This is a genomic window from Neorhizobium sp. IRS_2294, from assembly GCF_050500145.1.
In the GTDB taxonomy this organism is placed as follows: Bacteria; Pseudomonadota; Alphaproteobacteria; order Rhizobiales; family Rhizobiaceae; genus Neorhizobium; species Neorhizobium soli.
The window spans coordinates 289,731-405,073 of sequence record NZ_CP191440.1 but is presented as its reverse complement, the minus strand read 5'-3'; the positions used below and the strand labels follow the sequence as shown (position 1 = coordinate 405,073).

Here is a 115,343-nt window from a genome sequence, read left to right as displayed (position 1 = left end):
TATTCCGTGGTCGTGCCCGACCTGCCGGGTTACGGCGATAGCCGGGTCACCGGGACGCTCATGGATATGGGGTCCAAGCGCCGGATGGCGAAGAGCCTGCACGAGATGATGCGAGCCCTTGGGCACGACCGCTTCGTCGTCGTCGGCCACGATCGCGGCGGAAGGGTTGCCTATCGGCTCGCGCTCGATTTCGAGGAGGAGGTGCGCGCACTGGTTTCCGTCACCGTCGTGCCGACGCCGGAAATGTGGGAAGGGGCAGGCAAGGCTTTCGGGCTTGGCGCCTGGCACTGGTTCATGCTGGCGCAACCCGCACCGCTGCCTGAAACGCTGATGGCGGCCGATCCGCGTTTTCTTATCGACTTGACGCTCGCCAAGATGGCCGGCGACATCCGCCTGATCGATCCTGCGGCGCTGGAAGACTACCGGATGGCCTTCGACAGTGACGAGGTCCGTCATGCGATGTGCGAAGACTACAGGGCTGGCGCGTCGGTGGACGAGGCAGACGACCTTGCCGATCGCAACTCCGGTCGAAAGATACAGGCGCCGGTGCTGGTGCTCTCCGAACAAGGCCGGCTCTACGGTGGCGGACGCACGCCGCTCGACATCTGGGCTGACTGGGCGGTCTCGGTAGAATGCGAGGGTCTTCCAGGCGGACATCTGCTGCCCGAAACGGCGGCTGACCAGATGATCGAGAGGTTGCTGGCCTTCCTTGGGAAAATCACCGATGCCCGCTGAGAACGACGACCACCAGCACAGGGTGCCGGCCACCACCGACGGATTGCTGAGCCTGCGCCAGATGGAGGTTTTCCATGCGGTAATGCAGGCGCGTTCGATCACCGGCGCCTCCAAGGTTCTCACCATATCGCAACCGGCGCTCAGCCGCACGATCCGCCGGATTGAGGACCTGCTTGGAATCGCGCTTTTCGCCCGTGATCGTAACGGGCTGGTGCCGACGTCCGAGGCGCTGGAAATATACGCGGAAATCGATCCGTTGATCCGCCAGCTGACCGGTGTTGGAACGCAGATCGGCCGTATCGCGCGCGGCGAAACCGCCGTGTTTCGGGTCGGTTCGACGGCCAGCGTGGCGCGGGCGCTGGTTCCGCAGGCGCTGCGGACGCTCTCCGTCGAAGTGCCGGGTATCGAGTTGTTCTTCGACGTGCTGCCGGTCGACCAGATCGAGGAATATCTGATTACCGGCCGCGGTGAAGCGGTGGTGACGATTGCATCGCTGGACCATCCGCTGATCGAAAGGGAACATGTCGGGCGCGTCGATCTGGTCGCCGTCATTCCCAAGAGCCATAGCCTTGCGGCCCATCCCGTCATCCATGCAACGGATCTTGCCGACGTGGATTTCATTAGCTTTGCCGCCGGGGGTGCCCATCAGACAATCGTTGATCGTTTCCTCAGCCGCGAGAAGCTCAAGGTCAACACCCGTGCCGTTGCGCGCTTTTCCGACACTGCCTTGGCGCTGGCGAACGAAGCTATGGGTATCGTCCTTGTCGACTACGTCACAACCCTCGGCCCGGTTGGCAGCAATCTTGTCATCCGACCGATCCACAACGCACCCCAGTTCTCGATATCCGTCCTGTGGAACCGTCGTCGCTCGCACTCTGCCAACCTGCGCAAACTGATCGAGATCCTCGCCGCACGACTGTCAGCCCTGCCACCGCTGCCCTAAGAGGCCGGATAGCATGCTCTGAAGGCATGGGAGGCATAATCATTGTTTGTTGTCTTCTGGTGCGGTGAGTGGCAATGAGGGGCACTGGCGTAACGCAACGCCGTCCTTGGAGGAGGATAATCATGAAGTTTCAAATGAATCGCCGTCAGGCACTCATCGGCATGGGTGCACTCGGCAGCGCTGCGGCTTTTGGTCTGCCTGCACGGGCTGCAACCCGTAACCTCGCCGTGCTTCACCTTGCCAGCCACGCACCGAGCTTCATTGCCTTCGAGCGCGGCTACTACAAGGACGCAGGGCTGGACATCGAACTGAAGTTCTTCGAGGCAGCGCAGCCAATGGCCGTGTCAATCGCTTCAGGTGATGCCGACTTCGGCGTTACCGCGATGAGCGGTGGCCTGATCAGCCTCGCGCAAAAGGACGCCATCAAGGTTATCGGCGGCGCGCTGACCGAACAGAAGGGCGTTACCGGCGCGATCATCCTGGCGTCGAACAAGGCTTATGAGGCCGGTCTCACCGACCCTTCGAAACTGTCCGGCAAGAGTTTCGGCATCACAACGGCCGGATCCTCCTTCCATTTCATGGCGCACAAGATTGCCACAGCCAACAACATCAAGCTGTCCGACATCCAGCTGCGTCCGCTGCAGAAGCTTGGCGCAATCGTCGGCGCCCTGACCACGGGCCAGATCGATGCCTGGGCCATTCAGCCGAATGTCGCCAAGAAAATGATCCGCGAAGGCGCTGCCAAGCAAATCGGCCTCGTGTCGGACTACGCACCGGATTACCAGGTGACGACCGCCTTTACCTCGACCAAAAACGCCGCCAACGAGCGCGACATGACAGCGTCTTTCGTCAAGGCCTATTCGCGGGCGATCGCCGACTACAACGCGGCCTTCGTCGACAACAAGGCAGATGACGCCGAGCGCGACGCCCTGGCCAAGATCGTCCACAAATATGTGGAAAGCGACAGCCCATTCGAAACGGCCAAGCAGAACCTGATCGAAGGCGCCATGCGCGTCAACGAGGGCCTCGCATTGTCGCTTGGAAGCTGTGTCGAACAGCTCGAATGGTTCAAGTCCGAAGGCATGGTCAAGGACGCGATCACCAACGAACAGCTGTTCGATACGTCCTACGTCAAGACTATCTGACCGGTCGAACCCGCGGCAGCACTGCGGCCTGCCTGGAGTACCCATGGATCTGAAGCTCAACAACATCAGCCACTCCTATGGAGCCGTCGAGGTTTTGAAGGATATTTCGCTCGACATTCCGCAAGGGCAGATCATCTGCCTGATCGGACCGTCGGGCTGCGGCAAGTCGACCCTGCTCCGGTTCCTGGGTGGCCTGGAGCGGCCGACCTTTGGCAACGTGCTGCAGGTCGGCAATCCGCCGGCAGATTCGCTCAACCCGCTGACATACGTCTTCCAGCATTTCGCTCTGCTGCCTTGGCGCACGGTCGAGGGCAATATCCGGTTGGTCCTCGAGGACCACGGCTTGAGCGGGCGTCAGATGGACGAAATCGTGACGGATGTTCTCGATCGCACCCGCCTTTCCGAGTTCCGCAAAGCCCTTCCCAAGCAACTGTCGGGCGGCATGCGGCAGCGCGTGGCGATCAGCCGGGCTCTGGCGGTCCGTCCCGCAGTCATGCTGATGGACGAACCGCTATCAGCCCTCGACAGCCAGACCCGCGAACTGCTGATGGATGACCTGATCTCGCTCTGGACGCGCCAGCCGTTCACCTCGGTTTATGTAACCCACAATCTCAACGAAGCGGTCCGGCTCGGGCACCGCGTCGTCGTCTTGTCCCGCCGGCCAGGCCGGATCCGCGAGATCGTCGATATCGACATTCCACTGTCGGATCGGCATCTCGGCGATCCTGTACTGGAAGAAAAACAGAAGCAGCTCTGGGACCTGATGCGCGAAGAGGCCATGGCGGCCGACAAGGAGTTGGTCAATGTCTGACGTCACCACGTTTTCCAGCCCTCTAGAGACATCAAGCAAGGGTGAAACAGGAAAGATATCGACCGTATCGTTCCGCGGTGGCGGCTTTGCACCGATCCCGGTGCAGGGCGTCGGCATTGCCGTCTTTGTCGTTCTGATCGCGCTCGCCGAAATCGGCACCCGTAGCGGGTTCATCTCGAACCTGACGCTGCCACGGCCCTCGGCGGTCCTCGATACCTTTGTCCAGCTTTGGCAGACGGGTCTGCTGTGGAAGCATCTTCTGCCTTCACTGCAGCGGCTTTTCGTCGGTGCGTTCATGGGCATCAGCGTCGGCATAGCGGTCGGCGTGCTGATCGGTCTTTTCAGTTATGTCCGCGCCGGACTGGTCCCACTCGTCGCAGCGCTGTTTCCGATTCCGAAGATCGCGCTCCTGCCTCTGTTCGTCATCTGGTTCGGCATCGACGAAATGTCGAAATACGCACTGATCGCTTTTGGCACCTTCACGCCGACCGTGGTTGCCACCTATGGCGCCGTCGACAACGTCGATCGCACGCTGATCCGCATGGGCCAGAGCTTCGGGCTGAATTGGTGGTCGATCGTCCGCAAGATCGTCCTGCCCGGGGCATTCCCGGCCATCCTTTCGGGTCTGCGCGTCTCGATTTCGATCGCGATCATTCTTCTCGTTGCCGCAGAGATGCTCGGTGCGCAATACGGCGTCGGCTCTTACATCCTTGAGGCCGGCTCGCTCTACGACCTGGAAAAGCTCTTTGCCGGCGTCACCATCCTCTCGGTCATGGGACTGCTCGTGAATTTTGTAATCGGGCAGGTCGAAAAGCGCTTTCTGAGCTGGCGCGGCTGAACACCTAAATATTATCGAAGGGAACGACACCATGCTGGCATTGCAAAAGGTCCGGCCCGCCAAAGGTGTGGAGTTTCGCGAGATCGGCGTGCCGGAAGCTCTTGCTCCGCGCGACGTTCTGGTCCGTGTCCATTCGGCCGGCATCTGCGGAACAGACCTGCACATCGCGGAGTGGACGCCGGGCTACGAGTCGATGGAGCGCGCCATGCCCGTCACCCTTGGCCACGAGTTTGCGGGCACGATCGAACGGGTAGGGGAGGCTTTGTCGGAAACGATTATCGGCACCCGCGTGACCGCAAGACCCTCTACCACCTGCGGCCGTTGCGATGCCTGCCTTCGCGGCGACGAAGACAATTGCACGGCGCGCAAAGGGATCGGCATTGGCCGCAACGGCGCATTCGCAGGGTTCGTGTGCGTGCCCTACGATAACTGCCACGTCCTTCCCGACAGTCTCGACATGGATGTTGCGGCTTTGACAGAACCGATGACCGTCTGCGCCGAGGCGGTCGCGACTGCGGAGGTCCAGTCGGGGCAAACCATTCTGGTGATCGGTCCGGGTTTCATCGGACAGGGCATCGCCATCATGGCACGGGCGAAAGGTGCCAAGGTCGTAGTGATCGGCCGCGATGACGGGCCGCGGCTGGATGCACTCCGCGCGGCCGGTTTCGAGCAACTGATCGATACGGCGAAGACAGACATGGCGAGCGCCCTGGCGGACCTTGCGCCGTTCGACGCGATCATCGAGGCGGCCGGCGTACCCGCGCTCGTCAGCGCGACGCTGCCGTATCTCAAGAAGCGCGGGATCTTCACCGTTGTCGGCATCCACCCTCGGCCAGCCGAAATCGACCTCACATCCGTCGTGCGCATGCATCAGCAGATCCGCGGCTCCTACCGGGCACCTGCTGCCGACTGGGACGGCGTCATTGCCTTTCTTGACGCCAATCAGCCGCTGATGCGACAGCTGATTTCGCACACGCTCCCACTGTCGGACGCGCTAACGGGTTTCCAGGCCGCGCAGGATCGGGTCGCGTCTAAGGTCGTCCTGCGCATGGGAGAGCCCTGATGAGCCCCGCCATTCTAGCGCTCTGGAACGATTACCCCGCCACCATGGCCGAAGAATACGAGGCCTGGCACACATTCGAGCACGTGCCCGAGCGCCTCACGGTCCCCGGCATGCGTGCCGCCCGTCGATACGTGTCGGCAGCCGGAAAAGAGAGCTATTTCACCCTCTACGAGCTTGAAAGTCTCGCGGTGATCGAGCAGCCGTCCTATCTCGATCTTGTGCGAAATCCGACGCCCTGGTCTCAGAAAATGCGGCAGCATTTTTCGAGCGTGCTGCGGATCCCGGGCGAGATCGCTGTGAAAGCTGGAAGCGGTATCGGAGGCGCAACACTCGTGCAGGCCTATTCTGTCGAAAGCGGAAAGGCCCATGCATCGATACCGACGATGGAAGAAATTCTGCGCCAGCTGATGACCCAGACCCGCATAACGGGCTTCCAGGTCGTACTCGCCGAGCCCAACCAGGTGTACGAGGTTTTCGAGCAGGATGAAGCGACCGACCCTGATACGGTCAATGTTGTCATCATTGCTGAAGGAACCTCTGTCGAAGCTTTATCGGTCACGCAGACCGCATTGACGCAGCAGATCGAGCACCGTCTCGAACCCCGCAAAAGGCTGCGCAGCGACCTGTTCAAGCTGCTGATCAGCTACCGCGGCGAAGAATTTCCCTCGCATCGGTCCGAGATCGATACAAACACGATGTGGCATAGCGGCGATCACATCTGATCCAAATCGACGTCAGAAACGGAAGGGATCGACCTCTTTCGAAAGACCGAGTCCGCGGTCGCTTGGTGGGTGCCGCAGCCGTGCCGATGTGACGATGAACAGGACCGGGGTTGAGTACTGCTCATCGCCTCGATGGCGTGATTAGCGGATGTTCTGCGTCGCCAGCAGGAGAATGACATAGGCGAGGACCGTCAGGACCAGTCCGCGGAAGGCGAACGATACGCACTTGTACTTACGGCGCGAGATCAGCGAAAGGATGTCGGCGTTATCGAGATATTCGTTGAACAGGTAAGAGACATCGCGGTTCGCCGCAGCGAGCTCGAACAGCGGGCGATGATGCGGCCAGGTGCCCCAGAAGAGAGACGTCGAGCGGGGGATGTTGCGGGGGAGGACAACCAGGATTGCGCAAATGATTGAAAAGACTGACGCGCAGGCCAGTATCGCGCGAAGCAATGCCTCCGGAATGTCTGCCTTTGCATAGAGCGCCCAATCGAACACACTTCGCCCTTCAGCAGAAGAGATCAAGAAAGCCAGCATGAACGTGAAGATATAGGCGGCCTTTTGGTCGGCTATCTTGATCTGGTCATAGAAGACGTCGTTGATCTTTCGGATGTGGTTTATGTACTCCTCCGTCACCTCACCGCTCGCCATGGTCAGGTCAAGCATCTCCGTAGGTGCGCTATCAAAGTCACTCACGCGAAAATTCTCCGCTTACAAAGTATCCTCTCTAATAAGACTCTGGCGGCTATTCAATAGTCTTGCTAGGGCGACTACGACACTTAGTTGCTTAAGAGTGGAGCGGCGGGGGATGCCGGATTGTAGAGTGAAACTTTTTAAGGCAGCAACAGTGCTGTCGCTGACGACGGCTGTTCTCTTATCGGCTGCACTTGAGCCTGCGGGTGCGGAGCCTGTTCCGCGCTTAGGTACTGCAGCTGGGGCCGTCATCGCACGCAAGACCGGCGAGGAAGTCCGCTTTATTGACGTGTCCGACTGGCAGTCCGTCGATCTCAAACAGGACCTGATGAGCGGCGATATCCTGCGCACGAACGAGGTCGGCCAGCTCGCCATCGTTTTCTCGGACCGTACCCAGGTCAGGCTCGGCCGCAACACCTCGATGGTCGTGAAGCAGATCACCAGCGAGACGAGTTCCGACACGGTGTTGCAGCTTCAGTCAGGAACGATCTGGGCCCGGGCCGAGCGCGGAGGGCCCGGCGTACAGGTCCAGACTGCCGCAGCGGCTGCCGCTATTCGAGGGACCGACTGGACCATGACGGTCAGCGGCAACGACACGTCGCTGACGGTTCTCGACGGGGTCGTGCAACTCGCCAATCCACAAGGCATGGTCGACGTGCGTGCGGGTGAGGCGGCAGCAGCCACCTTGGGTCAGGCGCCTCGCAAGGTGGTTATCGTCGACTCCGATGACCGCGAACAAATGCTGTTCTACCTTCCGCCGCGAGAAGCGTTCGAGCGTATGCCGCCAGCAGCGGTCCCATTTGCAGACATGCGCCGAAATGCCGATCGTATTCTGGCGATTCCACCTGCGAAGCGTTCGACCGCCGACCTGGTCGATCTTGCGGAAGCGCAGTTGTCGCTTGAAGGCCCGGCAAAGACAATGGAGATGCTTGGTGCGCTGGAGCGCACGCAGTTATCATCAACCCAACGGGACCGGCTGATCCTGATCAAGGCCATCATCGCAGCCAACCAAGCGCGATACGGTGAAGCGGCGGCCCTTTTCGCGCAGGTTTCTCACCGCCTCGATCCACGCAGGAGAGCGATCGCGCTCTGGGGTGGCTATTATGCACGGTCGCTGGCAGATCCAAGCCGTGTCGAGCCGCTGCCACCGAGCAATGGTGGACCGGAAGCCGCATTTCTGCGGGCCTATGCGGTCGGTTTCCTGAAGGACCTGAACGCGTCGATCGAGGCTCTTCGCGAAGCGGAGCGACAGTACCCTTCCGACCCCTCGCTTCCGGCCTATCGCGGCTGGATCGCGTTGTTGTTGAATGACCGCAAGCAGGCGGAGGAGGCGATAAACCGCTCACTGTCTCTCGATCCGCATGAGCCCACTGCGCTGGAGGCGCGATCTCATTTCAAGGCAGGGTTCCAGGGCGATAACGACGGAGCGCTGGCAGATCTCTACGAGGTTCTGAAGGTAACGCCGGGAAGCAGCACCACCTGGAATGCGATCGCCGACATACACTCGACCAGGGGTGCCAATCGAGAGGCAGAGGCAGCGCTTCGAAAGGCGATCGAGCTGGATCCGATCGATCCTATATCGCACTCGAATCTGGCGATCTTCTATCTGGACACAAACCGGGTTAAGGAGGCGAAGCGCGAGATCGATCTTGCCATGGCTGCGGATCCGGCGCTGGATCAGGTTCTGATTGCGAGAGGTCGCTACTATCTCCAGACAGGCGAGCCCGACAAGGCGGTCGAAGACCTGCTCGCAGGCACTGTTTCCAATCCGGCGGATGCCCAGGGGCAAATTGTTCTTGGCGCGGCCTACTACCAGAAAGGGGACCGTGTCGCTGCAGAACAGGCGATCGACAATGCCGATAGACTGGATAACAACGATCCCGTCATCTCGGCGGTTCGGGCCTCGGTGGCCATTTCGGAGTATGATGCGCCGGGTGCGATCCAACATGCGCGAGACTACGTCCTGCGTGCGCGAGCGCGCGGTGGAGAGTACACGTCGCTGGGCGCAAACCAGCAGGCGGGTTCGATTCTCAACAGTGCGTTCCGCTTTCAAGGCCTGAACGCCTGGGGCGAATTCTACAGCGATGCCGTCTTCGATCCATTTTCCGGTGCTGCCTATATCGATGAAAGCATCCGTGGCAGCGTCAACCCTTTCGCGAACAGCTACCTCTATGGTGAGGACGTCATCAACAACGCCCCGAACGGGCAATTCTTTTCATCAACGCTTCAGGGGCTCCTGGTGGAGCCGACACTGATCTCGTCTCCCAGTCGCGGGTTTGACATTCTCACCCGGCCGTTCTTCGAAGTGTCTGTCGGAGGTGGCTTCACTGCGGCGGGCGGAGGCACCGGCGGGACGGGCGAGGCAGAGATTCAGGGCTATACGAACTTCCCGAACCCGACGAGCTACTATGCCAATTTCGAATGGCAGAAGTCACTCGACGCCCGCGATGCCGGCTTGATCACGGATATCGGGACAGAGCTGGAGGTGCTCGGCGGCAATGTCTTCCTGACCACCAGTCCGACCTATTACGACCGCATCGTCTTCTACTACAACGATGCAAAGAGTACCTTCGAGCAGGAGGTGACGATCCCCGGAACGTTGCCCGTCGTCACGGAAACGCGGCAAGACGAGATTGTCGGGAGAAGCCGCAACGGAGGTTTGGGCTGGAGCCACACGTTCGCCTACGAGAATGTCATGAATGCCGCCATTCTTCACAGCGGCACGAGGCGCAATGACACACGGTACAGCGAGATCGACCTTGGAACTCCGTTTCCGACGATTCCAAATGCTCGCGAACGCGATGAGTATGAAGAAAATGCCTATATTGCCGCTCTCAGCCATACGTTCAAAACGGGTGATCTCACCTGGCGCTATGGTTTGGAAGGTGGCTGGATCTCCGAATCCCAGACACAGACGATAGAAGACCTTATCGGCGGGGCTTCCGGGACCGCCAGCAGCTCGGATCGCACGAGCGTCGCAAGCGTTTATGTCGATCTGCTCCACGAGATCCAGTCAAACTTGAAGGCTGAGTACGCCGTATTCGGTAACTACCTCAGCAACGACGCATCTGACGGTGTTCGCCTAGAGCCGCGTCTCGGCCTTGCCTGGTCACCTGCCGAGGGACAGTGGCTCCGCGCTGCCGTGATGCGCAGCAGCACGGATCTGTCGACGCCGACACTGTCGCCGGTCTCTGTCGTCGGCCTGCAGCCGAATGCTTTCGATGTTGCACCGGAAGGACGTGCCGATACGGTCGCACTTCGGTGGGATGCAGAGTGGACAGACAGGTTCTTCACGGCTGCGGAGTTCCAGCACCAGGACGTGCGCGACATGCAGATCGCAGTTCCACTGACAGCCGTTCCCTTCACTACCAGCGAGGGACGCATCGATAGGGCGAGTCTGACAGGCAATCTTCTCTTAGGGCACGGCTTCGGTCTCTCGTCCACGATCGCCTACGCGGATTCGGAAGAAAAAGGCGGTAGCCTGCCCGCGGGCTCATCCTTGCCGTTCATCCCGGAATGGGCAGGCCAGCTGGCGCTCACCTATGTCAATCCGGCCAATGTCCAGGTTTCGCTGGCCGCCAACTACATTGGCGAGCGGATAGGCAGTGCCGGGACTGGCCTTGGTGACTACTGGACCCTCGACAGCAAGCTGACCTGGGAGCCTCTCGACAAGCGGATGGCGCTGGAACTGGAGGCTTTCAATCTGCTCGACGAAGAGTTCGAAGTCGACGCCGGCGTTCCCGCCTGGGGAAGATCCTTCAAGGGTACGTTGAAGGTTCGTTTCTAGATGTCAGGTAGTCGGTCGAATGCCCGCGGCGGGCCCATGCTCCGGTCTCGGCAGCTAAAGCTCACGGCGCTGTCACTGATAATCTACGTCGCATTGACGTTGATCGCTCAGCTTCCAGCTTGGTCGCTGCTCGACAACCGTGCGTTCGACTATCTATCGACCCTGAACCCTTTGCCGCTTGCCTCGGACAGCCCGATCGTCGTTGCGATCGACGAACCCTCTCTCGCCGAAATCCAGAGCCAGTGGCCGTGGCCACGAGGCCTGCATGCAAGACTGATCACGGCGTTGCGCGCGGCCGGTGCCAGGACGATCGGCATGGACATCATCTTCGCGGAGCCGTCCAATCCTGAAGACGACGCCGCCCTTGCCGCAGCGCTTGGACCAGACGTCGTGCTCGCCGGTGACGAAACGCTTGTGACGTCCGCGCAGGCGGATCAGTTTGTGCGGGTTCTGCCGCTGCAAATGTTCAGTGACGCCTATGCTTTGACGGGCATTGCCTCGATTACGCTTGATCGCGACGGCGTTCTGCGTCGTCTGCCACCCTACGACGATGGCTTCGCCGCCACGGTTGCGACTGCTGCAGGTTTCGAAATTTCCGTGGGAGTGCCGAACAAACTGCTTCAGGTTTACGGGCCAGCCCGCACATACCCGACAGTTTCCTATTACCAGGCGCTCGAGCCGGAGCGGTTCCTGCCCGAAGGGTTTTTCAAGGATAGGATCGTTCTGATCGGTCTAAGCCTCCAGACCGCAGCGACGGTGGAGAAGGGTGGAGCGGACGCTTATGCAACGCCCTACACCGTCCACACCGGTCACCTGACGGCCGGCGCTGAAATCCAGGCGACGATCGTCGACAACATCAGACTGGGATCTTCCGTTACAGAAGCTGACCAGGCACTGCGTCAACTTCTGCTGTTTGGTGCGGTCGTCATCGGGGCGTTGCTGGTTCGCAAGGATACGGGTTGGAAAATCGTGTTGTACAACAGTGTCGCGCTTGTCGTGTTGCTGGGTGGAGCTTACGCGGCGTTGCGGCTCGGGAGGGTCTTTGTGTCTCCCGTCTCACCCGCATTGGCGATGCTCAGCCTGAGCACTGCGCAGGCGGGGCTCGATTACGCGAAGGAGCGGGCGGGCCGTCGCCAGATCACGCAAGCGTTCGCTCAGTACCTATCGCCTGACCTTGTTTCTCAACTGGCCAGCGATCCGACCCGTTTGAAGCTTGGTGGCGAGAAGAAGAAGCTGAGCGTCCTTTTCTGCGATGTCCGCGGGTTCACCACAATCGCCGAACAGCTGAAGGATGACCCTCAACACCTCACCGAGCTGATAAACCGGCTGTTGACGCCGCTTTCGGATATCGTGCTCTCCCATGGGGGAACGATCGACAAGTATATCGGCGACTGCCTGATGGCATTCTGGAATGCGCCGCTCGACGATCCCCACCATGCCGATCACGCGGTTTCAGCCGCGCTCTCAATGCTCGCTTCAATGGAGAGCCTGAACGCCGAGCTCGCGCGTGAGGCGGAGATCGCCGGTCGAACGCATCACGAGCTGCGTATCGGCATCGGCATCAACACGGGTGATTGCGTCGTGGGCAACATGGGTTCGACCAGGCGCTTTGACTATTCCGCGCTCGGCGATGCCGTCAATCTGGCAGCACGTCTCGAGGGGGAATCCAAGAACCTCGGCGTCTCCCTATTGATTGGGGCAGGAACTGCGGCCAGCCTGGCCGACACGAGCGGTGTGAGGGAGCTCGGCCGCATCGTCGTCAAAGGCAAGAGCGAGGAAGTCTCGGTTTTCACTGTTGTGCGGTAGGAGATCGGACAGGAAGAATTTGACGGGAGAAAGCGTGCATCGATAGAGACGAACCGAAGAGTGTGATCCCGATCAACTGCGGCCGGAATGTCCACCGGCCGGAAGAATGAGCATTCCAATCTTTGATTTGGTCGAGCTATAGTCCGATCCGCGGCGCCGCACCGTGCGGTCACCATGCGGGCCCGCCTGAATATGGGGTTCACGTGCCGTATCATTTCCTGGAAGTCGCCGTGACGCCGAGCGTCAGAGCCGCACAGGCGGATATGGGTGCGGATCAAATATGGTTGGGCAACCACGACCGCCCCTCAGATACATTCACGGAAAACGAAATCGCCTTCATCGCCTCGCGCGACAGCTTCTACATGGCATCGGTGTCTGAAACCGGGTGGCCATACGTTCAACACCGTGGAGGGAGAGCTGGTTTTTTGAAGGTCGTCGATCCTCGAACCATGGCATTTGCCGACTATCGAGGTAACCGCCAGTACATCAGTGCAGGAAATTTCGCAGCCAACGACCGGGCCTGCCTGTTCCTGATGGACTACGTCCGACGAGCCCGGCTCAAAATCTACGCACATGTCGAGCGGCTAACGCTCGATGCCGATCAGGCTCTTACCGATCTGGTCTCCGATCCCACCTACAAAGGCAGGCCGGAGCGGTTATTCAAGCTTCGGCTCGAGGCTTACGACTGGAACTGCCCGCAACACATCATCCCGCGCTATACCGAGCAGCAGGTCGAGGAAGCGGTAGCACCCCTTCGTCAAAGACTGCATCAGCTGGAAGCAGAAAACGCGACACTGCGGGCCCGTTTGGAAGGCAAAGCCTTGTGACCGGCGCTCGAACGATCGTCTAAGACTTACACACGAGATTGCGTGGTCGGTCGCCGGGAAGCGTTGCCTCAGCCGCTGGTCTCAACGTTCGTCGCCGGATGATGGTATAGCAGGCGATCCCAGCTGTACGTGGCTCGCCCGTTCGCTGATGTGACGATCGAGGGACGCGATCATCTCTTGGGGGCTGTCGCAGCCAGCGCCATATGCCCTCAACAGATAGGCAACCGCTTCCTCCCCCAACACGCTGGTCGGCTCAACGGTGTTAACGGCGCACCAGTCGAGGTGCGCGTCTCTGATCAAGTTGAGTTGCGTAACGTCAAATACACCCGCCACCATCGTCGTCTCCATTATCGATCTATTCGCAGTTACCATGAGACCGTTGCGACGATAACGCATGGACGCGGTTCTTGTTGCCGGCGACGAAGCCTGTTTCGCGTGACAATGCCTCGTCAAGGAGACACGGAGAACCTCTATGACGTAGGCCCCGCGCTGAAGGATGGGCATCGCCCGCAGACTTGAACACGGCTGCTCGGCATCACATCTATTGCCGGTAAAGCCCGCTCCATCTTGAAAATCTCATCAAACTGGAACGGTAACGTTTGTTTTCTGCACGCTTCGGTGCAGACTGTCACTCGGAACGATTCCGGTTTTTACTCTTCAGTCGACTCCACGACGGGCTTACTTAACGAGGTACTCGGTGATTGATTTCTTCGGCACAACGCAAGGTTTCATGACGTTGGGAGCGCTGATTGGCGCTGGTAGCTTTGCTCTGGGATCCGCCAGTCGGTCCATCCACAAACTCGGCGTTCTCGTCCGTCCGGGACAGACAAACCGGAACGCGCGCAGCCTTGCAATGCGAACGATGCTGGCGCTCGATGACTACGTCGGGGCCGCCTATGCAGCCGTCCATGACCGGCCTGAGTTCAATCCTATGGACCAGGAGGAGTTCGCGTTCCATCTTCCCGAACCAGTGCTGATCCTTCCTGACGACGCGGACTGGCAACTTTTCGGGGCGGATCTTGGCGAAGAGATATTGTGGTTTTCAAACCGTGTTAGCAACCACGAGAACGCTCTCGAAAGCCTCGATTTGTCGAAACCCGCGCATGACGGCTTTTTCGAGCGCCGCATTGAGGGTTACGCCCGGCTTGCTGCAAGAGCGATGGATCTGATTGCTCGGATCAGCAGCGAGTTCGACCTGACCCTTCCTGAAAAACCGGACTACTATCGTCAGGCGGAAGGGCTGGCCAAGATTCTGCACGGCCTCGATAAAGCGACCGCAAACAAGCTCCAACCCGCCACCGGGAATGCAACCACGAATGTGACTCCACTGTTCCCAAAGTCAGTGTGATCTGCAGCCTGCATCTGCTGACCGACATTTCCAACGTCAGGCTATGCGATCAGGCTGAGCCTGATACGGGCCTTTTTTGTCAGAACTTGTACCGGACCCCTACGACATTGGCGTTCGAGCCGCCGTGCATGTCGCCAAGCGTTCCCCATGTGCCTGAGCGATGGTGGAGCCGCCAGAACACCTCCGTGTTCGGGAGCTTGTCGCTCGAAAGGCTCAGCTCGGGTCCAAGGTAGAACAGGGTGCGTGCGTTGCCGTCCCGTTCCTGCTCGTGATCCCGCTCCCGACCTTTCTGGCTTTTGGTGACATGGCTGAGGCCGAACGTGAAAGATGGCGAGACACGCACAGGGCCGAGCCTGACGCCGTCATGTCGACCTACGACACCGCCCCACACCTCGCCGCTCGTGCTCTCGCCGAACCGACCAGCAAGACCCGCCTCCAGGCCGAAGCTGAACGTCCCAAACTGGTATGGGAACACCTGGTACCCCAGCCCAATCAACGCGTTATCTTCGTAGTCAGAACCGAACACGTTGGCAGCGTCGAGCATATTCTCATCGACCATAGCGCCACCGAACACCATCACGAACTGATCCAGATCAGGACGGTCTGCTCGCGCGTGACCGAGACCCAACTGCAAGACGACGGCCACCAAAGCCATCCTCGGGAAGAAATTCATTCCAGCTTTCCTCCTCAGGAGTTGTTTCGCGCGCCGTAACGTTAGCAAGACAACATACGACCTGATCCGTTGTAGGCAAGACGTCATCGACTGTCGAGAGTTGTGGCAGATCCGAAACGACCGATGGAATTCTGCCACCGTTCGTGTTCCGTTTATAACGAGAGGCGTATTTGGCTCGGCCGCACCTGGTGGCCGAAGGCCTCGATCGGTATGGGTCGCGAGAAAAGGTAACCTTGCAGCTCGTCGCATCCCGCTGCGATCAGGAACTCCCTCTGCTCCTCGGTTTCGACACCCTCGGCCGTTGTTGCCTTGCCCAATGTCCGGCTCAGACTGGCGATAGCGGAGACGATGGCGGCACCTTCTGCCTTGCAGCCCAGCAATTGGACGAAGGACCTGTCAATCTTTACGCGGTCGATTTTGAGGTCGATCAAATGGCTCAGCGACGAAAAGCCGGTGCCGAAATCGTCGAGCGCAATTCTCACCCCGCGTGACCTGAGTAGGTTCAGGTTCTCGGCCGCGCCTTCGTCGAGGTTGAAAATGGCAGCCTCTGTTACTTCAAGCTCCAAGCGATCCGGCGAAAGCCCGCAATCTCTCAGAATCGACAGAACCATCTGGGCAAAGTTGCGCTGTCCGATTTGTGACGGGGAGACGTTGACGGCAATCGAGAGATGAGCCGGCCAGGACGCGGCAGCGGCGGCCGCCGTGAGCAAGACCCATCGGCCCAGCTGGTTGATCATCCCGGCTTCTTCAGCAATCGGAATAAACTTGTCAGGCGACAGAAGCCCCCTTGTCGGGTGGCGCCATCGGACAAGAGCTTCCGCACCTGTAACATCACGTGACCTGTCTGCCTGATGGACGCCTTGAGCAAAAACTTCCAGATGACCTACCCTGTTGTCGCGCATCACCCCTTGCGTGGCACCCGGACCTTCATCTCTTTCGAGCATGATGCGCAGTTCGTTCCGCAGTTCGGTGCGTTCGTTTGCGCGGGTGTCCAGCGAACTATTGTATTCTGCCGCGCGGCCGCGGCCACTTTCCTTGGCATCGTAGAGTGCGACGTCTGCCCGACGAAGGAGTTCCCGGGCGGTGGTAAACGCGCCCTCAGGGGCCGTGTATCCGATCGAACCGCCGATAGAGACAACGACAGTACCGTTCACAAGATGAAACGGGTCGCTGATGCGCGCCATGATCTCGTTGCACAAACCGATGATGCTTCGGTTGTGGCCGAGAGAGGGGATGAGGAGGGCAAACTCGTCGCCGCCGAAACGCGCAAGTGTGTCACCAGGCCGAAGAAGCGACTTCATCCGCTCTACGGCGATACGCAACAGCTCATCGCCAGCGAGATGGCCGTAGACGTCGTTGACCTGCTTGAATCGGTCGAGGTCGATCAGCGCGACGACAGTCTCGCGGTCTTGTGTCCCGAGTTCGGTAAGACATTGCTCAAGTCTTGTCGCAAACAAAGCGCGGTTGGGAAGACCGGTCAGCACGTCGTGATGGGAAAGATGCCGCGCATGGGTCTCGCTCGCAGCGAGTTGTTTCAGGCTGTAGCGCAGACGCAGCAGCAGGGCGGAAAACAAGATGGTGACGACAAGTCCGGCGGCAGACAGGAAGGGCAGGAGACGCGCGATAACGCGAGAACCAGGCAGATCCGGTTTCCAGACGATAAATCCGATGGGCTCTGCCGTGCGGGTGGACGCCACCTGGAACGCGACCTCACCCGGTTCGTAATCCGCTGTGCGAGCATAACGTGCCCCGGCGAGACCCTGCTCCCTGCTCAACATATCGAGCGTCGGGCCGTCCAAAAACCGGATGGCGATAAGATAGTATTCCGCCTTCACCTTACCTGGATCATCTTGCACCTGATGAACCACCGGAACGATGCCCGCAATCGAGGGCCTGCCTTCCAGCCGGAGCAACTCCACCTGATTCTTTTGGGGAGCGGGAGCGTGCTGCCCATCGGTTTCCAGGCCTTTTGTTACGGCCGAGATCATTGGCCAAAGGACGGGACGAACCCATTTGAAACGACGCACGCTATCGGGGTCAGGCTGGAGTGCGAGTTCTCCGTCGGGCGAAATCAGAAAAACGGCGCTGTAGCCAAAGACGGATGTGGCGATCCGACCAAACGTCTGGATCGACGCGCTTCTGGATATCACCGTGCCGCTGTCCGAAGAGCCGGGCGATAAGAATGAAGCATAGCCTTCCGCCAGCAGTTGCATATCCTGTGCAACGCGGTCGACCTGATTTTGCAGCCTGCCGTCAACCAGCTCTCGTTGCCTGTCGCGCGCCGCAGAGTCGCTTTCACTTCCGGCCCAAATGGCTGCGAGAACAACGAGCCCTAATATTGCAAGACCGGTTCCGGTCAGCAGGATCAAAACCGACTGCGACGACGAACGAGCCGACAGTCGCGTCAACAATGAAAACACCCAGTTTGAAGACACGGAATCTCCCCTCGCCCAGGGAAGTGTAGAGGGGATTAATTACGAAATGCTTTTAAAGCATGTCTCAAAATTGAAGCATTCGCGATTGATGACGAAAACACGCAATGCCGGAGGCGGCCGGGGTCAAGATGAGCTTCTGGTTGGCCGCTGACAAGCATGCGAGAGAAGCTCTTAATCCTTGTATGTTCTAATGTTCCCAATACGGGAATCGAGCCCGGACGACAAGAGGAGAGCCAGATGCCGAAAATGAACCCCAGAGCGCTGATCACACTGTGTATAGCTGCTTCGTTGCTCCTTTTGCCCACACATAACCTTAGAGAGGCAGTCGCTGCCGACCGGGCAGGAGATCAGAAGATCAAGGTTGCGTTTGAGGGAGGCTTTCCTCCCTTCAACTACGTGGACTCCAGCGGTCAACTGCAGGGTTTCGACGTCGACATCGCCAAGGCCCTTTGTGAGACGGCACGGCTTTCCTGCGAACTGGTCGTCCAGGAATGGACCGACATGATCCCCAATCTGCTTTCGAACAAATACGACATGATCGTATCGTCCATGTCGATGAGTGCAGAGAGACGCAAACTCGTGACATTCTCGGACAAATACTACGACAGTCCCTCCGTCTTTATCGCACGCAAAGACTCGGTCTTGACCACCATATCGGACGAAAGCCTCAAGGGCCTGCGCGTCGGCATCGCGGCGGAGACCTCACAGCAGGCATACATCAAGAAGTTTTTCCCAAGCGCCGAGACAACGGTGTTTCGCTCCTCGCCGGAGCTTTACAAGGCGCTGGCAAACGAGGACGTTGACGTCATGCTTGAAGACAAGCTTGCCGTGTACGACTGGCTCACGAACACAAATGAAGGACGTTGCTGCAAGTTCGTTGGCACCGACGTCAAGGACACATCGATCTTCGGCGAAGGTGCGGGCATCGCTTTCCGCAAGGACGATGCTGCGTTGACGGCAAAGATCAATGCGGCCCTGGCGGAGCTTCAGGCTGGCGAAGTCTATGACAGCATCAACGCGAAATATTTCCCCTTCAGCATCCGTTGATGCGGGCCATCTGGCATTCCTGAAGATCGAAACAGGATGTCGGGTCGATACCCTGCCGCGAACCGGCCTAAGCCGGAATCCTGATACAGCTCAGCGAATGTCGTAGTGGAGATCCGCTCGCATCATTTCGGTCAGTTCCGCACCGTTCCATAGTGCCCGTTCAGCTCCCGAGCAACCGTTTGGCAGGCGCGTGTTTGGTTGCTGTCTGGCTCGCTCACGCCCGCCAGACAGCAACCTCATACGGGCGAAGAGTGCGCTCGCCGAGCACGATGCGGATCCCGGTTGGTACCGTCCAGTCCTCCGCACCGTAGTTAAACGCGAAGACGAGCTCGCCGCGTCGCCGCATACGAACATGTTCCGGCAGCTCGAACGTGGGGATGTCCGCAGCGTCCAGAACCAGGCTCATCGTTGCGGCAAGGAGTGACTCATCCGGCCAGCAGGCCAGGTAATGGATCTTCTCCTTGCGGGTGAGGGCCGGCATGCCATCGCCGAAGCGGGCAAGAACATCGCCGGTCGCTTCTATATCTTCGCGCCAGCGGATTGCTGCGCCTGAGATCTGTCCGGTCACAGGCTGGGCAAGGCCCGGCCGCAGGGTGGCGACCTGCAGGACGCGGTGGCCTGTGAGATCGGCGAGCGGACCGGGGGGCAGATTGTCGGGAATGGTGAAGTTGCGGGTTCGGGATCCGGTTCGTGGACCGATCAGGACCACGCCGTCGAATTGGCGGAGTTCCCTCTCCAGATCCGCGGATACTTCCGTGACGCAGGGCAGAACGACGAGCGCGTAGCCATCCAGCGGCGCGCCGGGGCGCACGAAGTCGATATCGACGCCGAGGCGCCGAAGGCTTTCATACCAGCGGAAGGTCAGTTCTTCGTAACGGAAGTCCTTGCCCTGCGGCTGGATCACCGTCGTCCAGTAGCTCTGGTAATCGAAGACAACAGCAACTTTAGCCGTCTGTGTTTCCGGCAGAGTTCCGAAAGTGGCGAGCTCGCTCGCTACCTGTCCAGCTTCGCGGCCGCCGGGCGAAAGTTCGTCTAGGCCGGGAAGGTTCAGACCCGCGTGCATTTGCTCCTGAGCGAAGGGTGCCTGCCGCCAGCGGAAATAGCTGACGACTTCTGCGCCATGGGCCAGCGCTTCCCAGGTCCAGAGGCGCACCATGCCGGGCTTCGGGATCGGGTTCCAGGGCGCCCAGTTCACCGGGCCGGGTTGCTGTTCCATCACCCAGAACCGGCCACGGCCCACCGCGCGATAGAGATCGTGGTGAAACGGCGCGATATCCGGATGCGACGTCTCGGCCCAGCGATTGCGCTCCGCCTCCGAGAACGGAAACTTTTCGACGAAGCCGATCGGGTAGCTGTCCCAGGAGGCGAGGTCGAGATTGTCAGCCACCTGGAAATGGTCGAAATCGAGAACGAAGCCCATGAAGTTATGGGTGATCCAGCGATCCGGCGAATGCCGGCGGATGATCTCGCACTGCATTGCGTCATAGGCTGCGACCTGCTCCGAGTGAAAACGCCAGAAATCGAGCCGCGTCGCCGGATTGCTTTCGGTCACGGTCAGGTTCGGCAGCGCGACGTCGTCGAAGCTCGCGACTTCCATTGACCAGAACACCGAGCCCCAGGCTTCGTTGAGCTGCTCGGTAGACTGGTAGCGCAGCCGCAGCCAGCGGCGGAATGCCTTCAGGTCTTCAGGTCCAAAGGACAGCGTCGTGTCGTGGCAGCCGTATTCGTTGTCAGTCTGCCAGCCGACGAGACCCGGATGGTCGCCGTACCGTTTCGCGACCGCCTCGACGATGCGGGCGCTCTCGCGCCACCAGGTTTCCGAGGAGAAGGTGTAGTGACGCCGCGAGCCGAAACCACGCGGACGCCCCTGTTCGTCATAGGGGAGAATCTCGGGATATTCGTCGATCAGCCATTTCGGCGGTGTCGCCGTCGGCGTACCCAGCACGATCTTGAGGCCAGCCTTCGTCAGAACGTCCATCGCCCGGTCGAGCCATGCGAAGTCAAAATTGCCGCGGCTCGGCTGAAGCCGTGACCAGGCAAATTCGCCGATGCGCACGAAGGAAATGCCAAGCTCGCGCATGCGCCGCGCATCGGTTTCCCAGCGGTCGTCGTTCCAGTGTTCCGGATAGTAGCAGACGCCAAGCATTATCGTGTGAGATCCCCATTGACGACGGCAAGGCCGTCGGTATCGAACAGATGGCAGGCCCTGGCCGGAATGCCGATGCGGATAGGGTCGCCGGCCCGCTGGCTTGCAAGGCCGTCGGCCTTGACCGAAATCTCTGCACCATCGGCGAACGAAACGAAGAACAGCGTCTCGGAGCCGAGATGTTCGGCGAGCTTCACGCGGCCTTCGAGAACGACGTCGCCGTTGCCGGTCGCATCCAGATGTTCGGGGCGAATCCCAAGCGTCATCGTTGCGCCTTTCACAGAGGCGCCGTGCGTGTCGAGCGAAAGCGATGCGCCACCGGGAAGGCTTGCGGTGACGCTGCCGTTCTCTCCTGATGTCACGGGAACGGTGAGGAAATTCATCTTCGGCGAACCGATGAACCCGGCGACGAACAGGTTTTTCGGCCGGTGATAAAGCTCGAGCGGCGCACCGACCTGCTCGATGCGACCTGCCGACAGCACGACGATCTTGTCGGCCATGGTCATCGCCTCGACCTGATCGTGGGTGACGTAGATCATCGTCGCCTTCAGATCCTGATGCAGGTTCGACAGCTCCGAGCGCATCTGCACGCGCAGCGCCGCATCCAGATTGGAGAGCGGCTCGTCGAATAGAAAGACATCCGGATTGCGGACGATCGCGCGGCCAATTGCAACGCGCTGGCGCTGGCCGCCCGACAATTGCCCCGGCTTGCGCTGCAGCAGCGGCTCAAGCTGCAGCATCTTTGCCGCATAGGCTGTGCGCTCTGCGACAAGCGCTTTCGGATGGCCCGTCATCTTCAGGCCAAAACCGATATTCTCCGCAACAGTCATATGGGGATAGAGGGCATAGGACTGGAAGACCATGGCGACGCCGCGCTCGGACGGGCCGACATCGGTCATCTCCTGGCCGCCGATCGACAGCGAGCCATCGGAAATCTTCTCCAGGCCGGCGATCATCCGCAACAGCGTGGACTTGCCGCAGCCGGACGGGCCGACGAAAACGCAGAACTCGCCATCGGCAATATCGAGATCGACACCCTTGATGACATTGACGGCGCCAAAGCTTTTCTTGACGGCGCGCAGGCTGACGTCGCTCATCGCATCTGTCTCCCATTGTGAGGTGTTAATTCGAGAAGCAGGGCACTTTCGGGCCGAAGCATCGGCAAGGGCAGGCCTGCAAGCCCGGCATTCGCCAGATCGAAAGCGATCTTGCCGGAAAGCAATCGCTTCTGACCCTCCGATATGCGGATGAAATCGGGGGCTTCGGGCAGTACGGTTTCGATGCGCCAGGTTCCGCCGAAGCGGATGAGCTGTTTGGGCAAGCGCAGCGGTGATGGCTGTTCGCCCACCATCTGCGGTCCCTGCGCAACGATGACGACGATCTTTTCAGCGCTTGCGGCACCCCAGACATAACGGCCATCGATTGGCTCAAGCCGGAAGTTGGCGCCGGGCGCATGGAGAAGCGGGCGAAGCCGCTTGTGGGTCTCGATATAGAGCGCCAGTTCGGCGCGCTCTTTGACTGAGAGTTCGAGCGGGTTGAGTTCGACGCCGAAATGATAGGCCATTGCCACCAGCGCCCGGAAGCTCAGGGTATGGCGACGGTTGGTCTGGTGGTTGGGGTCTGCGGAGATGTGGCTGCCGAGAATTTCCGGCGGAACGAAAAGCAAGGCGCCGCGCTGGATTTCCAGCCGCTCCAGCGCATCGGTGCAGTCCGAAGTCCAGACGCGATGGGTGCGGGCGAGCGCTCCATAATCGATACGGCCACCGCCCGACGCGCAGCTTTCGATCTCGACATCGGGGTGAGCGGCGCGAACGCGATCCATCAGGGCGTAGACGGCGCGTGTCTGGGCGGCAGTCTTCGCCCTGCCGTCGCGACCGCCGCTATGGGTCAGGTCGCGGTTCATGTCCCATTTGACATAGGAAACCGCGTGGCCGCCAAGCACCGCATCCATCTTCGAAAACAGATAGTCTGAGACGTCCCGCCGGGTAAGATCGAGCACGAGCTGGTTGCGGGACGCAAGCAGTGGTCGCCCTTCGACCTGCAGCGCCCAGTCCGGGTGGGCGGTGAACAAGTCGGACAACGGATTGACCATTTCCGGTTCGAACCAGATGCCGAACTGCATGCCAAGGCTTGTCACGTGATCGACGAGCGGTTTCAGTCCGTTCGGATATTTGCGCGGGTCGATATCCCAGTCGCCAAGGCTCGTCGTGTCGTCGTCGCGTTTGCCGAACCAGCCGTCGTCCAGAACGAACCGCTCGATGCCGAGTGCGGCCGCCGCGGACGCCTGCGACTTCAGCGAGTCCAGCTGGTGGTCGAAATAGTTGCCTTCCCAGGTGTTGAGCGTGACTGGCCTTGGGCGCATGGAGCCGCCCGGCCACTGGACAAGCTCGGTGCGGACGAAGGCATGAAGTGCCTCGCTGTTCGGCCCGGCATAGGCGACTGGGCTCTGGTAACTCTCGTCGGGCGCAAGAATGATCTCGCCGGGTTCGAACAGTTCGCCGAGATGGACGAGGCGCTGGCCGTCATCGGTACGGTCGATGGCGATCTGGTGATTGCCGCTCCAGCCGAGCGTGACGCCGAAACCCTGGTCACCGGTCTCGACGAACAGCATCGGGAGACGGTCGTGCGAGGTGCGGCCGCGGCGGTTTTCCTGCTTCCACAGGCCATTGCCGAGCGTTTCACGACGGGTCTGGAACTCTCGGCCCCATGAGCCGGTAAAACTGGTGATGGTTGTCTCACCTGAGGGCGCGAGGAAGCTCGCGGCCATGCAGCGATCGAGCTGGTAGTCGGTCTCGCCTGCATTGGAGAGCCGGGTTGCGATCGAGAGCACGCCGGACGCATGGTCCGTAAGCGTGATGGAGATCCCGATCCGTGCGACCGGGTCGTTCGCCGAAAGCACGGTCTGTGCTCCGTCCCGTGCTGCCGACCAGCCGCTGAAGGCGAGAATGAAATCGCGGCCGGCGCGGTGGCCTGCAATCGCCGGCCAGCCGAAAAAGCCCATTCCGCCTGATGGCAGCAGGACGGCGGAGGGGACGGCGACGTCCATGCCGTTGATACGGCTCGATCGTTCGATCTCAAACAGCGGATCGGCGGCAACCGGCGGGCGGCCGAAGGCCAGGATTTCGGGCATCCCCGTTTCGGGCAGGCGGAGGCTCAGCGCGAAATCGCCGGATCCGACAGTTACGATGTCACTCATCCCTTGGTGGCTCCAAGTGTCAGGCCGGCAATGAAATGCCGTTGCATCAGGAAAAACATGGCGACCGGCGGCAGGGCCGCGATGATCGATCCGGCGGAAACCAGATGCCAGGCGGCAACCCATTGGCCGTTCAGCGAATAGAGGCCGGCGGTGACAGGCATGGCGTGCTGGCCCTGCACCAGCACGGTCGCCCAGAAATAGTCGTTCCAGACGAAGGTGAAGATCAGGACGGACAGCGCCGCAATCGCCGGCCGCATCAGCGGCAGCACGATATGGCGAAAGATCTTCCATTCAGAAACGCCTTCGACGCGCGCTGATTCAATCAGGGCAAAGGGCAGGCCCTTGATAAAGTTGCGCATGAAGAGCGTGCAGAAACCGGTCTGGAAGGCCGCATGGAAAAGCACCAGTCCAGTTACGGTGTCGTAGAGGCCGAGTTTCAGCGTCAGGTCGCGCACCGGCACCATCAGGATCTGGAAGGGAATGAAATTGCCCGCGACGAACATGAAGAACAGGACGAGATTGCCCTTGAAGCGATAGACCGCCAGCGCAAAGCCGGTCAGGCAGGAAATACCGACCGCGCCGATGACCGTTGGGATCGTCACCTTGAACGAGTTCAGGATGTAGAGACCGATCGGAGAATCCCGGAAGACGGCCGTGTAGTTCTCGACACCGGCAAAACCGGAGGGCATTCCGAAGTAATTGCCGGCTGCAAGATCGCCCGCCGGCCGCACCGAGGTGATGGCGACGCCGATCAGAGGCAGGAGCCAGAGTATCAGCGCGACAGGCAAGAGGATCGTATAGCCGTTCCGCATCCATGGCGATGCGTTTTGAATGGGAGAGGGGAACATCAGGCGTTCCTTTCCTGGACCAGCATCCGCACAATAAAGAGCGAGATGAACACCATCATGATCAGGAACAGCACGACGGCGATTGCGGCGCCATAACCCATGCGGAAGCCGTATTCCGACAATGCCTGTTCGAACATGAAATAGGAGAGAACCTGGCTCGATCCGTAGGGGCCGCCGGCCGTCATGATCGAGACGAGGTCGAAGGAGCGCAGCGAACCGATGACCGTGACGACCATCGCGATGAATGTCGCCGGCGCAAGCTGCGGCAGGACAACGTACCAGAGAAGCTTGAGCCCCTTGGCGCCATCCATCCGCGCGGCCTCGACCTGTTCCGGATTGATGTTGTTGAGACCGGTCAGGTAGAGGATCATGCAATAGGCCGTCTGCGGCCACAGGCCGGCGATGATGATGCCGTAGGTGACGTAGCGCTCATCCGCCAGGACCGCCAGCTGCTCGCCCGTCAGCCACTCCAGCAGTTTCGAAAACGGCCCGAAATCCGGCGCGTAGAACCAGGTAAAGATCAGGCCGACCACGACCTGACTGATGACAAACGGAAAGAAGAACAGCGATTTGTAGAGCCGGATGCCGGCGACCGATTGGTTGAGAAAAAGTGCTACGGCAAGGCCTGCAGGGATCGCCAGAAGATAGAGCAGCAGCCAGATGACGTTGTTCTTGAGGGAAACGTAGAAGGAATCGTCGTCCAGAAGTTCGCTGTAGTTGCCAAGCCCGATCCAGACCTTTTCGCCAAGCCCGTCCCAGTCGTGAAAGCTGATCCAGATCGACTGGAAGATCGGCAAGAGGACATAGACGATAAACATGAAAAGGCCGGGTGCGAGAAACAGCCATGGCGTGAGCCATTCCCTGTTGTTCTTCGAGCGGCGCGCTGGCTGCGTTGCGGAATAGCTCACGACGATACCCCTACAGATTGTAAGAACTGCGGCCGGACGCAGGACCTTTCGGTCGCTGCGCCCGGTCTCCTGGGAGGAAGCGCTACTTGTAGACGCGGGTGCGGACCTTCTCGAGCCGCGCCAGGATGGCGTCGATCTTGTCCGGCTTGACCATGAATTCCTGGAAGCCTTCCATGCCGGCCTTTGCCATTTCGGCATTGGCATCGCGGTCATAGAACTGCGCGAGGCCCTGGGCGCCTGATAGCATCGTGAAGCCCGCCTCGAGGAAGACGTCCTTCGGCTTTTCGGCCTGGTTGTTGACGGGCAGCTGGCCAAGCGTCGCATTCATCGTCGACTGTGCCTGGGCCGAGCCGACGTAAGCGAGGAATTTCTTGGCGTCTTCCTTGTTCTTCGCCTTGGCCGGAATGTGGAACGTATCCGTCGGCGCTTCTTCGGCCCTCGGCAGGCCGGGGGTGATTTCAGGGAAGGGAAGGAAGCCGATCTGCTCTTCCTTCAGACCGCCGTCCTTCATCGTGGCGACGGCGAAATTGCCCATCAGATACATGGCGGCCTTGCCCTGGACAAGCTGCGGGACTGCGTCCTGCCAGTCGATCGCCGCATGGTTCTCGATGAAGTAGCCGGGCTTGACGAGCTCGGCCCATTTCTCGAACACGGCCTTTACCTTGGGATCGGTGTAAGGAACCTTGCCGGCTGTCAGATCCATGTGGAACTGGTAGCCGTTGACGCGAAGATCGAGATAGTCGAACCAGCCGCCGGTCGGCCAGAGTGCCTTGGTGCCGATCGTGAAGGGCGTGATCCCTGCAGCCTTGAGCTTGGCGCTCGCGGCGATCAGCTCGGCCCAGTTCTTTGGCGGGGTGATCCCCTTTTCGGCGAAGATGTCCTTACGGTAGTAGATGCCCCACTGGTAATAGGTATAGGGCATGCCCCACTTCTTGCCGTCGATCGTCATTGACGGTACGGCAGCCTTCATCTGCTGATCGTAGCCATTGGCCGCCCAGACATCGCTCACATCGGCAAACAGTCCCGCCTTGACGAAGGGCTCCATGCGATTGCCGGCATACCAGGCGACGACATCAGGCGCGTCGGCGGTCAGGAAGTTGCGGATCGCGGCCTTGTAGCCTTCGTGGTCAAAGTTGTTCCACTTGACCTTGATGTCGGGGTTGGCCTTCTCGAAGGCCGCAATCAGATCGCCCATCGCCTTTTTCGGGACGGGATCCGAATGGTCTGAATTGACTGTGATTTCGCCCGCGAAAACCGATGGCGCAATCAGAAAAGTCGACAATACGAGGCCAAGCAGCCTCTTTCTTAGAACGGTCATGTGTTCCTCCCTTGTGACCATCGGTAACCGGATGAAGTCCTAGATTTCAGCCTTACCGATCGAGCTCCTCCAGCCCGTCTTGATGTTCCGCCACAAACCCGTAGAGTTCCACCGTATTTCAGGGAATGTTTTCCGGGATCCTAAGATGGATAAGGCCGCATCAACCATTTCACAGGACGGATCGGTTCCGGCACATCCCGATCTCGATCCGCGGCACCCGCTTGTCGTGTTTGGAGACCATCGGTTCTGCGCCGGCGAAACTCTTGTCGTGCAGCGGATGGCAGGCCCGCATATGCACAGTCAGATCGAACTGAATTTTCTTACCCAGGGCCAGATGACCTACTGGTTCGACGGGCGGGAACTGACGATCGGCGCGGGTCGTCTCTGCCTTTTCTGGGGCATGGTTCCGCATCAGGTGACGGAGATCGAAAAAGGTACGCGGTTTGTCTGTCTCTATGTTCCCATGTCCGTTTTTCTCGGTCTTGCCACTCTCAGCCGGTTCCGGGATGCCGTCTTCCGTGGTGCGGTCATCGAAGCGACCGTTATCAGGCCTTTCGATGAGGACGTCTTTCTCAGATGGCGCGAGGAACTCTTGCAGGGTGACGAGGGACTGGCAGAGATCGTCCGAACCGAGCTCACGGCCCGGGTTTTGAGGATCGAACGGGAAGGTTGGCGGGATCTGCGCGAACACGCCCCTGCCATTGCCGGCCTCTCATCCAGTGACAGCGGGCGCGCCGGTCATGTGGAGCAGATGTTGCGCTTCATTGCCGAACACGCCCTCGGCGATATTTCCGTCGATCACGTGGCGCGGGATGTGGGACTTCATCCAAATTATGCCATGAGCCTGTTCAAGCGGGCGGTCGGCCAGACGATGAACCAGGCGATTGCCCGCCACCGGTTGGACACGGCTCGCTCGCTTTTGATCTCGACAGACATGTCGATCACGAATGTCGCCTTCGAATCCGGCTTCGGCTCGGTCTCGCGCTTCTACGAAGCTTTCACCGACCGCTTCGCCGACCGGCCATCCGCGTTTCGCCGCAGGATGCAGGCAAATGCGCGACGCGACTGACACTGCGTGATGACCAGCCGTTCTGGTTGAACGTCCGATTTCAAGTTGAATAGAGCCTTCGCAGGCAATTCCTGCAAGCCGCGCTGAGCAGCGGCCCTAACGTGGTCGTGCACGTCGATTGAGGTTGAGTTTGCATTCTGGGCGATACCTCCGTACATCGCGCAGACACAACCGCTAAGCCCTGTAGGAGTATAATTTTGCCGGAGTTCGAACAGACCCTGGGAGCGGGTACGCTCATATCCATTGCGGCTGGCGCCGTTGCGCTGCTGCTGGTTCTTATCATCCAGTTTCGCATCCACGCTTTTGTCTCGCTCATTCTCGTCAGTTTCCTGACCGCGCTCGTGACGGGAATTCCGGCAGGGAATATCCTCACCACCCTCACGTCCGCATTTGGCTCGACCCTCGGGGGCGTTGCTTTGCTTGTCGGCCTTGGCGCCATGCTGGGTCGCTTGCTGGAAGTATCGGGTGGTGCGCAGGCTCTTGCGGATGACCTCGTCCGCCGATTTGGCGAAAAACGTGCACCGCTGGCGTTGGGCATCGCGTCGCTGTTCTTCGGCTTCCCGATTTTCTTCGATGCAGGCCTCGTCGTCATGCTTCCGGTGATGTTCACGGTAGGGCGTCGCCTTGGCGGAAGCCTTCTTCTCTACGGCATCCCGGTCGCGACCGCCTTCTCGTGCATGCACGTTTTCGTGCCGCCGCATCCCGGGCCCGTCGCCGCAGCCGAACTGCTGGGCGCTGACGTCGGACTTCTGATCATCGTCGGTCTGTTGGTCGCCATCCCGACCTGGGTCGTTGCGGGCCATTTTTTCGGAAGCTGGATCGGCAAACGCATCTACCTGCCGGTGCCCGACAACGTCACTGATGAGCAATCCTCCGACGACGAGAGAATCTCCCTGCCGAGCCCTGGCCTCGTCGTTGCACTTCTTCTTTTGCCGCTCGTTCTCATCTTCATGAATACCGGCCTCGATTTCGCGCGCGCACAGGAATGGGTCAGCAAGGATGCCAGCTGGTTCCAGCTTGCCCGCACCGTAGGCTCTACTCCAATCGCACTTCTGATTTCGGTTCTCGTCGCCGGCTACGTTCTTGGGCCAATGCGCGGTCGCGATCCCATCAAGGTGGAGCGCATCGTTGACTCTGCTCTTGGACCTGTCTGCTCTGTTATCCTCATCACCGGCGCGGGCGGCATGTTTGGCGGCGTTCTGCGTGCTTCGGGGATCGGAAATGCTTTGTCGGATGTGCTTGCCGATATCGGTATGCCCATACTGGTGGCAGGCTTCCTGATCTCGACCGCGCTGCGCGTTGCACAGGGCTCCGCGACGGTTGCACTCATCACGGCTGCTGGCCTTGTGCAGCCTGCGGTACAGGCTGCCGGTTATCAAGGTATTCAGCTGTCAGCGATCGTCATCGCCGTCGCATCGGGTTCTGTCATGCTGTCGCATGTCAATGATTCCGGCTTTTGGCTGGTCGGTCGCTTCTTCAACATGGACATCAAGACCACGTTCAAGACCTGGACCGCGATGCAGACGTTGGTGGGCCTCGTTGGCTTTGCGCTCTCCGGGATCATCTTCTGGCTGGCCTAACAACCCGGTTTCATAGCCAGGCACGCTCTTGATGAAGGCGTGCCTGGCTTCCCCCGCTCTAATCGGCAAATTTCCAGACGGTCGGCAGCGAGCCGCGCTCAGACAGCGCCGTGACCACGGTATCTCTCACCGGAAAAACTTCTGCAGAGACGGCCTCAGTCGCAGGAACCCCCGATAGGCCATCTCGAACAATGGTGTGGCGGAAGGCCAGCCTGCGATGAGACCGAGCGGGCGCAAAAGGGGTATCGCCCGCCACATTGCGGCAAAGGCTGCCGCCCCCGACAAAAGCTTGCCCCCTTCTTCGGCATGAAACCGCGACAGGATCTCCACACGATCGACAGGACACGATGCCATGGGATCGCAGGCGTCGATGAAGCGGATTGCATTGCGGCGGTCCAGCCTCCGGATCATCGCGATCTCGCGCCGGCAAAGCGGACAGCCGCTGTCAAACCAGACCGTGACTTGCTCCATCATGACGTGTGCTTCGTAGTGTTGATGAGCATGGCTAATACCTCGAGTGCGAAGAATTCCAAACCATCCCATCTGCACAGATGTTCCGCAAGCATAGGTTACATCACAGCCTACCTGCTGGATCGGTGCCCTCTATCCCCGATATAGGGCACCTTGCGCCCACGAGCGCCCACGTATTCAACCAAGGCCGCATCCAAGATGGAAACCAGAGACGCAGCCTGATCGGCTTGCGGCGGCGGAACCTATGGGGCATTGATGGCCTCAGCCACCGCCGGAGATCGACAGACATGGCAAGACGAATCCGACTGGGCATTGTCGGTGCAGGGATCGCCGGCCTGACTCTGGCCAGAGCCATGGCCGACTGTGCCGATGTCAGGATTTTCGAGAAATGCAGAGGCGTCGGCGGACGGATGGCGACACGGCGAACCGATGCCGTGACTTTTGATCATGGAGCGCAGTATTTCACCATCAGGGACGGACGTTTCCGTGCAGCGCTGGAGACGGCGCAGGCCGACAGAGTGATTGAGCCCTGGACCGGTGCGCTTGCAACGCTGCCCGACGGCAATCTCGCGGCTTTGTCGGGGGGCGACACCACGCGTTATGTCGGGAGCCCTTCGATGAACGCGCTTGCGAAAGCGATGGCGGCAGGCCTTGATATCCAGACCGACGCGCCTGTGGAGGCGATCAGCGGCACGGCGGGTAAGTGGTTCTTGAAAATCGGCGATCGCCGCGAGGGCCCGTTCGACTGGCTGGTTTTAGCGGCGCCAGCCCCGCAGTCGGCATTGCTTCTTCCTGACGAGTTTACGCATCACGGGGCGCTGGCAAAAACCCGGATGAATGCCTGCTTCACGCTGATGATTCGCCAGACCGAGGATGCAAAGCTTCCCTTTGCTGCCGCCCGTGCCGATGATCCGGTCATCGGCTGGATCTCCCGCAACAATTCCAAGCCGGAACGGCCTGACGACCCCTGTCTAGTGGTCAACGCGACGGCCAAGTGGTCCGACGATCATTTGGAGGAGCCACTGGAAGATGTTCGTCGGACGATGCTGGAGGCGCTCCAGCGCTATATTCCGATCTCCCCGAGTGAGGCTGAGGCTGCAACCATCCATCGTTGGCGCTATGCCAATGTCGATCAGCCGGCCGGACAGGCTTTCCTTCTCGATGATGTGTCCCAATTGGCGGCTTGCGGAGACTGGTGCATCGCAGGGCGGGTCGAGGCAGCGTTCCTCAGCGCCGCGGCCCTTGGCGATGCGCTCAAACAGATCGTAAAGGTAGCGCCATGACAATGACCCCGCGGACCATCTCCACGCTTCTGACCTATTGCGGGGCCCTGCCGTTCTGGCTGCTGGCATTTGCCCCCTCAACCGTTCTCGGTTTTGAAACGGCACCCGCATTCCTGTCCTACGGGGCAGTCATCGCATCCTTTATGGCCGGAGCCCTCTGGGGAAGCGCTCAAACCGGAAGGGGCGACCTGGTGATCATTGTCGCCAGTAACGTGCTGGCTCTCATTGCCTTTGCGACACTGGTTGCCAGTCCTTTGCCGATAGCCCTGCTGGTACAGGTGTTGCTGTTTGCCCTTTTGCTGATCGCCGACCACAGGACCCTTTCTATGGATCTTTCACGGCAGTGGTATTGGAAACTGCGCATTCGGGTGACTGCGCTTGTCGCGCTTGCCTATGGCGTCATGCTTTTCCGCTACGTCTTTTGAACGGGTGGCTGAAACTGCGCTCTAAGGTGTCATCAACTCGATAGGTTGCCGAAGCCGCAGGTATCTCGATGGCACACTTCCGGTGGCCGTCTCAAGACTGCCTGTCCGTCTCTTTCTAGCTCGCAGGCCCGGTGCGTCGTTTCCCTGAGGTTTTAAGCTCCCGGTTGATCCGATCGGCCGCATCTGCCAATGCTGTCCTGTCTGACTTTGCCCCCGACAATGCGTCATGCACTTCCTCGCCAAGGATCCTTTCGATCGCTGAATATTGCGGAATATTGGGTCGCTGCCAGGTGTGCAGCAGGTTCTTCTTCGCGAGCTGATCGACAAAACGCACGATCGGCGAACTCGCCGCAGCTTCCGGGTCCGCACTCACCGAGAAGCGCGGGGCGATCGGAAAGCCGTTCTTGACATGGGCCTTCATGGCCTCGCGCGACGCCATCCAGGCGATTGCGTCTGCGGCGAGTTCCACCCGGGCTTCGGGCAGATTGGACGGAATGCAGAAAAGGAAACCGCCGATCGGCGAGGCGCGGGTGCCGCCGGGCCCGGAGGGCTGTGGCAGGTACTCGACCCGCCGCTTGACCACGGACTGGACGTCGTACTCGAACCTTGCCGCGCGCATCGTCCAGAAATAGCCGAGACTGGCCTTTCCCTTCATGAACACGTCAAGCGTCTTGTCCCACGCCATGTTGAGAATGCCCGGCGGCGAGATCTCGATCAGGCGCCGCATGAAGTCCAGCGCGGAGAGGGCGGCATCCGACTGGATGGTACAGTGCAGTTCTTCGAGGTTCACGCCCTCCAGCGTAAAGCCCGCCCGGGATTTGCGCAGTGAAATGGTCGGCTGGCCGCAGGCACCGAGAAAGAACATAAAGCTCGACGCGATCGGCATGCCGCGGGCACCGTCCCAGACTGCGCCATACATGCCGTGCTGCGGGGCGTGGAAATGCCGGCCTGCGGCAAGCACGTCCTCGAACTTTCGCGGGAAATCCAGCCCGGCATCGGCAAACAGGTCCCGCCGGGCGGCGAGGATCTCGATCGTGCAGTAGCCCGGAACGCCATAGTCCTGGCCATCCCAACGGGCCGTCGACCAGATGGAAGGATGGAAGTCGAGCGGGTTAATACCGGTTTTCTGAATCAGGGCATCGAAGGGGCGGATGATGTCCTTTTCGGCAAACTCGCCAAGCCAGGGCATGTTGATGGCGAGAACATCGTAGTCAGAGACCGGTTTGTCTCGATTGTCCAGGATGCGACGATAGAGATCCGGCAGTGGCAGAAGGTCGAAGTTCTTCTTCGATGCGAGGTTGTTGCGGAAGTCGGCCCACATGTTGCGCATGGACGAAAAGTAGTTGTCGTCGTTGAGGAGGAAGCGCAGTTCGATATGCGACTCGACCCGCTTCTGCACCAGTCGCATGGGCGGGATGATCTGCGAGCCCAACGGGGTCCCGCCAAAGTAATAGTCTTCCTCCTGCTCGCCGCCGCGCAGGCCGAGCGTCTGGGCAAGCAGGGACTTCGTCTTTCCGGCATAAGCCTGGAAGGACTGCAGGAGCTTTTCGCTCGGTTGCAGGGAAAAGGTCTTGGCGCCGGGCCCTTTGGGGACTTTCAAAATGTAGCCACTGTCCACCATGCGATTGATCAGCCGCATGGAAGTTGCGTAGGGCAGGCCGGATTCCTGGCCGAGCGTTGAGATGGCGACAGTCTGGCTGTGGATATGGGCCTTGATGAGAAAGACCACGATTTTCCAGCCGGGGTCTTCGTCGAATCCGCCGATCACGTCGCCGAAGGGCCGCCGGGTCTTGTCCAGGAACTCAATCACCCGCAGCATTTCGTAGTCGTTCACGTCGGCCCCCCGTCCGTCGCGTCACTAGACGATGTTCGTAGCCATTGCAGCGCCTCTTGGCTAGGCGCTCCAGGTGCTGACGCGAATGTGGTAATTATTTTTCCGCCGGCGGCAGCAGACCCGCGCGGCGTTCGGACTGCTCGAACAGCACAAAGAAGTCCTTTTCAGCCAGCCCTTCCGTAAAGGCGGTCTCGTATTGCTGACGGATCATCGATGCCATGTACATCGGGATATGGTCTGCCCGGGCCGCGTCGAGGATCAGGTCGAAGTCCTTCATCATCTGCGACACCGAAAAAGCCGGATCGAAATTGCGCTGGACCAGAAGGTCACGCTTATAGGCGATCAAAGGCGACGCAACTGCACTTTCGCAAATGACATTGAGCATGGTCTCAACCGAGAGGTTTCCCTTGAGGCCGAGCGTCAGCGCTTCGCCCAGCAGCGCCGATGTGGCGCCCACCAGGGCGTTGAGGACGAGCTTCAGATAGCGGGCCTCCTCGGCCTGGCCGACATAGAAGCGACGCGAGGCAAAGCAACCAAAGATAGGATCGAGGCGCTTGTAGGCGTCTTCCGGACCTGACGCCATGACCGAAAGGGTTCCCGCAGACGCGGTCGCCGTGCTGCCCGAGACCGGTGCGCGCAGGTAATGGACGCCGCATGCGCTCATGGCTTCATTCACTTCGGCGGAGATCGCGGGCGACACTGTGCTCATTTCCACCAGCGTCTGGCCTGATGTCATGACGCTCGCAAGGCCGCCCTTGCCGAAGATGAGGTCGCGCAAAACGGCGTCGTTGGGAATAGTCAGGATCACGACGTCGGATTTCGCGGCCAGATCCTCAAGCGTGTGGGCGACATTGGCGCCTTCCGCGACGATCGTCGCCCGATTTTCGGGCAAGGGTTCATAGACGTGAAGCCGGTAACCGGCTTCCAGCACCCGGCGGCTCATCGGAGCGCCCATCTTGCCTATGCCAGCCCAGCCGACTGAAATTTCTTCGTTCATTGCGTCCTCCCGTCCCAATCGACAACAGGCTGTGACGGACCACCGATCTGGCCATCGCCTGGGGATCCATACGCCCAGCGCGCGCATCGAACAGCGCGGACCAGACATTTCCTCCCTCCAAAACACTAGGGCGACAGCTTACCGAATGCTCTCTGCAAAATATCCATTCTGGACAAAAGGAGGGCTGTGACAGGTTCCGTTATCTACTAGCCTGAAGTCGGACCGTTCAGCGTTCCGTGGGAGGAACTTAGCTGACAACAAGGATCATGGTGCGCGCTGTCGAGCGTCGTTCCCCTGTGCCGTGTGTTTCGCAGGATATGTCGAGGATCGGAGGAGGATCCGCCATGCAAGACGATCATTTCAGAAATTTGGATATTCGCCGCTAGCAAACCTCGGCAATGCGTTGGTGAGGCCACTGCCGCCATGTCGCCTCGTGACATCGGAGATCGGCGGGGCGCGGCTGGCAGCGCAGGCAGATGCAGTTATTTCGGGAAGGACAGTCAGATGAAAGCCGTTCGCTACTACACACAGAAAGACATCCGGGTGGAGGATGTCCCGGCGCCTTCGGGTCCGCTCGGGGACGACATGGTGCTGATCGAGCCGCTGGTCTGTGGCATTTGCGGGACCGACCTGCATGAATACATTGCCGGACCGATCGTGACGCCGAGCACGCCTCATGTCTATTCGGGCGCAACACTGCCACAGATTCTCGGCCACGAATTCTCGGCGCGCGTCCTCGAAGTCGGGCGCAACGTCACGCATGTTTCGCCCGGAACCCGCGTGTCGGTGCAGCCGCTCATCTCCCCACGCGACGACTACTACGGGCGCCGCGGTCAGTATCATCTCAGCGAGAAAATGGCCTGCGTCGGCCTGTCCTGGGACTGGGGCGGCATGGGAGAGCGCGCTGTCGTCAACAGCTACAACGTCTTTCCGGTCCCTGACAGCGTCAGCGACGTTCAGGCGGCGATGATCGAACCGGCGGCGGTCGCGCTCTATGGCGTCGATCGCGGCGGTGTCGAGGCCGGAAGCACGGTCCTCGTGTCCGGTGTCGGGCCGATCGGAGCGCTGGTCCTTCTGGCGACCCGCGCAGCCGGTGCGACGACGATCTTCGTTTCCGAACTCAATCCCAACCGCCGGGCGCTGGCTCAGAAGCTGGTCCCGGAGGCGATCGTCTTCGACCCGCGCGAAACGGATACGGAAAGCCTTTTCCGGCAGCATACCGAAGACGGCGTCGGCGTCGATGTGGCGCTCGAATGCGTCGGCGCGGAAGCCTCTCTCAATCTCTGCGTCAAGGCCGTCAAGCGCCGAGGCACGGTCGTCCAGGTCGGCCTGCATGTCAAACCTGCCTCGATCGACGCCATGCTCTGGGCCTTGAAGGATATCACAGTGGAGGCGACGTGGTGCTATCCGGTGACGATCTGGCCACGCATCGCCCAGATGATCGGCGCCGGCATCTTTCCGGTTGAGCAGATTGTGACCGCGCAGATCTCGCCGGAGGATGTGGTCGAGAAGGGTTTCGAGGCTCTGCTCGATCCCAATGCGTCACACATGAAGATTTTGGTCAACATGCAGGGCTAACACCCTGCGCTTGCCGCGGACCGTGACAAGCGCGGCCGCCACGCAGATCCGTCCGACCAAAGGTGATTTGCGGGCGGTCTGCAGCACTTGAAACAGCCTGATCCAAGAGGGTTATCATGCATTACATCGTTCATTGCCTCGATCATCCCGGCGCCGTTGACAAGCGCCTCGCCCATTACGATGCCCATAAGGCCTATCTGGCATCTGCCAAGACAAAGACCGTAATCTCCGGTCCTCTTCTTGCCGACGACAACGAGACGATGATCGGCTCGCTGTTCCTGCTCGAGGCCGACACGAAGGACGAGGTGGTGGCCTTCAACCAGGCAGACCCGTTCAATGCTGCCGGCGTCTGGGCGTCGGTAAACATCCATCCCTTTGCCAAGCGGGTGGACAACCGATGAGCGGCTACGAGGGAAAACCCGTCCAGGCGGCCATTGTCGGCCTTGGCTGGTGGGGCAAGAAAATGGCGACGCTGGTCAATGCCGGAGGTGCTGAAATGCACTTCGTGCATGGCGTCGACCCCAACCCGGCAGAGCAGGGCTTTGCCGCGGAACGGGGCATGCGTTTCTCCTCCGAACTCGGCGAGGCGCTTGCCGATCCCGATGTCGAGGCGGTGATCTTGGCAACGCCACATTCGCTGCACCAGAGCCAGATCGCGCAGGCGGTTGCCGCCGGCAAGCATGTCTTTTGCGAAAAGCCGCTTGCGATGACCAGGAAGGACGCCGAAGCCTCTGTCGCGCTGTGCGAGAAGGCCGGTCTGGTGCTTGGCATGGGCCACGAGCGCCGCTTTGAACCGCCGATTGCCGAGATCCTTGATGCCGCGGCCACGGGCCGCCTTGGCCGCCTGCTGCAGATCGAAGCCAATTTCAGCCACGACAAGTTCCTGGGGCTCGACCCCTCCAATTGGCGGCTCAGTGCCGAACAGGCGCCGGCGGGCGGCATGACCGCCACCGGCATCCATCTGACGGACCTCTCCGTCAAGCTGATGGGGCCGGCGAAGGATGTCCGCGTCATCTGCGAAAACCTCGCGTCGGAAATCCCGCAGGGCGACACCATGAGTGCGCATATCCGCTTCAAGTCCGGCGGGTCGGCCTATGTGTCCGCCACACTTGCAACGCCGTTCATCTCGCGCTTTGCGGTGTTCGGCACGCTCGGCTGGATCGAGGTGCGGGACAAAGCGCATGTGGAATCGCCTGATGGCTGGATCGTCACCGAGGGCTGGAAGGGCCAGCCGATCACGACCCGCGAAGTGTCACCGGCCGAGCCGGTCCGGGACAACCTGCGGGCTTTTGCGCGCGCCGTCCGCGGCAGAGAGACCTATCCGATCAGCGGCGAAGAAATGATCGACAATATTGCGCTGCTCGAAGCGATCATTCGGTCGGCCCGCACGGGCGCAGTCGAGCAACTTTGAGATTGGCTTTGGGAGGAGCATCATGAAAGCCTTGGTATTCGAAGCACCGGACAAGCCGGTCATTGCCGATCTGGGCATGCCGGAGATTTCCGCAAACGAGGTCCTCGTCCGAACCCGTGCCGTCGGCATCTGTCATTCGGATTACGAACTTCTGGCCGGTCGCTACATCATTCCGATCTCCTATCCGGTGACGCCCGGCCACGAGTGGAGCGGCGAGATCGTCGAGGTCGGTCGCAACGTCACGGGCTTCAAGGCGGGCGACCGTGTGGTCGGCGAATGCGTGGTGCGCACGCCCGAGCGGCTTCATCATTTCGGTTTTTCGATAAGCGGCGCCGACCGGGAGTTCTTCGCCGTCAATCCGGAATGGCTGCATAAGCTGCCGGACGCGGTGGACGACAAGAAGGCGGCGCTGATCGAGCCGTTTACCTGCGGCTTCTATGCGGTGCTGCGGTCCGGCGGCACCAATGCCAGCGAGACGGTCGTCGTTTCCGGCGGCGGAACCATCGGCCTGGTGTCGGCAGCGGCTGCGATTGGCATGGGTGCGCGCGTCATCGTCGTTGATCCGCTCGCAACCCGTCGCGATGTGGCGCTGAAACTCGGCGCAGACGCTGCGATCGATCCATCCGATGGCGGCGCGGCAGATCGGATCCGCGAGATGACCGGTGGTCATGGCGCTGATCTGGTGGTCGAAGCCTCCGGACATGATGCCTCGCTTGCGGCGGCGTTCGACTACGCAAGAGAAGACGGGCGCATGTCGATGGTCGGCATCAACATCGGCCGCAAAGTCCCTGTTGTCATCGGCCAGATCCAGATGAAGAATCTGACGGTTCGGGGCTGTATCGGCTCGCCCGGAGTCTGGCCGGCCGCGATCCGCTTCCTGGAGCGAACAGGCATCGACCTCTCGCCGATCCAGACCCATGACTATGCTCTGACCGATGCGGTGCAAGCCTTTGCCTTTGGCAAGGACGCGACCAAGAGCATCAAGATCACTCTTTTGAATGGATGAGAACATGACACATCACGCTCTCATTGTCGGTGCGACCGGCATTGCCGGCAGCAATCTTGCCGAATACCTGCTGGCCCAGGGCGGCTGGGAAATTTCCGGCCTTTCGCGGTCGCAAAGCCCGATTCCTGCCGTCCGGACCCTGTCCTGCGACCTCACCGACGCTGCTTCCGTCGCTGCCGCCCTCGAGGGTATCCGGCCCACCCATGTCTTCATCACCGCCTGGTCGCGGCAGGAGACGGAAGACGAGAACTGCAAGGTGAATGGTGCGATCGTCCGCAACGTTCTCGATGCCCTTCGTGGCCGAGGTGTGAACCATGTCGCCCTCGTTACCGGCACCAAGCATTATCTTGGGCCTTTCGAGAACTATGCGAAAGTCGCGCCGCAGACGCCGTTCCGCGAAGAGCAGGAGCGCCTTCCCAACCAGAACTTCTACTATGTGCAGGAAGACGAGGTCTTTGCGGCGGCAGCCCGCGAGGGGTTCACCTGGTCAGTGCATCGGCCGCACACCCTGATCGGCTATGCGGTCGGAAACGCCATGAACATGGCGGCCACGCTTGGCGTCTATGCCTCTCTTTGCAAGGAAACCGGGATGCCCTTCGTGTTTCCCGGATCCGCCGAGCAATGGCAGGCGGCAACCGACGTGACGGATGCCCGCATCCTCGCCAACCATCTGGCCTGGGCCGCAACGACGCCAGCAGCTGCCGACACGGCGTTCAACGTGGTCAATGGCGATGTCTTCCGCTGGAAGTGGCTCTGGCCGCGCATCGCCGCCTATTTCGGAATCGAGGCCGCGGACTATCCGGGCTCTCCGCAGCCGCTCGAGACGAAGATGGCCGATGCCGCGCCGATCTGGGATGCGCTCGTGAAGAAGCACGGTCTGAAGGAGAATGCGCTCTCGCGCGTCGCCTCCTTCTGGCACACGGATGCCGACCTCGGACGGCAGGTGGAAACGTTCAACGACATGGGCCGCAGCCGCAAGGCAGGCTTCCTCGCCTACCAGGACACGACGGAGTCCTTCACGGACGCCTTCGATCGCCTGCGCGCCGACCGGATCATTCCGTGATGACAGGACCACGCGACCAGCAAGGAGATCGACAGGCCATGGCGGATATCGGTTATTTTACGGAGACCAACTCGGTCGACACCGTCAATGCGCGCATGGGCGCTGACGTCGATCCGCGCCTCGCGCAGGTGATGGCGAGCCTCGTGAAGCATCTGCATCACTTCGCCCGGGACGTCCAGCTGACGCAGGACGAGTGGGAGACGGCGATCGGGTTTCTCACCCGCACCGGCCAGATCTGCACGCAGGAGCGGCAGGAGTTCATTCTTCTGTCCGATACGCTCGGTCTGTCGATGCTGGTGGATGCGATCAACAACCGTCGGCCCGAGGGTGCAACGGAAAACACCGTATTTGGGCCGTTCCATGTCGAAGGCGCCCCGGTGAAGGAGATGGGCGCGCAGATCTGTCTGGACGGGAAGGGCGAGAGCTGCCTGTTCCTCGGTCGTGTGCTCGATCTCGAGGGCAAGCCGATCGAGGGGGCGCGGATCGACGTGTGGTCCGACAATGCCGACGGCTATTATGACGTCCAGCAGCCCGACATTCAGCCGAAATGGAACAATCGCGGCGTATTCGTCACCGGGGCCGACGGACATTACAGCTTCATCGGCATCAAGCCGGTGTCCTACCCCATTCCCGACGACGGTCCTGTGGGCGACATGCTCGCGCATCTGGGACGGCACCCATATCGCCCGGCTCATATGCACTACATGGTGCGAGCCGAAGGCTATCAGAAGCTGGTAACGCATACGTTTGTCGGTGGTGATGCGTATCTCGAATCCGACGCGGTGTTTGGCGTCAAGTCGACGCTTGTCGCGCCCTTCGACCGCCTTGAAGACGGCGACACGCTGTGGCGTTCGGAGTTCGATTTCATCCTCGTGCGACCTGACCAGTCAAGATAGGAGCCAGGCTTGGACAATTTCATCTATAATGGAAATCCGGCCCGCGTGATTTTCGGGCGTGGAACGATCTCTCGCCTGGCGGAAGAGGCCGAGCGATTGTCGGCCGACCGGGTGCTGGTGCTTTCAACGCCCGAACAGGCAGACCAGGCGCAAGGGATTGCAGAGGTTCTGGGATCGCGCTTTGCCGGGCTGTATTCCAAGGCGCAGATGCATACGCCGGTCGACGCGACGGCCGATGCTTTGCGTGAGGTCGAGCGCCTCGGGGCCAATGCGGTTCTGTCGATCGGCGGCGGGTCCACGACAGGGCTTGGTAAAGCGATCGCCTTTCGCACCGACCTTCCGCAGATCGTCGTGCCGACGACCTATGCCGGGTCTGAAGCGACGCCCATTCTGGGTGAGACGGAGAATGGCCGTAAGGTGACGAAATCCGACCCGCGCATCCTTCCCGAGGTCATCGTCTACGACGTGGACCTCACTCTCACCCTGCCGGTTGCCATGTCGGTGACAAGCGGCATCAATGCCGTGGCGCATGCGGTGGAAGCGCTTTATGCCCGCGAGGCCAACCCGATTGTTTCGCTGATGGCGGAGCAGGGGATTGCCGCGATTGCCCGCGCGCTTCCCATCATATCCCGTCAACCGGATGATCCGGATGCCAGGGCGGACGCGCTCTATGGCGCCTGGCTCTGCGGCGTATGCCTTGGGTCCGTCGGCATGGCGCTGCACCACAAGCTTTGCCACACGCTCGGCGGCATGTTCAACCTGCCGCACGCACCCATGCATACGGCCCTTCTGCCGCATGCGGTCGCTTATAACGCACCGGCCGCGCCGGAAGCCATGGCGCGTATTGCGCAGGCGCTCGGTGCAAAGGATGCGGCAACGGGGCTGTTTGATCTGGCTCAAGGACTGGGGGCTTCGATGGCTCTTAAAACTATGGGCATGCCGGACGACGGCATCGATCCTGCCGTCGAGCAGGCCATGGCCAATGCCTACTGGAACCCGCGAGTGCTGGAAAAGGATGGTTTGCACCAGCTCCTAGCCGGGGCTTACGAGGGCCAGCGACCAGAATAACGTCCTATAATGAACGGCCCTTGGGAGGGGGTAGCGATGAGCAAGTGGCTTAGTGAATACTGGCAGGTGATATCGGATTGGCTTCGTGAACTGGGCGCGGCCCACGTCGTGGACGACGGCTCATCCGAGCGAAAAGACAAGCCATGATCAGGCACATCGTCATGTGGAACGTGCGCGGCGAGACGCCCGAGGAAAAACTCGCCTCTGCGCGTCTGATCAAGACCAAATTCGAAGGCCTCAAAGGACAGATCCCTGGTTTGATTACAATTGAGGTGGGGTTGGACATCAGCCGCATTTCCTATGCCTGCGACGTAGTTCTCTACTCCGAGTTCGACGACGAAGCCGCTCTCAAGCTTTACGCGGACCATCCGGCGCACGCGAAGGTGCGAGCCGAGCTCGAGGGCATCCGGATCGCCCGCCATCAGGTCGATTATATCTGCTGACCACACGTGTCGCCTGACCGCGCGATAAGCGCGGCGCGGCCCCGCCTTCATGCCCTTCTAGGAGACCATCGCATGACCTCCCATTTCAGCAAGACGCCGAAAATTGCTTTTCTCGGAACCGGCGCACAGGGTGCATCGATCGGAGCGGACTTCGTGCTCGCCGGTCATGACGTGACCTTCATCGAGCAATGGCCCGACCATGTAAACGCGATCCGGGAAAATGGCATCACCGTCAATCTACCGACCCGGACGATCAACGCCAGGGTCAAGGCCTTGCATCTCTGCGAAGTCGCGGAGATCAAGGAGCCGTTCGATCTCGTCTTCCTGGTCGTCAAAGCCTACGACACGAAATGGGCGACCCAACTGATCGAGCCGGTGCTGGCCACGGACGGCCTGGTCATCGGCCTCCAGAACGGCATGACGCACGAGGACATCGCGGCCATCGTCGGGCGGGAGCGGACTATCGGCGCCGTCATAGAGATCGCTTCCAACATGTTCGTACCCGGCGTCACCAACCGGCAGAACGATCACGACACATCCTGGTTTGCGCTCGGCGCCCTCGATCCGCAGACCCAGGAGAGGGTGGAATCGGTCGCCGAACTTCTGCGCTGCACAGGGACCGTCGAGGTGACGGATGATATCCGCTCCGCCAAATGGATGAAGCTCGTCGTCAACGCCGCCGAACTTATTCCGTCTGCCATCGTCAACCTGCCGCTCGGCGATGCAGCCCGCAGCACGGGAATGCTAGAGGTGATGCGGGCGGCCGGCTATGAGGCCATGCAGGCGGCGATTGCCGATGGCGCAAAGATCGTCCCGATCATCGGCATGCCACCGGTCACCACAAATCATCCGGAGCGCTACGTCGACCAGATCTTCGAGGAGGTGCTCACCGTCTTCTCGCAAGCCGATACGCTCACGACCTCGCTGCAGGACTGGCGGAAGGGCCGGCGGGCCGAGATCCAGGAGGTCAACGGCTGGGTCATCGACACGCTGAAAGCGCATGGTCGGACGGCCCCGATCAATCAGCGGGTCGTAGACCTCGCCTATGAGATCGAGGCGAACACGCTTGAGGCGAAACCAGAAAACGCCGCTTTGCTGATCGAAACCTATGCGGCCAGCATCCCGGCGGGCTGAAGGTGCACTGATATGTTTCCCGTCTCGAATACACTTATCCAAAGCGGATATTTTCATGGTTTTCGTAGTCTTCAAAATACATACAGTTGATCGGAAGGAGTTCGGAGGAGAGAATTTCCTGACGTATTTGAAGCGCCGGATTGCGTACTTGTTCTAGCAAGAGATGCTGACCGGTCAGAGTGACAAATTCTTGGAGGAGCAAGAATTTGGGCAATCCGCAAATCATCGTGCCTTGTGAAGTTCTGACCGCGCAGCGGTTCGGAGCCAGCTACAGGCTTGCCGAAGCTTGAGGCTGAGGCCGACGATGCCAAGGATCTGTCCAGCAGATTGCTTCCTCCAGGTATGAACCATAACCGGCTCTGGGAGGAGGACGCGATGCCTGATTTTGCTGACAAACCGACGTGTCTCTTTGCAGACTTCAAGCCGGCGTCCAACGCCGCCGAAGAGATCGGCTTGCGCCGCCCGGCCATCGCCTCGGGTGAGGTGCGATCATCAAAAGGAGCCGACCGGTGAGTGCAGTCTCAACAATCCCCACACGGGCGGACAGCTATGCCCCAGGCCGGATGAAGCTGACGCGGAGTTTCGTGACCGTGGTCTTCTCAACCATGGTCCTTCTGATCGCCTGCCTAGTCTTTGCGCCCTCAAGCGTATCTTGGGGTGCCCTGTCAGGCAGTCTTCCGTTCGCGGCGATCATTGCCATCGTCGGCCTTGGCCAGTTGCTGGTGGTCCAGCAGGGCGGCTTTGACCTCTCGCTTCCCGGTGCCGTCTCTCTCGCCGTCGTGGTCTCGACCCATTACCCGCAGCAGAATGACGGATTGCTGTATCAGGCGGTGCTCTTGGCGCTGGCCTTCAATCTGACGATCGGCTTTCTCAATGGCGCGCTCGTCAGCATCTTCCGCCTGAACTCGATCATTGCGACGATTGGCACCAACGCACTGCTTTATGCGACCGTCTTTGCCATGTCGGGCGGGGTGCCGTCTGTTACGACGGGCCTGCTCGCCAATATTGCCGGCGGCGAAACCTTCGGCCTGGCCAATGCCGTCTACTTCGCCTTCGGCGCCACCGCGCTGGTCTCCTTCATGCTGAAAAAGACCGTGGGCGGCCGCCGGTTCGAGGCGATCGGCGCAAGCCCTGCTGCCGGAGAGGCCGCAGGCCTGCGCGTGCGCTCCTATCAGATGATGGCGTATGTCTATGCCCAGCTGTTCTATTGCCTGGCCGGCGTCCTGATTGCCGGCATCACCCGCGAACCCACGGCCTTCCAAGGCGATAGCTTGCTGCTGCCGTCGGTTGCCGTCGTCGTGCTGGGAGGCACGTCGCTGCTCGGCGGGCGCGGATTTCCCATCTCGACGGTGCTGGCGGCCTTCTTCCTCAACCAGCTGAGCCAGTTCGCGCTGTCGGTCGGTGTGCCCTATTCAGCGCAAACCATCATCCAGGCCTTGGCCCTCGGTTTCGGCATCGGCGTCTACTCGCTCCGGTGGAGCGGGAAAGTCAGAAAAACAACCTAACAATAACAAGTGGAGGAGCAGACATGAACTATGCAAATTTGAAGAAGGGCCTGGCAGTCTCGGTTGCGACTGCGGTCATCGCACTGGGAGGTGCGGGTCTGGCCAAGGCGGAGACACCGTCCTGGTGCGGGCCCAAGAAGGCGACGCTTGCCCTTCTCGACGGCTACGGCGGCAACAGCTGGCGTCAGGTGACGACGGCATCCGGCAAGCAGACCGTGGAACTGTGCCCCACTATCACCAAGTATGAGTATGCCGACGGCCAGGGCGACACCCAGAAGGCAATCTCCGACATCAAGGGTATGGCCGCCAAGGGCGTCGATGCACTGGTCGTCTTTGGCGACGCCGGCCCGGCCATGCTGCCGGCCATCACCAGCGTCTTCAAGGCCGGAAAGATCATTGTGCCCTACCGCGTCGCGGTCGGCGGCAAGGAAGGCATGAATTATTCGAAGTTCATCGGCTCGTCCTTCGAAAACGACGGCGTCACTTGGGGCAAGTGGATCAAGGGTGTGCTTCCCAAGGGTGGCAATGTCCTGTTCCTCAGCGGACCTGCCGGCAACAGCCAGGGCCTGGATGAGCTGAAAGGCCTGAAGAGCGTGCTCGGGCCTGAGTATGTCTTCGTCAATCAGGCGCCCTTTGCCGTCACCAACTGGGATCCGGCGCTGACGCAAAAGGTGCTGACCGCCGAAATCGCCAAGAACGCCAAGATCGACGTCATCGTGTCCGATTTCGGCCCGTCGCTGGTCGGTGCTCTGCCGGCCTTCACCAAGCAGGGCAAGTCCATCCCGGCGCTTGCCACGTCGGACGGCAACTCGCTCGGCTGCTTCTGGCAGGACAATTACGCCAGCAACCCGGACTTCAAGCTGTTCACCGTCGCCACCGGTAACGACAATGTCCGGTTGGCCGTGCAGTGGGCCGTCGCGCTTGCAACCGGCGGCGAAAAGCCGAAGGAGCAGATCTTCGAGGCGCCTGCCTACGAGGATTCCGTATCGGGCAAGCCCAATGCCGTTCAGTGCCGCAAGGATCTGCCGGGCGCCATCTACATGTCCTCGGCGCTGAAGCCGGAAGACCAGGCAAAGGCCGTCGGCCAGTAACTGAAACTCACGCATCGCTGACCCCGGAGGGTTTACCTTCCGGGGCTCTGTCACCAGGACGGATTGCAAATAATGTTGGCACGAAACAGTCAAGACGTGGCGCTGGACGCTCGGGATGTGGTGATCCGCCTTTCGGGCATCTCGAAATATTTCTCGGTTGTCGCGGCACTGACCGATGTCAGTGTGGAATTCCGGGCCGGCGAAGTGCATGCCCTTCTCGGCGAGAACGGCGCCGGCAAATCGACCCTGATGAACATCATTTCCGGAACGCTGCAGCCGACCGAGGGAGAGATTCACTTCGAAGGCCGCGCCGTACAGCAAATGACCCCGGAAATCGCCAAGTCCCACGGGATTGGCATCTGCTTCCAGCATCCTGCCATTCTGGACGATCTGTCGATCCTGGAAAACCTGCGCGTGGCCTTGCCAGCCTCGGTGTTTGCGGGCGCAAAGCCCGACGATGTGGGCCGGCGCGTGCTTGCCAAGGTCGGCCTGCATCTCCCTCTTGGCATGCGCGCCGACGGTCTGACGGTTGCGCAGAAGCATTTGCTTGAGATCGCCAAGGCGCTGGCGCTCGAGCCGAAGGTGCTGATCCTGGACGAACCCACCGCCTCGCTCGACCAGGATTCGACCGACATGCTGTTTGCCCGCATCCGCGAGGTGGCGGCCGCTGGCACATCGGTCATCTACATCACCCACCGCCTGGCCGAACTTCGCCAGATTGCCGATCGGGTCACCGTGCTTCGGGATGGTCGCGTGCGCGGCTCCGCCGTCATCGGCGAGATCAGCGATTCCGATCTGGTCGGGCTGATCGTCGGGCGTACTCTGGAATCGGCATTCCCGCCGAAAGCGTCATCGGCCGATACGGAGACCGGTCTGTCCGTGGTGGGCATCACCAACAGGGACCTGAAGAACATCAGCTTCGACGTGCCGCGCGGGCAGATCGTTGGGATCGCCGGTGTCGCCGGCAACGGTCAGCCGGAACTGATGCGGGTTCTTGCAGGGCTGAGGCCTGCCGAGGGGCAGATCGTCTTACGCGGGCGCGCACTCGCCCAACCGGAACTCCTCCATGAGGCGGCCTTCATGCCGTCGGATCGCCACGTCGAAGGTGTCGCCGGCAGTTTGACCGTTCGGGAAAACGCAACTTATTCCGCGCTTGAGAAGTTCGCGGTCGGTGGCGTGATGAGCCGCAAGAAGGAACTGGCGCAGGTCGGTGCGATCTTCAGTGAGCTGGCGGTCAAGACGCCGGGGATCGAAGCGCCGATTTTTGCGCTGTCGGGCGGCAACCAGCAAAAAGTGGTCATGGCCCGCGCACTTTTGTCCGAGCCGGGGCTGATCATTGCCGACGAACCGACGCAAGGTGTGGATGTCGGAGCCCGGTTTGAAATCTACCGAATTCTGCGCGAAGTCTCGGAGGCAGGGACGCCGGTTGTGGTGAACTCCTCCGATGCCGTGGAGCTCGAAGGGCTGTGCGACAAGGTCGTCGTGCTGTCGCGCGGGCATGTGGTCGAGATCCTTGAAGGTGACGACGTTACCGAAGAACGCATCGTCGCTGCGGCCGTCGGGGCGCAGACGCATGGCGACAGCAGTTCGACCGTGGCGCAGCCAAGTGCCGGCAGCCGGTGGCGCGACCTGCTGCGGTCGGACAATGCTCCAGCAGTCCCGCTCGCCATCGTGACCGTGCTCCTTGGGCTCTATGTCTATGGCCAGAACGAGAACTTCTTCTCTGTCTACAACATCTACAACATCCTGCTTTTGGCGACCGCACTCGGCTTTATTGCGATGGGCCAGACAGTGGCGCTGCTGATGGGCGGGATCGATCTTTCGGTCGGTCCTCTCGCCGGATTTCTGGTCGTGGTCGCGTCATTCTTCATTACCGACGACAATTCCACTGCGATGATGGCGGTCGGCTTCCTCCTGATGTTTGCCGGCGCCTTTGTGACCGGGGCTATCAACGGTGTGCTGATCCGATTTGCGAATTTCACCCCGATTGCCGCGACGCTCGCCATGTATATCGCGATCCAGGGCTGCAGCTTCCTGCTGCGTGACAATCCGGATGGCTATATCAGCGCGACGGTCACCGACTGGGTCAACTGGCAATTGGGTCCTTTCCCGGTCGCCTTTCTGGTACTGGTTGTTGCAGCGGTCGGCGCCGAATTCTTGCTGCGCCGGACCCGGGCCGGATGGCGTCTGCGGGCGGTCGGATCCGATGAACAATCTGCGCGCCGGGCCGGCATTCCTGTCGAACTCACCTTCATCGGCGGCTATATCGCCTGTTCGCTGCTGACCGCTGTCGGTGCCATCATGCTGATGACGCAGATCGGTGTCGGTGACCCGCGCCAGGGCGTGAACTACACGCTGGCCAGCATCACCGCAGTCGTTCTGGGCGGAACGAGCCTTTCGGGCGGGCGGGGAACCTTCATCGGAACCCTTCTCGGAGCCGTGCTTCTGACCGAAGTGCTGAACGCGGTGACATTCCTGGGGCTGACCCAGACCTACCAGTATCTCTTCCAGGGATTGCTGGTTGTGGTGGCAGCGCTGATCTACGCAAGCGCTGGCCGGCGGAAATCGCACTGACTTCCTGGTTCTGAACACGAGTACCTGCCGTCGATCGTAAGAAGACGACCCGGAACACGCATCTTGACTGATTCCATAAATCCAGTATTCTGGATATATGGAATCAGAAGTCGCTATTCTCGCCCTTGCTGCGCTTGCTCAGCCAACCCGGCTCGAAGCTTTTCGCCTGCTTGTCAGGCATGAACCGGATGGACTGCCCGCAGGTGACATAGCGCGCGCGCGCGCGGTGCCACAAAACACGATGTCTGCGCATCTCAACATCTTGTCACGCGCGGGTCTTGTTTCTTCGCAGCGCCAAAGCCGCGTCGTTACCTACCGTGTGGAGATGGAGACGTTACGGGAATTGGTGCTCTTCCTTCTCAAGGACTGCTGTGGCGGAAACGCAGAGCTCTGCGCGCCGCTGATTGCGGAACTCACCCCGTGCTGCCCTCCGGAAAAGGCGCTCTCATGACCGACAAGACATTCAACGTCCTGTTTTTGTGCACCGGCAACTCTGCGAGATCGATCCTCGCGGAAAGTGTTTTGCGAAAAATTGGCGCTGGGAAATTCAATGCCTACTCGGCGGGAAGCCAGCCTAAAGGCAACGTCAACCCAATGGCGCTCGATGTGCTTGTTGGCCACAAGTTTCCCACGGAGGGACTTCGGTCAAAAAGTTGGGACGAGTTTGCGGGTGCCGAGGCTCCGCAATTAGATTTTATCTTTACGGTCTGCGACAACGCTGCTGGCGAATCCTGCCCGGTCTGGCCGGGAAAACCAATGACCGCCCATTGGGGTATCGAGGATCCTGCTGCAGTGGAGGGGACCGACGCGGAAAAGCGCATCGCCTTCACCACAGCGCTTCGCTACATGAAGCTGCGTATCGCGGCTTTCGCCGCGCTGCCTTTGGAAAGCCTCGAAAGGATAAGCTTGACCGCCAAGCTTCAGGAAATCGGTCAGCTTGAAGGATCGACAAACAAAAGGCCTGACGTCGCATGACTTACCCCATCGATATCGTCATCTACCACAACCCGGACTGCGGGACCTCGCGCAACACGCTTGCGATGATCCGCAACGCCGGCATCGAACCCCATGTGGTCGAGTATCTCAAAACCCCGCCAGCGCGCGCGCTGCTTAAGCAGTTGATCGACCGGATGGGAATTTCCGCGCGCGATCTTCTTCGCGAAAAGGGAACGCCATTTTCCGAACTCGGTTTGGGCGACCCTTCCTTGTCCGATGAGCAACTGGTCGATGCCATGATGGACCATCCCATCCTGATCAACCGCCCGATCGTCGTCACGCCTGCCGGTGTCAGGCTGTGCCGACCATCGGAAGCGGTGTTGGATATTCTCCCAGCTGGCCAGCAGGCTGCGTTTGCGAAGGAAGACGGCGAAGTCGTCGTCGACCAGACCGGCCGTCGCGTCGTCTGACGCACGCCATTCAAGCCGAACCCGTGCGGCCCAGTCTTCATGGCAAGGCTGCGGACGATGTCTATCTGCCAAGGAGGCCGCAAATGCGTCCCGAAGAACCAACACTGCGTCTGTCGTTCCTCGACCGCTATCTGACCGTCTGGATTTTTGCCGCCATGGCACTGGGTGTGCTGCTCGGAACTGTCTTTACCGGCCTGCCCGCAGCGCTCGACAGCCTGTCCGTCGGCACCACCAATATTCCGATTGCCATCGGCCTCATCCTGATGATGTATCCGCCTTTGGCGAAAGTGCGCTTTGAGGAACTTCCTCAGGTGTTTGCCGACAAGCGGGTTCTGGCGATTTCTCTCCTGCAGAACTGGATTATCGGTCCGGTGCTGATGTTCGCGCTGGCGGTGATCTTCCTGCGGGACTATCCGGAATACATGACCGGCCTTATCCTGATCGGTCTTGCCCGCTGCATTGCAATGGTTCTCGTCTGGAACCAGCTTGCCCGGGGCGACAACCAGTATGTCGCGGGTCTCGTTGCCTTCAATTCGATTTTCCAGATCCTGTTTTTCAGCGTCTATGCGTGGTTTTTCCTGTCCGTCCTGCCTCCGCTGTTTGGTCTTGAAGGCAGTGTGATTGACGTCTCGTTCTGGACGATTGCGGAAGCGGTGTTGATCTATCTCGGTATTCCGTTCCTTGCGGGATATCTGTCGCGCCACTTGCTGACCCTGAGCAAGGGCAGGGACTGGTACGAAAACGTTTTCCTGCCGAAGATCAGCCCGATGACGCTGGCCGCCCTTCTGTTCACGATCGTCGCCATGTTCAGCCTGAAGGGCGGAGACGTGGTCCGCCTGCCGGGCGATGTGGTGATGATCGCCATTCCGCTGACGATCTACTTTCTCATCATGTTTCTTGTCAGTTTTTGGATGGCGAGGTCGGTGGGGACAGATTATCCGCGCACGACAGCGGTTGCCTTTACTGCGGCCGGCAACAACTTCGAGCTGGCCATCGCGGTTACCATTGCCGCGTTCGGCCTGGCGTCCCCGGTCGCATTTGCGGCCGTCATCGGCCCGCTCGTCGAGGTGCCTGTGCTGATCCTTTTGGTACAGATGGCACTGTGGATGGGCCGCAGATATTTTGCCAAATCGGCAGGAAGCCCGGCCGTGTAGCGCTCCTAGCGGGCACCGAAGGACGCACGGACCCGGCGTACTGGTTCAGGCCGGACGGCTCGCGAGATGATCGCCAGACTTTTGACGGCGCTCCAGTCGCGCAATCCCGACGAAGGCGACAATCGCACAGGCCCCGAGCGCTGTTGTGATGGTCAGTGACCACAGCGTGCCGAAATGGGCCATGGCAAACGACAGCGCAAACGGTGCGGTCGCGGACAGGATCAATCGTGCGGCCATGACCTTGCCCTGCAGCCTGCCGTAGCCAGCGCTGCCAAACAGCATCAGCGGCAGGGTGCCGGTGACGATGCTGAAAAGACCGTTACCCAAACCGAAGACAACGGCAAACGCCATGGCGCCTGCCACCGACGGAGCGGTAAGGGTGAGGATCAATACACCCCCGGGGATCAACGTGGCGGCAATCGTTGCCAAAGCCAGCGGCGGCAGATTGCCGCCGAGCACCATATTGGCAAACCGGCTCAGCACTTGTGACGGACCAAACAGCGTGCCGACAATGGCGGCAGTGGCCCCAAGGCCAAGACCCGACAGCAGCGGCACCATATGCACCAGGATCGCCGCACTGACGAGAGATTGCAAAGAGAACCCCACCACCATCAGCTTGAACCCGAACTGCCGGACGTCCGGGCTGAGGCACCCTTCGACGACTTGCGCCGTGCCGTTCTGTTTCTGCGACTTCCCCTGGGCAAGGCCGTAGGACAGCCAGGCGTGCAGAGGCAGGCAGACGAGCAGATTGAGCCCGGCAAACACCAGGTAGACATTCTGCCAGGACAGATGGGCGTGCAGAGCCGTTGTGATGGGCCAGAAGATCGTCGAGGCGAAGCCGGCGATGAGGGTCAGATAGGTGATGCTGCGCTGGGCGGTGCGGGGGCTTGCCTGCACCAGCAGCGCAAAGGCCGCGCCATATTGTACGAGATTGGCGGCGATCTCGATCACGATCAAAGCGGCGACGAAGCCGCTCTTGCCCGGCGCATAGGCACAAGCGACCAGCGCTGCCGCGGCAATCGCGGATCCGGCCGTCATCGCCCGTCCTGCGCCAAAATGATCAATGGCCCGGCCGAGCCAGGGAGCGGTCAAGCCGCCCAGAAGAAGTGCCGCCGAAAGTGCGGCAAATATCCACTCCGTCGACCAGTTCAGGTCTCGCGCCATATCGGGTGCAAGAATGCTGAAGCTGTAATAGAGAGTTCCATAGCCGATGATCTGGGTGAGGCCCAGGGCAAGGATAGTGCCGATCGGCGGCCGCTCGCTCATATCGACTTCAGATCCACGCGCTGTTCGAGCTTTGCGGCCTCTTCCTTCCTCTCGCTATAGCGGTCTGTCAGGTAGTCGGACGCATCGCGGGTCAGCAGTGTGAATTTGACCAGTTCCTCGCAGACATCGACGACGCGATCATAGTAGGCCGAGGGTTTCATGCGGCCATCCGTGTCGAACTCCTGCCATGCCTTGGCAACCGACGACTGGTTCGGAATGGTGATCATCCGCATCCAGCGACCGAGAATGCGCAACTGATTGACGGCGTTGAAGGATTGCGAGCCACCGGAGACCTGCATGACGGCGAGCGTCTTGCCCTGCGTCGGTCGCACCGAACCGGTCGTGAGGGGGATCCAGTCGATCTGCGCTTTGATAATGCCGGTCATCGCACCGTGCCGCTCGGGGCTGACCCAGACATGGCCTTCCGACCAGAGAGAAAGCGCGCGCAATTCCTGAACCTTCGGATCCGTATCCGGTGCGCCATCTGGAAGGGGCAGACCTTCGGGATTGAAGATCTTCACCTCGCATCCAAGGTGCTCGAGGAGCCGTGCTGCCTCTTCCGCCAAAAGACGGCTGAACGAAATCTTCCGCAGCGATCCATAGAGGATCAGGATCCGCGGCTTGTGCTGCGAATAGGGTGGTCGAAGTGCCTCAAGGTCGGCCTGGGGAATGAGATCAAGCGAGGCGGCTGGCAGATCAGCCATTTGGATACTCCATCGGATGAGATTGAAACGTTCGCATTTGGGGCTCCTATGACCCAGACCCGGCGAGTTCTGTAGGCCCGCAACCGGCGTCGGATTGGCCCGAACAACAGTTCTCCATCAGGAAATGTGCGAGGCCGTTGAGGGTCTCGAAATTCGCGCTGTAGACGATGGAGCGTGACTCCCGCTGAGCGCTGATCAGGCCCGCATGTTCCAGTTCTTTGAGATGAAAGGAAATGTTGGAAGGCGACACGTTCACAGCTTCGGCAATCATACCCGCCGCCAGTCCGCCGGGGCCGGCGACGACGAGCTTGCGAATGACCTGCAGTCGGGTCTGCTGTGACAATGCGCCAAACGCATCAAGGACCTGTCGCTCGTTCACCAGTTCATTCCTTGTCCAATAGTGACCAGGCGCGGGCGCTTGCCCGGCCTTCAAAGCCCTGTAAAGGCTATAGAACAACAATTATTCAAGACTTCAAGGATTATTGAAATATTGGTCGAAAACAATCTCCGTGACGAAGCCCGCGCGCTCGATCCCATAACTCCATTCGGTCTCTCACGCTGGTCGCAGGGTAGGGGCCGAGCTTTATAAAACCAAGGCTCGAAGCCGCAAAGAAGCTCGCGTTCCGAACGGCTGTCCTGTCGCGTGGACGCCAAACCGTTCGGACGCTTTCCAATCAGCCTAGCGGGCTGGCGGAAATTCCAGCTTCTTTACGTCGTAGCCGAGTTCGCTCGCCTTGAGCACCATGCGGTTGAGCTTGGATTTCGATGGTACGGTTCGCGAATAGATCCACAGGTCCGACATCGACGGGTTGGCGCTGATGAACCAGGATTTATCCGGCGATTTGTAGAGCACGCGGTAGGTGAAGGTGATGAGCAGTGGATAGCGGACGCGCATCGTTGCGTTCGTCGTTCCGTAATCCTGAATCTTCCCGGTCCCATTGATTGTTTTAAGGCGCCCGGTTGGAGTATCGACACGACAACCGTCTTCGACCATGACCGTGTCAGGCGTTTTGCCCTTGCGGTAGGTGGAATAACCGGCAACACAGCCGTCGGTCAGGAACATCGGGGTCCTCCCGATTTCCAGCCATGTCCCCTGGTAGTGATCCGGCCCGACTTTGACGACATCGGGAGCAGCGAGGGCCTGCGATACGACGCCGATCGCGAAAAGGCATGTGATTAAGTGCAAGCTGAGATGTCTGATAAGATTGTGCATATGCTCATCCTGTCGGTTGCCGATCCCGCGTGGTCTCGAGGCAACCGTACTCCCCGCGGAAGTACTCGCAGTTGCCAAACGGAACCACACATCAGCCGCATCCAGGGTCGCCGAGACATGCGCCACAGGCACAACCAGTTTGTTTGCCGGCCAACGATGTGGATCTATGGCTGCGACGGGCAAAATCAAGCGCGTTGCCACGCGCGAACAACTGCTCGGCTGGTCTCGATCCAATGGCGCGGCTTATCGGGTTGGCCCTATCGCTTGGTAAGCAAGATTGCGGCAAAGGGCTCCGAGTTGACGTTCGTGAGAGGTTGACTTAGGAGGGGCCGCCGTGACGCTTGATGTCCTCGTCTTGCCCGCTGTCACAGCGTTGCTGCGATCAGACCTGCCTCGTGGACATCCTGTGGCCAGACCATCATAAAGCCGCGCCAGTGCAGGCGTTTGACAAGCCGGATTTTACACCATGAGTGCCCAACCCGAAGTCGCTGGTTTTTACGACGCGCGTAGCGGCAGCATCCAGTATGTCGTAAGCTGCAAGGCCACGAAGAAATGCGCCATCATCGATCCGGTTCTCGACTACGACGAGAAATCCGGAAGCACGGCCACGCGTCACGCCGATGCGCTCCTTTCACATATCCAGATGCAGGGACTGGACGTCGCGTGGATCCTCGACACGCATCCCCATGCAGACCATCTCACCGCAGCAGCATACCTCAAGTCGAAGACCGGCGCGCCGACCGCGATCGGCGCCGACGTGGTCAAGGTCCAGGCGCTATGGAAGGACATCTACAATGCGCCGGCGATGCCAACCGACGGATCCCAGTGGGACCGGCTGTTTTCGGATGGCGACCGGTTCATGATCGGTGAGATCGAGGGCCGCGTCATGCATTCGCCCGGCCACACACTGGCATCGATCACGTATCTGGTCGGTGATGCGACCTTCATCCACGACACGCTGTTCATGCCCGACAGCGGTTCGGCCCGCGCCGATTTTCCCGGAGGCAGCGCTGAAGATCTGTGGTCGTCGATCGAGGCAATCCTGAACTTGCCCGACGACACCCGGCTGTTCACCGGCCACGATTATCGTCATGGCGGGCGGGAAGCGCTCTGGGAGAGCACCGTCGCGCAACAGAAGGCGCAGAACATCCACCTCCGGTCAGGGCGTGACGAGTTTATCCAGTCCCGCATCAGCCGTGACAAAACGTTGCCGTTTCCAAAACTGATGCTGCATGCCCTGCAGGTCAATCTGATGGCAGGAGAGCTGCCGCCAAAGGAGGCGAACGGTGTGAGGTACCTGAAGATCCCGATCGACGCTTTCCCTGTGGCGGCCTGGTAAGACATTTGTCGGCGCCAAGCGCAACCTCACGAAATAGTGCGGCCGTAGGCGGTTTGATGCTTTTCAGAAGGGGATAATGTTTGCATATTGTCTCGGCAGACGACGATACAGTCGTCGGCAACCCTCGGTATAGCTTGGAGGAGCGATTACATGAAGCGGACGTGGCCTGAGGAATTTGACTTCATACTGGATGGGGCTGAGGAGGTTTCGCTGGAGGTTCCAGTGGCCCGCAAGGGAGATGTTTCGCAGGGCGAAACGGTAACGCGCCATGCTCTTAAGGTCCGTCTCACGCAACAGGATTACGAACGTGTCTGGCCGTTGGCGGAAACACGCTATCGTCTTGGCGGTAGCCGTACTGGCAAAGCGATCACGCTGATCGCCAACAATCCGCACTACCAGCAATGGCACCCGGCGGACGGAGGTTCGGACGCAGGCGATGCCGAGGGCGGCCGATCCTATGCGACCCGCTATGTGGTCGTGTTCTTCCTGCTCGACGAAGTGCGAGAGACTGCAGACGCCTGACCTCTTAAGATCGCAGCCGGCCTAGAAACCCGACTGTACGTGAGAGAAAACCTCGACAACGAGAAGATTGAGTTGGCCGCCTATGAACGGGGCGGCCACTGCCAGCGCTACAAAGACAGCAACAATCTTTGGCGCAAAGCTCAGCGTGCTTTCCTGGACCTGCGTGAGAGCCTGGACAAGGCTGATAACCAGGCCGACTGCCATCGCGGTGAAAACCGCAGGCGCTGACGCAAGGAGCATTGCCCAGACAGAGATCCGCAGGATCTCCAACGCGTCTGCTTCTGTCATTTTACACCAGCATTGAATGTATAGTGGGCGGCGAGACCGCGTTTCGTATCTGCCTTAATACAGATTCGGCGGTTATCAGAGTTAAGTATTGTTAAGATGCGTAAAACGTCTGGACTGCGATAAAATAACGTACAATTTGCGTATTGAAGCAGAGACGGAATGCGGAGATGCTTAGCCACCGAAGCTTATATCTTGCTTGTATTCCTGCTCGCTTATGTGGCGCCGGACTTGGTTCGGTCCATGAAGATACGCGATTTTATTCAATGGTGGTTGGAGGCGTTATGGACATCGGTCTGTCGGGAGAAGTTCTTCCCTTCGATGAGGGCGATGCCGCCGATCTACTGAAGGTTATGGGGCACCCCGCACGGTTCAAAGTCCTCTGTCTGGTACAGGATTGCGAGCGCGACGTGCGATCACTCGCAAAGGCGGTGAATCTCAGCCAATCGGCACTCTCTCAACATCTGAAGATTCTCAGAGACGCGAACCTCGTCTCGGCGCGTCGACAAGCGCAGACGGTTTTCTATCGCTCTCACGAGGAAGGTGTCCGCCAGGTTCTTGACTGTATGCAAAGCATATTCTGTCCCGTCGCAGAGACTCGCGATGCTGTGGCGGTTGCCTACGCTTAGACCCTACGCAATGACCTTGACGATGTCCCAGCTCTCTTCTGTCAATATCGACCGCTGTCTTGAGAATGCAATGAGCACGCTGCCGGTCATAGCAGCGCTTACATTCGGCATGAATTTTAAGGCAAAAACTCGTATTTTTGGCTCTATACTTGACGATTGCCAGATATAGCCTCGGTCAAACGATGGAGGTGCTTAAATCAAGTTCTGCTACTATAGCACAGGGCGAACTATTAACGGTTTTTTATCCCCTGAATCCTAGATTTGTGGTGCCAGATAGGCGCCGTGGCGCCGCATACCCATGAGGGTTTTATGGCCGTGAAGATCAGGAACAGCCGCCACCTGACAGTCTAACACCTGTTCGGTAGACATCTGGGTTTTTGAGCCCCCTTGCTTGCCCCGCGATGGCTTCGAAGCACGCGCGCCGGTGATGGACTGCGTTCCCGTCAGCAACAGATCGCACTCGCTTTAGCGGGCAGACCAACCATGCCTTGTTACCAAGGGACCGCAGCAGGGGACATACATGAGTACGCAGAAATCAGCACAGGCAACGCTTAACGACCGACTGGACTTCGCTGGTCTTGGTGATCCACAGCGCAGGACACTCGCAGCATTGGCGCCCATCATTAACGGGTCGCTCGATAGCGCGCTCGATGTGTTTTACGCCAAGGTCCGTCATCACCCGGAAACCTCCAAATACTTTTCCGGTGAAAATCACATCACCCAGGCAAAAGGACGACAGGCTCGACACTGGGAAACGATTTCCTCGGCAAAGTTCGACGAAGCCTATGTTGATGAAGTCACCATGATCGGCAAAGCCCATGCAAGGCTTGGGCTTCAACCGCGCTGGTACATTGGCGGCTATGCGTTGATGATCGAGAACATCGTGCGCGCCGTCATCGATAACGAGCTCGGTAGTTTCCTGGTGCGCGGCAAACGCCAGAAGATCGGAGACGACGTAACGACGGTTGTCAAAGCGGCCCTCGTGGACATGGATTATGCGATCTCGGTCTATCTCGACGTCCTTGCGGACGAGAGAGCCAAGGCCGAAGCGGAGCAGGCGACGCTGAAAGCGGAACAAGACACAGCGCTCTCAGCCCTCGAAAGTGCGTTGAGATCTCTCTCCGGCGGTGATCTGACCCGGCCTTTGGAGCAGCCCCTCGCGGTCAGTTTCGACGGGCTCAAGCATAATTTCAACGATTCCGTATCGAGCCTCAACGGTGCTCTTTCCGAGATCTCAAGCACGGTCGGCTTCGTTCTCTCGCAGTCGGCCGAAATCGCCACTGCGACCGACGAAATGGCAAAGCGCACCGAACGGCAGGCCACGGCGCTTGAAGAAACAGCGGCAGCGCTAGAGCAGATCAGTTCAATCGCGCGGCAGTCTCAAACCCGGACGACAGAAGTCCAGGCGGTCGTAACGGCGTCTGCAACAGAGGCAGCAACGTCCGGAGAAATCGTAGAGCAGGCCGTCAAGGCGATGAGCGACATTGTCGAGTCATCCAAACAAATGAACGACATCATTAGTGTCATCGACGAAATCGCGTTCCAGACGAACCTCCTCGCACTCAATGCGGGGGTCGAAGCAGCCCGTGCCGGTGACCAGGGGAAAGGCTTTGCGGTGGTGGCGCAGGAGGTGCGGGAGCTCGCGCAACGCTCAGCCCGGGCCGCCAAGGAAATCAAGGATCTCATCTCGAGATCTTCTCAGGATGTCGCGCGCGGCGTCGATCTTGTGAACACAACGGGCAAGGCATTGAGAAGCATCGGCAGACAGGTGCAGACGATCGACGAACACATGGTATCGATTGCCATGTCGTCGCGCGAACAGGCGACTGGGATAGCTGAAATCAACTCTGCCGTGGGCAGCATGGATACGATCACGCAGCAAAACGCTGCCATGGTGGAAGAGACGTCTGCGGCGACGATTAAACTCTCCAACGAGGCCGAGAGACTTTCCGAGCTTGTCGCCGGGTTCAAAACGACGCCAAGCGCGGTGGGGCAAGGCAACGGTCGGGCGCATTCTACTGCAGCTTCGCCTGCGCGACAAATGATCCAGTCGCTTCCTGGCAAACTACAGCGGTCGAAGGCGGCCAATGAAGGCTGGTCGGAATTCTGAGCATGGCGACCCGGTACGCCACATCATGAGGGTAGTTTTGTGAAAATGCTGATCGCAATACCACTCGCACTGCTGGCTGCCGGGCTCTCCACCGCACAAGCGCTCGATAAACTGATCCTTTTGGTCAGGAGGTATCTCGAGCACCTGGACATCGGCAATACGGCGCAGTTCGATCTGAACATGCTCACGGGGTTTGCGGGTCGCCGAGGGTATAGGTTGGGATCCAAAGCGGCCGGGGCCGAATGGATAGAGATGACGGAAGTCGTCGAGTTTGTGGCTCGTATTGTGGACGCAAAACTAGCTGGAGGTTTTTCACCCGCGTGATAGTCGCGATCGGAGAGCAGACCGCACAGCTATCGTCGCCGCGTCTCGATGCTGGAGGGGTGCTGATCCTGCCGGGACTGACGGATGCGCATGTCCATCTCGACAAGGCGATGATCCTTGGCCGCTGCCCGCTGTGCGAGGGGACCCTTGCTGAAGCCGTTCGGCTGACGGCGCAAGCGAAACGCAGCTTTACCGCAGAGGATGTCGAAGCGCGCGGCGCGCAAGTCTTGGAATTGGCTGTGCGTGCGGGTACGCAGCGCATGCGCAGCTTCGTCGAGGTGGATCCACGCGCAGGTCTTCGAAGTCTGGAAGGTCTGCTGCGGCTGAAGCGCAGATGGTCGGGTCTCATCGACGTCCAGCTTTGCGCCTTCGTGCAGGAAGGCCTGACCAACGAGCCTGAAACCATCGACCTTCTTCACGAAGCCATGCGGATGGGTGCGGATCTGATTGGCGGATGTCCTTATACGGACCCTGATCCCGTTGCCCATGTCGACCGCATCTTCGGCCTTGCCCGTCATTACAACGTTGATGTCGACTTCCATGCCGACTTCGATCTCGATCCCGGAAATTCCATTTTGCCCGAGATCATCAGGCAGACCGAAGGCTTCGGCTGGGGTGGGCGTGTCACTGTCGGCCATGCAACGAAGCTTGCAGCCTTCGACCCTGACGAGCGTGAGAGGATGGCGCGGAGCATGGCCGAGGCCGGTATCGCTCTCGTCGTCTTGCCCGCGACAGACGCGTTTTTGAACGGATCGCGCGACAACCCGATGCGGCCGCGCGGGATCGCTCCGGCAGCCCAGATGAAGCGCTTCGGCGTGGATGTCGCGCTCGCCACCAACAATGTGCAAAACCCGTTCACCCCGTACGGCGACGCCTCACTGCTTCGGATGGCAGGTCTCTACGCCAATCTCGATCAGCTCTCGACGGCTGCCGACATGCACAGCGTTTTCGAGATGGTTTCGACGGATGCGGAGAAGATCATCGGGATGCTGGCGCCACCGATCGCTGTGGGTGCGAAGGCCGAATTCATTCTTGTTGCCGCAGAAACGGCCGAAGATGCGATCCGCCGCAACGCGCCCGTCGTCGCCGCTGTCAAACGCGGCGTGTTGCGACTATGGGCGCCTCTTGCGCCTTTGATCATTCCGGACTGAAACTTTCCTTGTCCCGAGCGCGTAGTAGGAGCGAAATGCTCATTTCGGCGAAACGCATTGAGGACTAATGCAAAAGATTGTCTTGCTTCTGGGGTTTGCGCTCGCGGCGTTCGGCATCGTCGGCGCGCGGCAGGTGACGGCCGATGACCATGCGGCACAAGCGGTCCGGATCGATGTCGGCGGTTACAAACTCAACAGCGTTCTGATCGAGCCGGACAAAAAAGCGGATCTTCCCCCGATCGTTTTTCTCCATGGTGCGAGCACGAGCCTGAAAGATCCCCTCTTTTCGTTCAGGAAGACGTTGCAGGGCAGGGCGCGACTGCTGTTCGTCGACCGACCGGGACATGGCAGTTCCGATATCGGAGGCGAACAGAATATCCTTCCGGATGGCCAGGCTGATGCCGTCGCGCAACTGATGAGGAAGCGGGGGATCGGCAAGGCCATTATCGTCGGCCATTCCTTCGGGGGCGCCATCGCCGCAGCATTTGCAGTTCGGCATCCGGACATGGTGTCCGGTCTCGTCTTCCTGTCGCCGGCGGTCTACCCCTGGGACGGAAGCGTCGCATGGTATTATTCTGCAGCCACAGCCCCTGTCACGGGCCAGGTCTTCAGTGCGCTCGTCGTTCCACCGGTGGGGCTGCTGGCGATCAAGGGTGCGGCGAGCGCAGTCTTCTCTCCCAACCCTGTCCCCGCCGGCTATATTGCCGAGACCAATGCGTTTCAGGCGCTGAGCCCAACCGCATTTCGCCATAATGCGCGGGAAATCTCGGCGCTCAGCGACTGGGCACGTACCGCCTCGCGACAATATCCGAAGATCAAGGCGCCGACAGTGATCATCACCGGTGATGCCGATGAGATCGTATCTCCCGAAATCCATGCCAAACATCTGGCGCGCGATATCCGCGGCGCAAAACTGATCGTCGTCCACAAGCTCGGGCACAAGTCCGACTACATCGCGAGGGATCTGGCGGTGGCTGCCATAGAAAGCGTTGCGGGCCGACGCAAGGACTTAGCCTCCATTGCAAGGTCGGTGGAGCGACGGATAGCGGCAGATGCAAAGGATTGAACCCGCCAGGGAACGCGACGGACAGGACCTGACCGTCTGGCGCCGTCGGTGCCGGTTGGGCCTCTTCCTGTTCTATGCCGCAGCGGGCGTCCTGCATATCACCGTGCCGCGGCCGTTTCGCAGCATCACACCCAGCTGGGTCCCTGATGCACCGGAGGTGATTCTTGTAACGGGCCTCTGCGAGATCGCAGGCGCGATCGGATTGCTTATTCCTTGGTCGCGTCGGTATGCAGGCATTGGCCTGGCGCTTTACGCAGCCTGCGTGTTTCCTGCCAATATCAAGCACGCAGTTACCAGCCTGACTGCGCCAGACGCCTCGCAGTGGCAGTGGCTTTATCACATGGTCCGATTGCCGTTACAGCCTGTTCTGATCTGGATCGCCCTGTTTGCGGCGGGCATCGTCAGGTGGCCGATGAGGGCGAGGGGCTGATCTGTCGCCTCTGCGCGACAACAATTCCGCGCCGGCATCGTGCCGCGCTCGGCGAAGGTCGGAGGGTTTTCAACCCGAATCCACCGGCAGCACGACACGACCTTAAGGGTTTCAAAAAGGAAGAGACCATGTCCTCCATTTCCAGAACCGGCTTTACGATACTCTCAGGCGCACTGATCGCCGTCACGCTCGGTGTTTCGGCCTTTGCGGCAGACACCGTCCGGGTCCGTGGTACAGTCGAGAGCCTTCAAGGCAAGACCCTGTCTGTCAAAACCCGCGAAGGCACGAATGCCAAGATCACGCTCAAGGATGACTGGAAGGTGTCGAGCGTTGCCAAGGCCTCTATCGATGACATCAAGCCTGGTGACTTTGTAGGGATCGCCTCGCTGCCGACTGCCGATGGCGGTGATGGCGCTCTTGAAGTTCTGATCTTCCCGGCGGCGATGAAAGGCACCGGCGAAGGCAGCTACGCCTGGGATCTGAAGCCGAACAGCTCGATGACCAATGCGACGGTTGCCGATGCGGTCAAATCCGTCGATGGCCACACGGTCACCGTGACGTACAATGGCCAGGAGAAAAAGATCTCGATCCCTGAGGGCACCCCGATCGTGACGTTCGCGTCAGCAGTCGAAGCGGATATCAAGGCAGGCGCGACTGTGTTTGTGCCATCGGAAAAGGCGGCCGATGGCTCCATGTCGAGCGGCCGGGTCGTTGTCGGCACCAACGGCGTCGTGCCTCCGATGTGAACGAGCTCGTCGATCGCCTAGAGATGGCGCAGTTCTATCCGCGCTTCGAAACCGTCGGAGCGTCCTGTCGCCGGAGATGCGAGGATCAACTGTCCGTTCATCTGACCGAGTAGTCGGTCCACAATTGAAAGACCGAGACCGGAGCCTTCGGCTTCGGTCCGGCCACGCCCGAAGCGCTTGCGAATGGCGGCAAGTTCAATCGCACTCATAACCGGCGATCCGTTGGTAATGCGCACTGGGCCACCATCCTCAAGAAACACCTCGACCGGTTTATCCGGTGTCCCGTGAATGAGTGCGTTTTCGATCAGATTGCGCAGCACGATCGCGAACCCGTCTTCGCTCACCGGCGCCGTCAGGCGCGCGCCGGTTGGATGGCGGAGGACCAGCCGGTCGGGATCGGCCATGCCGCGCTGAAAATCGGTCACCACCATGTCCAGAACACGACCGAGATCGACGGCGTGGTCGGCGAGGCCGATGCCCGCCTCCGCGCGAGACAGTTGCAGCATCTTTTCCGCAAGGTGGCTCAGTCGCGTCAGTGAGGCTTCAACCTGGTCGGCACGCCGGCGATGAGGGTTTCCCACAAGTTCGGCGACCAGCATCTGAGTCTGCGCCAGCGCGCCCGCAATCGGCGTTCTCAGCTCGTGGGCGCTGTTGGCGGTAAATTCACGCTCCGCATCAAGTGCTGTGCGCAGGCGCTGCATCAGCCGATTGACCGATGCGGCAATCGGCATCAACTCTTTCGGAAGCGCCGTCGCGTCGATCGGCTCGGTGTTGCCGCCGTCCTTGGTTTCGATCTCCTCGCGCAACGCACCGACGGGACGGACAGCTCGACGCACCACGAACCAGATCGCCATTCCGCAGACGGGAATAAGCAGCAGGAGTGGCAGAAACAGTGCCATGGCGCCTTCGCGAAGCGCTTCTTCTCTGTTTTCGAAAGCGTCGGCGACCTGCACGAAGACACTCCGATCGCCATTCGCCGCGGTATAAAATTGATAGGTGTCGTTTCGCCACAGCCCTGCCTTCAGCGGCGCCTCGAAAGGTTCTGCCGGCGCATCATGGGACCGGATCAGGATCCGCCCGGCCGTGTCTCTCACCTGATAGATCAGGTACTCCCGTTCGCCGCTCGAACTCGCGGTCTGTAGTTGTTGGGGGGAGGCGCCGACGAGGCTGCGATGTTCAAGGTCGTCGACGGCAAGAGGAACCAGTCTCTCGGCCGTATCCTGCAGAGTACCATCGAAAATTTCGGCGAGCTCCTCTTCCATCACAACCAAGCCCAGGCCCACGGCAAGCAGCCAGAGAAACGCCATCACCACAGTCAGCCACAAAATCAGACGCCGGGTCATGGAAGGCGCCGTCTTGGAAAGAAGCATGCTCATCGATCTACCCTAGCCGATATCCAATTCCGCGCAGTGTTGTGATGTGGTCGCGGCCAAGCTTCTTGCGCAAGCGGCTGACATAGACTTCGACGGTATTGCTCTCGATTTCCGAGCCGAACGCGTAAAGCGCTTCCTCGATCTGCGATTTGGAAACGACCGCGCCGACACGAGACGACAGCGCGTCAAGCACGGCCCATTCCCGGCTGGAAAGTTCGATGACGGCGCCCGTTGCGGTAACGCGACGGTCGGTCGCATCGATCTCGAGATCGCCCACGCGAAGAAGCGAAACCGGACGGCCGCTGTAACGGCGACTAACCGCCAACATGCGCGCCGTCAGCTCACCCAGGTTGAAAGGCTTCACGAGGTAGTCGTCTGCACCGCTGTTCAATCCTTCGATGCGATCTGAAATCTGGTCATGTGCCGTCAGAATGATTACCGGCGTGGTGATACCCTTGGCGCGCAGGCGTTTCAAAAGCGCGATGCCGCTGCCATCCGGCAGGCGCAGATCCAGAAGGACAAGACCGTAGCCGGTCGTCGAGAGGGCGCTCTCTGCAGCGTCAAGCGTCTTGGTCCAGTCGACTGCATGGTCGGCGCTCGCCACATGGTCGCGCACTGCTTCCCCAAGTGTCACGTCATCCTCGACCAGAAGAACTCTCAAGCAGTCTGCTCCATCCCTTTGCCATTTCGCTTCGGCGATCCGGAGGCGAGAATAGCCGGAAATCTCAGGAAGTGGAGCGACAATCGTGCGCACACAAGCGAAGCACGAGAGTCCTGTTGCCAACCCAGCAAGCGATGTCGAGAAGAACTGTCTGACCGGACTACCACCAGTGTCGAACGGGTCAGAAGTCTGCACGCGCGCTGGCAACGCCGCTACTGTCTCTCACCCGCCGGCATGATGCCATTACGTCAAGGTCCGGCTTGTAGCTCGAAGTCCGAACGGACATCATTCCGAGTACGGTGTGAAACAGATTGTCATGTGAGGCGGGTGCAGCCGCTCGGGAAGAGAGGCATTGCGGATCGGTCGTGGTTTTCAACTCCGACCCTTGCCACAGCACAAAGGGCACGTGGGTCTGCTGCGATGGCGCAACGACATACGGAGCGCCGTGCAGATAAAGGCCATGCTCACCGAGCGACTCGCCGTGATCGGACATGTAGATCATGGCTGGAGCGATGACGTCCTGACGCGCCTTCAAACTGTCGATAACCGACGCGAGGATGTGGTCGGTGTAAAGGATCGTGTTGTCATAGGCGTTGACGATCTCATCGGTTTTGCAATTGCCCAGTTCAGCATTGCGGCATTCCGGCTTGAAGCGGGCAAAGGACGTGGGATAGCGCTCAGAATAGGCGGGGCCATGACTTCCCATCTGATGGAGGACCAGGACGCTGTCGCCCTTGACTGTCGAGAGCCAGCCATCGAGTGCCGCGACCATCCCCTCGTCGAGGCACTCCCTGTCTTTGCAGTAGCGGGGATCGTTGGCATCGGAAAACGAGTGGTAGGCGGTACGGCTTGCAACGTTCTTGCTGCCGGTGTTGTCGTCCCACCATTCCGTTTTGACACCCGCGTGACCGAGGACGTCGAGCAGATTTTCATTCGCGAGGCCGGCACGATGGGAATAGCCGCGCCGTGTCAGGTTGGAAAACATGCAGGGCACGGAAACCGCTGTTGCCGTGCCGCAGCTTGATGTTTCCTTGAAGTAGGTAATGTCTCGGCGGGCGAGCTCCGGATTGGTGTCGCGGCCGTAGCCACCGAGCGAAAAATTCTCGGCACGGGCCGTCTCGCCGACAACGATCACCACGACGCGCGGTCGGCCGGAGGATGTCGTGGCAATGACGCGGGCATCGGTCCCGAGCGATTTCACGACGACGGTTTCGTCCTCGCCGGTCGCCATGGCAAAGCCGATGGCATTTCCGATCGGCACGAAGGGGTTAAGTGTCATCATCAGGTCTTTGTGGAGCCGCGTGACCGAGGCAATGCTGCGAGCGCTGCTCATTCCGCAAGCGAGCGCGACCAGCAGAAGTGGAACGATTGCCGCGCTGTTCCACAAGACTTTGCCGAAGAAAGGCCTGTGTTCGATCTTCACCCAGCAGACCAGAAGCGATGGCAGGATACCGAAAACAGCCATGTGCAGCACGAAGGCCGGTGTCAACAGATGCCCTGCTTCAGACGACGTCGTCTGGACGGCGTTGCGGATCATGTCGACGTCGATGATCGTTCCGAACCTGTCCATGAACCAGGAGCCCGCAGCAGCGCTCACGAAGAGAAAGACCAGAACCGGCTTCAGGACATACTTGAGCGACAACGATACGATCAACGCAGCGAAAAGGCATACGAGACCGAGTATGAAGGCAGCAAAGGCCAGGTGACTGTCGAAATAGGCGAAAGCCCGCGTGAGAAACATCCGGTTGGTAAAGGCTGCAAGATAGAGCGCACCTGTCACAGCCAGGGTAACGCTACCCATCCGCGGGCGGAAGAAAGGAGGTGCGGTTCTGGACAGAGTGGAGATCGGCACTGGTTGATCCTCGGCGATATCGATTGCCACGGATTTGCATCGGATCCTGACACGCACCTGAATGCCCTAGACCAACGGCCACCCTTCAGCTGGGAGTCAGCTTCGTTCGTCATCATTGCCTGAGTGAGAAGCAACAAGGCCTATACTCGGTGAACAGTTTTCGTCTTCGGCCCGGTCTAATTTTCGTGGGCATATTCGTACTGATCGTGTGCTCGATCTCGCTGCTGCGCGATCCCCGGCACGTTCGCAATCCCCAGACGCTACCGGGATCGAACGTTCGACAAACACATATGCCGACGGGTTGAGCGGCCGCATCTTGACCGGCGGATGTCCGGTGCGCCATGTCATAGGGTGCATCTTTACGGACGACGGGGGCAGGCAGTGGGCGATATCGATCGGGACAGGGCAGAGCGATTGATGCAAGAGGCCGATCTTGACGGCCTGCTGCTATTCCAACCCGAGGCATTCCGCTACGCAATCGGCGCATCCGCTGGCGTCGCAACGATGTGGGGCAGGGCAGGGGCAGCAATCGCTTTTGTCCCCGCGGATGCGGGGCTCGCGCTTGCCGCCGTCGTCAGCGATCACGCCCTGCCAAGCATCCGCAAATCCGCACCTGATGTCGAGCTGCGCAGTCATCGGATCTGGATCGACACCGTCGATACAACGGACGCCGGCTCCATCGCGCAAATCGACCAGTGCTATCGCCGAGGTGGGTCGACGGGGGAAAGGCCTGAAACCTTTGATCGCGAAGTGTCCTTCGGCCTGCTGGGGGAACTGCTTCGTGAGCGCGGTCTATCTGAGGCCCGTCTTGGCGTTGACGTGGAGTTCATGCCCGCCGCCGATTTTGCCGCGCTGAAGCACCATCTGCCCCGCGCCTTGTTGACCGATGGATCTACGGTTCTGCGCCGCCTGCGCTCGGTGAAGACGCCGGTCGAGATCGCTCGATTGCGTCTTGCGGCCAATGCGGCAGAGGCAGGCATTGTCAGAATGGTCGAGGCCATACGGCCCGGCTCCTCTGTCCAATCGCTCTCCGACGCTTGGAAATCCGGCGCGAAGGCGTTCGCAATCGGGAAGGGCGTCAGCCTGTCCGGGTCATGGGACTACATCTCCGTTGGCCCGGATCTTTCAGACGCGAACGCGACGGTTGTTCCGGGTGCGCTCATCAAGGCAGATGTAGGAACGCTGGTGGAGGGATATTCTTCCGATAGCGCACGAACCTTTGTCTATGGCGAGGCGTCGCCGCTCGCGAACGATCTCGACAAGATCCTCCTCGAGGCATTTGAAGCGGGCCTCGAGCACATCCGGCCCGGCAATACATTCGGCGCGGTGCATCGGGTTGTCACGGCCGCCATCCGCCGTGGGGGATTGAGCGAATATCATCGTGGGCATTTCGGGCATTCGGTCGGCGGCAGTGCCGGCATCGAGGAATGGCCATTTTTCTCGATGGGAAATGAGGAACTGATCCAGCCGGGCATGGTGGTGGCGCTCGAGACGCCCTTCTACGGGAATGGCTTTGGTGCCCTGATGATCGAGGACCAGTTCCTTGTGACCTCTGACAGCACGGAATGCATGAATAGATTGCCGCGCGGTCTTCAGAAGATCATGCATTGAAGCCTGACGACCGAACGCCCGCGAACGGCATTCTTCAGAAATCAGGGGCCCGCTGAGCACGCCGTTCGTCCTGGTTCTTGCGATGGACACGCAATATTGCACACCCAGACAGTTGCCAAAACTCGATCATTGTTGCACCACCATTGCGCAAAACGAACCGACATCGCAATTGGAACATAGCGGAATGCGTCTGAGATATTCTTTCCTTGGTCTACTTCTTGCCATCGCACCAGCAGCCTATGCCTTGGAACCGGGCACACCCCCCGTCTTGGCTCCGCTCGATCGGCAGGCACAGGCGGCCAATATCAGCGCACAGTTTCTCGGCCGCTACAGCTACAAGCCCGTACCGCTGGACGACGCGCTGTCGGTCAAGATCATGAACAGCTTCATCAAGTCGCTGGATCCGGACCGGAGCTTTTTTCTCAAATCCGATATCGACAGCTTTGCCGCGAACAGCAAGAAGATCGACGATGCGATCGAGGACGAGGACATGAAGCTTCCCTTCTCGATTTTCAACGTTTATTCGCAGCGCGTTTCAGAGCGCCTGACCTATGCACGTGAGTTGCTGAAGCAGGGTTTCGACTTCACCCAGCGGGAAGAGTATTCCGTGCTGCGAGACGACGCGCCGTGGCCGCAGTCGCAACAGGAAAGCAACGACCTTTGGCGCAAGCGTGTGAAAAGCGACTGGCTGCGCCTGAAACTGGCAGGCTCCCAGGACGCGACGATCCGCGAGACGCTCGACAAGCGCTACCAGAACGTCCTTGATCGGACCTACCGTTATAAGAGCGACGATGTATTCCAGTCTTTCATGGCTGCCTACACGACGTCGGTTGACCCGCACACGGACTATTTCGGGGCGAGGGCAGCGGCTGAATTTGACATCTCCATGAGCCTGTCTCTCGTCGGTATCGGCGCGGTTCTGCAAGAACGTGACGGTTACACCACGATCCGTGAACTCGTGCCTGGCGGCCCGGCGCAGCTCTCCGGCAAGCTCGCTGTCGGCGATCGCATCGCAGGCGTTGCGCAAGGTGAAGATGGCCCGATGAAGGACGTCGTGGGTACGCGCCTCGACGAAATTGTGCAGATGATCCGTGGCGCGAAGGATTCTGTCGTCCGTCTGGACGTGCTGCCTGCAGATACCGGTGAGACCGGAAGCCACCGGGTTATCAGCCTCGTGCGCGACCGGGTTAGTCTCGAAAAACAGGCAGCCCAGAAAAGCATTATTCCGGTCGAGGACAAAGGTGTCACCCGCCGCATCGGCGTGATCACTCTGCCTGCCTTTTACGAGGACTTCGAAGCGAGACGCAAAGGCGAGAAGAACTACAAGAGCGCCAGCCGCGATGTCGCCAAGCTGCTCGTTGAACTCAAACAGGAAAACGTTGATGGCGTCCTGATTGACCTGCGCGATAACGGAGGCGGATCCCTGTCTGAAGCGATTGAACTCACCGGGCTCTTTGTCGGCAAGGGACCGGTCGTGCAGCAGCGCGATGCCAAGGGTAAGGTTGAAATCCTGAAGGACGATCGGTCTGCTCCCGCTTGGGCGGGCCCGGTCGGCGTGCTCATCAACCGCGGTTCGGCTTCGGCCTCCGAGATCTTTGCTGCAGCTATCCAGGATTATGGTCGCGGCGTTGTGATCGGCGAGCCCAGCTTCGGCAAGGGAACCGTGCAGACCGTCGTGGATCTCGATCAGGCGACGCGCAGCAGCGAATCGAAATATGGCGAACTGAAACTGACCATCGCACAGTTCTTCCGCGTCGATGGCGGTACGACCCAGCTTCGCGGTGTGACGCCGGATATCAACCTCCCGGGCCTTTCTGACCCGAAGACGCTGGGTGAGGCGAGCTATGACAATGCGCTGCCATGGACACGTATCAAGCCTGCCAAATATGCCGCAGTCGGAAATGTCGCATCTGTTCTGCCACAACTGCAGACCCAGCACGAAGCCCGAATCAAGGATGACCCGGATTTCCAGCGGTTCATCGAGGACGCTGCCGAACTGAAGCAGCAGCGCGAGAAAAAGGTCATCTCGCTCAACGAGGCCGAACGCCGGGCAGAACTCGCAGCCGTCGCCAGTCGTCTGAAGGCTCGCGAGCAGATCAACAATGGACTGGTCGGCAGCGAAGACGATGGTCTGCAAGCAAATGAACGTAGCTTGAGTGCTGAGATCGCTCTTGAGGATGCGCGCAAGAATGCCAAGGACGTCCTGAAAAACGAGGCGTCTGCGATTGTCGCCGATCAGGCGACCTTGCTGCAAGACAGCAATGCACAGCCCGGGCGCGCCAAGCGGAACTAGTCACCAGCGGGCTGCGGGGTCGTCGGGGTTCAAGTGAACCTTACGACGGTCATTAGAGCAACTTCGAATGACGTCGACAGCGCGCGGTAGCGATACCGTGCGCTGTCGTCAAAGCGAAGGGGAGATGCAGTTTCAGCGACGTGGAAAATCCGAGCCGCCCAACAGAGAGCATCAACCAGTTATCAGATAATATGCATTATGGAACCAACGGATATTAATGGCGTGTAGCAGGCTTAGCGGCCTTGGCTGAGACGGTAGATACGTCCGCTACGGTTCAACGTGCCGCCTCTGAAGCGCCGATATCAGCACGCCATTTCCGGCTATCTTTGCCGACGCGTGAGAGACGAAGCGAGAGAGACGAAGCGTAACAAAGCAGTGGCCGCGGGTTTAAAAAATGCAAATCCTAGTTCAGCCGCGACCATCGGTAGCTTGTAATCCCGGCCGACCTGGGAGCCTTACCAGACCGCGGCTAAAACTCCTCCCACGCCTCGGCGACAGCAGCACTTGTTGGAAAAGAGCTGTTCACTCTCGCCATCAGCTTTCTGGCTGGGGACGGCATATGGGGCGCGCCGTTGGCGTTTCCGGTTCGAGGTTGAAGGTCATGTCCTTTGCTCAACGTGAACCGACCAATCATGGTGAAAAGGTTATCTGCTTCGCGGGCAAGGCTGTTGCTGGCTGCAGTCGATTGTTCGACCATGGCCGCATTCTGTTGCGTGCCCTGGTCCATCGTATTGACCGCCGTATTGATTTCCTTGAGCCCGACCGCCTGCTCCTTGGCCGCCTCGACGATGGCGGTGACATTGACGCTGACGTCCTGGACGCGGGAGACGATCTCAGTGAGCGATTTTCCGGTTTCTGCAACAAGCTGAACCCCGTTTCGAACCTGCTCGCCTGACGTGTTGATCAGGGTTTTGATCTCCTTCGCCGCCTTTGCAGAGCGTTGAGCAAGTTCACGGACCTCCTGCGCGACGACGGCAAATCCCTTTCCGGCCTCCCCGGCGCGCGCCGCCTCGACGCCGGCATTTAATGCCAGCAGATTTGTCTGGAAAGCGATATCATCGATGACCCCTATGATATTGACGATCTCGTTCGACGAGCGCTCGATTTCGCCCATTGCCGAAATCGCTTTTCGCACGACATCGCCAGATTTTTCGGCACTGTCCTTTGTCTCGGTGACAAGGCGGCCAGCGGCTTCGGCACGCTTGCTCGATCCGGCAACGGTGGTCGTGATCTGCTCAAGGGCAGCAGCCGTTTCTTCAACAGAGGCAGCCTGTTGCTCGGTGCGCTTCGAAAGATCATTGGCGGCCGACATGATCTGGTTGGAACCCGCCGCGATCGTCTGCGCGTTCTGGCCGACAGTGCGCAAGGTCTGCTCGAGGCGTTCCATGGAGCTGTTGAAGTTCGTCCTCAACACATCAAGCTGCGCAACGAATGCTGCATCGATCCGATGCACGAGGTTCCCATTCGCAAGCTGATCGAGACCATGTTTCAGGTTATCGACAGCGAACTCCATCGCTTCGGCTTCCGCGGCTCTGATCCGGTCGCGTTCAATACGCTCCCGCTCCGAAACGCTGCGGTTTGCATCGGCCTCGGCCTCCAGACGAGCTCGATCTTTCGCACTTTGCCTGAAGACACCAACGGCGCCTGCCATTGTGCCGATCTCGTCGCGGCGGCCCTCTCCGAAGATGCGCACGTCAAGTTTGCCGTCCGCCAACTCGGTCATGGCCCTCGTCATCTCGGTCAACGGCCGAATAACCGCAGAACGAACCGTCCACACCGAAATCACCACGACGATAAGACCCGCGAAGGCAATGATCGCCATGACCAATGTCAGGCCAGCCTTCATCTCCTTTCCTGTCGCGAGCGTTTCGGCTGCGACACGAAGCTGAAGCTTCACCAGTTCGTCGATTGGACCACCAAGCGGATCGATTGTCGGATAAAGATCGGCGTCGGCGAAGCGTCCCAAGGCATCCAGATCGCCGGATGCAATCAGGGTCAGCAGGCCTTTCAGCTTTGCATCGGCCGCTGAGCGAGACGCCTCGAAGGTCGTAGCGATCGCCGACTCTTCGGCTGTCATCTTCGTGTTGCGATATTCGCGCCATCGCAGGTCGATGACCTTCATGGCGGTCTCGATGTTTTCGGTCGCCTGCCGGGCTGTCACCGTTCTCGCGCGGGCCTTGTGGACCGTATCGACGATGTTTACCGCGTAACTATCGGCGACCTGCTTCAACTGTGCCAAGGGGATGACGCGATCTTCAACGATGGAATTGGCAAGCTTGCCTTCTTCGTCGAGTGCATAGAAAGCAAAACCAGCCATCGACAGTAGCGCCGTAGCGAGGACGAAAAGACAGGCTAGAAGCTTTGTTCGTATCAACATTTTCAACCTCTCATCGGGCATCGACCTGCCACCGGCACAACGGGCCGGAAGTCAGTATGGTCGCAGATTTTGGATTTTGGAAAAACTGACCGTATGCAGTGGCAAGGCGTCTTGCTCGCCGGTACCGCAGGGGTCGATCGGAAAAGGAATTCTAGACGATTGGCCCAAACTAAAATTGTTGCCGTTTACCGGGCAGTGCAAATCCTGAAATCGGTCTCGCGCTGACAAAAGACGAGCGCCTACCCACTCCCTCGATTTGTAGGGCAGATTCGTTAAACTGTGGTTACGATGTGAAAATCAGCAATTCGTCTTAATCAAATACTCATACGTTGTGCGATTGAGGCGTAAGTTGCGTTTCAGGTTGTACCTGCTTCCGCAAGCCAAGTTTGGTCGTGCACCGAACCGTCATCTGACAGTCACGGAGCGTCTAGGCGGATGAGTGCGAACGGCGCAGCTATCAGGCGGCGATGAGGCCGGCAGTATTCAAACCTTCGAACATTCGTTCCAGGTTCAGAAAACAGATCATTCCTGTGGGCTGGACGATGATGCCGTCGGAATAGCTCGTCGCGGCACCCGCGTTCATGTCAGGCACAGGCTGCATGTTTTCGACGGGAATCGTGAGGATGTCCGAGACCCGGTCGACAACAAGACCAAAGGCCATTCCGTGGACTTCCGCCACGACGATCGCACTCCGCTCATTGGGTTCGGTACTCCGCATACCGAGCTTGCAGGCGAGGTCGATGATCGGAATCACTGCACCGCGGAGGTTCATCACTCCCAGAACCTCTCTGGGTGAATGCGGGATCGGCGTCGCGGGGCCCCAGCCGCGGATTTCGCGGATCGTCACCGTCCTGACGCAGAACTCCTGGTCGTGAAGGCGGAACGCGATGATTTCCAGGGTCTCACCGGAACGTGCAGAATTGGAAGGATGCAAAGTGTTCATTTCATCGTCCTTGCAAAGCGGTCGGTTGATTTTCGAGTTCGTAGTTCTGTGTTGTTGGTGACGTCATCATTGCAACAGTCAGTGGACCGTCATTTTTCTCCACGCGGGCATCGCTGATGGCGCGGCGGCAGCGTTCAAGGGATTCCTTCGACTGCGAGCACCCAGCGTGAACCGGGATGCAGCTTGTAGGCACTGAAAGCAGGCTTTCCCTGCGATCGGTCTCCATGATTTCGAGAATGACGGACAATGCCTTGTCGAAGGCATCGACGCAGCGGGGGTCGAAGTGGCTCCCCGATCTTTCACGTATGTGCGCCACGGCGCGATCCACGCTCCACGCCTCTTTGTAGGGCCTTGCGCTCGTCAACGCATCGAAATTATCGGCAATGGCGACGATGCGGCCGGAAACCGGAATGGTCTCACCCGAAAGACGGAACGGGTACCCCTGCCCGTCCCAGCGTTCATGATGACTGCCAGCAATTTCGGCAGCAAGCTGCAGAAGACTCGACTTCGATTCCCGGAGAATATCGCAGCCGACGACCGTATGTCGCTGCATGGCCGCGAACTCCTGTTCGGTCAGCTTGCCGTTCTTCAGGAGGACGGCATCGGGAATGGCGACCTTTCCGATATCGTGCATCGGCGAGGCAAGCCTGATGTCGGAACAAGCGCGCGCCTCCATGCCGTAGGCCCGCGCGATTGCCTCGGAATAAAGGCCTACGCGCCGCGTGTGCCGGGCCGTCTCGAAGTCCTTGTAGCTTGCTGCAATCGTCAAGCGGTCAATGATTTCCTCCTCGCGGGCACGCAGCTCGACGACCGCTTTCTCGACCTCGATACGAAGCCACTCGGCCTTGTCGGCAAGCTTGTTGCGCGCGTCCACGAGGGCGACCAGGTTCTTGATCCGGGCCTGAAACTCCAACGGGTTCACGGGTTTCGTCAGAAAGTCGATCGCGCCTGCATTGAGCGCGGCCATGCGCGTCGCCGTATCGGTATCGGCCGTGACAAATACCACGGGCTTGTCGCGGTAAGTCTCGAAGCGAACGAGTTCGGTCAACAGCTCGATGCCGCTATAGACAGGCATCTGGAAATCGATGACCGCGATGTCGAATTCGAGCGCCGGGGCATCTGCCAGCACGTCTTCGGGGTGAAGATAGGGAATGGCGACGCAGTCCGGCAGTTTCTCGACGAGTCTCGTCAGGAGAGAGAGGTTCGTTTTATTGTCGTCGACAAGTAGAATGCGCATGTGAACGTCCCTTATGCGACAAGGAGCTGCCTGTAGCGGGTGACTGTGTCTTCAAGGTCTGCAAGTACGGTTTCGGTGATTGATGCATGACGGAGGTCCTGAGACCGGTCAGCCACGTCTTGAAGACCGACGCTGCTTGCTGCGCCCTTCAGAGTGTGCAGCAGATGATCGGTATGACGGTGGTCATTGACGGCCAAGGCGGAGTGAAGATCAGTGAGGAGTAGGCTTGCGTCTTCGAAAAAGCTCGACAGGAGTTCGTCGAACGTCTCTTCGCCCAGTGCCTCCACGATCTCCAACCGCCGGGTTTCGAACGCGTTATCGATGCTCGGACTTTGGACAGCCTCCACAGCAGTTTCCGCAGCCGCCTCCAGAGACCCGATGATACCCCGAAGCTGATGCATCGAGACTGGCTTCGACTGGAACCCCGTCATCCCCGCCTCCTCGCAAAGCCGCCTGTCGTCGTCAGAAGCATTCGCGGTCATGGCGATGATGGGAGCATTCCGGCTAAGGCCGTTGGAAGCGCGAATTTGCTTGGTAGCCTCTATGCCGTCCAGCCTCGGCATCTGCATGTCCATGAGGACGAGATCGAAGCGGGTCGTCTCCGCCAGTTTGACGGCTTCCAGCCCGTCGTTCGCGATCGTGACCAACTGGCCGAGATGGGCGAGAAACCCGGCCGCGACCTGCTGATTGATCACGTTGTCCTCGACAAGAAGGATATTCCATGCCTGAAACTGTTGGGGCGCAGCCTTTGCCGCCAAGGCGTCGACAAGACCCTTCTCGGCCGGGTTGGCAGGGATTACGAACCAAAAGATGCTGCCCTCGCCTTTGCGGCTGTTGACACCTATTGTTCCCGACAGCGCCTCTACGATTTGCTTGCAGATGGTCAGTCCCAGTCCCGTACCACCGTATTTCCGGCTGATAGACGCATCGACCTGCGAGAACGGCTGGAATAGCTTGCCAAGACCTTCACCGTCGATCCCGATGCCTGTATCTTCAATCTCAAACCTCAGCTGTGCGTCTTTCGGATCGCCAATCTCCAGCACGCGCAACGTGACGGTGCCCTCGCTCGTGAATTTGATGGCGTTGCTCAACAGGTTGAGAAGAACCTGACGCAGACGGGTGGGGTCCGATGATATGACCGGCGTGGTGAACGAGGTCGGCAGTTCCAGCGCAATGCGATTTCCATGTTCAGTTGCTCTGTCTCGTACCATTTCGACCGTGGCTGTGACGACGGCCCGAACGTCAACCGCGCGGGTCTCGACGTCCAGTTTTCCGTGTTCGATCTTTGCGAAGTCGAGGATTTCGTTGATGATTTCGAGAAGAGCCTGACCAGAACGCCTGATGGTCTGCAGGCCAGGTGCAACTGACGGCGGTAGGGGAGACAACTCCAGTAGTTCCGCAGTTCCGAGAATGGCGTTCAAAGGTGTACGGATCTCGTGTCCCATCGTCGCCATGAACTGGGACTTGGCGCGGTTCCCGGCTTCCGCCGCTAGATATGACTCCTTCAGCTGGTTCGAAATCGCCTCCAGGCTGAGACCGGCAAGCTGAACTGACTTGAGCTGACGTCGCAGCGTAAGAATGAGGAATACCACGCAGCAGACAAGAAGTGCGACGAGACCCGCCGATTTCATCTGAAGGTCAAGGACTGCGTCCCGTGCCTCAGCCCGTTCGATGCTGACGGTGCTGTTCGTATAGAGAAGCAGTTTTTCCGTATTCTCTACGAGCCTCTCAAACTCTGAATCTGCTGTCTCTAGCTGCACCGGATCCACGGGGTCGCCTGCGGCCAGTCTGTCGAAAACTGCGCTGCGACCGAACACCGCGTCGCGAATGGCAGTGACCTGCTCGGCAACAGCCGCATCCAGCTTGAACTTTGTCTCGAACGAGGTTTTGTCGAGAATATTCATTCGCGAGTACAGAATGTCGTAGCGCGTCCCGAGAGCCTTGATGCGCTCCGGAGTCAGGTCGTTTTCAACGAGCATGATGTGCAGGGTCTCGTGCAACCGGCGGGCTTCCCGGTCGAGCTGGTAGACGGACCACAAAGCATTCTCGCGAATGCCGTCCTGCAGGGCGGAGTATTTCCTTGAGATATCGGCAAACAGAAAAACGAGGCCCAGCAACAGCAACACGGCAAAGCACTGCAGCACGACGGTCGCCTTGCTGGCTTTCCGGATGATATCGCCACTCTGCTGGGCGGCAGTGATCATTCAGTGACCTCGATATCCTTGATCTGCCAGACCGACCGGGAGAAGTATTTCTCGTTGAACAGACCTTGGTCCTTATCGAAAGGATACACGAGGAAGAGCGGGCCCTTGTCGCGGACAGACATCAGCTTGCCGTCCATGCGGGTGGCGAGCATTGTGTCGAGCGAGGTTGCATCTTCCATCGGCAGGTCAGCGGCATAATCGTTGAGCGCAATGACCTTGAGCTTGTTGCCATGGGCCCCCGCTGCCTCGAGTACAGACCGCAGAAGCGGGCCGGAGAACTTGACCACGCCTTCGGTCCAGGGGGTCTCCATTTCACCCGTGCGGCCCGCAAGGGCTTCGAGCATAGGCATGTCGAACTGGGCTTTGCCACCGACGTTGGGATGATCGAGCTTGGTGCCAGTCACCGTAAGCACCACCTTGCCTTTCGGCAAGTCAAGCGCCGTCGCCTGAAGAGGAAGCAGCGCGCCGGCGACAATGACGGCTGCGATCATGATGCGGTTTATCACTTGAAACTCCAAGATACGAAGTAGACTCGCGGCGCGCGCGACAAGCTGTCAAAACGGGGGGTGCCTATTGGCCAGCGTCCCATCGGGGCATGCGTGGTGGAATACACCGCGCGCTCCTCCCAGATCGGCGTCATGCCGATTGCGTGTTCAACGCTGTGGACGCCTTAATTCTAGGGCGGAGGCATTTATATTAGGTGAATCTTGAAATGAGAATTGGAGTAGAAGGAGACGTTACGAGACGTAGCGCTCAATTCTTACTTCTTTGCTGTTGCCTCAGGCGCTTACGGTCGAAAAGATGACCGCCCCCTGTGGCAGATCGCTTTTTAGCTAGGGCGATGCGATCAGGCGATGAGCCGGCGGCGTATAGCTTCGGCAATGGCCTGCGTTCGGTTGGTCGCGCCGATCTTCTTCACGGCCGACTTTATGTAACTGTTGACCGTATCGTTCTGGTATCCAGTCGCGACCGCAATCGCCTCGCTCGTCAGCCCGAGACTGGCCTGGGTCAGGCAGGCAATTTCACCCTTGGAAAGCCGAAGCTGGTGGGCAGCGAAGCGATCCATCAGCGGCTTGGTGACAGCCGTGTGAATGGATTCCGCTACCAGCGAAAGGAAGATCAACTCCTTTTCGTCAAACGGTGTCGAGCGGGAAAAACAGATCGCTCCGTAAATGACATCGTTCCTGAGGATCGGGATAAGCGTTCGGTTGTGCAGGCCGAAGGTTCGTTGGAGGTAAACGAGCCTCTGCGGCGGCGGAGTTTCCGCGTAGACCTCGCTCTCGACCACGATCACGTTCGAGGCCTTCGCGGCTAGCACGAACGGGTCGGTCAGATAGAGGCGATCCGCGTCATAGGCGTCGAGGAATGCAGGAGGCATGTCGGTGTCGATCGAAAAACCCTGACCGAACCTGTAGTGGTCGACGTCGAGACCGCTGATGGAGATGTAGTCAAAGGGGACCGCCAACCGCAGGCGGTCAACGATGTCGTTTTTTCCGAAATGACGATGCTTCGGCACCGAACGCAGGTCGCAATAGTCGTCGAGAGCGTTTGGATCAAGAATGGAAAGCGCGCTGACGGGCATATCAGAATCCGTTGGAAGATCGTCAACACGAGTTTTGGCGTCTCAGCGTTAACAAAAGGTAAAGACTCAACCTTGGATTTTGCAACCAACAGTCGGGCTCTTTCAAGCGAGGGCTTTTCTGAGGTCGATATATGGGAGGAGCCGCCCGTCCGCTGACCGAACCATGAAGTCTCCCAGGATCCGATGCTCGAACCCGCTGGAGTCCGTAGCGTCCGGTCCTGTCGCACATTTTAAGGCCATTTCGATCCGTGCCAGACTGTCGACCACCAGGCCAGTCGTCTTGAGGCCGTCCGACACGAGCAGAACGCGACTTTCTTGGCCGGGAGGAAATGCAGGCAACCGGAGCCGTCTGGCAAGGGAGATGAGAGGGATAGCTGTGCCACGGTGGACAAACAGGCCCATCGTGCCGCGTCCGACATTGTTCAACGAAACGTAGTCTTCCGGCATCTCGACGATCTCCCGGACATCGGCAACCGGCGTTGCCATGTCTCCCCCTGCTCTGAAGACCAAGTATGGCAGCAACGCGTCTCCGCGCTGCCCCGGCGCTCGACCGGCCGCCGCTGTCTTGCGCTTGGTGGATGAAAGTCGCGAAAACATCAGCAGGACATTTTCACTCATCATTGTCCGCTCGTCGAGGACGAGAAACAATGTCCGTCCGTCGACGGAATAGACACCGCTGAGAACAGACCCGGTCTCTACGGCATTATCAGGCATCGCCATAATGTCGTCCAACGGTATCGGCCGTATATCGACGACGGTATCGAGCGCAAAGCCCAGCAGCCGGTCGTCGGGGTAACGCAGGACGAGGACGGACGACTGCTTGCGTTCCGACAGGACGCCCATGCCAAGCACCCGAAGCGTATCAAGAACCGGCACCTGGGTGCCATGATGATCGATGACACCGAGGCAGGTCTCCGTCTTCATCGGCGAATCCTTCAACTGCGCGGTCGGCGCGGTGGCCTCGACCACCCCGGCCGCAACGCCGAAAGAAAACGCGCCGCACGTGAACAGCAGAAGCGGCTTCGCATTCGAGCTCGTCTTTGCGACCGCCTCCGCGACTGGCTCTTGCACCGACGGAATTCCCGGCAACGCCAAGATGCGCTCCGCTGCCAGGACCGAGATTACCTTTCCGCTGTGGAAGAATGAATGCGTGACCAAAGGTCCCTGTACGGCGGGTCGCGACACGCCCAGTTCATCGAGTGCCGCGACGTCTTCTGTCGCGATGCCCCGCACTTCGTCAGCAAAAATGCATATCAGCCTCTGTCTTACCCGCAGGACCAGAATTACGGCGCCGTAGGCCTCCGTCGACGGCAGGCCGAGCATCGGTCGGATATCCATAACCGGGATGGTGCTGCCTCTCAATTCGAACAACCCGCACAAGCCGGTTGCCGCGATGCCTGCATTCGATAGCCCACCGGGCGCCGGAACGACTTCTCGGATATTCTCGACATTGATGGCAAGCATCGCCTCGCCAATGCGCAGGAGGCCGAACTGCTGCGTTGCAGGGCGACTGCCTCTCAGCACTTCCGGCATCGCGAGAGATCTGACCATCTGGTTCATGGGTTAACCCACTTTGCGCTGTTGCGCCGTCGATGACGTCAGGTCATTGATGAGCTCGACAACAGTCCTTGAGACACGCTGCTGAGCATCCGTCGATTGCGCAATCTCCCGGATGGACTCGCCGGTCTTGTTCACGCTGCCGACGATCCGTTCGAAAGCCAGTCTCGCATGCTGCGACCGGTCCGTTCCCTGGTTGACGCGCATGGTCGATTCCTGGATGAGCTTGGATATCTCGTGCGCAGCTTCCGAACTTCTCTCGGCGAGTTTCCTGACCTCGCCCGCGACGACCGAGAACCCGACCCCATGTTCCCCAGCCCGTGCGGCTTCGATTGCCGCGTTGAAGGCGAGAAGGTTGGTCTGACTGGCGATCTCGCCAATCACCTTGACGATATCGGAGATTTCCGTGGAGGACTTCTGGATGAGATCGATTGCCGCGATCGCGCTGCCCAGCGCTTCTGAACCCTGTTCCGCATTGCCCTGCGTCTCGGACGCAAGCGTGGTGGCCGTGCGGGTGTTAGCGGTGATTTCCGCGATCGATCCGGACAGTTCTCCGACAATGCTGGTCATTTGCTGCGATTTCGAACGGATGTCATGCTCGAGCTTGACCTGATCGGTGATGTCGCTGGCATACTTCACCACGCGCACCGTCTCGCCCCGCAGATTGACGATCGGGCTGTAGATCCCCTGAATGTGCACTTCCCGGCCATACTTTCCAACGCGGGCAAAACGCCCCGAAAAGAATTCACCCTTGTTGAGACGCAGCCAGAAATCCCGGTAGTCTTCCGAAACGATGTAATCCTGGCTGCAGAACATGCTGTGGTGCTGCCCCGTGATTTCGCGAAGCGAGTATCCCATGACCCGTAGGAAGTTCTCGTTGGCGGAAACGACATGTCCGTCGAGATCGAATTCGACGACTGCCTGCCCCCGCGAGATCGCGTCGACCCTTCCCTCGAACTCGATGTTGCGCAGCTTCGCCTGCGTAATGTCAGAGGCGAACTTTACGATCTTGATCGGGCGGCCTGCGAGGTCGAGGATCGGATTGTACGTCGCCTGAAGCCATATGTCGGCACCGCTTCTGGTGAGGCGTCGGTATTCCCCTCCTTCGAACTGGCCACGTCCCAGCCGGTCCCAGAAGGAACCGTATTCAGCTGTCTGCGTGAACGCAGGGTCGCAGAACATCCGGTGGTGTTTGCCCCGGACTTCTTCCAGTGAATAGCCGACGGCGGCAAGAAAGTTCTCGTTCGCGTCAAGGATATTGCCGTGCAAGTCGAACTCGATGACGGCCTGGGCCCGGCCGATCGCGTTGACCTTGCCTTCGAACTCGGCGTTCCGGATCTTGCTGGCAGTCACGTCATAGGCATACTTGACCACCTTGCAGGGGTTGCCGTTGAGATCGAAGATGGGATTGTAGGTCGCCTGGATCCAGACATCCTTTCCGCCCTTGGCGAGACGACGGTACTCTCCGCTCTCATAGTCGCCGCGCCCCAACCTCTGCCAGAATGCCTTGTAGGCGGGTGTTCGGGTTTGGTTGGCTCCGCACAGCATCCGGTGATGCTGACCGATGACTTCTTCCCGAGCATATCCCATCAGGGTGAGGAAATTTTCGTTCACTGCGAGGACGTGGCCTTCGAGGTCGAATTCGATCACGGCCATTGCGCGGTCGATCGCCGCTACTTTTCCCAGGAGTTCCGCCTCTACCGACTTGGTCGCTGTGACATCCATCGCGTACTTGACCACCCCGATGGTCACGCCGTTGTCGTCGAGGATCGGATTGTAGCTCGCCCGGATCCACACCTCGCGTCCGCCGCGTCCGATGCGCTTGAACTCTCCGTCGTGGAGCTTGCCCTCCGCCAGATCACTCCAAAACGCGGCATATTCGGGAGCTTCGACGATCTCCGGCTCGCAGAACATGGAGTGATGTCGGCCACGCACCTCGGCCAGCGAATAGCCCATGAGGGAAAGGAAGTTCTCGTTAGCGTTCTTTACCGTGCCGGTTAGATCAAATTCGATGACCGCTTGCGCACGGTCGATTGCGCGTGCCTTGTTGCGCAGAACGGCGATCTCGTTGAGGTCCGAAAGGGTGCTGACAGAAGACTTTAAAGTCATGGGAGAGCACTTTCGGTAACCAGGCAAACTTCGAATTTCATCACGAACCCCCTCCATCTGAAGCAACGGCACGACCGCGACGGTCTGATACCCGAATTTTAGAGGCAACTAACTAATGAAGGATTAATGCTAAATTAGAGCCCGCGTCGTTATGCGTCCGTTTCCGGTCGTACTGGCGCCGTCGCGGTAACCAAGTCGCTGTAACCAAATTTTGACGGGTTAGCGCTCATCCTTGTCCTGAATTGTAGTGAGTACGGGATAGGAACATGCGTTTCAGCGCTCAGCGGCTTGGCGATCTCGCCGGTATCATCCGGCATCTGAACTGGCGCCTCAGCCCGCTCAGCCGGATGGGTGTCGCCCGGATGGTCAACGACACGACGGCAGCGCTGGAAACTCTTGCTCGCAGCGAGGCCGATCTCTCGATATCGGAGCAAGCTGAAATACGGGCTATTGCCTCGCGGCTGATCGTGATCCTCCAGGACGCGTATTCCGGCAAAACACCGACAATCCACTGACGTCGGCAACCGGCCGTGTCCCTCCCACCTTTTTTATCGGACCGGTCCTGCGGATCCCGCCACCTGAATTTCGAACGCCGACAGCGATCCGCCGGCAAATTGACAATTGATAATAATACTCGATGAAGTCGAGCAAGCCACGAACTTCCCGCAGAGGTAGGCATTTGTGCGCACGCATGGCAGCATCGCTAATTAGCGCAAAATTTTTCTCATAAATCGTACCTCATAAGCATTGCATACTCAAACCTTGCGGGTTTAAAGGTCAGCAACGAATGAGGCCATATGTCGCCGCGACGGGTGCCTCACGTTTCCAGCCTATTCGGTTCCGGCCCCCTGTCGGGACACCAAGGAGCGATACAATGAGAGATGTCCCGGGGTTACCGTCCCGCCGTAGCTTTTTGAAAGCTTCGGCGGCAAGTGCGGCCGTCGTCGGCGTGGTGATGCAGGCGAAGGCGGAGACCCCGCCGGCCCCGCCACCGATCGAAGAATACCAGCCGGTCTGTCTCAAGCCCACTGAGTGGGCCTTCGTTATGGCTGCCACGGCGCGGCTCATTCCCTCCGAAGGCGAAGGTCCCGGTGCCATCGAGGCCCGCGTCCCCGTCTTTATCGACAAGGAACTGGCCGGTGGATTCGGTGAGGCGGCAGACTGGTACATGGAAGGTCCGCACGATGCCGCAGCCCATCCGTTCCGCGGCTGGCAATCGCCTTTGACGCCGCTGCAAATCTATCAGCAGGGTATCCCGGTGTTCGACGCATGGTGTCAGCAGACGCACGGCAAGATATTTGCCGAGCTTGACGCCGCAACTCAGGACAAGGCCCTGACCTCCCTCCAGAAAGACGAGATGAAGATCAAGCCCGAACTGCGCGACTTCTTCACGATCCTCTTGCAGAACACCAAGGAGGGCTACTTCGCAGACCCGATGTATGGCGGCAATCACGGCATGCAGGCCTGGAAATATATCGGTTTCCCAGGTGCCCGCGGCAGCTACAAGGAGTGGGTGTTGAAGCACAACGTCGCCTACCCGCTCGGTCCCGTTTCGATTTCCGGTGAGAGGGCATAACGATGGCACGCACTGCAAAGAAGAAGGACGTCGTCATCGTCGGTCTCGGCTGGACCGGCTCGATCCTCGGCATGGAACTCGCCAACGAGGGTCTGGAGATCGTTGCGCTTGAACGCGGCCATGACCAGAACACCGTTCCGGATTTCCAGTACCCGAACATGATCGACGAGCTGAAATACGGCGTTCGTCTCGGCATGATGCAAAAGCCGCGCAATTCGACCCTGACGATCCGTCGCAACGTCGATGAAGCCGCCCTGCCCTATCGCAGCCTCGGCTCGTTCCTGCCGGGTATCGGTGTGGGCGGTGCAGGCACCCACTGGAACGGTCTGAACTGGCGTCCGCAGCTCTCGGAATACCGTCTGCGCTCGCATGTGGAAGAGCGCTGGGGCGCCGGCATCATTCCGGAAGACATGAACCTGCAGGATTACCCCGTCAGCTACGAAGAGCTGGAGCCGTTTTTCGATCGATTCGAGCATGTCGCGGGGATTTCCGGCAAGGCCGGCAATCTCAATGGCAAGAAAATCGAGGGCGGCAACCCGTTCGAGGCACCGCGCTCGCGCGAATACCCGATGCCGCCTATGCCGGTGACCTGGGACGGAGCCAAATTTGCCGAAGCCGCGAAAGCTGCCGGCTGTCACCCGTTCCCGAGCCCGGGCGGCATTGCCTCGCAGGCCTATGTCAACGAATACGGAATGCAGATGGGCCCTTGCAACCACTGCGGTTTCTGCGAGCGCTACGGCTGCTACAACTATTCAAAATCCTCGCCGCAGACGGCGATCCTCGACGCGTTGAAGCGCAAGCCGAATTTCGAATACCGCACCCATGCGGAAGTGCTGAAAATCGAAATGGCGCCCGACGGCAAAACCGCGACCGGCGTGACCTATTTTGACGAAAAGGCCGGCGAAGAGGTGTTCCAGCCCGCGGATCTGGTAATCCTGGCCGCCTATCAGTTGCACAACGTCCATCTGATGCTGCTCTCGGGCATCGGTCAGCCGTTTGATCCCGCAACGAACGAAGGCGTCACCGGTCGCAGCTATGCCTACCAGATGAACGGCGGCTACACGATGTTCTTCAAGGACGAGGTGTTCAATCCGTTCATCGGTACCGGTGCCAACGGCATGTCGATCGATGATTTCGGCATGGACAATATCGACTTCGGTCGTGAAGGCTTTATCGGCGGCGCCTACTGGCGTGCCGGCCAGTCCAACGGTCAGCCGATCCGCTCCATGGCGCTCCCTGCGGGCACGCCGACCTGGGGTGCCGGCTGGAAGAAGGGCATCGGCGAGTGGTACGGCCACTCAATGTCGATCGGCTCGCACGGTTCGCATATGTCCTATCGCGGCAATTATCTCGACCTCGACCCGACCTACAAGGATCGCCACGGTCGTCCGCTGATGCGCATGACGTTCAACTGGCAGCCGAACGACATCCGCATGACCCAGTTCATGAAGTCGAAGATGGAGCCGATCGCCAAGTCGATGAACCCGACCTCAATGCAGGAAGGCTTCAAGAAGGACGGCGCCATGTACGACGTGCGTCCTTACCAGACGACGCACAATGTGGGCGGCACTGTGATGGGTGACAATCCGAAGACCTCGGCAATCAATCGATATCTGCAGGCCTGGGACAAGCACAACATCTTCGTGATGGGCGCCGGCGCCTTCCCGCAGAACACCCAGTACAACCCGACCGGCATGGTCGGCGGCCTGGCCTATTGGGCGGCGCATGCGATCCGGACGCAGTACCTGTCCAATCCGCGGCCACTGGTGTGAGGAGCGCAACGATGAAAACCTTTCTTCGCGTCATTCTTATCCTCGCCGTTCTCGGCGTCGTCGGCCTTCTCGCCTTCATCTTCGTGCCGGTCCAGCGCACTGCCGCGGTTGCCCAGCTCCCGGCTGATTACAAAGCACCGGCGGGCAGTGGCGAATACGCCATGCGGGCCGGTGACTGCATGGCCTGTCATACCGCGGAGGGCGGCAAGCCCTTCGCCGGCGGCCGGCCTATCCACAGCCCGATGGGCACGATCTGGGCCACCAACATCACCCCGGACAAGGAAACCGGCATCGGCAATTACACGCTCGATGATTTCCGCGCGGCGCTCTACGACGGCGTTCGCAACGACGGTGCGCATCTCTACCCGGCCATGCCTTACGAAAACTATCGCAAGCTGACGGAACAGGACATCCAGGCCCTCTACCAGTATTTCATGACCGAGGTGCCTGCAGTTTCCAACAAGGTCGAGGAAACGGCACTGTCCTTCCCGTTCAACCAGCGCTGGGGCATTCGCGCCTGGAACTGGCTGGCGCTGGGCAAGCCGGGCTTTGAACCTGTTTCGCAGGACGAGCAGTTCAACCGTGGTGCCTATCTCGTGCAGGGCGCCGGACACTGCGCCGCCTGCCACAGCCCGCGCAACCTGCTGATGGCGCAGGACGGTACCGACGAGAGCAGCGCTGCCTTCCTGACCGGCGGCGAGATCGACGGCTATACGGCACCTGACCTGCGCGGCCCGCAAAGCGCACCGCAGAAATGGTCCACCGAAGAGCTCGCGGCCTATCTTACGACTGCCCGCAACGCGCATTCCACGGCAACCGGCGAGATGATGCTGGTGGTGCGCGATTCGCTGCAATACATGACGCCCGAGGACAATCTGGCGATCGCAACCTACCTCAAGAAGATCGGCAGCACTGGCGGTTCCACGGCACCGGCAACGCCTTCGGCGGCGCCTGAAAAGGCCGAGGTTACCGACACCGAGAAAATGCTGACGGAAGCCAAAGCGGATATGCCGCTCGGTCCCCGCCTCTATCTCGACAATTGCGGTGGCTGCCACTTTGTCAACGGCAAGGGTGCCGCGGAAATCTTCCCGGAGCTTGACGGAAATTCGCTGGTTACCGCGAAGTCTTCAAAGGGCCTGTTGGATGTCATGCTGCACGGAGCGGAACTGCCTTCGACCAAGGACCGTCCCATGCGCGTGCGCATGCAGGGCTATAACGACCGCCTCAACGACGAAGAAGCGGCAGCACTTGCCACCTTCCTGCGCCAGGCCTGGCATAACGACGCTCCGCCGGTCACTGCGGAAGACGTCAAGGCTGTCCGCCGCTAGACCATGACATCAGACCCTGCCGGTTCGTAACCGACAGGGTCTTTACACGTCGCCATGGGTGGCATCAGCCGTTGGCCGTTGCCAAGGCCTCCGGCGGCCCGAGGATCGCAATACTTCGCCGCGTCAGTTTGGCGTGATACATGCGCCGATCTACGAGAGCGACAAGAGCCGTTCTCGACCACTTGACCTCGCTTGCAAAGCCAAAACCCAGCGCCGCACCGACGCGCAGCGTTTTGCTTCCGATCGTGACGGCGGCCAGCACAGTGTCCATCATCACGGCGAGCCTCTGCTCCTGCATTTCACTGTCTCCCATGTCTGACTGGAACAGGAGGGCAAACTCGTCACCGCCCAGCCGCGAAACGAATTCTCCCGCTCTCAGGGACGACAACAGTCTTTTCCCGATAACCGCAAGCAACTCGTCCCCGACCGGGTGACCGTGCATGTCATTGACGATCTTGAAGCCGTTGAGATCGAAGATTGCGAGCCCGAACTCCTCATGGTTGGCGCGATCTTCGATAAAGTGAGCGATCCGTTGCTCGAACCCAAGACGGTTCGGAAGCCCGGTCAGGCTATCGGTGACGGCCGCGGCTCGCAACGCCTCTTCCTGTCTGATTTGCGCGCTCGTCTGTTCGGTGACATCGGTCAGCGCCTCGAGATCGTAGAGGTCGTTTCCGATCTTGATCCGGCGTGCGGAGATCATCACGGAAATTTCCCGCCCGTCACGATGCCGGATCTTGCCCGACTGCGCGGAGTAATACCCAACCTCGTCAAGGAGTTTGATCCTGGCAACACGGTCTGAGCCATCGACGATCAGGCCGACATCCGTCAGTTTGCGACCAACCAGTGCCGTTTCGTTCATCCCGACGAGGTCCATGTAAGCCTGGTTGACCCGCACATAAACGGAGTTTGGCCCGGCCGTCGAAATGGCATAGGCAAGCGGAGAGATGTGAAACAGCGTCTGCAACATTCCGTCCAGCCCATCTCCGCCTTGTGTCGCACTGGAAAAGAGTGAGGCTGCCGCCCGTTCATCCGAAAGCATCGGCCTAACCCTTATTCACTTTAGGGGATTGCCACAGCAGGACGACCGGTGACGGCAAGAACCGCAGATCCACCCGATATTGCATGTCGCAGGTTCTGTCTGTCATCATTCCCTCGCCGCAACCTCGCCCGATAGAGAGGTTCGCCGTTCGAAACACTCAGCGACATGCCTTGGCGACCGTCCGCTAATCTCAGATTGTCGATGATAAAAGTACTCTGCCCGACAACGCTCATGAGACCACGCTGAGTAAACCGCTTCACAAAGACCAGACGTCGTTACCCGCCCATCACCCAACAATGCAAATATCCCATGTCGCATTGCAACGCGAGTGTTTCTCAGAGCGGCTGCGGGGAGTTGCGTTGGGTGTAACGGTCCGGAAATCGGCTTGTTGGGACGATTGCGCGGCGCAGTCTAGCTCACTGGCTCACAAGTCTGGACGTTCGCAATTTGGGCTAGAGCAAGATTTTCATTGTTTCACGGCTTCGTGATGGCCGGTCTGAAATCCGGGTTCGATAGGGCGAGATGCTCGTTGATGCAGTGGATCTGCGATGGATGAGCCCGCCTCGGGAGGTTTTCCGGCCCATGTAAATTGGATTTTTTGATGGACATCCACATCTCCCGCTCTACAAACAGGTCATGGACGGGCTGCAGATGCGCATAACGAATGTGCGTCTGAGCGCGCTTTTAGTGCGTGACGTCTGACTTGATACAATCCTCGCGATACGCTGATCGGATTGGTTCTTCGCCGGCGATGGCTATATCGCCCAAATAAAATACACGGACGACCTTTGGCCGGAAAGCCTATGCTTCCGCCGTAGAGTAGATCCGACTGTCTAGGAGAATGCCCGCGCTACCGAGCCCGGGCCAAATTTTTAATGGCTTATGAAACTGAAAATGACGCGCCGCTTGAAGCGACATCGACCAAGATCAGTCTAAACAATGTCTACAAAATCTTCGGCGAGCGGCCTGACAAGGCCTTGGACATGATCCGCGCCGGCAAGACAAAATCCGAAATCCATTCAGCGACCGGTTGCTCCGTCGGTGTCAACGACGCGAGCTTCGAGATCAAGGCTGGCGAGATTTTCGTGATCATGGGCCTGTCCGGCTCCGGAAAATCCACCCTCCTTCGTCTGCTGAACAGGCTCATCGAGCCGACATCCGGTGCGATAAAAATCGACGGGCGTGACATCACCCAGATGTCGCGCAAGGAACTGATCGATCTGCGGCGCCGCGATATCAGCATGGTGTTCCAGTCCTTCGCGCTTCTGCCCAACCGTACCGTGCTCAACAACGCTTCCTTCGGTCTCGAGGTCGCAGGCGTCAACGAAGCCGAGCGTCGGCAGAAGGCTCTCGTTGCTTTGAAGGCCGTGGGCCTCGACGGTTACGAGGACAGCCTTCCGGATCAGCTGTCCGGCGGCATGAAGCAGCGCGTCGGCCTTGCCCGTGCTTTGGCCAGTGAACCGACCATTCTTCTCATGGACGAAGCCTTCTCGGCACTTGACCCGCTCATCCGGACCGAGATGCAGGACGAGTTGGTCCGTCTTCAGTCCGAACAAAGCCGCACGATCGTCTTCGTCAGCCACGATCTCGACGAAGCCATGCGGATCGGCGACCGTATCTGCATCATGCAGAACGGCAGCGTCATTCAGGTCGGTACGCCGGACGAAATCGTCATGAGCCCGGCCAATGATTACGTCCGCTCCTTCTTCCGCAATGTTGATGTCAGCCATGTCTTCAAGGCCGGCGATGTTGCCCGCAAGACCCAGGTCACGATCATCGACCGTCAGGGTGTATCGGCCGCCGCCGCACTCGAACGCATGAAGCACTTCGACCGCGAATACGCGATCATTCTTGGTCGCGACAAGACCTACCAGGGAATGGTCAGCCAGACATCGCTTGTCGAAAAGCTGCGCGCCAAGGCGGATGATCCCTACCGCGGAGCGTTTCTCACCGGGATCGAGACAATCGCAGCCGACGAACCGCTGTCGAACGTTCTCGGCACGGTCGCCGCCAGCGCCTGGCCGGTCCCCGTCATCGATGACGCCAAACGCTATCTCGGATCGATCAGCAAAACGACGCTGCTCGAAACGCTCGACCGCGCCAGCTGATTTCCATTCACGACCTTAGAATTGTTGCAGCGCCCTGCCGGCCCATGATGCAGGCGGCGCTGTAGCCGGCCAGAAACCGGAGACAGACATGAATTTCAACATCGGCGACGGCATCGATACAGCCGTCAACTACATCCTCGACAACTTCTCCCCCTTTCTCGATCTGATCGCGTCGGCGATCGGCTTTGTAACCGGGACGATCCAGGATGCGCTGCTTGCGCTCCCGATGCCCGTCGGCATTGCCATCTTTGTCGCGCTATCCCTCTGGCGGGTCGGCCTCGGCTTCGGCCTGCTGACCGGCATCGCACTTTGGCTGGTGGACCACATGGGTCTTTGGAGCGCCATGATGGAGACGCTTTCCCTGGTGATCGCGTCGACGCTGATGGCAATGATCATCGGCCTGCCGCTCGGCATTGCCATGGCGCGCAAGGATAGTGTCGCAGCCATCGTCCGGCCCATCCTCGATCTGATGCAGACCATGCCGGCGTTCGTCTACCTCATTCCGGCAGCGATGTTCTTCGGGCTTGGAGCGGTACCGGGTGCCATCGCCACGGTGATCTTTGCAATGCCGCCTGTCGTGCGACTGACCAATCTTGGCATCCGCCAGGTACATCACGAGTTCATCGAGGCAGGCAACGCGTTTGGCTGCACCTCGACGCAGCTTCTGTTCAAGATCCAGCTTCCCAATGCCCTGCCCTCGATCATGGCCGGTATCAACCAGACGATCATGCTGTCGCTGTCGATGGTCGTCATCGCTTCGATGATCGGCGCCGGCGGGCTCGGCAACACGGTCCTGACCGGTATCCAGCGCCTGGATGTGGGCACGGGCTTCGAGGGCGGTCTTGCCGTCGTCATCCTGGCCGTCATTCTCGACCGGATCACCCAGAGCCTCGGCCAGAAATCCAGAAAGCCGAACGCCCTCTGGCGCGCGCTTTCCAAGAGAAACGAGCGTGAGGACATGGTGACGGCAACCGCCTGATCCAGTCCTTCGCCGAACCGTGCGGGTGATGAACCCGCAATTGCAAACCTCCCAAAAAGGAGACTACATGTTCAAGACCCTCGCAACCCTCGGGCTCGCCGCCACTCTCATCGGTGGATCTGTGACCGCAACGATGGCGCAGGACGCCAAGCCGGTAAAGATCGGCTGGTCCGCTTGGTCCGATGCTGAATTTGTCACCAAGCTCGCCGCAAAGCTCATCAAGGATGAACTCGGCACGGAAGTCGAGCTGGTACAGTCCGACGTCGCTCCCCTCTACCAGGGAGTCAGCCGCGGCGATCTCGACGCGATGATGATGGCCTGGCTGCCGCAGACCCATGCGGACTACTACGAGAAGGTGAAGGACAAGGTCGAAACGCTCGGTACCGTCTATGACGGCGCAAAGCTGGGCTGGGTCGTTCCGGCCTATATCCCGGAAAGCGAGATCGCTTCGATCGAGGATCTGAAGAAGCCTGAAGTGCAAAAGAAGCTTTCCGGCATCGTGCAGGGCATCGATCCGGGCGCAGGTCTGACACGGTTGTCAGAAAAGGCCGTAAAGGATTACGGTCTCGACGACTACAAGCTGCAGATCTCCAGTGAGGCGGGCATGCTGACGACGGTTGATCGCGCCATGCGCAGCGAAAAGTGGTTCGTCGCCACGTCCTGGAGCCCCCATTGGATGTTCGGAAAGTACAAGCTTCGTTACCTGACCGACCCCAAGAAGTCGTTGGGTGAAGCAGAGCATGTCGACGTTCTCGCCCGCAAGGATTTCAAGACCGAAAATCCGAAGGTTGCCGGCTTCCTCTCGCGCATGAAGCTGCCGATCGCTGATCTCGAAGCGGGGATGTTTACCGCGCAGGAGACGTCCTACGACGAAGCGGTCGCAAAATACATCAAGGACCATCCGGATCAGGTCAAGGCCTGGGTTGGAGAAGACGGCTGACATAGGCCTCGGGCTTCGCGGTTATCCGCGGAGCCCTTTTGCTACTTGATGCCAGCGTCCAGTTGTTAGGAGCAGACGATGTTTATTGACGGAACGGATCTCGACCAGGCTACCGGCGATACGCTCGGCGGGCGTATCTCCCTGGCACGCGATGCGACTGATCTTTCGGTAGATGATGCTGCCCACATGTCCGGTGTTGACCGGAGTGTCTGGGAGGCCTGGGAGAACGACCGTGACGCACCGATCGCAACCGATCTCGAGATCGTCGCACGCTCCCTGCAGGTAAGCCTCGGCTGGTTGATTACCGGCCGCGGTGTCGGGCCGAAGTGGGACAGCTAGACTGTCAGCGTTGAAGCTCTACCAGAAGCGGAATTACCGCACGTTCAGGCCCGTACGACGAGCTGCAGCCCGCTCGACGGCGGACAGCGTGTCGTAGATGAGGATCGCAAGAGCGCCGACGATCAGGCCGCCTTGCAGGATAAAGGCGAGGTTGTTGGCCTGCAGGCCGGCGATGATGACTTCGCCCAGGGTTTTTGCGGCAACGGTCGAACCGATCGTGGCCGTGGCGAGACTGATCACGACCGACAGACGGATACCGGCGAGGATGACGGGTGTGGCGAGCGGCAGCTCGACCTTGAACAGCCGCTGCAACCCGGTCATGCCTGTCCCGCGCGCCGCCTCCATGACAGACGGCGGAAGGGTCGTCAGCCCCGTCAGTGTGTTTTCGAAAATCGGCAGCAAACCGTAGAGAAAGAGCGCGACCAGCGTCGGTTTTTCACCAAACCCCAGCGTTGGAACCGCGAGCGCCAGCACCGCTACTGGCGGGAAGGTTTGCCCGATATTCACGAGGCCCCGCGAGAGCGGCAAAAACTCGGCGCCGATCGGCCGCGTCACGAGAATTGCCATGGGAACAGCCACAAGAATCGCTGCTGTCGTGGCGATGGCAACCGTCCTCAGATGCAGAAGCGTGAGTGTCAGAAGACTTCCCTGATTGTAGATCGCAGGCGCATTCTGCTGAACCAGCGGGCGCAGGATGGGATCGAACGATTCGGGCATCAGCAGGAACGTCAGCAGAAGAACGAGCAGTAACGCCCGCAGCATGAGAGGAAGCCACGCTCTCATGCCAGACCCGCCGCGCGCTTCGAAAGTCCTTCGACCGAAACAGAGCCGATGATCCGCCCATCGGATGCGCGAACAGGCAATGCCTGCTGTCCCGTCCACAAAAGCTTTGATAGCGCTTCTCGCTGGCTCATGTCTTCGGACAGTGGTTCCCCTGTCGCTTGATTGGGCTCGACGGCCTCACCGATAGTCTGCATCGACAGGAGCCGGAACGGCCGCTCCGTATCACCGATCAGGGTCTCGACGAACGGGGTCGCAGGCTGTCGAACCAGCTCGACGGGCGCGCCGTATTGAACGACCTTGCCCTTGTCCATCACCGCAATCCGGTCCGCCAGATGAAAGGCCTCGTCCATATCGTGCGTGACGAGAACGATGGTCGTGCCGAGCACTTTTTGAATGCTGATAAGGTCCTGCTGCGCCTTGGCGCGAATGATCGGGTCGAGAGCGCCGAACGGCTCATCCATCAGGAGCACGTTGGGTTCAGCCGCAAGTGCGCGTGCCACGCCGACGCGCTGTTGCTGCCCGCCGGAGAGTTCATGCGGAAAACGCGACGCGAAATCGGCGGGGTCGAGCTGGAAGAGTTCGAGCAGCTCTTTTACTTTGGCGTCGATGCGGGGCCGGTCCCAGCCAAGCAGACCCGGAACAGTGGCGATATTCTGCGCGACGGTTCGATGCGGAAAAAGCCCGTGTCCCTGGATCGCGTAGCCGATCCTGCGCCGCAGTTCGAACCCCGGCAGGTCGCGATTGTCGACGCCGTCGAGCTTGATGGTTCCAGAGGTCGGTTCCACGAGCCGGTTGATCATCCGCAGAAGCGTGGTCTTGCCGGAGCCGGACGTTCCGACAATGACCGTTACCGTGCGCGGTTGGATCGTCATAGTCACTGTGTCGACAACCGTATTGTCGCCGTAACGCTTGGTGAGGGTCTCGATTTCGATCATGCGGCTTTGCCTCGAGTGCCAACAGGGGCGTTCAGTTCGACGAGTGCGTCCAATACGGTGGCTGCGGTGAAGGCAAGCACGACGGTGGGTACGGCGCCCAGGAGCACAAGATCCATTGCCGTCTGGCCGACGCCCTGGAAGACGAAGACGCCGAACCCGCCGCCGCCGATCAGGGCCGCAATGGTCGCAAGCCCGATATTCTGAACCAGAACGATGCGGATACCGGTCAGGATGACGGGCATGGCGAGCGGCAGTTCGATGCCGAACAGGCGTTGGCGCCCGGTCATGCCGACTCCGCGGGCCGCCTCGTTTGCTTCCCGGGGCACGCCTTCGAGTCCCACGACGGTGTTGGCGACAACAGGCAACAGGGAGTAGAGGAACAGCGCCACGAACGCGGGTGCAGCGCCAATGCCGCGTATGCCGATCGCGGCCGCACCCGGCACGTTGATGGCGATCCAGCCGAGCGGCGCGATGAGAATGCCGAACAGGGCAATCGACGGGATCGTCTGGACGAAGTTCAGCGTGTTGAGAATGCCGGCACGCAAGGAAGTGACTCGGTGGGCAAGAACGCCGAGGGGAAGACCGACGACGACGGCTGCAATCAGCGATCCGATCGCCAATGTCACGTGTTTTCCCGCTTCCTGCCAGAAGACGTCGGCGCGGCCCGCATATTCCCTGATGATGGAAAGTCCGTCCCAGAGACCCGAAGACAGGACGAGCGCGATGCCCGCTAGGCTGACCGCCAGCAAGGCGATCCGAACGACGGGTGTTGGCCGCAGTCTGGCGATCGCATCGGCGGCGAGCAGAGCGAAGGCAAGCATCAACAGCCAGGCACCGGAGGCCGGCGAAACACGAGCATAGGTATTGCCGTCCGGCGTCAGAAACGACGCGGCGGAACCGACGGAGATGGCAAGTCCCGCGAGAACGGCCGCCGCAGCCGACAGCCTCAGATAAAGAGGTGTTTTGAAGAGTGTGATGAGGATCGCGACGCCGATAACGACGACGAAGGCGATCGACGTGGATGGCGGCAGGGATTCCCAGAGAGACTTCCCCTGCCCCGGCACGATCCGGTTGGGACGGAAAATCATGAGGGGCGCGAAGAAGGCAGCGTAGACCGCCAGCAGCGCCACGACGACACCCAGCTTATCGAGGCGAAGCTTCAATCCGATCCTCCTTGGCCCCCGGATGATGCATCCCGCCCTTTCGGGAGGAATGCATCAAGCAGACAGTGTTACTTCAGAAAGCCGTTCTTCTTCAGAAAGTCTTCGGCAACGGCCTTCGGCGGTTCGCCACCGAGCTGCACGCGACCGTTCAACTCCTGGAGCGTCACAAGATCGAGCTTTTCGAAGACCGGCTTCAGAAACGTTTCGATTTGCGGATGCTCCTTCAGAACCGCTTCACGGATGATCGGAGCCGGCTGGTAGACCGGCTGGACGCCCTTGTCGTCTTCCAGAACGACGAGACCCGATGGCGCAATGCCACCATCCGTGCCGTAGACCATCGCCGCATTGGCGCCGTTAGTCTGGTTTGCAGCTGCTGCGATCGTGGCAGCGGTGTCGCCGCCGGACAGCGTGATCAGCTGGTCGGACTTGAGCGTGAAGCCGTAGGTCTTCTGGAAGGCCGGAAGGGCTGCAGCAGAATTGACGAATTCCGAGGAGGCAGCCAGAACGACCTTACCGCCGCCAGCAACATAGGAGCCGAATTCGCTAAAGGTCTTGATTTTGCCTTCGTCCGCGACTTCCTTGCGGATTGCGACCGCCCAGGTGTTGTTTGCCGGAGACGGGGTCAGCCAGACGATCTTGTTTGCATCGTAATCCAGCTTCTTGGCCTCAGTATAGGCCTTTGCCGCATCCTTCCAGGCCGGGTCTTCGGCTTTTTCGAAGAAGAACGCCGCATTGCCGGTATATTCCGGATAGATGTCGATTTCGCCAGCGGTGATCGCCTTGCGCACGACAGGTGTGGCGCCGAGCTGAACGCGATCCGTCGTCTTGATGTCGTTTGCGTTCAGGATGGACAAAATGATGTTGCCGAGGACGCCGCCCTCGGTATCGATCTTTGATGATACGACGACTTGCGCCGATGCCGTGGCCGCAGATGCGGCAATGGCGAATATGGTTCCGATCACGATCTTGGGCAGGTGCACGGCCGGTATCTCCCTGTTTACAACTAGTCTTGCCTCGCGCGCCCAACCGCAATCGTCCGGACGCAAACGCCTATATATGCCGCCGGTTCAAGAAGAATAGTGGAGCAACGTCACGTCGGTCATTTGCGGTATGCCTCGTCCTGAAACCGAGGCCGTATGCCGTCTCCGGATCCGACAGCCGCTCGGAAACGACTGCCCGGCGGGAGGAACGATCGCGCCTTCTTCGAGTTATGTCGATGCCGCCCCTAGCATCCCTTTCAGCGAACATTTCGGAGGCCCACCCATGGCAGACAACATCAGCAATCCTGAAGGCAAAGGCCCTGCAGGTGGTTGGGGTTCGGTAAAGTCGATTTTCCGGATCTACGGCGAGAGTTCGCCTCCACCAGCGTTTCTCGAAACATTGTCTCGCCAAAACAAGCCGGGCGGATTCATGTGCGTCTCGTGCGCCTGGCCAAAGCCCAAAAACTATCACCCATTCGAGTTTTGCGAGAATGGTGCCAAGGCCACCATGTGGGACCTGACCAACTCCCGTTGCGGACCTGATTTCTTCAAGAAGCATACGGTGGAGGAGCTGAAGGGCTGGAAAGACCACGATCTGGAGATGACAGGTCGCCTAACCCATCCTCTCCGCTTCGACCACGCGACCGGACAATACGTGGAGGCCACCTGGAACGAGGCGTTCCAGAAGATCGGCGCAACGCTAAAGCGCCTGGAGAAGAAGAGCGTGGTCTTCTATTCGTCCGGCCATGCCGGACTGGAAGCATCCTACCTCTATGCCTTGCTGGCACGCGCCTATGGCAACAACAACCTGCCGCAGAGCTCGAACATGTGCCACGAGACGACGTCCGTTGGCCTCACCAAGGTCATCGGCTCGCCGGTCGGTACCATCGTCTGGGAAGATTTGGAAAAGACCGACGCCTTCTTCTTCTTCGGCCAGAACCCGGGCACCAACAGTCCACGTTTCCTCCATCCGCTGCAGGAAGCTAAAAAGCGCGGCGCGAAGATCGTCACATTCAACCCTGTCATCGAGCAGGGTCTCGTGTCATTCGTGAACCCGCAAAATCCGCTCGACATGGTCACGGGCAACGAGACCAAGATATCCGATCAGTATCTGCAGGTGCAGGCCGGTGGTGACGTCGCTGCCATGCTGGGTCTCTGTAAGACCGTCGTCGAGGCCGATGATGCAGCGGTTGCCGCTGGCCGGGCGCGTGTTCTCGATGTCGATTTCATCGCCGAGCATACGACGGGCTTCGACAAGTTCATCGAATGCGTGCGCGATACTCTTTGGTCGGACATTGTGCGTGAAAGCGGGCTCACGGAGGCTGATCTGCGCGAGGCAGGCGCGACTTATATTGCCGCCAAGCGCGTCATCGGCGTCTATGGAATGGGACTGACCCAGCACTCGCAGGGCGGCCTCAACATCGCGATGCTAGTCAACCTTCTTCTCCTGCGCGGCAATATCGGCCGCGAGGGTGCCGGTTGCTGTCCGGTGCGTGGCCACTCGAACGTTCAGGGCCAGCGGACCGTCGGCATCGCCGAAAAGACCAAGCTCATCCCGATGGACAAACTGAAGGAACTGTTCGATTTCGATCCTCCGACCGAGGACGGAACGCACATCGTCGATGCGGTCAAAGGCATGATGGCAGGAACCATTCGCGCCACGATCTCACTCGGCGGCAATCTGCTTCGAGCCGTGCCGGATCAGGTCGATATGGAGCGGGTCTGGGCCGAGCAGGAGCTGACGGTCATGGTCTCGACCAAGCTCAACCGCAGTCATCTGTTTCCGGGCAAGGACGCATGGATCCTGCCCTGTCTCAGCAGAACCGAGATCGATATGCAGGCGAGCGGAAATCAGTCCGTGACGACGGAGGACAGCTTTTCGCACATTTCCGGGTCGATCGGTAAACGCACGCCGGCGTCCAAGCATCTCCAGAGCGAGCTTGCGATCGTCACCGGCATTGCAAAAGCAACGCTCGACCATAACCCGAAGCTGAAATGGGACGAATGGACGCGAGACTACAGCCTCGTCCGCAATCTCATCGAGGCAACCTACCCCGATGACTTCAAGCATTACAACCAGCGCATGTTCGAGCCCGGCGGCTTTTATCGCGGCAATGATGCACACGAACGCAAGTGGAATACCGAGGAAAAGAAAGCGGTCTTTACAACGCCCCATCAGCTCAACGCGTTGTCGTTCGAGGATGCGCCTGGTCGGTTCCGGCTGATCACGATGCGATCCAACGACCAGTTTAACACAACGATCTATGGCTATTCGGATCGATTCCGCGGCATTGAGGGTACGCGAGACGTGCTTCTCATGTGTCCGGAAGACATTGCTGCAGCAGGACTTCGGGAAGGTCAGGTCGTATCGCTCGTCAGTGACTTCGAAGACGGCAAACACCGCGAACTCAGCGGGCTGACGGTCAGGGCGCACAAGCTTCCGCGCGGCACGATCGGCGGGTACTATCCCGAATGCAATGTGCTGAACGCAATCGACCATCACGACGAGATGTCCAAGACGCCGGCGTCCAAGGCAATCCCGGTGAAGATCGTCAGCCACTGATCCCGAAAGCGAGTACCGTCCGGTACAGTGCCCGTCAAGCCAGGTAAACCAGGTTTGGCGGGCACACTTCGTTCTGCTTAGGCGCTTTCAATTTCGCCAAGAAACGCATCTCGATTGTTCTGCACGACCGCCAAAAGGTAGTCGGCGACGGCACGTACACGGGGAATGCGGCTCATGTCGCGGTGACGGACCAGGTAGTAGTGCCGGGTCAACTGCACCTCGCGGGGCAGCACCAGCTCGAGATCCGGCTGACGGCGCGCAATGAAATGCGGCAGGATGCAGAGTCCCTGGCCCTGAAGCGTCGCCGTCAGTTGCGCCGAGATGCTTGAGCTCTGAAACCGCGGCCGGATTCCCGGATGGACGTCGCCAAGATAGTCCAGTCCCGGCGCAAAGATCATATCCTGGATGTAGCCGATGAACGGGTGTAGCAGCAGGTCGTCGCGGCTTTTGATCTCCGGTCGCTCGGACAGGTAGGATTTTGCGCCGTAGATGTTCAGCCGATAGTCGGTGATCTTCTCGATTTCGTAGGGTCCGCCCTTCGGCGGATCGAGCGAGATGGCAATGTCGGCCTCCTTGCGCGACAAGGACATGATCTGCTGGATCGTCACCAGCTCGAGCGAGAGATTGGGATGCTGGACGGTGAAATCACCGATCTGATGCGCGAGGAAGAAGTTCGCAATTCCTTCCGGAGCACTGAGACGGACGACGCCCTGGTGAGCAGCGCTCCCCGAGAAGATATCCATCTGTAACCGGTCCGCTTCCGCCTCCATGCGTTCCGCCGCTTCGATGAAGCGTTGTCCTATTCCCGTTAGGACATAGCCACGCGGATTGCGCTCGAAAAGCTTGATCCGGAGACTGAATTCCAGTCGGTCGATGCGGCGCGATACGGTGGCATGGCTGGTGCGCAATTGCCGGGCCGCGACGGAAAGCTGCCCGGTTCGGGCGACGGCCAGGAAATATTGAAGGTCGTCCCAGGTGAAGTTCGGGCTGGCTGTCATGTCGGCGGTTAGCGCTCCAATGTCCCTATTTGTTCAAACGCTGTCACGTGTCTGTTCAAAATTGAACAGAGGCTGTTTGCAATTAATAGCGAGCTCCTCCTTGCGTCAACGTTCGTTTTACTCGACCATACCCACAGGAGGGGCTGCTTTGAGGAGGGTGGTCCGCCAAATTTGAACAGATTCGCGCGCTGTTATCTCTGGGAGGAGACCTTATGCGAAAGACGTTTGTGGCGTCCGTTGTTACACCGCTGGCCGTATTGCTCGCCAGCAGCACTGCATTTTCCCAAGCGGCATCCGACGGCAAGGTCAGGATCGGTATCCTGAACGACCAGTCCGGGGTGTATTCCGATTTCGGCGGCAAGTCGTCCGTTGAGGCTGCAAAGATGGCGGTCGAGGATTTTGGCGGCAAGGTTCTGGATTTTCCGATCGAGGTCATCGACGCCGATCACCAGAACAAGCCCGACATCGCCTCCAACATCGCCCGCCAGTGGTACGATACCCAGCAGGTCGATACGATCATGGACCTGACAACGTCGTCGGTCGGTCTCGCGGTCCAGGCGCTGTCCAAGGACAAGAAGAAGATCACCATCAACACCGGTGCGGCGACCACTGATCTCACGGGCAAGTCCTGCACGCCCTACGGCTTCCACTGGGCATATGATACCCATGCGCTTGCGGTCGGCACGGGCGGTGCGATGGTCAAGCAGGGCGGTGACAGCTGGTTTTTCCTGACCGCGGACTATGCTTTCGGCTATTCCCTCGAGCAGCAGACCAGCGACTACGTGAAGGCCAATGGCGGCACGGTCGTCGGTTCGGTGCGGCATCCCCTGTCGAGCCAGGATTTCTCATCCTTCCTGCTGCAGGCGCAGTCATCAGGCGCGAAGGTGATCGGGCTAGCCAATGCCGGTCTCGACACGGCCAACTCGATCAAGCAGGCGGCCGAGTTCGGTATTGTCCAGGGGGGGCAGAAATTGGCGGCGCTCCTGTTCACGCTGGCCGAAGTGCACGGGCTCGGACTTGAGGCAGCACAAGGCCTGACGCTGACGGAAGGCTATTACTGGAACCTCGACGACAAGAGCCGCGAGTTTGCCAAGAAGTTTTTTGCCCGGACCAACAAGATGCCGAACATGGTTCATGCGGGCACCTATTCTGCCGTGACGCAGTATCTCAAAGCCGTGCAGAAGGCCGGTACGGACGAAAGCGACGCGGTGGCCAAAGCGCTGCATGAAATGCCGGTCGACGACTTCTTCGCTCGCGGCGGTACGGTTGGCGCAAACGGCCGAATGATCCACGACATGTACCTTTTGCAGGTGAAGAAGCCTGATGAAAGCAAGGAACCGTGGGACTATTACAACGTGCTTGCCACCATTCCCGGCAAGGAGGCCTATCTCGACCCGGCCAAGGCCGGTTGCGAGCTGGTGAAGTGAGCGATGGCAGTCGCATCGATCTCGACTAACGAGCAGCCACGGGTGGTCTTGTCCGCCCGTGGCCTGTCGAAGAGCTTTGGAGCATTCGCAGCCGTCAAGAATGTCGATCTCGATGTTCACGACGCCAGTGTCCATGCGCTGATCGGTCCGAACGGAGCCGGCAAGACGACGGTGTTCAACCTTCTCACCAAGTTCCTGCAACCGACGGCCGGTTCGATCACGCTGATGGGCGCCGACATCACGAAACTGCCACCCGACAAGGTGGCGCGGATGGGGCTGGTCCGCTCGTTCCAGATCTCGGCCGTGTTTCCGCATCTGACCGTGCGTGACAATGTCCGCGTCGCATTGCAGCGTCCGAGCGGGTTGTCGACACAGTTCTGGCTGCCGCTGTCCTCGCTCGACCGGCTGGATGCCCGCGCCGACGAGCTGATCGAGACTGTGGGGCTGAAACGCGAGCGCAACGCGCTGGCGGCCGACCTTTCCTACGGTCGCAAGCGGGTACTGGAGATTGCCACGACTTTGGCACTCGATCCCAAAGTGCTGCTGCTCGACGAGCCGATGGCCGGCATGGGCCAGGAGGATATCGGTACCGTGTCCGCCATCATCCGCGAAGTGGCGAAAACCCGCGCGGTGCTGATGGTGGAGCACAATCTTTCCGTCGTTGCAGATATCTGCCACCACGTCACAGTACTGCAGCGCGGCGAAATTCTGGCCGAGGGCGATTACGCGACGGTCAGCCAGGATCCGCGCGTCCGCACGGCTTACATGGGCACGGAGGAGGCATGATGGCGCAACCCCTGCTTCAGGTTTCCAATCTCAATGCCTGGTATGGCGAAAGCCATGTCCTGCACGGCGTCGACATGACGGTGCATGAGGGCGAAACCATCACCATTCTCGGTCGCAACGGCGTCGGCAAGACTACGACGCTGCGCACGATCATGGGCATCATCCGCGAACGCCGCGGCGAGATCCTCTTTTCCGGCCAGGACATGTCGCGGGTTCCATTGCACAGAACCGCCCATGCGGGTCTCGGCTTTGTGCCGGAGGAGCGGGGTATCTTCTCGACGCTGACCGTCGAGGAAAACCTCATGCTGCCGCCGGTCGTTGCGCAAGGGGGAATGCCACTCAGCGAGATCTACGAGCTATTCCCGAACCTTCACGAACGCCGCTCCAGCCCGGGCACGAAGCTCTCCGGTGGCGAACAGCAGATGCTGGCGATCGCCCGCATCCTGCGCACCGGGGTAAAACTGCTCATCCTCGACGAGCCGACCGAAGGGCTTGCGCCTGTCATCGTGCAGCGCATCGGCGAAGTGCTGAAGACGCTCAAGGACCGCGGCATGACGGTGTTGATGGTCGAACAGAATTTTCGCTTCGCAAGCCGCGTCGCTGACCGGTTCTACCTGATGGACCACGGAAAAATGGTGGCAAATTTCCCCGTCGGCGAACTGCCTGAGAGGATGGGCATGCTGCATAAGGTTCTGGGGGTTTGAGCATGGTCGCAATGCAAACGGATCACCGCACGGACGACTTGGCAACGCGCTCACGTCCAATTTCGGTAAAATCAGACGACGCCAGGAGCGCCGCCCCATGACCATGATTTTCGGCATTCCGCTGCAGGCTTTCTTGGGACAGCTCCTCATCGGCCTGATCAACGGCTCTTTCTATGCGCTCTTAAGCCTCGGCCTAGCCGTCATTTTCGGCTTACTCCGCGTCATCAACTTCGCCCACGGCGCGCAATATATGCTCGGCGCTTTCGTCGCCATGCTGATGCTGCAGTATTTCGGCATCAACTACTGGTTCGCGCTCGTTCTCGCACCTCTCGTCGTCGGCCTGTTCGGAGCAATTACCGAACGCTTCCTGCTGTCACGGCTTTACAAACTGGACCACCTCTACGGCCTGCTCTTCACCTTCGGATTGGCGCTCACCATCGAGGGCACGTTCCGGTATCTCTACGGTTCGTCGGGCCAGCCCTATTCGGTTCCGACGCAGCTTGCCGGCGGCACCAATCTCGGCTTCATGTTCCTACCCATCTATCGCGGCTGGGTGGTGGTCGTCTCCCTGGTCGCCTGTATCGGCACCTGGCTTTTGATCGAAAAGACCAAGCTCGGCGCCTATTTGCGGGCAGCCACGGAAAACCCGATCCTGGTGCAGGCGTTTGGCGTCAACGTGCCGGTGCTTTTGACACTGACCTACGGGCTCGGCGCCGGACTTGCAGCCTTCGCGGGTGTGTTGGCGGCGCCGATCTACCAGGTCTCGCCGCTGATGGGGTCCAACATCATCATCGTGGTCTTTGCGGTCGTCGTCGTCGGCGGCATGGGATCGATCATGGGTGCGATCCTGACCGGCTACATGCTCGGAATCGCCGAGGGCCTGACGAAAGTGTTTTATCCGGAAGCATCGAGCATCGTGATCTTCGTGATCATGGCGATCGTGCTGCTTCTGCGGCCAGCCGGTCTTTTCGGCCGGGATGTTTAGGGAAGGATGCCAGAGATGAGCGACATCATCCACACCGCTGCCCCGCCGCGCATCGAGAGATCGGGCACAGCCACGAAAACCTACGCGATCTTCATCGGGTTGGGACTGGTGCTGCTCCTTGTTGCACCGCTGTTCTTCTACCCGATCTTTCTGATGAAGCTTTTGTGCTTTGCGCTATTTGCCTGCGCGTTCAACCTGCTGTTGGGTTACACGGGCCTGTTGTCCTTCGGCCATGCGACGTTCTTCGGCGGAGCCGCCTATTTTACTGCCCATGTCGTAAAGGTCTGGGGTCTGTCGCCGGAACTCGGCATTCTCGTCGGTGCATTCGGAGCGGCCGTGCTTGGCCTGATCATGGGCTTCTTTGCGATACGGCGGCAGGGCATCTACTTTGCGATGATCACCCTTGCGCTTTCGCAGATGTTCTTCTTCTTCTGCCTGCAGGCGGAATTCACGCATGGCGAAGACGGCATCCAGTCCGTGCCGCGCGGCCACCTGTTCGGCTTTATCGATCTCAGCGAAACGACGAACATGTACTATTTCGTGCTGGCCGTCTTCTTGATCGGCATGGCGATCATCTGGCGGTTCATCAACTCGCCCTTCGGCATGATCCTCAAATCGATCCGCGAAAACGAGCAGCGCGCCATCTCGCTCGGCTATTCCGTATCCCGCTACAAGCTTGGCGCCTTCGTCATGTCGGCGGCGCTTGCCGGGCTTGCCGGCGGAACCAAGGCGCTCGTCTTCCAGTTCGCGACGCTGACCGATGTCGGCTGGCAGATGTCCGGCGAGGTGATCCTGATGACGCTGCTTGGGGGCATCGGCACGCTGATCGGACCGATCTTTGGCGCCGGGCTTGTCGTGGCGTTGCAGAACTACCTCGCGACCTCGGAATTTCCCGTCACGATCATCACCGGCGTGGTCTTCATGGTCTGCGTCCTCCTCTTCCGGCGCGGCCTGATCGGGGAATTCTACGCCTCGCGGCTTGGCCGAAAACTGGGCTTCGAGCATCGCCGCTGATTGGCTGAAGATCATGGAAACCTACGACTACATCATCATCGGTGCCGGAAGCGCCGGCTGCGTTCTTGCGAACCGCCTTTCGGCCGATAGCCGCAACAGCGTGCTGCTGCTGGAAGCCGGCGGGACCGACAACTATCACTGGGTGCATATCCCGGTCGGCTATCTCTATTGCATCAACAACCCGCGCACCGACTGGTGTTTTGCCACCGAAAAGGAAAAAGGCCTCAACGGCCGCTCCCTGTTTTATCCGCGCGGAAAGCTGCTCGGTGGCTGCTCCTCGATCAACGGCATGATCTATATGCGCGGCCAGGCGCGCGATTACGACCTATGGCGGCAGATGGGATGTGCCGGCTGGGGCTGGGACGACGTGCTGCCGCTGTTTCGCAAGAGCCAGGACTTCTACAAGGGCGGCGACGATCTGCATGGCGAAGGCGGCGAATGGCGGGTCGAAAAGCAGCGTCTGCACTGGGCGGTGCTCGACAGTTTCCGCAAGGCGGCGGAACAGGCGGGCATCCCGATGATCGAGGATTTCAACCGCGGCGACAACGAAGGCTCGAGCTATTTCGACGTCAACCAGCGTTCGGGCATTCGCTGGAACACCTCCAAGGCCTTTCTGCGGCCCGCGATGAAGCGGCCGAACCTACGCGTCCTCACCAAGGCGCATGTCCGCCGCCTGATCATCGAAACCGGTGAGGTGAAAGGCGTCGAGTTTCAGCAGAATGGCGTGTCGCAGGTGGCTCATGCCCGTCGCGAGACGGTGCTTTCGGCGGGCGCGATCGGGACGCCGCATGTCCTCGAACTCTCAGGCGTCGGACGCGGCGAGGTTCTGGCGGACGCCGGGGTCGAGATGGTCAAGGAGGTGCGACAGGTCGGCGAAAACCTGCAGGATCACCTGCAGCTACGGCTGGTCTACAAGGTCACCGGCGTGCCGACGCTGAACGAGAAAGCCTCTCGCTGGCTCGGCAAGGCTGCGATCGGGCTGGAATATGCGCTGAAACGCTCAGGACCTATGTCCATGGCTCCAAGCCAGCTCGGGATTTTTACCCGGTCGGGTCCGGACAAGGAAACGGCTGATCTCGAATACCATGTCCAACCGGTCTCGCTGGACCGCTTCGGGGATCCGGTTCATGCTTTTCCGGCAATCACCGCAAGCGTATGCAATCTTCGCCCCGAAAGCCGCGGTTCCGTGCATCTGAAAGGCCCGGATTTTGCAGCAGCGCCGGCGATCCGGCCGAACTATCTTTCGACAGCTGCCGACCGCAGTGTCGCGGCAAGTTCGATCCGGCTGACCCGCAACATCGTCGCGCAGCCTGCTTTCGCCCGCTACCAGCCGGAAGAATACAAGCCGGGACCGGCGTACGACACGGATGCAGATCTGGAGCGCGCTGCCGGCGAAATAGGAACGACGATTTTCCATCCCGTGGGCACGGCCCGGATGGGGTCGGATCCCGATAGCGTCGTCGATCCGCGACTGAAAATGAGAGCACTCGGCCGGCTGAGAATTGCCGACGCATCAATCATGCCCGCCATCACATCGGGCAACACGAATTCTCCGACGATCATGGTTGCCGAAAAGGCGGCGGCGATGATCTTGGCGGACAATCGGTAAGGGGGGACTATGAGCAAGGTTGCATTCGTTGGACTTGGGAACATGGGCGGGCCGATGGCGGCCAATCTCGTCAAGGCGGGACATGACGTCTGGGGCTTCGATCTTTCGGAGGCGAGCAGGAATGCCGCAAGCGCGCATGGCGTCAACGCGGCAAGCACCCTCCCCCAGGCTGTGCTGAATGCAGACTGCATTATCACCATGCTGCCCAAGGGCCAGCATGTCCTCGCCGTCTGGTCGGATCTGGCATCCGTGATCCCCGAGGGAACGCTGCTCATCGATTGTTCGACCGTGGACGTGGAGAGCGCCCGCAAGGCGCATGCTCTGGGCAGCGCGATGGGTTGCCTCTCTCTCGATGCTCCGGTGTCCGGGGGAACGACCGGCGCGGAAGCGGGCACGCTGACATTCATGGTGGGCGGCTCGGAGAGTGCGTTTGCGTCGGGTAAGGCTATCCTCGAAGCCATGGGCCGCAAGATTGTCCACTGCGGCGGCGATGGTGCGGGTCAGGCTGCAAAGATCTGCAACAACATGATCCTCGGCATCTCGATGATCGGCGTCTGCGAAGCGTTCGGCCTGGCTGAAAAGCTCGGCCTCTCGCATCAGGCGCTGTTCGATGTCGCCTCGACCTCATCGGGCCAGTGCTGGTCGCTGACGACCTATTGCCCCGTGCCCGGTCCCGTGCCGACATCGCCTGCCAACAACGACTACCGCCCCGGCTTTGCCACGGCGTTGATGCTGAAGGACTTGCTGCTGTCACAAGAGGCAGCACAACAATCCGGCGCCGCGACACCGCTCGGAGCCCACGCGGCCGACCTCTACGCCCAGTTCGAGGCAGCCGGACACGGCGGCGAGGACTTTTCCGCCATCATCCGGATGCTGCAGGAGATACCGCGGGAATAGGACGGTTTCGGAGTTGGAACGCCGGCATATGCTGCAAATTCAACCGGATATGCCGGTCAGCTCCTTCTGAACTTTAAGCAGTGACGGAATGTAACGGACAGCGACAGCCTGCATCGGCTCCTCTGACGCGGCTAGCCCGATGTTCAGCGCGGCGACGACTTGGCCGCGGGGGCCGAATAGCGGGACGGCCAGAGAGCGAAGGCCGATTTCGACCTCCTGATCGATGCAGGCATAGCCGCGATCACGGATGCGGAGCAGTTCGCCCTTGAGCGTTTCGATGTCGGTCACGGTCTTTGCCGTCCTCGCCACGAGCGGCTTTAATGAAAGAAGATCTTCTGCCTGCTCGACAGGAAGTGCTGCCAGCATCACCCGCCCCATGGAGGTGCAGTAGGCTGGAAGGCGTGAGCCCGGCATCAGCGAAATCGACATGACCCTGCGCTGCGCGGCCCGCGCGACGTAAACGATGTCACTCTCATCAAGAATGGAAACGGATGTGCTTTGGCCTGTCTGTTCGGACAGGTCATCGAGCCAAGGCTGCACGATCTTCGGCAATGGCATCGCTGCCAGGCATCCCGTTCCCAGTCGCAAGACGCGGGGGGTGACGGTGAAGAATTTTCCGTCATAGGCGCAATAGCCGAGTTCGGAGAGCGTCAGGAGGCATCGTCTCACCGTCGCGCGATCATAACCGGTGAGCTGTGAGGCTTCGGCGATGCTGAGACGCGGTCGCTCGGCAGAGAAGGCTTCTATGACCTTGAGGCCCTTTGCCAGCCCGCCCATCATGTCTCTCGTCTTGACGTCCACCAGAGCCTCATTTTGTGCGATAATCGTACAAAGAGACGATATCGCACAAATGGTTTGCCGTCCATCCTTATGGGATTTAGTTGTTTCTGCAGCGGGAGCGGTTTGCGGAGGATACTGATGGATAAAACAATTCGGACTTTGGCTGATGCCGTGTCCAAGATCACCGACGGTGCCACGGTGATGATCGGTGGTTTCGGAGGCTCCGGTGCGCCGATCGAACTCATCCACGCGCTGATCGACAATGGTCCTAAAAACCTGACCGTGATCAATAACAACGCCGGGAACGGACGCATCGGTATTGCGGCGATGATCGATGCGGGCATGATCGCGAAGATGATCTGCTCCTTCCCTCGCTCGTCCGATCCGCGCGCCTTCACTGATACCTATCTGGCCGGAAAGATCGAGTTGGAACTCGTCCCCCAGGGCACGCTTGCCGAGCGGATCCGCGCAGGTGGCGCCGGCATACCGGCCTTCTACACGCCGACGGGTTATGGAACGGAACTCGCCGAGGGCAAACCGGTCGCCGAGTTCGACGGACGGCATTACGTGCAGGAGCGCTGGCTCAAGGCCGACTTTTCCATCGTCAAGGCGCATCTGGGCGACACCCATGGCAACCTCACTTATCGCAAGGCCGGCCGGAACTTCAATCCGCTGATGTGCATGGCCGCGACCACCACCATCGCCCAGGTCTCCCAGATCGTCGCGCCCGGCGACATTGACCCCGAACAGGTGATCACGCCCGGCATCTTTGTCGACGCGGTGGTTGAGGTCTCAAACCCTCAGCAAGAGGAAGAACTCATCCGGGCCGGAGTGGCCTATTCCGGAGGAATGAGCGCATGAGCGGCGAAACTCAGACACTGGACACCCGCGAAGACATCAAACTGTCGAACACGCAGATCGCCTGGCGTGCCGCGCAGGATATCGAAGATGGCGCCTATATCAATCTCGGGATCGGTTTTCCGGAAATGGTCGCCCGCTATCAGCCGCCCGGCAGACAGGCGATCTTCCATACGGAAAACGGCATCCTCGATTTTGGCGAGCCTCCGGCAGCCGGTGAGGAAGACTGGGATCTGATCAACGCGGGCAAAAAGGCCGTCACGGTCAAGCCTGGTGCTGCTTTCTTCCATCACGCTGACAGCTTTGCCATGGTGCGGGGAGGCCATCTCGACGTTGCCATCCTCGGCGCCTATCAGGTGGCGGAGAATGGCGACCTTGCCAACTGGCGTGTTGGCTCCAAGGGCGTGCCGGCGGTCGGCGGCGCGATGGATCTTGTGCATGGCGCAAAGCAGGTCTTCGTGATCACCGAGCATGTGACGAAAGACGGCAAGCCGAAGCTGGTCTCCAAATGCACATTTCCCCTGACTGGCGTCGGCTGCATCACGAGGGTCTATACGAGCCATGCGGTGATCGATATCGCGGACGGCCGTTTTGTCCTGCGTGAAAAGCTCGCCGCAATGACCATCGAGGAATTGCAGGCGATGACCGGCGCGCAGCTCCATGTGGACGGCGCTGTTGCCGATCTTGTCGTACCGGCGCTTTGAGGAGAGATCGATGACCGAAGCATTTATCTGCGATTATATCCGTACCCCGATCGGTCGTTTCGGCGGCGCGCTGTCATCGGTCCGTGCGGACGATCTGGGCGCTGTACCTCTTAAAGCACTGATGGAGCGAAACGCTGCCGTCGACTGGGAAGCGGTCGGCGACGTGGTCTTTGGCTGCGCCAACCAGGCGGGCGAAGATAACCGGAATGTCGCGCGCATGTCGCTGCTGCTTGCCGGCCTGCCAGTGTCCGTATCCGGCACGACGATCAACCGTCTCTGCGGATCGGGCATGGATGCCGTGATCACCGCTGCCCGCGCCATCAAGGCCGGCGAAGCCGACATCATGATTGCCGGTGGCGTGGAAAGCATGAGCCGCGCTCCGTTCGTGATGCCGAAGGCCGAGACGGCGTTTTCACGCAACGCGGAGATATACGACACCACCATTGGGTGGCGTTTCGTCAATCCGCTCATGAAGAAGCAGTACGGCGTCGATTCCATGCCGGAAACCGGCGACAATGTCGCGATCGATTACCATGTCTCTCGCGAGGATCAGGACGCGTTTGCAGTGCGCAGCCAGAACAAGGCGTCTGCCGCCCAGCAGAACGGCAGGCTAGCAAGAGAAATCAAAGCCGTCAGCGTTCCGCAAAAGAAGGGCGATAGCATCATCGTCGACAAGGACGAGCATCCCCGCGCAACCAGCTTGGAGGCATTGGCTAAACTCCGGCCGGTGAACAAAATGGAAGGCGGCACGGTCACTGCCGGCAACGCATCCGGCGTCAATGACGGGGCAGCGGCACTGATCATCGCCTCGCAGGAGGCGGCCCGGAAATATGGCCTGACGCCGATTGCACGCATCATCGGCGGCGCTGCGGCTGGCGTTCCGCCACGGGTGATGGGCATCGGGCCTGCGCCAGCGACGCAGAAACTCTGCGCACGCCTCGGCCTGTCGCCGCAGGATTTCGGGATTGTCGAGCTGAACGAAGCCTTCGCCTCTCAGGGCATCGCCGTTTTGCGCGAGCTCGGAATCCCCGATGATGCAGAGCATGTCAACGCGAATGGCGGTGCCATCGCGCTGGGTCACCCGCTCGGCATGTCCGGAGCACGCATTGCCGGAACCGCGGCACTGGAGCTATCGCTGGGGAGTACGCGATACGCGCTTGCCACGATGTGCATCGGCGTTGGCCAGGGGATAGCTCTGGCTTTGGAACGAGTTTAGGGGGATTGCAGCCGGAGCTCGAAGACAATTCGACGCCTCCGGCAACCATTGGCGGCGGTGACTGTTGATAAGCGAGGCGCACGGCAAGAACACAAGCCGGATAGCGTCTCCCCCTCGAAAACTCGTAAGGATCGGCAGCATGAACGAACCGCAGGAGTTTGCGCACAGCACCAATGGAGATCGGTGGTTTATCGATCCTGCTTCCGAGAACCATCGCGCAACGGTCACGCACCGTGGCAACTTGCCGTCCGGTGGCCACGAAACGCGGATTCCAGTGGACGTGTTCCTGGGTCAACACCCACGTGGCCCCGAGCACGACGCGCTTGAGCGGATGCTATCTGCACTTCCCGTTAGAAACTCCACGATTGAGACTGGGACTGCGTCCGGCCTGTCGATGCTGGCCCATCAGTATATGCGTCTCGGTGGCCGTCGCAGCGCTACGCGTGCATGGGGAACCGATACCAAAGAAGCTGAAGATTTCTGGAACGAGAATATCGCTGTGCTCGACACCGTGGGAAGGCGTGAAGTCGAGAGGTATCTGCCCACGATCGGAGGTCCGTGATCTCTGGTCGACTATAGCGGTAGTCGGAGCCACGGGCATGAAACAAGATCGGCCGCGCAGGCTGCGGGCCGAGTTCATTCGAAGTCGGGCTGGTGTCAGGCCTTCTTGGCGCGCTTGGCAATCAGGGCAGCAGTCGCCGAGGCGCGGTCTTCAATTTCTTTTGCAAGGCGCGCAGCCTTGAGCCGAGCCGTCTTTGAGTCACGTTCGGCGACGTGTGCGTTTAATTCTGCGACCGCTTCGACGCGGGAGAAAAACTGGGTCTGGGTCTGAGCAAATGCGGCTTCCGCACGCTCGCGCGACTTCGACATTGTTTCCGTCATTTCTTATCCAATCCTGGCGGTAGACGCCAAATAAGAAGGCCGAGCACGTATGCTCGGCCCTCACCAACTGCTACTTCGACAGTGCCAGTACATCCGTGGTCAAAGCGAAGCAAAAATCGAATTAAGCAGCCTGAAGGTTGCAGGCCGACATCTTGCCCGACTTTGCGTCGCGCTCAAGTTCGTAGCCCAGCTTCTGGCCTTCAACGATTTCGCGCATTCCGGCGCGCTCGACTGCGGAGATGTGAACGAACGCATCAGCGCCGCCATCGTCAGGCTGAATGAAGCCGAAGCCCTTAGTGGAATTAAACCATTTTACTGTGCCGGTGGTCATAGTGAACCCTTTCAAAGCATAGAGAAGATATCTGCAAAACGAGATCTTGCAGAAGGTGATAGCGATTTGTTTTGAAGAGGAAGTTCGCTCAGGCGCTTCGTTCGAAGCGCAATAACCAAAGATCAGCAAGCAAAATATCGATAAACCACAAATAGCGGCTACGCTCCCGAAAGTCAACTTTTAGTTTCCCCGGCCCGACTGGAGCGCTTTCGAAGAGGCTGAGTGAGCGACAACGGAACCGATTGTGGATCAGCTTGTTTCTGCTCAGAACGCTAGACTGGAGATCAAACCATGCAAGAAACACGTCGCCCGACACCTCCCCATCCCGCCCAGCATCAGGACCCGCCAGGCCAGACCGCATTGATGGATCCGGCGCCGGATCATGGCGAACTCTCCTACAAGGGCAATGGTCGTCTTGAGGGCAAGGTCGCGCTGATCACCGGTGCCGATTTAGGCATCGGCAAAGCTGTGGCGATCGCATTCGCCCGCGAAGGCGCGGATATCCTCATTTCGTACCTCAGCGAACACGAAGACGCTGAAGACACGGCGAAGTGGGTGCGCGAAGCAGGCCGCAAGGCAGTGGTCGTTCCCGGCGACATCAAGTCGGAGGAGCATTGCAACGCGCTAGTGAAGCGCACGGCCGATGAGCTCGGAAAAATTGACATCCTCGTCAACAATGCCGCCTTCCAGCGCACCTATGCCACCATTACCGATATCACTGCGGAAGAGTGGGACGAGACGTTCCGGACCAACATCTACGCACCATTCTTCCTATCGAAGGCGGCTGTCCCTCTGATGAAGCCGGGTAGCTCGATCATCAACACGACGTCGATCCAGTCGCGTCAACCTTCGCCACAGCTTCTCGCCTACGCCTCGACCAAGGGTGCCATCTCCAACTTCACGGCTGGTCTTGCCGAAATGGTGGCAGAACATGGGATCCGGGTGAATGCCGTCGCGCCGGGCCCGATCTGGACGCCTCTCATTCCCTCGACCATGCCGGCTGAAAAGGCGGCGAAGTTCGGCGAGCAGACCTTGCTCGGTCGTGCGGGCCAGCCAGCCGAATTGGCAGGTGCCTATGTTCTCTTGGCGTCCGACCTTGGCAGCTACATGACTGGCGCCGTCATTCCGGTGACCGGCGGCGAGATCATGATCTGATCCGTTCATTGTCGTTCGGTTTCGGGAAGGCTCGCTCCTCTCCCGAAACCGCTCTCGAAGAGCGAGTTTCGGTACCCATAGAAACACGAGCCGGATCAGAGGATGTCTCGATCCCCAAACAAACAAGCAAGGAAAACCCAATGGCCGATCATTCCCAGTCGCCTGCTGCCGCGTCTCTTCTTCGCGAACAGGCAGCACAACGCGCCCGCACTCCAGACGAAGTCCTGCAACAGGGCCTCGAGGAGACCTTCCCGGGTTCCGATCCTGTTTCATCGTCGTCCACTGCCACAGGCTTTGGCGGCCCGAGCACGAGTTCAGACGAACCGCTTGTCGATGAAGCTCTGGCATCGGTCCACGACCGCGACAACTCGGCAACTGCCAAAGCACGAGATACGCTGACAGCCCTGCGCGCCGAGCTCGAAAGTTTGAAGGACAGAGCCGTAGAGCCGGCAACCTACCGCGAGTACGCGAACGAACCCCGCCTTATTGTGGACGACATCAAGCGCGGTATCCAAAGATCTCCAATCGGAGCCGTTGGGCTTGCGGCGGCTATCGGATTTCTGTGGGGCATCACGCGATAGCCACGTTCAACCATAAGTATTTGTGACGAAAACTGGAACACCCTGCATTTCCGCCCGTTCGTTCACTAAGAGATTACGCAAAAGTGTTCATGAACGGAGAATGGAAATGGCTTTCAATGTTCTGATTGTCGAAGATCAGCCAATTATTGCAATGGGTCTGGAAGACGCTGTCGAAGCGTTGGGGCACCATTCGATTGGCGTGGCGAGAAACAGAGCGGAAGCCACGTTGCTTGCGGCCACGGCGGATATGGCATTGGTCGATGTCAACCTCGATGACGGTCCAACCGGGCCGGGCATCGGGCGCGACCTCGCAATCGCCGACATCACCGTCTTGTTCATGACGAGCGATCCGGGCGCCTTGGGGGCGGGCGTGAAGGGAACGCTTGGAGTGATGGAGAAGCCGATCCTCGATCTCGAGGTCGTGAAAGCAATCCAGTACTTAGCGGACAGACGCGCCGGGATCGAGGGCACGTGCCCGCCGGACCGCCTCAGAACGTTTCCCGTCACAAAGCAGTAAGACTGGCGTCGTCCCGATATAGTGTCGGGATGACCATTAGCCGCTCGCAGCGCGCTTCCACCTTTCGATCGATAGTCGTCTATCGATTATCCGTCGTGTGCCCGAATAATATCGAGGAACGCGTCGCCGTATCGCTCAAGTTTCGCTTGCCCGACGCCGGATACACCGAGGAGCGCGTCGTGGGTTGTCGGCCGCTGCGTTGCAAACGAGATCAGCGTCGCGTCGGCGAATACGACGTAGGGAGGGATCGCCAGATCCTTCGCAATCGTCATTCTCATCTTGCGCAATGCCTCAAACAAGACCGCATCGGTCTCTCCCAGCTGCGACCTTGGGTTTTTCGAGCCTGCCGTTTGCCCTCGTGCCGTCTTGCGGCCGGTCACCGGGTCCTTGCGGAAACGGACGGTCCGCTCGTGGCGGAAGACATCGCGTGCCGAAGGCTCCAGTTTCAAAGCTCCGAAAGCCTGGTGATCGACGCGCACAAGGCCTGCGGCGAGAAGCTGGCGATAGACGGACTGCCACGTCTTTTGCGCCAG

104 protein-coding genes and 1 pseudogene (2 of these 105 cut by a window edge) are annotated in these 115,343 nt (G+C 59.7%); 67 read left to right on the top strand and 38 right to left on the bottom strand.

The annotated features are described in order from the left end of the window. From ACQY1K_RS19135 to ACQY1K_RS19105, 7 genes are all read left to right on the top strand, one after another. A protein-coding gene (locus ACQY1K_RS19135) for an alpha/beta fold hydrolase (protein ID WP_062459919.1) crosses the window boundary here: on the top strand, nt 1-735 show its 3' portion. 174 nt of this gene lie to the left of the window's left edge; only the last 735 of its 909 coding nucleotides appear in the window; its start codon lies beyond the left edge, outside the window; the stop codon is at nt 733-735. Then, nucleotides 725-1,678: a LysR family transcriptional regulator gene (locus tag ACQY1K_RS19130; protein WP_430260278.1), complete on the top strand. Its 954-nt coding sequence runs from the start codon at nt 725-727 to the stop codon at nt 1,676-1,678. Before ACQY1K_RS19135 ends, ACQY1K_RS19130 begins: the two co-directional genes overlap by 11 nt. A 122-nt stretch (nt 1,679-1,800) precedes the next feature. Then, nucleotides 1,801-2,823 (top strand): ABC transporter substrate-binding protein, encoded by a 1,023-nt coding sequence (locus ACQY1K_RS19125; protein WP_062459915.1) that lies wholly within the window; start codon nt 1,801-1,803, stop codon nt 2,821-2,823. 43 nt (nt 2,824-2,866) lie between these two features. Next, nucleotides 2,867-3,634, top strand: coding sequence for an ABC transporter ATP-binding protein (locus ACQY1K_RS19120; protein ID WP_062577877.1), 768 nt, complete (start codon nt 2,867-2,869; stop codon nt 3,632-3,634). Next, entirely contained in the window at nt 3,627-4,472 is an 846-nt protein-coding gene (locus ACQY1K_RS19115) for an ABC transporter permease (RefSeq protein ID WP_113111409.1), read from the top strand. The genes ACQY1K_RS19120 and ACQY1K_RS19115 overlap by 8 nt, the downstream gene beginning before the upstream one ends. Nucleotides 4,473-4,503: 31 nt before the next feature. Next, entirely contained in the window at nt 4,504-5,535 is a 1,032-nt protein-coding gene (locus tag ACQY1K_RS19110) for a zinc-dependent alcohol dehydrogenase (protein ID WP_430260276.1), read from the top strand. Then, a complete protein-coding gene (locus ACQY1K_RS19105; RefSeq protein ID WP_430260274.1) occupies nt 5,535-6,257 on the top strand; it encodes a hypothetical protein in 723 nt (240 codons plus the stop codon). Before ACQY1K_RS19110 ends, ACQY1K_RS19105 begins: the two co-directional genes overlap by 1 nt. A 141-nt stretch (nt 6,258-6,398) precedes the next feature. Here the strand turns inward: ACQY1K_RS19105 and ACQY1K_RS19100 are convergent, their stop codons facing one another. Continuing rightward, nucleotides 6,399-6,953, bottom strand: a complete 555-nt coding sequence (locus ACQY1K_RS19100) for a Pycsar system effector family protein (RefSeq protein ID WP_062459905.1) — start codon at nt 6,951-6,953, stop codon at nt 6,399-6,401. A gap of 127 nt (nt 6,954-7,080) precedes the next feature. Between ACQY1K_RS19100 and ACQY1K_RS19095 the strand changes: the two genes are divergently transcribed. From ACQY1K_RS19095 to ACQY1K_RS19080, 4 genes are all read left to right on the top strand, one after another. Continuing rightward, nucleotides 7,081-10,737, top strand: coding sequence for a FecR domain-containing protein (locus ACQY1K_RS19095; RefSeq protein ID WP_430260272.1), 3,657 nt, complete (start codon nt 7,081-7,083; stop codon nt 10,735-10,737). A gap of 36 nt (nt 10,738-10,773) precedes the next feature. Beyond that, nucleotides 10,774-12,543, top strand: a complete 1,770-nt coding sequence (locus ACQY1K_RS19090) for a CHASE2 domain-containing protein (RefSeq protein WP_430260270.1) — start codon at nt 10,774-10,776, stop codon at nt 12,541-12,543. Between the two features lie 203 nt (nt 12,544-12,746). Beyond that, nucleotides 12,747-13,370, top strand: coding sequence for a pyridoxamine 5'-phosphate oxidase family protein (locus tag ACQY1K_RS19085; RefSeq protein WP_184655823.1), 624 nt, complete (start codon nt 12,747-12,749; stop codon nt 13,368-13,370). Between the two features lie 697 nt (nt 13,371-14,067). After that, on the top strand, nt 14,068-14,718 hold the full coding sequence (locus tag ACQY1K_RS19080) for a hypothetical protein (RefSeq protein ID WP_092662941.1): 651 nt from the start codon (nt 14,068-14,070) through the stop codon (nt 14,716-14,718). Between the two features lie 79 nt (nt 14,719-14,797). On the opposite strand, the gene ACQY1K_RS19075 is transcribed toward ACQY1K_RS19080, so the two are convergent. Further along, on the bottom strand, nt 14,798-15,391 hold the full coding sequence (locus ACQY1K_RS19075; RefSeq protein WP_430260268.1) for a hypothetical protein: 594 nt from the start codon (nt 15,389-15,391) through the stop codon (nt 14,798-14,800). Nucleotides 15,392-15,543: 152 nt separating this feature from the next. Then, nucleotides 15,544-17,826, bottom strand: a complete 2,283-nt coding sequence (locus ACQY1K_RS19070) for a putative bifunctional diguanylate cyclase/phosphodiesterase (protein ID WP_430260266.1) — start codon at nt 17,824-17,826, stop codon at nt 15,544-15,546. A 237-nt stretch (nt 17,827-18,063) separates the two neighbouring features. Here ACQY1K_RS19070 and ACQY1K_RS19065 point away from each other — a divergent pair, with 237 nt between their 5' ends. Next, on the top strand, nt 18,064-18,873 hold the full coding sequence (locus tag ACQY1K_RS19065) for a transporter substrate-binding domain-containing protein (RefSeq protein ID WP_244508841.1): 810 nt from the start codon (nt 18,064-18,066) through the stop codon (nt 18,871-18,873). Between the two features lie 214 nt (nt 18,874-19,087). On the opposite strand, the gene ACQY1K_RS19060 is transcribed toward ACQY1K_RS19065, so the two are convergent. The 6 genes from ACQY1K_RS19060 to ACQY1K_RS19035 form a co-directional block, all read right to left on the bottom strand. Continuing rightward, entirely contained in the window at nt 19,088-21,019 is a 1,932-nt protein-coding gene (locus tag ACQY1K_RS19060) for a beta-galactosidase (protein ID WP_430260264.1), read from the bottom strand. Further along, nucleotides 21,019-22,116 (bottom strand): ABC transporter ATP-binding protein, encoded by a 1,098-nt coding sequence (locus ACQY1K_RS19055; protein WP_430260263.1) that lies wholly within the window; start codon nt 22,114-22,116, stop codon nt 21,019-21,021. Before ACQY1K_RS19055 ends, ACQY1K_RS19060 begins: the two co-directional genes overlap by 1 nt. Beyond that, the gene (locus tag ACQY1K_RS19050) at nt 22,113-24,215 is read right to left on the bottom strand and encodes an alpha-galactosidase (protein ID WP_430260261.1); all 2,103 of its coding nucleotides are present in this window, start codon (nt 24,213-24,215) and stop codon (nt 22,113-22,115) included. Before ACQY1K_RS19050 ends, ACQY1K_RS19055 begins: the two co-directional genes overlap by 4 nt. Continuing rightward, a complete protein-coding gene (locus tag ACQY1K_RS19045) occupies nt 24,212-25,063 on the bottom strand; it encodes a carbohydrate ABC transporter permease (protein ID WP_430260259.1) in 852 nt (283 codons plus the stop codon). Before ACQY1K_RS19045 ends, ACQY1K_RS19050 begins: the two co-directional genes overlap by 4 nt. Next, the gene (locus ACQY1K_RS19040) at nt 25,063-25,971 is read right to left on the bottom strand and encodes a carbohydrate ABC transporter permease (protein WP_430260257.1); all 909 of its coding nucleotides are present in this window, start codon (nt 25,969-25,971) and stop codon (nt 25,063-25,065) included. The genes ACQY1K_RS19045 and ACQY1K_RS19040 overlap by 1 nt, the downstream gene beginning before the upstream one ends. An 82-nt stretch (nt 25,972-26,053) precedes the next feature. Continuing rightward, nucleotides 26,054-27,289, bottom strand: a complete 1,236-nt coding sequence (locus tag ACQY1K_RS19035) for an ABC transporter substrate-binding protein (protein WP_430260255.1) — start codon at nt 27,287-27,289, stop codon at nt 26,054-26,056. 145 nt (nt 27,290-27,434) lie between these two features. Here ACQY1K_RS19035 and ACQY1K_RS19030 point away from each other — a divergent pair, with 145 nt between their 5' ends. Both ACQY1K_RS19030 and ACQY1K_RS19025 read left to right on the top strand, forming a co-directional pair. Then, nucleotides 27,435-28,358 carry a helix-turn-helix domain-containing protein gene (locus ACQY1K_RS19030; RefSeq protein ID WP_174197757.1) on the top strand — a complete coding sequence of 308 codons (924 nt, stop codon included), beginning with the start codon at nt 27,435-27,437 and terminating at the stop codon, nt 28,356-28,358. 197 nt (nt 28,359-28,555) lie between these two features. Beyond that, on the top strand, nt 28,556-29,938 hold the full coding sequence (locus ACQY1K_RS19025; protein ID WP_062459880.1) for a GntP family permease: 1,383 nt from the start codon (nt 28,556-28,558) through the stop codon (nt 29,936-29,938). Nucleotides 29,939-30,064: 126 nt separating this feature from the next. Here ACQY1K_RS19025 and ACQY1K_RS19020 read toward each other — a convergent pair whose 3' ends face one another. Then, nucleotides 30,065-30,412 (bottom strand): thiol-disulfide oxidoreductase DCC family protein, encoded by a 348-nt coding sequence (locus ACQY1K_RS19020; protein WP_430260253.1) that lies wholly within the window; start codon nt 30,410-30,412, stop codon nt 30,065-30,067. 284 nt (nt 30,413-30,696) lie between these two features. Between ACQY1K_RS19020 and ACQY1K_RS19015 the strand changes: the two genes are divergently transcribed. Together ACQY1K_RS19015 and ACQY1K_RS19010 are read left to right on the top strand one after the other, a co-directional pair. Then, complete coding sequence (locus ACQY1K_RS19015; RefSeq protein ID WP_430260251.1) at nt 30,697-31,692, top strand: NAD(P)/FAD-dependent oxidoreductase; 996 nt, start codon at nt 30,697-30,699, stop codon at nt 31,690-31,692. Continuing rightward, nucleotides 31,689-32,117, top strand: coding sequence for a DUF3429 domain-containing protein (locus tag ACQY1K_RS19010; protein WP_430260249.1), 429 nt, complete (start codon nt 31,689-31,691; stop codon nt 32,115-32,117). Before ACQY1K_RS19015 ends, ACQY1K_RS19010 begins: the two co-directional genes overlap by 4 nt. Nucleotides 32,118-32,232: 115 nt before the next feature. Here ACQY1K_RS19010 and ACQY1K_RS19005 read toward each other — a convergent pair whose 3' ends face one another. Together ACQY1K_RS19005 and ACQY1K_RS19000 are read right to left on the bottom strand one after the other, a co-directional pair. Continuing rightward, complete coding sequence (locus tag ACQY1K_RS19005; RefSeq protein WP_430260247.1) at nt 32,233-33,951, bottom strand: extracellular solute-binding protein; 1,719 nt, start codon at nt 33,949-33,951, stop codon at nt 32,233-32,235. A 94-nt stretch (nt 33,952-34,045) separates the two neighbouring features. After that, a complete protein-coding gene (locus ACQY1K_RS19000; protein WP_062577915.1) occupies nt 34,046-34,948 on the bottom strand; it encodes an NAD(P)-dependent oxidoreductase in 903 nt (300 codons plus the stop codon). Between the two features lie 504 nt (nt 34,949-35,452). Between ACQY1K_RS19000 and ACQY1K_RS18995 the strand changes: the two genes are divergently transcribed. From ACQY1K_RS18995 to arsB, 17 genes are all read left to right on the top strand, one after another. Beyond that, entirely contained in the window at nt 35,453-36,526 is a 1,074-nt protein-coding gene (locus ACQY1K_RS18995) for a 2,3-butanediol dehydrogenase (protein WP_062459869.1), read from the top strand. A 116-nt stretch (nt 36,527-36,642) separates the two neighbouring features. Beyond that, entirely contained in the window at nt 36,643-36,927 is a 285-nt protein-coding gene (locus ACQY1K_RS18990; protein WP_062459867.1) for a YciI family protein, read from the top strand. Beyond that, the gene (locus ACQY1K_RS18985; RefSeq protein ID WP_430260245.1) at nt 36,924-37,937 is read left to right on the top strand and encodes a Gfo/Idh/MocA family protein; all 1,014 of its coding nucleotides are present in this window, start codon (nt 36,924-36,926) and stop codon (nt 37,935-37,937) included. Before ACQY1K_RS18990 ends, ACQY1K_RS18985 begins: the two co-directional genes overlap by 4 nt. 22 nt (nt 37,938-37,959) lie before the next feature. Continuing rightward, complete coding sequence (locus tag ACQY1K_RS18980) at nt 37,960-38,943, top strand: zinc-dependent alcohol dehydrogenase (protein WP_174197753.1); 984 nt, start codon at nt 37,960-37,962, stop codon at nt 38,941-38,943. Between the two features lie 4 nt (nt 38,944-38,947). Beyond that, nucleotides 38,948-40,006, top strand: coding sequence for an SDR family oxidoreductase (locus tag ACQY1K_RS18975; protein WP_430260243.1), 1,059 nt, complete (start codon nt 38,948-38,950; stop codon nt 40,004-40,006). Nucleotides 40,007-40,044: 38 nt separating this feature from the next. After that, a complete protein-coding gene (locus ACQY1K_RS18970) occupies nt 40,045-40,902 on the top strand; it encodes an intradiol ring-cleavage dioxygenase (protein WP_325264988.1) in 858 nt (285 codons plus the stop codon). Nucleotides 40,903-40,911: 9 nt separating this feature from the next. Beyond that, a complete protein-coding gene (locus tag ACQY1K_RS18965) occupies nt 40,912-41,970 on the top strand; it encodes a maleylacetate reductase (RefSeq protein ID WP_430260241.1) in 1,059 nt (352 codons plus the stop codon). Nucleotides 41,971-42,113: 143 nt separating this feature from the next. Next, on the top strand, nt 42,114-42,413 hold the full coding sequence (locus tag ACQY1K_RS18960) for a Dabb family protein (RefSeq protein WP_192087365.1): 300 nt from the start codon (nt 42,114-42,116) through the stop codon (nt 42,411-42,413). A 72-nt stretch (nt 42,414-42,485) separates the two neighbouring features. Beyond that, on the top strand, nt 42,486-43,547 hold the full coding sequence (locus ACQY1K_RS18955) for a ketopantoate reductase family protein (protein WP_430260239.1): 1,062 nt from the start codon (nt 42,486-42,488) through the stop codon (nt 43,545-43,547). Between the two features lie 276 nt (nt 43,548-43,823). After that, nucleotides 43,824-44,060 (top strand): hypothetical protein, encoded by a 237-nt coding sequence (locus ACQY1K_RS18950; RefSeq protein ID WP_430260237.1) that lies wholly within the window; start codon nt 43,824-43,826, stop codon nt 44,058-44,060. Then, the gene (locus ACQY1K_RS18945; RefSeq protein WP_199864870.1) at nt 44,057-45,052 is read left to right on the top strand and encodes an ABC transporter permease; all 996 of its coding nucleotides are present in this window, start codon (nt 44,057-44,059) and stop codon (nt 45,050-45,052) included. Before ACQY1K_RS18950 ends, ACQY1K_RS18945 begins: the two co-directional genes overlap by 4 nt. 23 nt (nt 45,053-45,075) lie before the next feature. Further along, nucleotides 45,076-46,143 carry a substrate-binding domain-containing protein gene (locus ACQY1K_RS18940; RefSeq protein WP_430260235.1) on the top strand — a complete coding sequence of 356 codons (1,068 nt, stop codon included), beginning with the start codon at nt 45,076-45,078 and terminating at the stop codon, nt 46,141-46,143. Nucleotides 46,144-46,215: 72 nt separating this feature from the next. Continuing rightward, complete coding sequence (locus ACQY1K_RS18935; protein ID WP_430260233.1) at nt 46,216-48,717, top strand: ATP-binding cassette domain-containing protein; 2,502 nt, start codon at nt 46,216-46,218, stop codon at nt 48,715-48,717. A gap of 97 nt (nt 48,718-48,814) precedes the next feature. Beyond that, entirely contained in the window at nt 48,815-49,168 is a 354-nt protein-coding gene (locus ACQY1K_RS18930; RefSeq protein WP_430260231.1) for an ArsR/SmtB family transcription factor, read from the top strand. Further along, entirely contained in the window at nt 49,165-49,692 is a 528-nt protein-coding gene (locus tag ACQY1K_RS18925) for an arsenate reductase ArsC (RefSeq protein ID WP_192087360.1), read from the top strand. Before ACQY1K_RS18930 ends, ACQY1K_RS18925 begins: the two co-directional genes overlap by 4 nt. Further along, nucleotides 49,689-50,123, top strand: a complete 435-nt coding sequence (gene arsC, locus ACQY1K_RS18920; RefSeq protein WP_062459839.1) for an arsenate reductase (glutaredoxin) — start codon at nt 49,689-49,691, stop codon at nt 50,121-50,123. The genes ACQY1K_RS18925 and arsC overlap by 4 nt, the downstream gene beginning before the upstream one ends. A gap of 83 nt (nt 50,124-50,206) precedes the next feature. After that, nucleotides 50,207-51,277 carry an ACR3 family arsenite efflux transporter gene (arsB, locus tag ACQY1K_RS18915; RefSeq protein ID WP_430260229.1) on the top strand — a complete coding sequence of 357 codons (1,071 nt, stop codon included), beginning with the start codon at nt 50,207-50,209 and terminating at the stop codon, nt 51,275-51,277. A 45-nt stretch (nt 51,278-51,322) separates the two neighbouring features. Here the strand turns inward: arsB and arsK are convergent, their stop codons facing one another. The 4 genes from arsK to ACQY1K_RS18895 form a co-directional block, all read right to left on the bottom strand. Further along, complete coding sequence (arsK, locus tag ACQY1K_RS18910) at nt 51,323-52,543, bottom strand: arsenite efflux MFS transporter ArsK (protein WP_430260227.1); 1,221 nt, start codon at nt 52,541-52,543, stop codon at nt 51,323-51,325. Next, nucleotides 52,540-53,247 carry an arsenical resistance protein ArsH gene (gene arsH / locus ACQY1K_RS18905; protein WP_430260225.1) on the bottom strand — a complete coding sequence of 236 codons (708 nt, stop codon included), beginning with the start codon at nt 53,245-53,247 and terminating at the stop codon, nt 52,540-52,542. The genes arsK and arsH overlap by 4 nt, the downstream gene beginning before the upstream one ends. Nucleotides 53,248-53,293: 46 nt before the next feature. Next, nucleotides 53,294-53,626, bottom strand: coding sequence for an ArsR/SmtB family transcription factor (locus ACQY1K_RS18900; protein WP_113165418.1), 333 nt, complete (start codon nt 53,624-53,626; stop codon nt 53,294-53,296). Nucleotides 53,627-53,926: 300 nt separating this feature from the next. After that, the gene (locus ACQY1K_RS18895) at nt 53,927-54,460 is read right to left on the bottom strand and encodes a lipocalin family protein (RefSeq protein ID WP_430260223.1); all 534 of its coding nucleotides are present in this window, start codon (nt 54,458-54,460) and stop codon (nt 53,927-53,929) included. A gap of 466 nt (nt 54,461-54,926) precedes the next feature. Here ACQY1K_RS18895 and ACQY1K_RS18890 point away from each other — a divergent pair, with 466 nt between their 5' ends. Both ACQY1K_RS18890 and ACQY1K_RS18885 read left to right on the top strand, forming a co-directional pair. Beyond that, the gene (locus ACQY1K_RS18890) at nt 54,927-55,799 is read left to right on the top strand and encodes an MBL fold metallo-hydrolase (protein WP_174197741.1); all 873 of its coding nucleotides are present in this window, start codon (nt 54,927-54,929) and stop codon (nt 55,797-55,799) included. A 150-nt stretch (nt 55,800-55,949) separates the two neighbouring features. Beyond that, entirely contained in the window at nt 55,950-56,321 is a 372-nt protein-coding gene (locus ACQY1K_RS18885) for a hypothetical protein (protein WP_062459825.1), read from the top strand. Nucleotides 56,322-56,342: 21 nt separating this feature from the next. Here ACQY1K_RS18885 and fliQ read toward each other — a convergent pair whose 3' ends face one another. Beyond that, nucleotides 56,343-56,609: a flagellar biosynthesis protein FliQ gene (gene fliQ, locus ACQY1K_RS18880; protein ID WP_430260221.1), complete on the bottom strand. Its 267-nt coding sequence runs from the start codon at nt 56,607-56,609 to the stop codon at nt 56,343-56,345. Nucleotides 56,610-56,890: 281 nt separating this feature from the next. On the opposite strand from fliQ, the gene ACQY1K_RS18875 reads away from it, so the two are divergent. From ACQY1K_RS18875 to ACQY1K_RS18845, 7 genes are all read left to right on the top strand, one after another. Then, nucleotides 56,891-57,235: an ArsR/SmtB family transcription factor gene (locus ACQY1K_RS18875; protein ID WP_174197738.1), complete on the top strand. Its 345-nt coding sequence runs from the start codon at nt 56,891-56,893 to the stop codon at nt 57,233-57,235. A 520-nt stretch (nt 57,236-57,755) separates the two neighbouring features. After that, nucleotides 57,756-59,345 (top strand): globin-coupled sensor protein, encoded by a 1,590-nt coding sequence (locus ACQY1K_RS18870; protein WP_430260218.1) that lies wholly within the window; start codon nt 57,756-57,758, stop codon nt 59,343-59,345. A 39-nt stretch (nt 59,346-59,384) separates the two neighbouring features. After that, nucleotides 59,385-59,669, top strand: a complete 285-nt coding sequence (locus tag ACQY1K_RS18865) for a hypothetical protein (RefSeq protein ID WP_430260216.1) — start codon at nt 59,385-59,387, stop codon at nt 59,667-59,669. Further along, the gene (locus tag ACQY1K_RS18860; protein WP_430260214.1) at nt 59,666-60,820 is read left to right on the top strand and encodes an amidohydrolase family protein; all 1,155 of its coding nucleotides are present in this window, start codon (nt 59,666-59,668) and stop codon (nt 60,818-60,820) included. The genes ACQY1K_RS18865 and ACQY1K_RS18860 overlap by 4 nt, the downstream gene beginning before the upstream one ends. Nucleotides 60,821-60,887: 67 nt before the next feature. Next, nucleotides 60,888-61,886, top strand: coding sequence for an alpha/beta fold hydrolase (locus tag ACQY1K_RS18855; RefSeq protein WP_430260212.1), 999 nt, complete (start codon nt 60,888-60,890; stop codon nt 61,884-61,886). Further along, nucleotides 61,873-62,316, top strand: a complete 444-nt coding sequence (locus ACQY1K_RS18850; protein WP_430260210.1) for a DoxX family protein — start codon at nt 61,873-61,875, stop codon at nt 62,314-62,316. Before ACQY1K_RS18855 ends, ACQY1K_RS18850 begins: the two co-directional genes overlap by 14 nt. A gap of 128 nt (nt 62,317-62,444) precedes the next feature. Continuing rightward, the gene (locus ACQY1K_RS18845) at nt 62,445-63,062 is read left to right on the top strand and encodes a hypothetical protein (protein WP_062460469.1); all 618 of its coding nucleotides are present in this window, start codon (nt 62,445-62,447) and stop codon (nt 63,060-63,062) included. A gap of 17 nt (nt 63,063-63,079) precedes the next feature. Here the strand turns inward: ACQY1K_RS18845 and ACQY1K_RS18840 are convergent, their stop codons facing one another. From ACQY1K_RS18840 to ACQY1K_RS18830, 3 genes are all read right to left on the bottom strand, one after another. Beyond that, nucleotides 63,080-64,438 (bottom strand): sensor histidine kinase, encoded by a 1,359-nt coding sequence (locus tag ACQY1K_RS18840; protein WP_371816254.1) that lies wholly within the window; start codon nt 64,436-64,438, stop codon nt 63,080-63,082. A 4-nt stretch (nt 64,439-64,442) separates the two neighbouring features. Then, complete coding sequence (locus ACQY1K_RS18835; RefSeq protein WP_062577980.1) at nt 64,443-65,096, bottom strand: response regulator; 654 nt, start codon at nt 65,094-65,096, stop codon at nt 64,443-64,445. A 181-nt stretch (nt 65,097-65,277) separates the two neighbouring features. Beyond that, a complete protein-coding gene (locus tag ACQY1K_RS18830) occupies nt 65,278-66,978 on the bottom strand; it encodes a phosphoethanolamine transferase (protein ID WP_430260207.1) in 1,701 nt (566 codons plus the stop codon). 351 nt (nt 66,979-67,329) lie between these two features. Between ACQY1K_RS18830 and ACQY1K_RS18825 the strand changes: the two genes are divergently transcribed. After that, nucleotides 67,330-68,559 carry a M24 family metallopeptidase gene (locus ACQY1K_RS18825; RefSeq protein ID WP_430260205.1) on the top strand — a complete coding sequence of 410 codons (1,230 nt, stop codon included), beginning with the start codon at nt 67,330-67,332 and terminating at the stop codon, nt 68,557-68,559. A gap of 184 nt (nt 68,560-68,743) precedes the next feature. Beyond that, complete coding sequence (locus ACQY1K_RS18820; protein WP_430260203.1) at nt 68,744-70,852, top strand: carboxy terminal-processing peptidase; 2,109 nt, start codon at nt 68,744-68,746, stop codon at nt 70,850-70,852. A gap of 730 nt (nt 70,853-71,582) precedes the next feature. On the opposite strand, the pseudogene ACQY1K_RS18815 reads toward ACQY1K_RS18820, so the two are convergent. The 8 genes and pseudogenes from ACQY1K_RS18815 to ACQY1K_RS18780 all read right to left on the bottom strand — a co-directional run. Next, a pseudogene (locus ACQY1K_RS18815) lies at nt 71,583-73,229 on the bottom strand (HAMP domain-containing methyl-accepting chemotaxis protein); the annotation flags it as partial. Nucleotides 73,230-73,686: 457 nt separating this feature from the next. Next, nucleotides 73,687-74,172 carry a chemotaxis protein CheW gene (locus ACQY1K_RS18810; protein ID WP_062459796.1) on the bottom strand — a complete coding sequence of 162 codons (486 nt, stop codon included), beginning with the start codon at nt 74,170-74,172 and terminating at the stop codon, nt 73,687-73,689. 1 nt (nt 74,173) lies between these two features. Beyond that, entirely contained in the window at nt 74,174-75,409 is a 1,236-nt protein-coding gene (locus tag ACQY1K_RS18805; RefSeq protein ID WP_430260201.1) for an HD-GYP domain-containing protein, read from the bottom strand. 11 nt (nt 75,410-75,420) lie between these two features. Next, complete coding sequence (locus ACQY1K_RS18800; RefSeq protein WP_430260199.1) at nt 75,421-77,613, bottom strand: ATP-binding protein; 2,193 nt, start codon at nt 77,611-77,613, stop codon at nt 75,421-75,423. Next, the gene (locus ACQY1K_RS18795; RefSeq protein ID WP_342366109.1) at nt 77,610-78,119 is read right to left on the bottom strand and encodes a molybdopterin-dependent oxidoreductase; all 510 of its coding nucleotides are present in this window, start codon (nt 78,117-78,119) and stop codon (nt 77,610-77,612) included. Before ACQY1K_RS18795 ends, ACQY1K_RS18800 begins: the two co-directional genes overlap by 4 nt. A gap of 341 nt (nt 78,120-78,460) precedes the next feature. After that, nucleotides 78,461-79,195, bottom strand: a complete 735-nt coding sequence (locus ACQY1K_RS18790; RefSeq protein WP_062459805.1) for a helix-turn-helix transcriptional regulator — start codon at nt 79,193-79,195, stop codon at nt 78,461-78,463. 102 nt (nt 79,196-79,297) lie between these two features. Further along, nucleotides 79,298-80,755, bottom strand: coding sequence for a chemotaxis protein CheW (locus tag ACQY1K_RS18785; RefSeq protein WP_430260197.1), 1,458 nt, complete (start codon nt 80,753-80,755; stop codon nt 79,298-79,300). Between the two features lie 3 nt (nt 80,756-80,758). Beyond that, the gene (locus ACQY1K_RS18780; protein WP_430260195.1) at nt 80,759-82,861 is read right to left on the bottom strand and encodes a methyl-accepting chemotaxis protein; all 2,103 of its coding nucleotides are present in this window, start codon (nt 82,859-82,861) and stop codon (nt 80,759-80,761) included. 266 nt (nt 82,862-83,127) lie between these two features. Here ACQY1K_RS18780 and ACQY1K_RS18775 point away from each other — a divergent pair, with 266 nt between their 5' ends. From ACQY1K_RS18775 to ACQY1K_RS18760, 4 genes are all read left to right on the top strand, one after another. Continuing rightward, nucleotides 83,128-83,376, top strand: a complete 249-nt coding sequence (locus ACQY1K_RS18775; RefSeq protein WP_062459810.1) for a hypothetical protein — start codon at nt 83,128-83,130, stop codon at nt 83,374-83,376. 359 nt (nt 83,377-83,735) lie between these two features. Next, entirely contained in the window at nt 83,736-84,437 is a 702-nt protein-coding gene (locus ACQY1K_RS18770) for a gluconate 2-dehydrogenase subunit 3 family protein (protein ID WP_062577964.1), read from the top strand. Nucleotides 84,438-84,439: 2 nt separating this feature from the next. Then, on the top strand, nt 84,440-86,209 hold the full coding sequence (locus tag ACQY1K_RS18765; protein WP_062459814.1) for a GMC family oxidoreductase: 1,770 nt from the start codon (nt 84,440-84,442) through the stop codon (nt 86,207-86,209). Between the two features lie 11 nt (nt 86,210-86,220). Beyond that, nucleotides 86,221-87,537 (top strand): cytochrome c, encoded by a 1,317-nt coding sequence (locus ACQY1K_RS18760; RefSeq protein WP_192087352.1) that lies wholly within the window; start codon nt 86,221-86,223, stop codon nt 87,535-87,537. A 64-nt stretch (nt 87,538-87,601) separates the two neighbouring features. Here ACQY1K_RS18760 and ACQY1K_RS18755 read toward each other — a convergent pair whose 3' ends face one another. Beyond that, a complete protein-coding gene (locus ACQY1K_RS18755) occupies nt 87,602-88,576 on the bottom strand; it encodes a GGDEF domain-containing protein (RefSeq protein ID WP_430260192.1) in 975 nt (324 codons plus the stop codon). Between the two features lie 875 nt (nt 88,577-89,451). Here ACQY1K_RS18755 and proV point away from each other — a divergent pair. From proV to ACQY1K_RS18735, 4 genes are all read left to right on the top strand, one after another. Beyond that, nucleotides 89,452-90,684 (top strand): glycine betaine/L-proline ABC transporter ATP-binding protein ProV, encoded by a 1,233-nt coding sequence (proV, locus tag ACQY1K_RS18750; RefSeq protein WP_430260190.1) that lies wholly within the window; start codon nt 89,452-89,454, stop codon nt 90,682-90,684. Between the two features lie 88 nt (nt 90,685-90,772). Next, nucleotides 90,773-91,663, top strand: a complete 891-nt coding sequence (locus tag ACQY1K_RS18745; protein WP_174197708.1) for an ABC transporter permease — start codon at nt 90,773-90,775, stop codon at nt 91,661-91,663. A gap of 67 nt (nt 91,664-91,730) precedes the next feature. After that, nucleotides 91,731-92,603, top strand: a complete 873-nt coding sequence (locus ACQY1K_RS18740; protein ID WP_062459763.1) for a glycine betaine ABC transporter substrate-binding protein — start codon at nt 91,731-91,733, stop codon at nt 92,601-92,603. A gap of 78 nt (nt 92,604-92,681) precedes the next feature. After that, a complete protein-coding gene (locus ACQY1K_RS18735) occupies nt 92,682-92,942 on the top strand; it encodes a helix-turn-helix domain-containing protein (RefSeq protein ID WP_062459760.1) in 261 nt (86 codons plus the stop codon). A gap of 33 nt (nt 92,943-92,975) precedes the next feature. On the opposite strand, the gene ACQY1K_RS18730 is transcribed toward ACQY1K_RS18735, so the two are convergent. The 4 genes from ACQY1K_RS18730 to osmF form a co-directional block, all read right to left on the bottom strand. Then, nucleotides 92,976-93,725, bottom strand: coding sequence for an ABC transporter permease (locus tag ACQY1K_RS18730; RefSeq protein ID WP_430260187.1), 750 nt, complete (start codon nt 93,723-93,725; stop codon nt 92,976-92,978). Continuing rightward, nucleotides 93,722-94,660: an ABC transporter ATP-binding protein gene (locus ACQY1K_RS18725; protein ID WP_062459754.1), complete on the bottom strand. Its 939-nt coding sequence runs from the start codon at nt 94,658-94,660 to the stop codon at nt 93,722-93,724. The genes ACQY1K_RS18730 and ACQY1K_RS18725 overlap by 4 nt, the downstream gene beginning before the upstream one ends. Beyond that, nucleotides 94,657-95,823, bottom strand: coding sequence for an ABC transporter permease (locus tag ACQY1K_RS18720; protein ID WP_249406492.1), 1,167 nt, complete (start codon nt 95,821-95,823; stop codon nt 94,657-94,659). The genes ACQY1K_RS18725 and ACQY1K_RS18720 overlap by 4 nt, the downstream gene beginning before the upstream one ends. A gap of 68 nt (nt 95,824-95,891) precedes the next feature. Continuing rightward, nucleotides 95,892-96,803 carry a glycine betaine ABC transporter substrate-binding protein OsmF gene (gene osmF, locus ACQY1K_RS18715; protein WP_430260185.1) on the bottom strand — a complete coding sequence of 304 codons (912 nt, stop codon included), beginning with the start codon at nt 96,801-96,803 and terminating at the stop codon, nt 95,892-95,894. Between the two features lie 283 nt (nt 96,804-97,086). Here osmF and ACQY1K_RS18710 point away from each other — a divergent pair, with 283 nt between their 5' ends. Continuing rightward, nucleotides 97,087-99,366 (top strand): FdhF/YdeP family oxidoreductase, encoded by a 2,280-nt coding sequence (locus tag ACQY1K_RS18710; protein ID WP_430260183.1) that lies wholly within the window; start codon nt 97,087-97,089, stop codon nt 99,364-99,366. A 77-nt stretch (nt 99,367-99,443) separates the two neighbouring features. Here the strand turns inward: ACQY1K_RS18710 and ACQY1K_RS18705 are convergent, their stop codons facing one another. Further along, nucleotides 99,444-100,364, bottom strand: coding sequence for a LysR family transcriptional regulator (locus tag ACQY1K_RS18705; protein ID WP_174197702.1), 921 nt, complete (start codon nt 100,362-100,364; stop codon nt 99,444-99,446). Between the two features lie 212 nt (nt 100,365-100,576). On the opposite strand from ACQY1K_RS18705, the gene ACQY1K_RS18700 reads away from it, so the two are divergent. From ACQY1K_RS18700 to mmsB, 7 genes are all read left to right on the top strand, one after another. Next, nucleotides 100,577-101,791, top strand: coding sequence for an ABC transporter substrate-binding protein (locus tag ACQY1K_RS18700; protein WP_430260181.1), 1,215 nt, complete (start codon nt 100,577-100,579; stop codon nt 101,789-101,791). Between the two features lie 3 nt (nt 101,792-101,794). Continuing rightward, on the top strand, nt 101,795-102,577 hold the full coding sequence (locus tag ACQY1K_RS18695; protein ID WP_174197701.1) for an ABC transporter ATP-binding protein: 783 nt from the start codon (nt 101,795-101,797) through the stop codon (nt 102,575-102,577). Next, on the top strand, nt 102,577-103,281 hold the full coding sequence (locus ACQY1K_RS18690) for an ABC transporter ATP-binding protein (RefSeq protein WP_430260597.1): 705 nt from the start codon (nt 102,577-102,579) through the stop codon (nt 103,279-103,281). Before ACQY1K_RS18695 ends, ACQY1K_RS18690 begins: the two co-directional genes overlap by 1 nt. 97 nt (nt 103,282-103,378) lie before the next feature. Then, entirely contained in the window at nt 103,379-104,266 is an 888-nt protein-coding gene (locus tag ACQY1K_RS18685) for a branched-chain amino acid ABC transporter permease (protein ID WP_062459730.1), read from the top strand. Between the two features lie 15 nt (nt 104,267-104,281). Next, nucleotides 104,282-105,280 (top strand): branched-chain amino acid ABC transporter permease, encoded by a 999-nt coding sequence (locus ACQY1K_RS18680; RefSeq protein WP_062459725.1) that lies wholly within the window; start codon nt 104,282-104,284, stop codon nt 105,278-105,280. A gap of 13 nt (nt 105,281-105,293) precedes the next feature. Further along, nucleotides 105,294-106,889: a GMC family oxidoreductase gene (locus ACQY1K_RS18675; RefSeq protein WP_192087510.1), complete on the top strand. Its 1,596-nt coding sequence runs from the start codon at nt 105,294-105,296 to the stop codon at nt 106,887-106,889. Nucleotides 106,890-106,898: 9 nt separating this feature from the next. Beyond that, complete coding sequence (gene mmsB / locus ACQY1K_RS18670) at nt 106,899-107,786, top strand: 3-hydroxyisobutyrate dehydrogenase (RefSeq protein WP_062459718.1); 888 nt, start codon at nt 106,899-106,901, stop codon at nt 107,784-107,786. A gap of 39 nt (nt 107,787-107,825) precedes the next feature. On the opposite strand, the gene ACQY1K_RS18665 is transcribed toward mmsB, so the two are convergent. Further along, a complete protein-coding gene (locus ACQY1K_RS18665) occupies nt 107,826-108,587 on the bottom strand; it encodes an IclR family transcriptional regulator domain-containing protein (RefSeq protein ID WP_430260179.1) in 762 nt (253 codons plus the stop codon). A gap of 117 nt (nt 108,588-108,704) precedes the next feature. Between ACQY1K_RS18665 and ACQY1K_RS18660 the strand changes: the two genes are divergently transcribed. The 4 genes from ACQY1K_RS18660 (at nt 108,705) to ACQY1K_RS18645 (ending at nt 111,906) form a co-directional block, all read left to right on the top strand. Then, on the top strand, nt 108,705-109,427 hold the full coding sequence (locus ACQY1K_RS18660; protein ID WP_430260177.1) for a 3-oxoacid CoA-transferase subunit A: 723 nt from the start codon (nt 108,705-108,707) through the stop codon (nt 109,425-109,427). Next, a complete protein-coding gene (locus tag ACQY1K_RS18655) occupies nt 109,424-110,128 on the top strand; it encodes a CoA transferase subunit B (RefSeq protein WP_062578016.1) in 705 nt (234 codons plus the stop codon). Before ACQY1K_RS18660 ends, ACQY1K_RS18655 begins: the two co-directional genes overlap by 4 nt. Nucleotides 110,129-110,138: 10 nt before the next feature. Further along, nucleotides 110,139-111,344: a 3-oxoadipyl-CoA thiolase gene (pcaF, locus tag ACQY1K_RS18650; RefSeq protein ID WP_430260175.1), complete on the top strand. Its 1,206-nt coding sequence runs from the start codon at nt 110,139-110,141 to the stop codon at nt 111,342-111,344. A gap of 139 nt (nt 111,345-111,483) precedes the next feature. Then, the gene (locus tag ACQY1K_RS18645) at nt 111,484-111,906 is read left to right on the top strand and encodes a hypothetical protein (RefSeq protein ID WP_430260173.1); all 423 of its coding nucleotides are present in this window, start codon (nt 111,484-111,486) and stop codon (nt 111,904-111,906) included. A gap of 95 nt (nt 111,907-112,001) precedes the next feature. Here the strand turns inward: ACQY1K_RS18645 and ACQY1K_RS18640 are convergent, their stop codons facing one another. Both ACQY1K_RS18640 and ACQY1K_RS18635 read right to left on the bottom strand, forming a co-directional pair. Next, nucleotides 112,002-112,226, bottom strand: coding sequence for a hypothetical protein (locus tag ACQY1K_RS18640; RefSeq protein ID WP_062459699.1), 225 nt, complete (start codon nt 112,224-112,226; stop codon nt 112,002-112,004). A gap of 121 nt (nt 112,227-112,347) precedes the next feature. Continuing rightward, nucleotides 112,348-112,557 (bottom strand): cold-shock protein, encoded by a 210-nt coding sequence (locus ACQY1K_RS18635; protein WP_062459695.1) that lies wholly within the window; start codon nt 112,555-112,557, stop codon nt 112,348-112,350. A gap of 291 nt (nt 112,558-112,848) precedes the next feature. On the opposite strand from ACQY1K_RS18635, the gene ACQY1K_RS18630 reads away from it, so the two are divergent. The 3 genes from ACQY1K_RS18630 to ACQY1K_RS18620 all read left to right on the top strand — a co-directional run bounded on the left by ACQY1K_RS18630 (nt 112,849) and on the right by ACQY1K_RS18620 (nt 114,810). Further along, nucleotides 112,849-113,712, top strand: a complete 864-nt coding sequence (locus tag ACQY1K_RS18630) for an SDR family oxidoreductase (RefSeq protein WP_430260171.1) — start codon at nt 112,849-112,851, stop codon at nt 113,710-113,712. Nucleotides 113,713-113,852: 140 nt separating this feature from the next. Beyond that, a complete protein-coding gene (locus ACQY1K_RS18625; protein ID WP_062459686.1) occupies nt 113,853-114,293 on the top strand; it encodes a hypothetical protein in 441 nt (146 codons plus the stop codon). Nucleotides 114,294-114,399: 106 nt separating this feature from the next. Beyond that, on the top strand, nt 114,400-114,810 hold the full coding sequence (locus ACQY1K_RS18620) for a response regulator (protein WP_430260169.1): 411 nt from the start codon (nt 114,400-114,402) through the stop codon (nt 114,808-114,810). Nucleotides 114,811-114,896: 86 nt separating this feature from the next. Here ACQY1K_RS18620 and recQ read toward each other — a convergent pair whose 3' ends face one another. Next, a protein-coding gene (gene recQ, locus ACQY1K_RS18615) for a DNA helicase RecQ (protein ID WP_430260595.1) crosses the window boundary here: on the bottom strand, nt 114,897-115,343 show its end. The gene runs 1,368 nt beyond the window's last position; 447 of the gene's 1,815 nt are visible here — the last part of the coding sequence; the start codon falls outside the window, past its right edge; the stop codon is at nt 114,897-114,899.

Coding starts and splice junctions, on each gene's coding strand:
- ACQY1K_RS18740 (WP_062459763.1), top strand. CDS start 91,731: ATGTTCAAGACCCTCGCAACCCTCGGGCTCGCCGCCACTCTCATCGGT.
- ACQY1K_RS19030 (WP_174197757.1), top strand. CDS start 27,435: ATGGATAAGGCCGCATCAACCATTTCACAGGACGGATCGGTTCCGGCA.
- ACQY1K_RS18810 (WP_062459796.1), bottom strand. CDS start 74,172: ATGAACACTTTGCATCCTTCCAATTCTGCACGTTCCGGTGAGACCCTG.
- ACQY1K_RS18675 (WP_192087510.1), top strand. CDS start 105,294: ATGGAAACCTACGACTACATCATCATCGGTGCCGGAAGCGCCGGCTGC.
- ACQY1K_RS18870 (WP_430260218.1), top strand. CDS start 57,756: ATGAGTACGCAGAAATCAGCACAGGCAACGCTTAACGACCGACTGGAC.
- ACQY1K_RS18930 (WP_430260231.1), top strand. CDS start 48,815: ATGGAATCAGAAGTCGCTATTCTCGCCCTTGCTGCGCTTGCTCAGCCA.
- ACQY1K_RS18845 (WP_062460469.1), top strand. CDS start 62,445: ATGTCCTCCATTTCCAGAACCGGCTTTACGATACTCTCAGGCGCACTG.
- ACQY1K_RS19105 (WP_430260274.1), top strand. CDS start 5,535: ATGAGCCCCGCCATTCTAGCGCTCTGGAACGATTACCCCGCCACCATG.
- ACQY1K_RS18980 (WP_174197753.1), top strand. CDS start 37,960: ATGAAAGCCTTGGTATTCGAAGCACCGGACAAGCCGGTCATTGCCGAT.
- ACQY1K_RS18850 (WP_430260210.1), top strand. CDS start 61,873: ATGCAAAGGATTGAACCCGCCAGGGAACGCGACGGACAGGACCTGACC.
- ACQY1K_RS18855 (WP_430260212.1), top strand. CDS start 60,888: ATGCAAAAGATTGTCTTGCTTCTGGGGTTTGCGCTCGCGGCGTTCGGC.
- ACQY1K_RS18890 (WP_174197741.1), top strand. CDS start 54,927: ATGAGTGCCCAACCCGAAGTCGCTGGTTTTTACGACGCGCGTAGCGGC.
- ACQY1K_RS18970 (WP_325264988.1), top strand. CDS start 40,045: ATGGCGGATATCGGTTATTTTACGGAGACCAACTCGGTCGACACCGTC.
- ACQY1K_RS18725 (WP_062459754.1), bottom strand. CDS start 94,660: ATGATCGAAATCGAGACCCTCACCAAGCGTTACGGCGACAATACGGTT.
- ACQY1K_RS18755 (WP_430260192.1), bottom strand. CDS start 88,576: ATGCTTTCGGATGAACGGGCGGCAGCCTCACTCTTTTCCAGTGCGACA.
- ACQY1K_RS19010 (WP_430260249.1), top strand. CDS start 31,689: ATGACAATGACCCCGCGGACCATCTCCACGCTTCTGACCTATTGCGGG.
- arsH (WP_430260225.1), bottom strand. CDS start 53,247: ATGGCTGATCTGCCAGCCGCCTCGCTTGATCTCATTCCCCAGGCCGAC.
- ACQY1K_RS19020 (WP_430260253.1), bottom strand. CDS start 30,412: ATGATGGAGCAAGTCACGGTCTGGTTTGACAGCGGCTGTCCGCTTTGC.
- ACQY1K_RS18730 (WP_430260187.1), bottom strand. CDS start 93,725: ATGAGAGCGTGGCTTCCTCTCATGCTGCGGGCGTTACTGCTCGTTCTT.
- ACQY1K_RS18885 (WP_062459825.1), top strand. CDS start 55,950: ATGAAGCGGACGTGGCCTGAGGAATTTGACTTCATACTGGATGGGGCT.
- ACQY1K_RS19120 (WP_062577877.1), top strand. CDS start 2,867: ATGGATCTGAAGCTCAACAACATCAGCCACTCCTATGGAGCCGTCGAG.
- ACQY1K_RS19060 (WP_430260264.1), bottom strand. CDS start 21,019: ATGCTTGGCGTCTGCTACTATCCGGAACACTGGAACGACGACCGCTGG.
- ACQY1K_RS18705 (WP_174197702.1), bottom strand. CDS start 100,364: ATGACAGCCAGCCCGAACTTCACCTGGGACGACCTTCAATATTTCCTG.
- ACQY1K_RS18790 (WP_062459805.1), bottom strand. CDS start 79,195: ATGCCCGTCAGCGCGCTTTCCATTCTTGATCCAAACGCTCTCGACGAC.
- ACQY1K_RS18685 (WP_062459730.1), top strand. CDS start 103,379: ATGACCATGATTTTCGGCATTCCGCTGCAGGCTTTCTTGGGACAGCTC.
- ACQY1K_RS19050 (WP_430260261.1), bottom strand. CDS start 24,215: ATGAGTGACATCGTAACTGTCGGATCCGGCGATTTCGCGCTGAGCCTC.
- ACQY1K_RS18640 (WP_062459699.1), bottom strand. CDS start 112,226: ATGACGGAAACAATGTCGAAGTCGCGCGAGCGTGCGGAAGCCGCATTT.
- ACQY1K_RS18690 (WP_430260597.1), top strand. CDS start 102,577: ATGGCGCAACCCCTGCTTCAGGTTTCCAATCTCAATGCCTGGTATGGC.
- arsK (WP_430260227.1), bottom strand. CDS start 52,543: ATGAGCGAGCGGCCGCCGATCGGCACTATCCTTGCCCTGGGCCTCACC.
- ACQY1K_RS19045 (WP_430260259.1), bottom strand. CDS start 25,063: ATGTTCCCCTCTCCCATTCAAAACGCATCGCCATGGATGCGGAACGGC.
- ACQY1K_RS18875 (WP_174197738.1), top strand. CDS start 56,891: ATGGACATCGGTCTGTCGGGAGAAGTTCTTCCCTTCGATGAGGGCGAT.
- ACQY1K_RS19055 (WP_430260263.1), bottom strand. CDS start 22,116: ATGAGCGACGTCAGCCTGCGCGCCGTCAAGAAAAGCTTTGGCGCCGTC.
- ACQY1K_RS18960 (WP_192087365.1), top strand. CDS start 42,114: ATGATCAGGCACATCGTCATGTGGAACGTGCGCGGCGAGACGCCCGAG.
- ACQY1K_RS18695 (WP_174197701.1), top strand. CDS start 101,795: ATGGCAGTCGCATCGATCTCGACTAACGAGCAGCCACGGGTGGTCTTG.
- ACQY1K_RS18630 (WP_430260171.1), top strand. CDS start 112,849: ATGCAAGAAACACGTCGCCCGACACCTCCCCATCCCGCCCAGCATCAG.
- ACQY1K_RS18735 (WP_062459760.1), top strand. CDS start 92,682: ATGTTTATTGACGGAACGGATCTCGACCAGGCTACCGGCGATACGCTC.
- ACQY1K_RS18745 (WP_174197708.1), top strand. CDS start 90,773: ATGAATTTCAACATCGGCGACGGCATCGATACAGCCGTCAACTACATC.
- ACQY1K_RS18820 (WP_430260203.1), top strand. CDS start 68,744: ATGCGTCTGAGATATTCTTTCCTTGGTCTACTTCTTGCCATCGCACCA.
- ACQY1K_RS18935 (WP_430260233.1), top strand. CDS start 46,216: ATGTTGGCACGAAACAGTCAAGACGTGGCGCTGGACGCTCGGGATGTG.
- ACQY1K_RS18800 (WP_430260199.1), bottom strand. CDS start 77,613: ATGATCACTGCCGCCCAGCAGAGTGGCGATATCATCCGGAAAGCCAGC.
- ACQY1K_RS18620 (WP_430260169.1), top strand. CDS start 114,400: ATGGCTTTCAATGTTCTGATTGTCGAAGATCAGCCAATTATTGCAATG.
- ACQY1K_RS18955 (WP_430260239.1), top strand. CDS start 42,486: ATGACCTCCCATTTCAGCAAGACGCCGAAAATTGCTTTTCTCGGAACC.
- pcaF (WP_430260175.1), top strand. CDS start 110,139: ATGACCGAAGCATTTATCTGCGATTATATCCGTACCCCGATCGGTCGT.
- ACQY1K_RS19015 (WP_430260251.1), top strand. CDS start 30,697: ATGGCAAGACGAATCCGACTGGGCATTGTCGGTGCAGGGATCGCCGGC.
- ACQY1K_RS19065 (WP_244508841.1), top strand. CDS start 18,064: ATGCCGAAAATGAACCCCAGAGCGCTGATCACACTGTGTATAGCTGCT.
- ACQY1K_RS18995 (WP_062459869.1), top strand. CDS start 35,453: ATGAAAGCCGTTCGCTACTACACACAGAAAGACATCCGGGTGGAGGAT.
- ACQY1K_RS18655 (WP_062578016.1), top strand. CDS start 109,424: ATGAGCGGCGAAACTCAGACACTGGACACCCGCGAAGACATCAAACTG.
- ACQY1K_RS18680 (WP_062459725.1), top strand. CDS start 104,282: ATGAGCGACATCATCCACACCGCTGCCCCGCCGCGCATCGAGAGATCG.
- arsC (WP_062459839.1), top strand. CDS start 49,689: ATGACTTACCCCATCGATATCGTCATCTACCACAACCCGGACTGCGGG.
- ACQY1K_RS18710 (WP_430260183.1), top strand. CDS start 97,087: ATGGCAGACAACATCAGCAATCCTGAAGGCAAAGGCCCTGCAGGTGGT.
- ACQY1K_RS19000 (WP_062577915.1), bottom strand. CDS start 34,948: ATGAACGAAGAAATTTCAGTCGGCTGGGCTGGCATAGGCAAGATGGGC.
- ACQY1K_RS19035 (WP_430260255.1), bottom strand. CDS start 27,289: ATGACCGTTCTAAGAAAGAGGCTGCTTGGCCTCGTATTGTCGACTTTT.
- ACQY1K_RS18700 (WP_430260181.1), top strand. CDS start 100,577: ATGCGAAAGACGTTTGTGGCGTCCGTTGTTACACCGCTGGCCGTATTG.
- ACQY1K_RS18760 (WP_192087352.1), top strand. CDS start 86,221: ATGAAAACCTTTCTTCGCGTCATTCTTATCCTCGCCGTTCTCGGCGTC.
- ACQY1K_RS18975 (WP_430260243.1), top strand. CDS start 38,948: ATGACACATCACGCTCTCATTGTCGGTGCGACCGGCATTGCCGGCAGC.
- fliQ (WP_430260221.1), bottom strand. CDS start 56,609: ATGACAGAAGCAGACGCGTTGGAGATCCTGCGGATCTCTGTCTGGGCA.
- ACQY1K_RS19110 (WP_430260276.1), top strand. CDS start 4,504: ATGCTGGCATTGCAAAAGGTCCGGCCCGCCAAAGGTGTGGAGTTTCGC.
- ACQY1K_RS18985 (WP_430260245.1), top strand. CDS start 36,924: ATGAGCGGCTACGAGGGAAAACCCGTCCAGGCGGCCATTGTCGGCCTT.
- ACQY1K_RS19115 (WP_113111409.1), top strand. CDS start 3,627: ATGTCTGACGTCACCACGTTTTCCAGCCCTCTAGAGACATCAAGCAAG.
- ACQY1K_RS18940 (WP_430260235.1), top strand. CDS start 45,076: ATGAACTATGCAAATTTGAAGAAGGGCCTGGCAGTCTCGGTTGCGACT.
- ACQY1K_RS19090 (WP_430260270.1), top strand. CDS start 10,774: ATGCTCCGGTCTCGGCAGCTAAAGCTCACGGCGCTGTCACTGATAATC.
- ACQY1K_RS18645 (WP_430260173.1), top strand. CDS start 111,484: ATGAACGAACCGCAGGAGTTTGCGCACAGCACCAATGGAGATCGGTGG.
- ACQY1K_RS18785 (WP_430260197.1), bottom strand. CDS start 80,755: ATGAACCAGATGGTCAGATCTCTCGCGATGCCGGAAGTGCTGAGAGGC.
- proV (WP_430260190.1), top strand. CDS start 89,452: ATGGCTTATGAAACTGAAAATGACGCGCCGCTTGAAGCGACATCGACC.
- ACQY1K_RS18660 (WP_430260177.1), top strand. CDS start 108,705: ATGGATAAAACAATTCGGACTTTGGCTGATGCCGTGTCCAAGATCACC.
- ACQY1K_RS18925 (WP_192087360.1), top strand. CDS start 49,165: ATGACCGACAAGACATTCAACGTCCTGTTTTTGTGCACCGGCAACTCT.
- ACQY1K_RS19130 (WP_430260278.1), top strand. CDS start 725: ATGCCCGCTGAGAACGACGACCACCAGCACAGGGTGCCGGCCACCACC.
- ACQY1K_RS18990 (WP_062459867.1), top strand. CDS start 36,643: ATGCATTACATCGTTCATTGCCTCGATCATCCCGGCGCCGTTGACAAG.
- ACQY1K_RS18840 (WP_371816254.1), bottom strand. CDS start 64,438: ATGAGCATGCTTCTTTCCAAGACGGCGCCTTCCATGACCCGGCGTCTG.
- ACQY1K_RS18775 (WP_062459810.1), top strand. CDS start 83,128: ATGCGTTTCAGCGCTCAGCGGCTTGGCGATCTCGCCGGTATCATCCGG.
- ACQY1K_RS18895 (WP_430260223.1), bottom strand. CDS start 54,460: ATGCACAATCTTATCAGACATCTCAGCTTGCACTTAATCACATGCCTT.
- arsB (WP_430260229.1), top strand. CDS start 50,207: ATGCGTCCCGAAGAACCAACACTGCGTCTGTCGTTCCTCGACCGCTAT.
- ACQY1K_RS18625 (WP_062459686.1), top strand. CDS start 113,853: ATGGCCGATCATTCCCAGTCGCCTGCTGCCGCGTCTCTTCTTCGCGAA.
- ACQY1K_RS18765 (WP_062459814.1), top strand. CDS start 84,440: ATGGCACGCACTGCAAAGAAGAAGGACGTCGTCATCGTCGGTCTCGGC.
- ACQY1K_RS18805 (WP_430260201.1), bottom strand. CDS start 75,409: ATGCGCATTCTACTTGTCGACGACAATAAAACGAACCTCTCTCTCCTG.
- ACQY1K_RS18780 (WP_430260195.1), bottom strand. CDS start 82,861: ATGACTTTAAAGTCTTCTGTCAGCACCCTTTCGGACCTCAACGAGATC.
- ACQY1K_RS18770 (WP_062577964.1), top strand. CDS start 83,736: ATGAGAGATGTCCCGGGGTTACCGTCCCGCCGTAGCTTTTTGAAAGCT.
- ACQY1K_RS18635 (WP_062459695.1), bottom strand. CDS start 112,557: ATGACCACCGGCACAGTAAAATGGTTTAATTCCACTAAGGGCTTCGGC.
- ACQY1K_RS19075 (WP_430260268.1), bottom strand. CDS start 15,391: ATGAATTTCTTCCCGAGGATGGCTTTGGTGGCCGTCGTCTTGCAGTTG.
- mmsB (WP_062459718.1), top strand. CDS start 106,899: ATGAGCAAGGTTGCATTCGTTGGACTTGGGAACATGGGCGGGCCGATG.
- ACQY1K_RS19125 (WP_062459915.1), top strand. CDS start 1,801: ATGAAGTTTCAAATGAATCGCCGTCAGGCACTCATCGGCATGGGTGCA.